This window comes from Reyranella sp., assembly GCF_004297405.1.
Taxonomy (GTDB): Bacteria; Pseudomonadota; Alphaproteobacteria; order Reyranellales; family Reyranellaceae; genus Reyranella.
The window spans coordinates 1-113,964 of the sequence record NZ_SCVC01000031.1 but is presented as its reverse complement, the minus strand read 5'-3'; the positions used below and the strand labels follow the sequence as shown (position 1 = coordinate 113,964).

Here is a 113,964-nt window from a genome sequence, read left to right as displayed (position 1 = left end):
CCTGCAGACGATCAACGGCCTGGCGGCCGAACAATAACGAGAGGAAACACAATGAAGCTACGCTCTCTGCTCGGCGCGCTTGCCGGCCTGTTGCTTGCAGCACCTGTGTCCGCGCAATCGACGCTCAAGATCGTGATGCATTCCGACCTCAAGGTCCTCGATCCGATCTGGGCATCGGCACAGATCAGCCGCACGCACGGCTACATGGTTTACGATACGCTGTTCGGCCTCGATGGCGATCTCAAGCCGCAGCCGCAGATGGTCGGCGCCTGGACCGTCGATCCTGCGGGCCTGGTCTACAGCTTCACTTTGCGCGATGGTCTTTCCTGGCACGATGGCGCGCCGGTGACGGCGGAGGATTGCATCGCCTCGCTGAAGCGCTGGGGCAGCCGCGACGTCATGGGCATCAAGCTGATGGCGCATGTGAAGGAGCTTTCCGCGCCTGACGCCAAGACGATCCGGATGGAGCTGAGCCAGCCTTATGGTCTGGTGCTCGACTCGCTCGCCAAGCCCGCCGGCATCGTGCCATTCATGATGCCCAAGCGCATCGCCGAGGCGCCGGCCACGCAGCAGCTCAAGGACCCCACCGGCTCGGGTCCCTTCATCTTCAAGGCCGACGAATGGCGACCCGGCGACAAGGTCGTCTATGTGAAGAATCCAAAGTATGTCCCACGCGCCGAGCCGCCCGCGAACTTCGCCGGCGGCAAGGTCGTCAAGCTCGACCGGGTCGAATGGACGTCGATCGCCGATCCGCAGACCGCCGTGAATGCGCTGGAGAATGGCGAAGTCGATGCGCTCGAATCGGTGGCGCACGACCTGCTGCCGCTGGTCGAGAAGCGCAAGGGCATCGATGTCCAGCGCGGCGCCTATGCCAGCCAGTACGCGCTGCGGCCCAACTGGCTCCATCCGCCGTTCAACGATCCGCGGATGCGCCTCGCGCTGGGCTATGCGATCGATCAGAAAGGCTATCTGGACGCAGCCGTCGGCGATCCGAAGTTCTGGCGCCTCTGCAAGACCTACTTTGGCTGCGGCACGCCTCTCGCCACCGAGGCCGGCACCAATGGCCTGCTCGAAGGCAATGTCGACAAGGCCAAGGCACTGCTCAAGGAGGCCGGCTACGACGGACGCCCGATCGTGCTCCTGCAGGTGAGCGATCTCGCCTCGCTCGCCAACCTCGCGCCCGTCGCCAAGGCACAGCTCGAGAGAGTTGGCTTCAAGGTCGACATGCGGCCGGCCGATTGGCAGACCCACCTTTCTCGCGTGATGCGCAAGGAGCCGCCCGAGGATCGCGGCTGGAACGTCACACTCTCCAGCACCGGCGTGCTCGACGTGGTGAATCCGGTCACGTCGCTGTTCCTCAACTCGGCGTGTGACAAGGCGTCGGCCGGCTGGTCATGCGACGCCAAGATCGAGGAACTGCGCAACGCCTTCGCCCTCGAACCCGACGCCGCCAAGCGCAAGGCGATCGCCGAGCAGATCCAGGCGCGCGCCATGGAACTCGGCACGCATTATCCGCTGGGGGAATGGTACAGCGCCTCGGCCGTCAGCTCGCGTACCAAGGGCTGGCTTCGCCCACCTTCGACCACCGCCTTCTGGAACGTCGAAGTGACGAAGCGCTGAGCGTCAGCGCCTCAGGAAGAACTGAATCGGCACGACGATCTCCAGGCTTTCGCCTGGTTGATCGGAGGGCAACGGCGGCAGGGGTTGGGCGCGCTGCAGGAGTTCCAGCCCTTCCTGGTCGAGGGACGAGACGCCAGAGGCGCGCTCGAGCCGGGCGGCAAGCACGCGGCCATCGCGGCTCATGGTGAAACGCACATAGGTCACGCCTTCCTGTCGCGCGCGCTGCGCCTCGGAGGGATAGCGCTTGTGTCGCTCGAGGTGGCGCAGCAGCAGCCCCTTCCAGGTCGGCAAAGTCGCGGATGGCGGTTCGGGCGTCGCACCGGCCATGGGTGCGGCCGCAACCGCCGCCTGCTGCGGCGCGGCCTGCGGGGCGGAGACCTTGGGCTGCGGCGGCTTCTTCTCGACCTTCTTTTCCGGCGGCTTGGGCGGCGGCGGCTTGAGATCGACCGGCGGTGGCGGCTCGGGATCGGGCAGCGTCACCTCGGCCATCACCGGCGGTGGCATCTCGACCGGCGGAGGCGGTTCGGGCTCCGGTATGACTTCGCTGAGCTCGGGGCCCGGCGGCGCCTCGTTGGGCGTGGCCTCCGGCGCCGCGGGCAGCGGCGCCATCTCCACCATTATGGCTGCCGGCGGCGGGGCGAATGGCACCTCTGAATGCGTCCAGCCGAGCGCAATGCCGACCGCGCCGGCGTGCAGGGCCAGCACGAAGGCAAACGAGGCACCCCAGCGCAGACTCTCCCTCATTGCTCCAATCCGACCAGAGCAACCTTCAGATAGCCCGCCGAGCGCAGGACATTCATGGCCTGCATCAGCTCGCCATAGGGCACGGTCTTGTCGGCGCGCAGGAAGATGCGCTCGTCCTTCTTGCCGCCCGTCGCCTCGTCCAGCGCCTTGGCCAGCTCCTCACGATTCACAGGCTGCTCCTTCAGCACGAAGGAGAGGTCTGTTTTCAACGTGAGATAGAGCGGCGTGTCGGGTTTCTGCTGTCGCTCGGCCGTCGAGAGCGGCAGATCGACCGGCACGTCGACCGTGGCAAGAGGCGCCGCCACCATGAAGATAATGAGCAGCACCAGCATGACGTCGATGAAAGGCGTGACATTGATCTCGTGGTTTTCCGCGAGTTCGTCCGAACCATGATCCAGCTTGACCGACATTTACTTCGCCCCTGACTTGCCGACGTCCCGCGACACGAGGCGGAGAACGGCAGCCGATGTGTCGCCCACCAGGGCGCGGTAGGCGGCGATGCGCCGGGAGAAGTGGTTATAGATCACGACCGCCGGAATGGCAGCGGCAAGCCCCAGCGCCGTCGCCAGCAGGGCCTCCGCGATGCCGGGGGCCACGACGGCGAGATTCGTGGTCTGCGACTTCGAAATACCGATGAAGGAATTCATGATCCCCCACACCGTGCCGAACAACCCCACGAACGGCGAGGTCGCTCCGATGGTCGCCAGGACGCCCGTGCCCTTCAGCATACGACGCCCCGTCGCCGCTTCCAGCCGCTCCAGCCGTGATGCGATGCGTTCCTTCAAGCCATCGCGGTCATCCTTCGAGTCGGCGCTGAGCTTGCGTTCGGTCTGCGCGGCTGCGACGAGATCGTTGACAGGTGCCGCATCGAGCGACGGCGCACTGTCGATGGCGGCAAGGACGCGCGTCTGCCGTCGGTGCGCGGCGGCAAGCTCGAAGCTCTTGGCGAGGAACACCGTCCACGTCAGCACGGAGGCAATGACCAGGCCGATCATCACAGCCTGCACCACCCAATCGGCAGCGAGGAACATGCCCAGCACCGACAGATCGCGCGGCAGCGCTGCCGCGGCGGCAGGAACGGGAGAAGCTGTGGGCGATGCGACAGGTGGCGCGGCAACCGGCGGCGTCTCCGTCGAAGAAGCAGGAGGGGCGCCGGGAGGCGTGGTAGCCGAAGGCGTGGTCGCGGGAGGTGTAGTTGCAGGAGGTGTGGTCGCAGGAGGTGTGGTCGCAGGAGATGTAGTCGCAGGAGGCGTGGCGGCAGGTGGCGTGGAAGTCGACGGGGTCGACGTCGGAGGCGTTGCAGCCGGCGGCGGCGTCGTTTGAGCCAAGGCGAGCGTCGGCAGGAAGATCAGAACGGCAAGCAGACGAGAAACGCGCATGTGATGAAGCCAGCCTTAGATATGATGGAAGAGACGCGCCAACGGACGCAGCCACCGGGCACGCCAAGTCAACGTACAGACCACAGCTACGGCACCAATGCTGAGCATCGTAGCCCAGAGCAGCGAGCCGAAGCCCGCGCCCTCATGTCCCACTGCCAGGACCAGCGCCGCTACGAGCAGGGCGTAGCCCACACTGCGCAGCAGCACCAATACCCGCTTCGGACAGTGATAGGCGCCACCGAGATGATGCCAATGCCGATCCTGGCTGAGCGCCAGCAGGGCGAACCCTAAATAGGTCACGGTGACCAGGAGCATCAGAAAAACGTAATCAGGCATGCTGTCGCGCTCTCACCGGGTCAGGCTTGCGATATTCGAGCTTCAACGCCGTCAAAGCGGCCACGGCAGCGCCGATCAGCAGCAGCAGGTCCATGCCGCCGACAGCCTGAAGACGGCTATCAAGGAGACTGCGTCCGAGGTGATCACCCGTGGTGATCCCGTTCAGCACGACGGCTGCAACGGCAAGCGCGGCAATCGCCCAGCATTGCTCGATCCAGGCACGATGCGGACGCATCCAGGCATGGGCGAAGGTAGCGAGCCACACGAGGTAGAAGACCCACATTTCGAGCGAAGCACGGCCTGCGCCCAGGACTGTCGCATCGGCGGGAAGCAGCCGGTTGGCGACAAAGAAGGAAAGCGTGGCGGCGATGATGCCGGTGACGCTGCCGATCGTCAGGCCGTCGACGATCGACACACCACGCAAGCCGAGCTGGGTGTGTTTGCGACGGCGTGATTCCAGCCAGAAGAGATAGCCGGTGGCGATCAGCACACAGCCGACAAGACCCAGTGCGAAATAGATCCACCGTAAGGTCCAGTGCTGGAACTGGATGAAGTGCAGGCCAGAGATGAAACGCTGCGCGGTCACCACGGGCGCTGTTTCGAAGCGGCTCAGGAGAGTGCCGCTCGGCGCGTCGAAGAAGAGGGTTTCGACGCGCATGGTTACGACATCCCGATAGGACCGGCCAATCTGGACGACTGCGGCGGCATCACCGGGGTTGGTGACGCGCATGTAGAACGGCTCCTCACCCGCCCAGAGACGTCGCGCCTCGGCAACCATGTCATCGAGAGACGCAAGAGGTGCCGCCTGATCTGCCTTCGGCCGACTGTAGTTGCCCCAGGTCTCGCGATTGAACAGCTCGCGCTTGCCATCGAAGGGGAGCTGCCAGACCGACGGAAAATAGATCGAGAAGAAGATGATCAGGCCGGAGAGCGAGATCATGAAGTGAAACGGCAGGCCGAGCACGCCGGTGACATTGTGGAGGTCGAGGATCAGCCGGCGCGGCTTCTTCTCGGCCCTGAAGGTGAAGAACTCGGTGAAGATCTTGCGATGGATCACCACGCCCGAAACGCAGAGCACGAGCATCGCCATGCCGGCGATACCGACCAGCCAGTAGCCGATGTCCCAGACTCTGAGATTAAGACTGTAGTGGAAGGGGAAGATGAACCGTGTGCCAGCCAGGGTTCCGGGGTCTGGCAAGGCGGCCCCAGTTACGGGATCGAGGAAACGCAGGACAAAGCCGTCCTTGCTGCGATAGTTCTCGCGATAGACCGGCTGGCGCTCTTCCGGGAACACGATCGTCCACATCGTCGCCCCGGCGGCGGCAGCGGCTTCGATGGCTGGGCGGAACTTCTCTGCGGGGAGACTGTCGTCTGGCACGACGAGGCGTGTCGCCGGCGCCATCCAGCGATCGATCTCGCGATCGAACACGGAGAGCGTGCCCATCCAGAAGATCGCGAACAGCAGGCCACCCAGGACCACACCGGTCCAGGTGTGCAGCCAGTTCATCGAGGCCCGGAAGGTCGGCTCCATGTCAGCTTCCGCCGACCAGACGCATCAAGCCGATGGCAGCGCCCCAAGAGACGACGCCCGCGGCGACGAGCATCGAGCAGAGTCTCAACAGGGATCGCTCGGCAAAGGCCCAGAGGAGGAGCGCGAGATAGAAAATGAAGGCCAGCATCGAGGCGAGGATCACGGCCTCGCTGCGCGGCAAGCCGCCGGTCACGAACAGGATCACAGCCGTCAGCGCCGCGAGACCTGCGGCAACGGCATAGCCGCCGCCGATGGCGGCGAGCAGGCGAAGGACGATCCTGAGGCTTTGCTGGCGCACGACAGCTACCGTCGTTCAGCGAACGATCGCACGTCGCCGCAGCCAGCTCCGACCAGCAAGATCGACACTGCTCCGTGGAACGGCAGGAACGGAGGCAATAGACAGTCTCTCTTCTGAGTCAGGCATCAAGAACCTGGGCAACGAGGGTTCCTGTCTCAAAGACGATTGGAGGGCGCCGATTTACAGTGACCTGCGTCACTTATGCGCTGTCGAAATGACATAGCTGGTCTACGTTAATTGCGAGTAATTCGCAATTACAAATCATGCCCAGTCAGGGCACCAAGCCTGCCAAGCGGCTTCAGGGGTGGCCGGAGTCGGGTTCAATCAGCCGGTGCATGGCCGTCGCCAGCAGGCGCGGCGTCGCAGCGTCCTGGAGGGTGAGCGGCCCTGGATCAATCAGGATCATGTTGTTCAGGGTGCCGTACATGATCTGGAAGGCGAACCGGATTCGCTGCTCGAGGTCCGGCGTCGACCTTCCGCCGAGCAAATCCACGATCATGGGCAGGGCATATTCGACCTGGATACGGCCGAGTTCGCGCATCGGCGTCCAGCTTCCAAGATCGCTGCCGGCGCGGCGCAGCGATGCCCGGACGAGGCCGTGATGCCGTTTCAGCCAGATGATGCCGCCCTTGGTGATCCAGTTCAGGAGCTGGACGAGGTCATCGCGCGGGATGCGATCCGATCCGTAGCGAGCGGCCAGCTCGCGCCGGCGATCCTCGACCACTAGCCGCTGCAGGGTATCGACGAAGGCGTCCTTGCTCTCGAAGCGGGCATAAAATGAGCCGACTGTCGTCCCGCAGCGCGCGCACAACGCCTCGACCGAGAGGCCGTCGAAATCGTGCTCCTCCAGGAGCGCCAGCCCCTCGTTCATCAGCCTGACGACGAGCGCGCGGCTGCGTTGCTGCTGGGTCGGCCGCAGCCCCGGCACCTTCGCCTCGGCGATCAACTGCTCGTCCAGCATCTCCGGAACCCCACCCTTGCGTTGGACGCACTTGCCAGACAATCAAAACTAGAATTATAATTCTAGTTATAAGAATTTCACCGGAGGAAAGCAAATGCGCAATTCCCATTTCGACGTACGCCCGACATCCGGGGCGGTGGGTGCGGAAATCCTGGGCGTCGATCTGGCCAAGCCGCTGACGCCGTCGGAAGCCGACGAAATCCGTGGCGCGCTCTTTGAACACGGCGTCATCTTCTTTCGCGACCAGAAGCTCACGCCCGAGCAGCACATCGCCTTCGCCGGAAGCATCGCGCCGATCAACATCAACCGGTTCTTCAAGGCGGTTGAGGGTCACCCCGAGATCGCCGAGGTTCGCAAGGAGCCCGACCAGAAGCGCAACATCGGCGGCGGCTGGCATACCGATCACAGCTACGATCAGGTGCCGGCGCTGGGGTCGGTCCTGCTGGCGCGCGAAGTCCCGCCGCGCGGTGGTGACACCATGTTCGCCAGCATGGCGCTGGCCTACGAAGCGCTGTCCGATGGATTGAAGCGCACGCTGGAAGGAATGCGCGCCGTACATTCGAGCCGGCATGTGTTCGGCGCAACGGCACAGTATGCGCGCGATACCGTGGGCCGCATCGGCAACGCCGAACTCGCGACCCAGGATGCGATCCATCCAGTGGTGATCCGGCATCCCGGGACCCAGCGCAAGACGCTCTACGTCAATCCGGGATTCACAACGCATTTCGAAGGCTGGACGGCGCAGGAGAGCAAGCCGCTGCTGGACTATCTCTACGCCCACGCCGCGCAGCCGCAGTTCCAAACGCGCTTCCAGTGGCGCGAAGGCTCGATTGCCTTCTGGGACAATCGAGCCACCTGGCATCTCGCGATCAACGACTACCAAGGTGAGCGGCGCCTGATGCACCGCATCACGCTGGATGGCGTTCCCCTCGTCTGAGGGGAACTGCCCTAGTTCCTCACTTCTTCTGGGCGCCCGGCAGGAAATCGTCGAGCGGCACGCCGAAGCTGTTCAGCGCCCAGGAGACGAGATTGTACTGGCCGACCGTGAAGACCGCGTCCATGAGCTGCTCCGTCGAATAGGTCTTCGAGAGCGTGGCCCAGGTCGCGTCGGAGGCGACGGAGTTTTCGTAGAGATCGTCGGCGAGCTGCATCAGCGCTGCCTCGTGCTCGTTCCAGCCCCTGGCCTTCGGACCTTCCTTGATGTTCGCGACGTCGGCATCACTCACGCCGCCACGCTTGGCGATCAGCTCGTGCTGGGCGAACTCGTATTCGGCCTGGTTCAGCCAGCCGATGCGCAGGATCAAGAGCTCGCGGTCACGGAACGGCAGGGTCTGCTTGGAGAGGATGTGGCCGGCGAACGGCGTCCAGCGCTTGGTGAGGTTGGGGTGGTGCGCCAACACCTTGAAGATGTTGAACACCTGGCCATTCATGGCGTTCTTTTCGACGGCCTCGCGTTCCTCGGCCTTCAGGGTCGCGAGGTCACGCAGGGGAATTCGTTGCTTGCGCTTGATCACCGGGTCTTTCTCCTTGCAGGTCTGGACGTGGACTAACGCCACGCCGTTCGACCGACAAGGTGAAAGACGTCACTCGGCGCGAGGACTTTCGCGCGGCGGCTGTGGCGGCTGTAGCCGCGCTGCGGCAAGCTTGGCCTGACCCGGGGTGCTGAACTGCGCACCGTCGAGCTGAAAGAAAGGACGCGCATAAGCATGGAAGCGGAAAGCGTTGCCTTCCTTCAGGACGATGCCCGCAGGTTGACCCCAGATTTCGACGACGAAGGGTTCGGGCATGGCACGGTCTCCCTTGGGGCTGAAGTGTCTGTGGCCACTCCCACATGGTGTCGACAGCGCGCCATGACAATGGTTGATGCTGTCGAACCTGCGGCGAGTGATAGAAGACCTCTCGCGTACGGCATCAATATGGCGACAACGCTTCTCCCCGTTGCCAACATGGCCAAGCCATAGGAATGATGACGTCTCGATGACACGCACGGCACTGCTTCGAACAGCCACTCTCGCGCTTCTGGCGCTGCTGTCCTGCATCTCGACTGTCAGTGCTGCAGATCCGCTGACAGCGACGATCGTGGAACGCGGCATCTACACGCTCGACACCGGCGAGAGGTCGCGACAGCCGAGCGGCGTGATGACAACGACGGTGTCGAATCTCTGTCACATCCTCAGCACGACAACGATACCGGCGCGGCGAAACCTGTGGTTCGGCTTTCGCTATCGTCTCGACGGCCCGGTGGATGGCACGCTCGTGACCCTGAGGCTGGTCACTCATTTTCCAGTGCCGGTAAAGCCTCCTCGCACATCCAAGGAAGTCACCTCGTATGAAAGGGTGATCGGCGCAACCGTTGGCGTTGCCCAGTTCACCGGCTACGGCTTCGAAGAGGATTGGGAGTTCATGCCCGGCCCCTGGATCTTCGAACTCTTCGAAGGAGATCGGTTACTCACCCAGCAACGTTTTATGGTCGTACGCGACAACAATGAGCCGGCACTCTCCGGCGATGGCCGCCTCAACTGCTTCGCGATGACACGCCTCGATGGACCAGCCTTCAATTCGCAGGCACTCTGACGGCGCAGGTGGACCATGAAGCTGACACGTTCTGCGTTGCTGAGCCTCACCGGTGGCGGCCTGCTTGCCGGCCGCCATGTTGCGGCGCAACCAGGTAATCAAATGCATCGCCGCAAGATCCCTTCTTCGGGTGAACTGCTGCCGGTCGTCGGCGTCGGCACGTGGCGCACCTTCGATGTCGGTGGTAAGCCCGAGGACCGCGTGCCGATCGCCGAAGTGTTGCGCTTACTCTTCGAGGCGGGCGGATCGGTGATCGACACGTCGCCGATGTACGGCGCGGCCGAGGCCGTGGTCGGCGATCTGCTGACGGCCGCGAACGCACGCAGCAAGGCCTTCATCGCCACCAAGGTCTGGACCAGCGGGCGCGACAGCGGCATCGCCCAGATGCAGGCGTCGTTACGACTGCTGCGCACCGACCGCATCGACCTGATGCAAATCCACAATCTGGTGGACTGGCGCGCCCACCTGCCGACCTTGCGGGCCTGGAAGGCGGACGGCCGCATCCGCTATCTCGGCATCACGCATTACACGCAAAGCGCACACGACGAGCTGGAGCGCGTGATGCGCGCCGAGAAGTGGGACTTTGTGCAGTTGAACTACGCATTCGACGACCGCGCGGTGGATCAGCGCCTTCTGCCGCTGGCCGCGGAGCGCGGCATCGCGGTGATCGTCAACCAGCCGTTCGGCGGTGGCGGCCTTCTGCGCAAGCTCTCGCCGCGCAAGCTCCCCGAGTGGGCCGGCGAGATCGGCGTCACGAGCTGGGCGCAGCTCCTGCTCAAGTTCGTGCTGGCCAATCCTGCCGTGACCTGCGTGATTCCCGGCACCAGCAAGCCCGAGCATATGAAGGACAACCTGCAGGCGGGCTTCGGCGTTTACCCTGATGCAGCCTTTCTGAAGCGCATGGTGGCGGAGATCACAACCTAGAGCGGCAGCTCCGTCTCGATCCACGTCGTCGCCGACTTGTGCTTCGACTGCCAGCCCAGCTCACTGCGGGCGCGCTTGCCGCGGACACGGCTGTTGGAGCCAAAGGTGTAGGCGGCGCTGCTTTCGCCCAGTTCCTTGACCGCATCGGCGAAGGGCCAGGCTTGCGGACTTGCGAGGCCGAGGCGCTTGGCGATCGAGACGCAGATGTCGCGATAGGACGCCTCGCCGTTCTCCACAAAGTAGAAAGCCCCGGCCGGCGCCTTGGCGAGCGCGAGGCTGTAGAGGTCGGCCACGTCCTCGACATGGACATTCGACCAGATGTTCAGCCCCTGGCCGACATGGCGCACAACGCCCGTCTTGCGCGCTCGTGCTGCCAGCCCCGGGATCTGAGCGCTGTCGCGCGCCAGGCCGAGGCCGTTGCCATAGATCATGGTGTTGCAGAGAACGACCGAGCGCACGCCTCGCTGGCTGGCGTCGCGGATCGCCCTGTCGATGGCAACGCGCGCTACCTTGCCCGGTACGGGATCGAGCGGCGTCTCCTCGTCGTAGATGCGGTCCGAGGCCTTATCACCATGCGCCTCGTCGGCGACGATGCTGGAGCCGCTGGTGTGCAGGAACGGCTTGTTCGAGCCGGCGAGGCCTTCGATCAGGGCATCGATGGCGCCGCGATGATCGCTGTTCGCCGTGTTGATCACCGCCTCTGCACGGCGCGCTTCGGCGGTGAGGATCGCCGCATCGTCGAGGCCGCCCGCCACCGGTTCGATGCCGAGGGCCGCGAGGCGCTTGCCCTTCTCGGCATCGCGCACCAGACCGCGCAGCTTATGGCCATCCTGCAAGAGACGATGGGCGACGGTGCCGCCGATATAGCCCGTGGCGCCGGTGAGGAAGATGTTCATGGGCGGCTCGTTTCCTTCAATCGTCCGACAGCTTCGCGGACCGGGCCATCGAGCCCTTCGCCGCCGGCCTCCAGGTGCGCGACGATAGCCGCCCGCATGCGCGGGTCCCAGAACTTCCGAAGATGATCGGCAATGGCCGCAGCCGGATCGCCCTGACGCTGTGGCACGAAGAACTGGCCGATCTGGTTGGCCATGGTCACCAGCCGCTCTTTCGACCCTGTCGCGGACATAGTTTCTACTCCGCCGCGACCTTGGCGATCCGCCTACTGCGATCCGCCTGCGCCGCGTAGTCACGCTGCCACTCGCTGGGACCGTTGGAGGGTGAAACCTGCACGGCCGTGACTTTGTATTCCGGGCAGTTGGTCGCCCAGTCGGAGAACTCCGTGGTCACGACATTGGCTTGCGTGTCGGGGTGGTGGAAGGTCGTGTAGACGACGCCTGGCGCCACACGATCGGTGATCTGGGCACGGAGCGTCGTACCGCCAGCGCGACTGTCGAGCTTCACCCAATCACCGTCGCGTACGCCGCGCTGTTCGGCGTCGTGCGGGTGGATCTCCAGCACATCCGCGTCATGCCACACGATGTTGTCGGTGCGCCGCGTCTGGGCGCCGACATTGTACTGCGAGAGGATGCGGCCGGTGGTGAGCAGCAGCGGGAAACGCGGCCCGGTGCGCTCGTCCGTCGGCACATACTCGGTGATCATGAAGTTGCCTCGCCCGCGTACGAAGCCGCCGATATGCATGACCGGCGTGCCGAGCGGTGCCTTCTCGTTGCACGGCCATTGGACCGAGCCCACCTCGTCGAGCAGGGCATAGGAAACACCGGCGAAGGTCGGCGTCAGCCGCGCGATCTCGTCCATGATTTCCGAGGGATGCGCATAGGGCATCTCGAAACCCATGGCCTTGGAGATCGCCAAGGTAATCTCCCAGTCGGCCAGGCCGTTCTTGGGCGTCATCACACGGCGCACGCGGTTGATGCGGCGCTCGGCGTTGGTGAAGGTCCCGTCCTTCTCGAGGAAGGTCGAGCCCGGCAGGAAGACATGCGCGTAGTTCGCCGTCTCGTTCAGGAACAGGTCCTGGACCACGACGCATTCCATCGCCTTGAGGGCAGCCGCAACGTGGGTCGTATTGGGATCGGACTGCAGGATGTCCTCGCCCTGCACGTAGAGGGCCTTGAAGCTGCCGTCGATCGCCGCATCGAACATGTTGGGAATGCGCAGGCCGGGCTCGGCGTCGAGCGGTCGGCCCCACATCTTCTCGAACATGGTGCGGGTCGCATCGTCGGAGATGTGGCGATAGCCGCTGAGCTCGTGCGGGAATGAGCCCATGTCGCAGGAGCCCTGGACATTGTTCTGGCCGCGCAGCGGGTTCACGCCCACGCCCGGCCGACCGAGATTGCCGGTCACCATCGCGAGGTTGGCGATGGCCATGACGGCGGTCGTGCCCTGGCTGTGCTCGGTGACGCCGAGGCCGTAGTAGATCGCGCTGTTGGGACCGGCGGCATAGAGCCGGGCGGCGCCACGGATCGCCTCGGGCGAGACGCCGGCCATCAAGCCGACCGTCTCGGGGCTGTTGCGCTCCTCCGCCACGAAGGCCGCCCAATACTCGAAGGCATCGCGGTCGCAGAAGGTGCGCACGAAGGTTTCGTCGACCAGGCCTTCGGTGACAATGACATGGGCCAGCGCATTCAGGATCGCGGCATTGGTGCCGGGCCGGAGCGGCAGATGAAAGTCGGCCGCGACATGCGGCATGCGCACGAGGTCAGTGCGGCGCGGATCGATCACGATCAGCCGGGCGCCCTGGCGCAGCCGCTTCTTCATGCGGGAGGCGAAGACCGGATGCGCATCGGTCGGGTTGGCACCGATCACCAGGATGACGTCAGACTGTTCGACGGAGTCGAAATCCTGCGTGCCGGCCGAGGTGCCGAAGGCGGTCCTCAGGCCGAAGCCGGTCGGCGAGTGGCAGACGCGGGCGCAGGTATCGACATTGTTGTTGCCGAAGCCACCGCGCACCAGCTTCTGCACGAGGTAGGTCTCTTCGTTGGTGCAACGCGAGGAGGTGATGCCGCCGATCGCCAGGCGTCCGTGCGTCTCCTGCAGGCGCTTGAACTCCGACGCGACCCGGCCGATCGCCTCGTCCCAGCTCACCTCGCGCCAGGGCTGGTCGATGGTCTCTCGCACCATCGGCTTCAGGATACGCTCGCGATGGTTGGCATAGCCCCAGGCGAAGCGGCCCTTGACGCAGGAGTGACCGCGATTGGCCTTGCCGTCCTTGTAGGGGACCATGCGCACCAGCTCTTCGCCGCGCATCTCGGCCTTGAAGCTGCAGCCGACGCCGCAATAGGCGCAGGTCGTGACGACCGAATGCTCGGGAATGCCGATGTCGATCACGCTCTTTTCCGACAGCGTCGCGGTCGGACAGGCCTGGACACAGGCGCCGCAGGAGACGCATTCGGAACTCAGGAAATTGTCGGCAGCCGCGCCGGACGAGACCTTGGAGTCGAAGCCGCGGCCTTCGATGGTCAGCGCGAAGGTGCCCTGCACTTCCTCGCAGGCGCGTACACAACGCGAGCAGACGATACACTTGGACGGATCGAACGTGAAATACGGGTTCGACTCGTCCTTCGTCTGCTTGGTGTGGTTCTCACCCTCGTAGCCGTAGCGCACTTCGCGCAGACCGACAGCGCCCGCCATGTCCTGCAGCTCGCAATCACCGTTGGCGGCGCAGGTCAGGCAGTCGAGCGGATGGTCGGAGATATAGAGTTCCATCACGCCGCGCCGGACCTGCTTCAGCCGCTCGGTCTGGGTCGATACGACCATGCCCGCCGCCACTGGTGTCGTGCAGGACGCCGGCGTCCCGGCGCGGCCGGTGATCTCGACCAGGCATAGCCGGCAGGAGCCGAAGGCTTCGACGGAGTCGGTGGCGCAGAGCTTGGGCACCTGGATGCCCGCTTCAACGGCGGCGCGCATGATGGACGTGCCGGCCGGCACGGTGACGGCGTGGCCGTCGATAGTGAGGCTTACCGTCTCTTCGGCGCGACTGACCGGCGTGCCGTAGTCGATTTCGTGAACGAGGGACATAGTGGCCTCTTACTCGGCCGCCGCGACGAGGCGCGGCCGGTCGAAATCTTCGGGGAAATGCTTGATGGCGCTCATCACGGGATAGGGCGTGAAGCCGCCCAGCGCGCAGAGCGAGCCGAACTTCAACGTCTGGCAAAGGTCGGTGATCAACGCGAGATTGTCGGTAACCCGCTCGCCACGGATGATCTTGTCCATGGTCTCCGTGCCGCGCGTCGAGCCGATGCGGCAGGGCGTGCACTTGCCGCAGGATTCGATGGCACAGAATTCGAGCGCGAAGCGCGCCTGGCGGGCCATGTCGACAGTGTCGTCGAACACCACGACGCCGCCATGGCCGATCAGCCCATCGAGCGCGGCAAACGCTTCGTAGTCGAAGGCCGTGTCGAACAAGGCGCGCGGGAAGTACGCACCCAACGGACCGCCGACCTGCACCGCACGCACCGGACGGCCACTCGCCGTACCGCCGCCGATCTCGTCGACGATCTCGCCCAAGGTAAGTCCGAAGGCCGCTTCGAAAAGGCCGCCATGCTTCACGTTGCCGGCGAGTTGGATCGGCATGGTGCCGCGCGACCGACCCATGCCCAGTGCGGCATAGGCCTCGGCGCCATCGGCCAGGATCGCCGGCACGGTCGCGAGCGAGATCAGGTTGTTGATGACGGTGGGCTGGCCGAACAGGCCCTTGTGCGCCGGCAGCGGCGGCTTGGCGCGTACCTGGCCGCGCTTGCCTTCGAGGCTTTCCAGCAGCGACGTCTCTTCGCCACAGACATAGGCGCCGGCACCGACCCTCACCTCGATCTCGAAGCCCGCCGCCGCGCCCAGGAGGCCAGCGGCTTCAGCGACGGCAACTGCCTTCGAGAAGGTCCTGATGGCATCGGGATACTCGGAGCGGATGTAGACGTAGCCCTTGCCCGCACCGACCGCGAGGCCGGCAATGATCATGCCTTCGATCAGCACGAAGGGATCGCCTTCCAGGAGCATGCGGTCGGCATAGGTGCCGGAGTCGCCCTCGTCGGCGTTGCAGACGATGTATTTGCGGTCGGCGGGCGCGTCAGCGACGGTCTTCCACTTGATGCCGGTCGGGAAGCCCGCACCACCACGGCCGCGCAGGCCGGACGTCGTTACTTCGGCCACGGTGCCGGCTGGGCCCAGGCTCCGCGCCCGCTCCAGACCACGCAGGCCATCGTGTGCGCGATAGTCGTCGAGCGACAATGGATCGACGATGCCACAACGAGCAAAGGTGATGCGCGTCTGGCGCTTGAGGAAGGGGATCTCCTCCGGCCGGCCCACGCAGAGCGGATGGCTGGCTGCGAACCGGCTGTAGCCCGCGAACAGGCCCGGCACGTCGTTGGGCGTAACGCAACCAAACGCAATCCGCCCCGTGGGCGTCGCGATCTCGACCATCGGCTCCAGCCAGAAGAGACCGCGTGAGCCGGTACGTACGATCTCGACCTCGACACCGTGCCGAGCCGCCTCGTCGCGAATGGTCGCGGCCACTCTGTCGGCGCCAACAGCGCGCGCCGCGGCATCGCAGGGAACGAAGATGCGCAATGCGCTCATCGCCCGATCTCCTCGGCGAGCGCCGCAATCGATGCCGTTGTGAGCCGGCCACGCGGTTCGCCATCGAGTAGCGCCGACGGCGCGCAGGCGCAGAGGCCGAGGCAATAAGTGGCTTCGACGGTGAGATGGCCGTCGGGTGTCGTGCCGCCCCACGCCACGCCGAAATGGCGCAGCACCTGATCGGCCAGGGCCTCACCCTGCATGGACTGACAGGCCTCGGCACGGCAGAGCTTCAGGACATGCCGCCCGGCCGGTGCTTCGCGGAAGTCGTGATAGAAGGAAACGACGCCGTGGACTTCGGCCCGCGTCAGGTTCAGCGCCGTGGCGATCTGGGGAATGGCCGGTGCGGGGATGCAGCCGAACTCGGCCTGCACATCGTGCAGGATTGGCAACAGCGGCCCTTCCCGGCCCTCGTGCCGCCGGATGATTTCACTGGCCCGGCTTTCGTTCCACGCCGTCGGCATCGATCGGCTCCCATCCCTGTTTTGACCGGCTTGGTGCCGGCTTTTTCACAAGGGATGATCCGCCTTCGCTACTGCACTCTCAATAAAGCTGTCCGGTGCTGCGATAGAACATATCTATCAATGGGATCGCATTACCAGGCAAACCGCTATTGCGGCGTGAGCACCTTGGCGAGCTGGGTCGCCTCCGCCACCAGGGCCGTCGAGAGCGGCGTCATGGGTTCCCGCGGCGGCACGACCAGGCCGATCTGGTGTACGGCCGACGGTTCGACGATGGGGATGGCGCGTAAATGGTCGGTGAGGCCCAAAGTATCAGCCAATTTCTCCGGCATCACCGTCGCCCAGCGGCCGGTGCGCACATGCGAGAACAGCACGATCATCGAATTGGATTCGAGGGTGGGCTCGGCACGGCCGTTCGACGTGCCAAGCAGGCGGTCGATGATACGGCGGTTCTGCATGTCCGGTGTCAGCAGGCAGAGAGGGATGTCGGCGACCTCTGCCCAGGTCACCTGATCGCGATCGCCGAGCGGGCTGCTCTCCGATGTAAGAAGCCGGTACTGCTCGAGATAGAGCGGCACGGTGCGCATGCGTCCCAGCGGCTCGTTGTCGATGTAAGTGAGGCCGGCATCGACTTCGAGATTTTCGACCATCGACAGGATCTCGATGGACGTGCGCGACAGGATGGTGAACTTGACGTTGGGATGCCTGGCGCGGAAGGGTGTGGTGAGCGCCGAGACCATCGGCAATGCGGTCGGGATCGCGGCGATTCTCAGCCGGCCGCTCAGGCCCTTCTTCAGGGTCTGCAGATCCTGTCGCATGGCGCGCGCATCGGCGACGATGCCGCGTGCCCAGTCGAGGACATGCTCGCCCTCGGTCGTGAAGCCGATGAAGCGCGACGTGCGCTGCACCAGCATGACACCCAACGTATCCTCGAGCTGCTTGATCGCCGCCGAGAATGTCGGCTGCGTGACGCCACATTGCTCCGCAGCCTTGCTGAAATTCTGCTCCCGCGCCAGCGCCAGCAGGAACTCGAGCTTGTCGATCATCGTGTCAGCATATCGCGTGGTGCGGCGGCGGCGTAGCCGCTAGAATCACCTTCCATAGGATCCCCAGCGAGGCGTGCATGACCGAGGCGGCGAGAAGCAGTCGGCGGACTGTCATCATGGGCCTCGGCAGCCTGGGCGCACTCGGCCTCGCAGGATGCGCGATCGGCACCAGATCGGGCGCGCCGCCTCTGCCGCCACTGCGCCTGCAGATGAGCCGCGTCGCCCGCATCACCGTGTGCCTGCGTCCTTTCCGTGCGGCCGGTCCACGACTCGAAGTCGAAACGGTCGGCGACAAACGCGTGGTTCACAATTACGGCCACGGCGGCAGCGGTTGGTCGCTTGCCTGGGGGTCGAGCACCATCGCCACCGGCATGGCACTGGAAGGTGGCACACGCGAGGTCGCGGTGATCGGCTGCGGTGCCCTTGGCCTTACCTCGGCCCTCCTGCTGCGCCGCGCCGGCGCCCGCGTGACGATCTACGCCAAGGAGCGCCTGCCGCAGACCCGGTCGGCGCGCGCCACGGGCACCTGGTCGCCGGACTCACGCATCGCCGCCACTGACAGCGTGACGCCGACCTTTCCCGCCCAATGGGAGGAAATGGCGCGTACCTCCTATGCCACCTACCAGAGCTATATCGGCCTGCCGGGCGAACCGGTCGCCATGAGCGATCGCTATGTGCTGTTCGACGACGCGGTACAGCCGACGCCCGCCGGACCGAACATATCGGCCGAGGAAGTTCATTTCGCGAGTTACGGCCAGCGCCTGGCCGGCCTCACGTCTCCCTACCGCTACCTGCCGACCAACGAGAACCCTTTCCCCGTGGCCCATGCGCGGGTGGGAACATCCATGCAGTTCAATATCGCCGCATTAGGACAACGGCTGACCGACGACTTCCTGCGTGAAGGCGGCCAAATCGTCGATATGACGTTCGACACGCCGGCCGATCTTGCGCGGCTCAGGGAACCAGTGGTCGTCAACTGCACGGGTTACGGCGCCCGTGCCTTGTGGAAGGACGAGTCGGTGGTGCCCGTGCGTGGCCAGATCGCCTGGCTCATGCCGCAGCCGGAAGTTCGCTACGGCCTCTTCTATCGACACGTCCTCATGCTCCCACACCCCGAGGGCATCGTCGTCCAGGAGACCGGCCGGAACGACATGTATGGCTATGGCAACGCCGACGAAGCGCCCGATCGAAGCGAGGCTGCAACGGCCATGGCTACGATTGCCCCGCTCTATCGCTAGAGCGCGAGGGTCATCTGTGGGGGCACTTTGGGCTCCTCGCGCTCGTGCAGGTTGGAGAGCGAGACGCCAAGCAGGCGCACCTTCTTCTCCAACGGAAAGATCGTGCGCACCAGTTCGCGGCTCGTGCGCTCCAGCATGTCGCGCGTGCCGACCGGTTCAGACAGCGTGCGGCTGCGCGTCACGATCTGGAAGTCGGCATACTTGACCTTCACCGTCACCGTGCGGCCGACGATGCCGGTGCGTTCGCAGTAGGACCAGACATCGTCCAGCACCGAGGCCACGCCCTCTTCCACCGCCTGCGGCCGGTCAAGATCCTCCATGAACGTCGTCTCCGAGCCGACCGACTTGCGCGGCCGGTTAGGCACGACCCGGCGTTCGTCATGCCCGCGCGCGATGGCGTAGTAGTAGGTGCCGGAGCGTCCAAAATACTGTTCGAGGAATTCGAGCGTCTGCGCCTTGAGATCGGCGCCGGTATGGATGCCGAGCCGGTTCATCTTCTCCGCCGTCTTCGGTCCCACACCATGGAATCTCGCCACCGGCAGGCCCTCGACGAAGGCCGGACCTTTCTCGGGCGGGATCGTCGTCTGGCCGTTGGGCTTGCGATGGTCCGACGCGAGCTTGGCCAGGAACTTGTTGTAAGAGATACCGGCTGACGCGGTGAGGCCGGTGCGCTCGAGGATGCGGGCGCGGATCTCGCGGGCGATCTCCGACGCGAGCGGCATGCCCTTGAGGTTCGTCGTTACGTCGAGATAGGCCTCGTCGAGCGACAACGGCTCCACCAGCGGCGTGTAGTCGAGGAAGATCTCGCGGATCTGGCGCGACACTTCCTTGTAGACGTCGAAGCGCGGCTTCACGAAGACCAGCTCGGGACACATCCGCTTGGCCGTGACCGAGGGCATGGCCGAACGCACACCGAACTTTCGCGCCTCGTAGCTCGCGGCCATGACGACGCCACGCTGGCGGCCGCCGACCGCGACCGGCTGGCCGCGCAACGCCGGGTCGTCACGCTGCTCCACGGACGCATAGAAAGCGTCCATGTCGACATGGATGATCTTGCGGATCGGGGTTTCCGCCATGACCTGATTATAGAGGTATGAGCCCTGGGTATCGCCGATATGCAAATGACAATCGTTCGCAATACAGATACAGTCTAACCATGCCCGATACCGCTCCCGCCTTCCCCGAGAGCCGCGATGTGCAACGGCTCACCCTCGACCAACTGCTGGCCCGCCGCTCGGTGGGGCCGCTGCAGGAGCCGGCTCCCGATGGTGCCGACCTCGACCTGATCCTCGACGCCGGCCTGCGTGCGCCCGACCACGGCAAGCTGCGGCCCTGGCGCTTCGTCGTCATTCGCGGCGACGCCCGTCTCGCCTTCGGTGAACGCCTGGCCGAAGCCGCCGCCAAACGCGATCCCGCGAACGGTGCAGCCCTCGGCGAACGCTATCGCGCTTGGGTGCGGCGCATCCCGATGCTGATCGCCGTCGGCGCGATCGTGAAGGGCGGCAACATTCCCGAGATCGAGCAGGTGCTCTCCGCCGGCGCGGCCGCGATGAACATGCTGAACGCGATCCACCTGCTGGGTTTTGGCGGCATGTGGGTGACCGGCGCGAACGTCTACGATCCGTCCGTGAACGCCCTGCTGGGTTTCGAAGCTCCCTCGCATCTGGTCGGCTTCCTTACCGTCGGTACACCGGCAACGTCTTTGCCATCCTTGACGCGCCCCGACCGCACCGACCACGTCGTGGAGTGGGTCGACCCCAGCTAAGCCATCGCAGCATTCAACCGGCACGGCCGAAGAGGCGGGCTTTTCCAAGCTGATCGCAACGCGGTATTGATTCCACACCCTGATCGAAACGGATGGGGGAGTGCGTCATGCCGGCCGAGCGAACCGCAGCTCCAGACGGGACAGCCCTCAGGGTCGCCTTGTGGCGAGCCTTGCACGTCCAGGTCGACCCACCCCCGCATGTACTCGAAGACGAAGTTGGCTTGCTGCTCGCCACGCCGGAAGATGGCTGGCGCCAGCGCCCGGACATGGATGCGCAGACCACGCGTCGCGCACGCGCCTCCATCGTTGCTCGCGCGCGCTTCATCGAGGATTTCGTCGTCGAACAGATCGGACGTGGCATTGGCCAGTACGTCATCCTGGGCGCCGGTCTCGACACCTTCGTCCAACGCAGACCGGAAATCGCCTCCGGCTTACGAACATTCGAGGTCGACCAACCCGGCGCACAGGCCTGGAAACAGCAGCGCCTGATCGAAACCGGCTTCGGCATCCCCGAGTATCTGCGGCTCGTGCCGGTCGATTTCGAGACGGGCTGGTCCTGGTGGGAGAAGCTCGCGGCTGCGGGCTTCGATTCGGACCGGCCGGCCATCATGGCCTCGGCCGGCGTCACCATGTATCTCAGCAAGGAGGCGATCATGACGACGCTGCGCCGGGCCGCCGCGCTCGCCCGCGGCTCCACACTCGTCATGTCGTTCATGCTGCCGTTGGAATTCGTCGACTCAGAAGAGCGCGCCCGGCGCCTGGCGACGGAGAAAGCCGCGCAGGCTGCAGGGACGCCCTTCATCAGCTTCTTCAGCCCGACGGAGATGCTGGCCCTGGCCCGTGATGCCGGCTTCCGGCAGGTCGAGCATGTATCGGCCTCCAGTCTTGCCGAGCGTTACTTTGTCGGCAGGACCGATGGCCTTCGTCCGTCGAGCGCAGAGGAGCTGCTGGTCGCGACGATTTAGACAGGCACTACGCCGCCTGCTTCAGCTTGCCCGCCGCATCGAGAGCCTGCGAGAGATCGGCGAGGATGTCGTCGATATGCTCGATGCCGACCGACAACCGCACATAGCCGTCCGAAACGCCGGTCGCGAGCTGCTCCTCGGCGGAGAGCTGCGAGTGCGTGGTCGAGGCGGGATGGATGGCCAGGCTGCGCGCATCGCCGATATTGGCGACGTGATAGAGCAGCTTCAGCGAATCGATGAAGCGCCGGCCCGCCTCGCGGCCCGCCGCCAGCTCGAAGCCGACCAGGCCGCCATAGCCGCCTTTCAGATAGGTATCCGCCCGACGCCGCGCCTCACCCTTCTGCTGCGAGGGATGAATGACCTTCGCGACCTCCGGACGTTTGACCAGGAAATCGGCCACGGCCTGTGCGTTCTTGACATGGCGTTCCATCCGCAGGGCGACCGTCTCGATGCCCTGCAGGATCAGGAAGGCGTTGAAAGGCGCCAGCGGCGCGCCGAGATCGCGCAACAAGGTCGTGCGCGCCTTGATGATATAGGCGACCGGTCCGATCGGCTTCACCGCCTCGACCCAGACAGCGCCGTGATAGCTGGGATCAGGTGTGTTGAGTGCCGGTTGGCGCTTGGGATGGGCAGCCCAGTCGAAGTTGCCTCCATCGACGATCAGGCCTGCAATCGAATTACCGTGACCGCCGAGATACTTGGTGCCCGAGTAGACGACGACTGCCGCGCCGTGATCGAGCGGACGCGTGAGGATCGGCGCCGCCGTATTGTCGACGATCAGCGGAATGCCGAGCGGGCGACCGATATCGGCTACTTCCTTGATCGGAAAGACCGTGAGCTTGGGATTGGGCAGCGTCTCGGCGTAGTAGGCGCGTGTGCGGTCGTCAGTGGCGCGGGCGAAGGCCTGTGGATCGGCCGGATCGACGAAGCGCACCTCGATGCCCTGATCCTTGAGGGTATGGGCAAAGAGATTCCACGTGCCGCCGTAGAGATCGGTCGAGCTCACGACATTGTCGCCGGCCCGCGCCAGGTTCTGCAGCGCAAAGGCCGACGCCGCCTGACCCGAGCCCACCGCCAGCGCCGCGGCTCCGCCTTCGAGCGCGGCGATGCGCTGTTCGAGCACGTCGACCGTCGGATTGCCGATGCGCGTGTAGATGTTGCCGAGTTCCTTCAGCGCAAACAGGTTCGAGGCATGCTCGGTGTCGCGGAACTGATACGACGTGGTCTGGTGGATCGGCACCGCGACCGAACCGGTCACGGGGTCGGCGCGCCAGCCGGCGTGCAGCGACAGAGTCTCGGGATGGCGGGAGTTGGTCATTGTCTGGCCTCGCTGTTTGCGATGAACGGCAAACGTCGTTGCCGCCCGTGTCGTGGTCAAAGGCAATGACTGCCAAAGCAGTACGCGCGATCGGCAGGTCCGGCCTGCAGACCGCGACGGGAGAAGAAAATCCTTCTCCCTGGCGGTTGTCGAGTCCTAGCGCGTCGCCGAAACGGCTGGCGTCGGCAAGGCCGGCGGCGCCGGGCTTACCTGCTTCAAGCCACCAATCGGCGTCACCGCCGGCAGGTCCGCCTGCTGCCACCCGCCGCCCAGCGCCTTCACCAGGTTCGCGCTGGCGACAAGGCGATTGAGGCGAATAGTGAGCAGCGTCTGCTCCGCTGCCAGCGCCGTGGCCTGTGTCTGCACCACGGTCGTATAGGGTACGGTGCCGACGCGATATTGGTTGAGCGACAGGCGCTCGGCTTCGCGCGCGGCAGCGACGGCGGCGCGCTGAACCCTCTCCTGCTGCACCAGGATGCGCTGCTGGGCGAGCGCATCCTCGACTTGCTGGAACGCCGTCAGGATGGTCAGGCGATAGGTCGCTACCGTGGCATCGTAGTTGGCCCGTGCACCTTCGACCTGCGCGGAGAGAGCGCCGCCGTCGAGCAAAGTTCCGGCAAGCTGCGGCCCTACCGACCAGACGGCATTGCCAATCTGCAGCAGCGAACCCAGACCACCGGCCAGGAAGCTGATCGAGGCACCCAGCGAGATCTGCGGGTAGAAAGCGCCGATCGCGACGCCGATCTGCGCATTGGCCGAGGCCATGCGGCGCTCTGCACCGGCAATGTCGGGCCGCCGTTCGAGCAAAGTCGACGGCACGCCGGCTTCGACCGTCGGCACGGTGAGCTGCGTGCGCGCCGGCTCGATGCCGATCTCGGATGGTGCCTTGCCAACCAGCAGCGCGATTGCATGCTCGAACAAGGCACGGTTGATGGCTTCGCTTATGAGCTGGGCGCGCGTCTGTTCGTACTGCGCTTGCGCCTGCGCCAGGTCGACTCGCGAGACGATGCCGGCATCGACCTGGTTCTGCACGATCTGCATCGACCGAGCGTAGGCGGCCACAGTCTCCTCGAAGAGTCGCTTCCGATCATCGGAGATGCGCAGCCCGAAATAGTTCGTCGCGAGGTCGGTCTGCGCCGACAGCCGGGCATTGGCGAGATCGGCGTCGCTCGCTTGCGCCGCGGCCGAATCGCTTTCGATCTGGCGCCGAAGGTTGCCCCAGACGTCGATCTCCCAGGAAAACGTCGCGCCGGTCGTGAACTGACCCTGCGAGGTGTCGCCGCGCGTGATGGTCGTCGTCGAGCCGGTCGTCCCGCGCAACCCGCCAGTGCCGACCTGTTGCGTGGCACCGGTGCCGCTGATCGTCGGAAAGAGCGCCGATTGGTCTTGTCGGACCAACGCCCGTGCCCGTCGGTAGCCGGCCTCGAACACTTTCAGATTCTGGTTCGACACATCGATCTGTGCCGCCAGGTTATCCAGGGTCGGATCGCCGTAGCTCTGCCACCACGGGCCCCGTTCGACGCCGTCGCGCGGCTGGGCGGGCTGGAAAACGGCGGCTGCGCCCGTCACCGGTTCGGCTTCCTTGTAGGCCGGCGTCGGCAAGGTCGCAGGCGGCGGACGCACATAGTCCGGCCCGACAAGACAACCCGAAACAAAAACGACCGGGAGAAGCGCCGCGATGCGCCTCATGCCGGAGCTCCCGTTGGGCCACCGGAGGAGCCCAGCGCGCGAGCGACACGGCTAGGCTGGTCGCGATCGCGACGACGGAAACGGTCGAGATAAAGGTAAATAACGGGCGTGGTATAGAGGGTCAGGATCTGGCTCACGATAAGGCCGCCGATAATCGAGATGCCGAGCGGCCGGCGCAACTCCGCGCCGTCGCCGTACCCCAGCGCCAGCGGAAGCGCGCCGAGGATCGCGGCCATGGTCGTCATCAGGATGGGACGAAAGCGCAGCAGGGCCGCCTCATGGATGGCCACCGCCGGCTCGAGCCCTTCGCGACGTTCGCGCTCCAGCGCCACGTCGATCATCATGATGGCATTCTTCTTCACGATACCGATCAGCAGCAAGACGCCGATCATGGCGATGATGCTGAACTCCACGCCCGAGAACTGCAGGGCGAGCAACGCGCCGACACCGGCCGATGGCAGGGTCGACAGGATGGTGATCGGGTGGATGTAACTCTCGTAGAGGATGCCGAGCACGATGTAGACCGCGGCCAGCGCCGCCAGGACGAGCAGGAGCTGGTTGTTCAGCGATTGCTGGAAGGCGCGCGCCGTGCCCTGGAACGAGCCATGCAGGGTCGTCGGCATGCCGATCTCGCGCATCGTGTCGTTCACATAGGTGACCGCGTCGCTCAGGGTCTTGCCCGGCGCCAGGTTGAAGGAAACGGTGCTGGCCACGAACATGCTCTGGTGGTTCACGGCCAACGGCGTGGTGCCGTATTCGTATCGGGTCAACTGCGTCAGCGGAATCAACGTCTCGGCCGTCGTGCTGACGGCGGCGCCGGTCGAAGCGCCGCTGCGGCCACCGATGGCGATCTGGTTGGTCCGGGCATTGCGCAACGCCTGGGCAGGATCGGTCGTAGCAGCTTTGGCGCCGTTGGCGGCCGGTGCAATGGCGCCGCCAATGCCGCTGCTCGTCTGCGTGCCACTCAGCGCCCCGCCCGAGGTGCTGACATAGATGTCCTTCAGCGATTCCGGGCTCTCCCACCATTGCGGCGCCACTTCCATGACGACGTGATACTGGTTGAGCGCATTGTAGATCGTCGAAACCTGACGTTGGCCGAAGGCGTCGTAGAGCGTGGCCGAAATGCTGCGCGTCGACACGCCGAGCCGACTCGCCGCGTCGCGATCGATGGTGAGGTTAATCTGTAGGCCGCGTTGCTGCTGATCGGAATCGACGTCGGTGATGACGGACGTGTCCTTCTGCAGCGCCTCGGTCAGCTTCGGTCCCCAGGTATAGAGCTCGGGCAGCGAATCGGCCTGCAAGGTGAACTGGTACAGCGCATTGCTCTGCCGGCCGCCGACCCGGATATCCTGCACCGACTGCAGGAAGAGCATCGCGCCCGGCACCTGGGCGAGCTTTGGCCGCAGCCGCGCAATGACCTGCTCGGCCGAAACGTCGCGCTCACTGAGCGGCTTCAGCGTCGCGAACATAAAGCCGGAGTTGGTCTGGAAGCCGCCGGTGAAGCCCGCGACGCTCTCGATCGCCGGATCGGCGCGCACGATCTCGATGAACTGGCGGAACTTCCGGCGCATGGCCTGGAAGGAGATGCTCTGGTCGGCGCGGATGCCGCCGACGATGCGGCCGGTATCCTGCTGCGGAAAGAAACCCTTGGGGATGGAGACGTAGAGGTGAATGTTAAGCAGTACAGTCCCCAGGAAGACCAAGATGGTGATCAGTGGGTGGCGTAGCACCAGGCCGAGACTGCGGCCGTAGAGGGTCTGCAGCAGCGCGAATGCCCGCTCGCTCACCCGGAAGAACAGGCCTGGCGGCCGCTGGCTCGGCTGACGCAGCACATAGGCGCACATCATCGGCGTCGCCGTGAGCGACACGACCATGGAGATGATGATGGCCACCGACAGGGTGACCGCGAATTCGCGGAACAGGCGGCCGACGATACCGCCCATCAGCAGGATCGGGATGAAGACGGCGATCAGGGACAGGCTCATCGACACGACGGTGAAGCCAACCTCGCGGGCGCCCTTGAGTGCGGCCTCGACCCTCGACATGCCTTCTTCTATGTGCCGTGAGACGTTCTCCAGCACGATGATCGCGTCGTCGACCACGAAGCCCGCGGCGATGGTCATCGCCATCAGCGACAGGTTGTTGAGGCTGTAGCCCAGGAGGTACATGCCGCCGAAGGTGGCGATCAGCGACACCGGCACGGTGACCGCCGCGACGAAACCGGCCCGCGCCGAGCGCAGGAAGGCGAAGGTGACCAGCACCACCAGGACGACGCCGATCACCAGGGCCGAGCCCACTTCCTTGAGCGCGGCGCGAATCGTGGTCGTACGGTCGGCCACCACCTCGACGTCCACATCGTTGGGCATCGCCGCCTGGAGCTCAGGCAGCAGTTCCTTGATCGCGTCAACCGTCTGGATGATGTTGGCGTTGGGCTGTTTGTAGATGATCACCAGCACCGAACGCTTGCCGTTGGCCTGGCCTTCGTTGCGGATGTCTTCGGTCGAATCGATCACCTCGGCCACGTCCGACAGCCGGACCGGCGCGCCGTTGCGCCAGGCGATGATCAGGGAGCGGTATTGGTCCGCAACGGTCGCCTGATCGTTCGAATAGATCTGGTAGCGGCGGTCACCATGCTCGATCGCGCCCTTGGGTGAATTGGCGTTGGCCGCCGCGAGGGCAGCACGCACACTCTCCAGGCCAATGGCGTATTTATTGAGGGCCGTGGGGTTGATCTCGACCCGCACCGCCGGCAGGGAACTGCCGCCGAGCTGGACCTGCCCGACCCCACCCACCTGGCTGATCTTCTGCTGCAGGATGTTGGAAGCGGCGTCGTACAGGCGGCCCTGGCCCAGCGTGTTCGACGTCAGCGCGATCACCATGACCGGCGCGTCGGCGGGGTTGATCTTGCGGTACTGCGGGTTGTTGCGCAGATCGGTCGGCATGTCGGCGCGCGCTGCATTGATCGCGGCCTGCACATCGCGCGCTGCACCGTCGATGCTGCGCGACAGGTCGAACTGCAGGATGATGCGCGAATTGCCGACCGTGCTCGACGAAGTGATCTCGGTAATGCCGGCAATGGCGCCCAGCCGCCGCTCCAGCGGCGTGGTCACGCTGGTCGCGACCGTCTCCGGCGAGGCGCCGGGCAGATTGGCGGTGACCAGGATGGTCGGGAAATCGACCTTGGGCAGCGGCGACACCGGCAGCTTGAAGAAAGCCACCAATCCCGCCAGCGCCAGGCCGATCGTCAGCAGGGTCGTGGCGACCGGCCGCGCGATGAAGGGCGCCGACAGGTTCACGGCGCGCCCTCGCCCACCTCACCACGGATCGGGTGAAGTGGCGCATCGGGTGGCAGGCCGCGCAGGCGGCGACCCAGCCGGTCGAAAGCGAGATAGATCACCGGCGTCGTGAAGAGCGTGAGCACCTGGCTCACGATCAGGCCGCCCACGATGGTGAGGCCGAGCGGCTGGCGCAGCTCCGAACCGGTGCCGGTGCCCAGCATCAGCGGCAGTGCCCCGACCAGAGCGGCGACGGTGGTCATGAGGATCGGGCGGAAGCGCAGCAGGCAGGCCTGATGGATCGCCTCGCGCGGCGTCTTGCCCTCGTTGCGTTCAGCATCGAGGGCGAAGTCGATCATCATGATCGCGTTCTTCTTCACGATACCGATCAGCAGCACGATACCGATGATGGCGACCACGCTGAGTTCGCTTCCCGCCAGCATCAGCGCCCACAGCGCGCCGATGCCCGCCGACGGCAGGGTCGAGAGGATCGTGATCGGGTGGATGTAGCTCTCGTAGAGCACGCCCAGCACGATATAGACGGTGACGATGGCCGCCAGGATCAGCAGGAGCTGGCTGTCGAGCGACTTCTGGAAGGCGAGCGCCGCGCCCTGGAAATGCGTCGTGATGGAACGCGGCATCTCGATCTCACGCTGCGCCGCCACGATGGCATCGACCGCATCGCCCAGCGCGTAGCCCGGCGTCAGGTTGAAGGAGATGGTGGTGGCCGGAAACTGGCCGAAGCGGTCGAGCCGCAGCGGCGCCGCCCGTTCCTCGAACGTGGCGATGGCCGACAGCGGCACCTGCTTGCCGGCCTGTGAGCCCGGCAGATAGAGGTTGTTCAACGCCTCGAGCGACCGTCCCAAGGCAGGATCGACTTCATAGATGACGCGATACTGGTTGGACTGCGTGTAGACGGTCGAGACGATGCGCTGGCCGAAGATGTCGTAGAGCACATTGTTGATCGTGGCGGCGGTGATGCCGAAGCGTGCCGCCGCATCCCTGTCGATCCGGATGAACATCGACAGGCCCTTGTTCTGCAGGTCGCTCGTCACATCGATGATCTGCGGCAGGCGCCCGAGCCGTTCCATCAGACGCGGCACCCAGGTGTCGAACTCATCGACCTTGGCGCTCTCGAGGACGAACTGATACTGCGTGCGGCTGACCGTCGAATCGATGGTGAGGTCCTGCACCGGCTGCATGTAGAGCGAGATGCCCATGACCGACGAGGCTTCGCGCTGCAAACGGCGGATGATCTGGGTCGCCGACAGCGAACGCTCACCGCGCGGCTTCAGGTTGATCAGCATGCGGCCCGAGTTCAGCGTCGGGTTGGTCCCGTCGACGCCGACGAAGGACGCTAGGCTCTCGACATCGGGATCCTTGAGGATGACCTCGGCCAGCGCCTGCTGGCGCTTGCTCATGGCGTCGAAGGAAACACTCTGCGGCGCTTCGGTGACGGCCTGGATCAGGCCGGTGTCCTGCACGGGGAAAAAGCCCTTCGGCACGATGATATAAAGAAACACTGTCAACGCCACCGTGCCGACCGCGACCACCAAGGTCAGCGTCTGATGACGAAACACCACGACCAGGCAACGATCGTAGAAGTCGATCAGACGCGCGAACCAGCGCGCGCCCATCGCCTGTTCCTCGCCGCCCGCATGGGCGCGTGTCTCGGTCGCGATGGCAGGTTCCGCCGCTGCATGCGGCCGCTGGCGCAGGAATTGCGCGCACAGCATCGGCACCAAAGTCAGCGACACGACGGCAGAGATCAGGATGGTGACGGAGAGGGTGACGGCGAATTCGCTGAACAGCCGGCCGACCACGTCACTCATGAACAGGAGCGGGATCAGCACGGCGATCAGCGAGACGGTGAGTGACACCACCGTGAAGGCGATCTGCCTAGAACCGCGCAGCGCCGCCGCCTTGGGATCCTCGCCGCGCTCGATATAGCGGGCAATGTTCTCGATCATCACGATCGCGTCGTCGACCACGAAGCCGGTGGCGATGGTCAGCGCCATGATCGACAGGTTGTTCAGGCTGAAGCCTGCGAGATACATGATCGCCAGGGTGCCGACCAGCGACAGCGGCACCGAAAGGCTCGGGATCAGCGTGGCCCGCGCATCGCCCAGGAAGGCGAAGATCACCGCCACGACCAGGATCACCGCGAAGGTGAGCTCGATCTGCACGTCGCGCACCGAGGCGCGGATCGTCACCGTGCGGTCGGTCAGCACGGCGACATCGAGTGAATTCGGCAGGGTTTCGCGGAGCTGCGGCAGCAACTCCTTGATGCGGTCGACGACGTCGATGACGTTGGCGCCGGGCTGGCGCTGGACGTTCACGATCACGGCCTGGACGCTATTGGCCCACGCCGCGATGCGGTTGTTCTCCTGCCCCTCCTCGACCGTCGCCACGTCGCGGATGCGCACTGGCGCACCGTTGCGATAGGCCACGACGATGTCGCGGAAGGTGTCGGGGTCGGTGATCTGGTCGTTGGCGTTGATGGTGAGCGCGCGCGCCGGCCCGTCGAAGTTGCCCTTGGGCGTGTTCACGTTGGAATTCGAGATCGTGGTGCGCAGATCGTCGATGTTGATGCCGTAAGCGGCGAGCGCCGTTGGATTGGCGCGGATGCGCACGCCGGGCTTCTGCCCGCCTTCGAGGGTCACCAGGCCGACGCCCGGAAGCTGCGAGATCTTCTGCGCCAGCCGCGTGTCGACCAGATCATGGACCTTGGTGAGTGGCTCCGAACGCGAAGTAACGGCGAGCGTCAGGACCGGGGCGTCCGCTGGATTGACCTTGGCGTAGATCGGTGGCGCCGGCAGGTCGCCCGGCAGCAGATTGCCTGCGGCGTTGATCGCGGCCTGCACCTGCTGCTCGGCGATATCGAGACCGAGCTGCAGGTCGAACTGCAACGTGATCGCCGAGGCACCTGCCGAACTGGTCGACGTCATCTGGTTGAGACCCGGCATCTGCCCGAACTGGCGCTCGAGCGGTGCCGTGATCGACGTCGTCATCACTTCCGGGCTGGCACCGGGATAGAGCGTCAGCACGCGGATGGTCGGATAATCGACCTGAGGCAGGGCGGAGAGCGGCAGGAAACGGTAGGCAATGATGCCCACCAGCATGATCGCCACCATCAACAGCGAGGTGGCAACCGGCCGTTCGATGAAAATCCGCGACGGATTCATGTCGCGGCCGGATTACTGGCTGGGTGCGGAAGGCTGGGCAGCAGCAGCACCACCGGTGCCACCGTTGGCCTTCTGGCGCCGCCCCTGATCCTGTTGTCCCTGGCCTTGCTGTTCCGGACCCTTCACGCCCGGTGGCGCCGTGGCGACCGGCGGACCGGACGCGGCGCGCGGTGGCATCGCCCCTGGGCGGCGTATCTTGGCGCCGTCGCGCAGGCGGTCGACGCCATCGACCACGACCTGATCGCCAACCTCCAGGCCCTTCGCGATGGAAATCTTGTCCCCGTCCGACACTCCGAGCTCGACGACGCGGATCGTCACCGTATCGTCAGGCTTCACCAGATAGACGAACGTGCCGGGCTGGCCGCGCTGGATGGCGGCGATCGGCACCACCGTCGCATCCTTCACCGTGTCGACCAGCAGGCGGACATTGACGAACTGATTGGGAAACAGGCTCTCGTCGGCGTTCTCGAACACCGCGCGCAGGCGCACCGTGCCGGTGGTCGTGTCGATCACGTTGTCGGTCGTATCGAGCCGGCCGAGCGCCAGCTCGTTCTTCTGCGACCGGTCGAACACGCGCACGTCGAGATGGGCGCCGGCCGCCAGCCGCTTGCGCACCGGCGGCAAAGTATCTTCGGGGATCGTGAAGATCACCGAGATCGGCTGGACCTGGATGATAACGCAGATGCTGGTCGCATCGCCCATCGTCACATAGTTGCCCTTGTCGACCAGACGCAGGCCGATCTTGCCGGTGAGCGGCGCCACGATGCGCGTATAGGTGACATTGAGTTTGGCCGCATCGACCAGCGCCTGGTCGATGACCAGCGCCGCCTCGTACTGCCGCACCAGGGCAATCTGAGTGTCATACTGCTGACGAGCGATCGAATCCTGAGCGACCAGCTTCTTGTAGCGTTCGAGGTCGGCCTGGGCGTTCTTAAGCAGCGCCTCGTCCTTCTGCTGCTGGCCAATCGCCTGCTGCAGGGCGACGTCGTAGGGCCGTGGGTCGACCAGAGCGAGCAGGTCACCCTGCTTCACCATCTGGCCTTCCTTGAAATAGACGTCCATGAGCTGGCCGGTGATCTGGGTCTTCACGTTGACCGTGTTCAGCGGCGTAACCGTGCCTAAAGCCCTGATTGTAATGGGAATATCGCCCTTGGCGACTGTCGCCAGACCGACCGGGACAGCGGCGCCCATGGCGAAACGCCCAGCCCCCTGGCGGGCGGGCGGCGCCGAGCCAGACTGCGAAATATACCAGCCCGCGCCAGCAACAATGGCCAGCCCGAGGCCGATCCCGAGCAGGGTCCGCAGCCGTTTCATCGCCTAGATACACCCTAGAAAAGCGGTCAGTTACATATACTACGAACTGAACCGCACGAGTCTCCCCCACCGATAAGGCGGGCGCAAGGCAACCCGCCTCATCCGGTCCATCTACACTAAGTAGACGATCAGTCGGCCGCCTTTTCCGGGACGTAGAGGGAATTGCCCCCGTCCCGGAACTTGGCGCTCATCTCGTCCATGCCCTTCTTGGCATAGTCGCGGATGTCCTGGGTGATGCGCATGGAGCAGAACTTGGGCCCACACATCGAGCAGAAATGCGCGGTCTTGTGCGCCTCCTTGGGCATGGTCTCGTCATGGAATTTCTCGGCCGTGGCCGGGTCCAGCGACAGGTTGAACTGATCCCGCCAGCGGAAATCGAAGCGCGCCCGCGACAATGCGTCGTCGCGCAGCCGGGCCGCCGGATGACCTTTGGCAAGATCAGCAGCATGGGCTGCGATCTTGTAGGTGATGACGCCCACCTTCACGTCGTCGCGGTCGGGCAGGCCGAGATGCTCCTTGGGCGTTACGTAGCAAAGCATCGCCGTACCAAACCAGCCGATCATGGCCGCGCCAATGCCCGAGGTGATGTGGTCGTAGCCCGGTGCGATGTCGGTGACGAGCGGTCCCAGGGTGTAGAACGGCGCCTCGCCGCACTCGCGGAGCTGCTTGTCCATGTTGGCCTTGATCTTGTGCATGGGCACATGACCCGGACCCTCGATCATGACCTGGCAGCCCTTGTCCCAGGCGATCTTGGTGAGTTCGCCCAGGGTCTCGAGTTCGGCGAACTGGGCGGCATCGTTGGCATCGGCGTTACAGCCCGGCCGCAGTCCGTCGCCCAGCGAGAACGACACGTCGTATTTGCGCATGATGTCGCAAATGTCGCCGAAGTGTTCGTAGAGGAAACTCTCGCGATGCTCGGTGAGGCACCATTGTGCCATCATCGAACCGCCACGGCTCACGATGCCGGTGACACGGCTTGCCGTCAGCGGCACATGTGCCAGCCGCACGCCGGCATGGATGGTGAAATAGTCGACACCCTGCTCGGCCTGCTCGATCAGCGTGTCGCGGAAGACCTCCCACGACAGCTTGGTCGGGTCGCCACCGACCTTTTCCAGCGCCTGGTAGATCGGCACCGTGCCGATCGGTACCGGCGCGTTGCGCACGATCCACTCGCGCGTGTCGTGGATGTTGCGGCCCGTCGACAGATCCATGACCGTGTCGGCACCCCAGCGGATCGCCCACACCATCTTCTCGACTTCTTCCTCCATAGAGGAAGAGACGGCCGAGTTGCCGATGTTGGCATTGATCTTCACCAGAAAGTTCCGGCCAATGGCCATCGGCTCGAGTTCGGTATGGTTGATGTTGGCCGGGATGATGGCGCGGCCGGCCGCCACTTCCTGCCGCACGAACTCCGGCGTGATGAAGGCCGGCAACGCCGCGCCGAAGCTTTCGCCATCGGCCAGCCGCGCTTCCGCTTCGGCCAGGATCTTCTTGCGGCCGATATTCTCCCGCTCGGCCACATAGATCATCTCCTTGGTGACGATACCGGCACGCGCCCATTCGAACTGCGTGATCGGCCTGCCATCGAGACCGCGCAACGGTCGCGGGGTGTTGGGAAACGGCCTGAGTGCCGTGCCCTTCACGTTGCCGTTGTCGATCGATTGGATAGCACGACCTTCGTATTCCTCGACGCCGCCACGTTCGAGAATCCACGCACGGCGCGGTCGCGACAGGCCTTTGCGGACGTCGATCGTGACATCGGAATCGGTATAGGGACCTGTCGTGTCGTAGACGCGCACCGGCGGCTCGTCGTCGGTCGAGAGCGCGATCTCACGCAAGGGTACGCGGAGGTCAGCCGCAGTGTCAGGTATCGAATAGACTTTGCGAGAAGATGGCAGTGGCCCCGTAGTAACCTGCGGGGTGGCGTTGGTGGTGACGATGGTGTCCATGATGGATCTCCCGTGGCTGGTAGGCAGACGGAGATCCGGCGCAGTCGTGCAAAGGAGGCATATCCAGTCCCTTCGCCGGCATGACCCGGATCAGGTTCAAAGGGTCACCACGCCACCGCCATAAGACGGTCATCGGTATCTCAGCCCCTTGACGGGACCCCCCTTGGACAGCGGAAGAATAAGGCGCGAGGTCGTTGAGAGGAAGCAAAGATAAACGCCAGTCCAGCAAATCGGTCATGTTCGGATGGTATCGCTCGCGGAATGCATGCACGACGACTGAGCCTTCGGCTCTGGATCCTGACGGCGCTGTCGTCATTCATCGTGACAATGCCGGCAATGGCGCAGTCGCTGGGCGAAGCGCTGAAGAGCTTCATTCATGATGACGCTACGGCGACCGTCCATCTGCGCAGCTTCTACATGGACCGCACCAACGTCACGCCGCCGAACTACGTGGCCTGGGCAGGCGGCGGCTGGATCGGCTACGAGTCAGGCTGGCTCTACGACACGCTTCAGATCGGCGCTGTCGGCTACACGACGCAGCCACTCTGGGCGCCGCCCAGCACCAGCGGCACCCAGCTCCTGAAGACGGGGCAGTACGGCTTCTTCATTCTCGGCCAGGGCTATGCCTCGGTTCGCGCCAAGGGCCAGACCTTCACCGCCTATCGCCAGATCATCGACGAACTCGAGGTGAACCCCAACGACGACCGCATGATCCCCATCACTTTCGAAGCCTATGCGCTGCGCGGCAAGCTGGGGCCGGTCGATTACTTCGCGGGCTATGTCGCGGCGATCAAGCCGAAGGACTACTGGACCTTCATCAACATGTCCGAGCGCGCCGGCGCGCCGAACCACAATGCCGGCATGGGCCTCTTCAGCCTCAAGTACGGCAAGGTCGACGATCTCAGACTGCGCGCCTCTGTCTACTATGTGCCGGATATCCTGACCTCGAGCTATGGCGATATCGTCAAGACATTCGACATCACCGACGATCTCAAGTTCCGCTTCGCCAGCAACCTGATGGTGCAGGGAAGCAACGGGCTCAACCTGCTGACCGGACAGCCCTTCAGCACCTGGTCGGCCGGCGTGCGCACCGATCTCCTCTGGAAAGAGTTCTCGTTGTGGGGTGCCTATACCCAGACCGGCAGTGCCGCGGCCTATCGTACGCCCTACGGTCAGTGGATCGGCTATACCAAGCAGATCACCCTGGACTTCGATCGCGCCAACGAACGCGCGTTCCAGGTGGGCATCACCTACGACTTCGCCGGCATCGGCATTCCCGGCCTCACCTTCCTGGCCTCGGGCACCTTTGGCAGCGGCGCGCTCGACGCGACGACGGGCCTGCCGCTCTCACAGAACAACGAATACGATTTCGACCTGATGTATCAGGTGGCGGCGAAATCCGCGCCGGAGTGGTTGAAGCCTCTGCAGTTGCGCGGACGCATGGCCCATGTCGACCAGTGGTCCAATGGCACCTACGCGCAGATCAACGAATACCGGTTGATCCTGAACTACGAGGTCAACTTCAAAGGCTTCCGGCGGTAGCTCAGGCGACCTTGCTGCTGCGAATCTCGGCGATCTCCGCCGACGAATAGCCGGCTTCCTTCAACACTTCGTCGGTGTGCTGGCCGAGCGTGGCCGGTGGCCGCTCGACGGAGCCGCCGCCATGTTCGAGGCGGAAGCCCGAGCCCACGACCTTGATCGGACCATGTTCGGTCTCGACCGTCTGCAGCACGGTGCGATGCTTGAAAAGATCGAGCTGTGCGGTTTCCGGAATGCTGAGCACACGGCCGGCTGGGATGTCGTTCTTGGCGAAGCGCTCGCCCCAGGTTGCCGAGGTCTCGGTCTTCATCGCCGCTTCGACGATCTCGTGCAGCGCCGTGTTGTTCTGGATGCGCGTCGGCCAGTCGACGAAACGCGGATCGGCCAGCGCATCCTCACGCCCCAGCACCTTCATCAGCCGCTGGAACTGCGGATCGGTCATGACCGCGAGCACGATCCAGCCGTCCTTGGTCTTGAAGAGATTGCCCGTGGGCTTGCGCGTCACCGAGAGATTGGCGGCCTGGCCATGGACGCGGCCGGTCATCAGATGCTCGGTGAACTGCTGGGCGAGATAGCCCATCACCGCGTCGATCATCGCGACGTCGACGAGCTGGCCCTTGCCGGTGTGGGTGCGCTGGAAAAGCGCCGAGGCGATACCCAGCGCCGCGGTGGCGCCCGACATGACATCGGCGCCGGCAAAGCCCACACGCGTCGGACCGTTGTTCTCGAAGCCGGTGATCGACATCAGGCCCGACATGGCCTGAATCATGCCGTCGAAGGCTGCCGTCTTGGCGTCGGGTCCGATCTGACCGAAGCCCGACACGGCACAATAGATCAGCTTCGGATTGATCGCCTTCAGCGTCTCGTAGCCGATGCCGAGCTTGTCCATCACGCCGGGGCGGAAATTCTCAACCACCACGTCGGACGTGGCGGCGAGCCGCTTGATGATCTCGATGGCCTTGGGCTTCTTGAGATCGAGTGTGATCGAACGCTTGCCGGCGTTCACCGCCACCCAGGGAGCGGCCAGCCCGCGCTTTTCCCAATCGTTGGCACGGCTGCCGAAGCGCATGTCGTCGCCTTCGAGCGATTCGACCTTGATCACGTCGGCGCCAAGCAAGGCGAGCTGGTAGGAGCTGTAGGGCCCCGCCAGCACGCGCGTGAAGTCGAGAACCTTGATGCCCGCGAACGGCTTACTCATGACAAAGAGATCCTCAGGCGACGCCGGCCTTCTGACGCTGACCGAGCGCAACCTGCTTGACCTTGTCGAACTCCGCCCGACGCTTGGCGACTTCTTCGGGGCTCATGCGCTCAATATTGTTGTAGTCGTTCTTCCAGTCGCCATCATCGGTCCAGCGCAGCGGCGACTGCACCGTGGTCCTGGGACCGATGGCGGATTCCAGCACCTTCAACGAAAGATCGAGCGTGAAACGCTGTGTATCCGGCTCGTGCGGCTTGCCGCAGGAATTGCCGAGCGGAAAGTCGCTGAACAGGAAGCGCGGCACACCGGCGTATTCGACGATGTCCTTCGCCGCCCCCATTACGATCGTGGGGATGCCGTTCCTTTCGAGATATCGAGCGACCAGACTCACGGTCTGGTGGCAGACGGGTCAAGTAGGGACAAGCAGTGCGGCATCGACCGCGTCCTGCCGGCAGCGCGCCAGAATCTCCGGCGCATCGGTTTCGAGAGTCACGCGCTGGCTGCGATTTGTCGGCGCGCCATGAAAGCGCGATGCCAGCTTGAAGCGTCCCTGATTTGCAAACTCGCGCATCAACGGCAGCGGAAACCAAGTGTTGCTGTCGGTCGCTGTCGTATGCTTGCGGTCGTAGCCGATATGGGAGATGCGCGTGTCGTGGTCGGCCGATGTATCGCCAGAGTAGACGCTGTAGAACTTGGCGCCGGCGTTGTAGAGAGCGCCAGGCCCCTGATCACCCTTGTCGGGTTGATAGGGAGCAGCCGTCGTGATCAGCGCCAGGGTGCTGTCCTTCAGCGGCTTCTTCAGCGGCTGAAAAGGGGCATCGACATAGTGTGCCCAGCGGTAAGGGTTGTCGTAACCCAGCGCGAGGTAATACTCACGCGTCCGCCTCATATACTCGAGCGGCACGTCGAAAGTCGGCGCGAAATCCATCGTGTCAGACATGCCTTAAAATTGGCGCTGCAGCGGTATGAAGTCAAATTCGCGTAGCGGATGACAAGCTAGCAGGTGCGCCGTAGTTTCCGACGCAATCAACGCAAAGATCAGGGAGTCCCCATGAAGGAACTGACACGACGTACGGCGCTGACTGCTGCCATGGCATTGGCCGCAGCGCCCGTTGGCGCACAGGCTTGGCCGAGCAAGCCCAGCCGGTTCCTGGTGCCCTATCCCGTCGGTGGCATCGTCGACATCGTGAGCCGATCGCTGGCCGATCCCATGCAGGCCGATCTCGGCCAGCCGGTCGTCGTCGAACCAAAGCCGGGCGGCAACTCCACACTCGCGACGGCCATGATCCCGCAGGCGCCGGCCGATGGGTACACCTGGCTGATGGCGACGCTCTCCCATGTCGTCGTGCCGCACCTGCAGCCCGTGCCCTACGATGCGCTCACGGACTTCCAGCCCGTCGCCCTGGTCGCGATCGCCACGTCGGTGGCGGTCGTCAATCCAGAGCTGCCGATCAGAACACTGAAAGATCTGGTCGAGTACGGCAAAGCCAATCCGGGAAAGCTGAACTACCTCAACCCTGGTAACGGCTCGTCGATCCATCTCTCGGCCGAGCTGCTGAAGAACCAGTACAAGTTCGACATGATCTCGGTGCCCTATCGCGGCATCCCGCCGGGAATGACCGATCTGCTCGAAGGACGTCTCCAGGTCGGCCTGCTGCCCGGCCCGCTCGCCCTTCAGCATGTCATGTCGGGCAAGCTTCGCGCGCTCGCCGTCCTGGCCGACAAGCGTCTGCCCACCCTGCCCGATGTCCCGACCTTCGCCGAGGCAGGCTTCGCCGACGCCCAGGTGATGAGCTGGTACGTGATCTCGGTGCGGACCGGCACGCCGGCCGCCATCGTCGATCGCCTGCACGCGTCGGCGATGAAGGCCTTGCAGAGCAGCGACACCCAGGGCCGTCTGACCCGGGCCGGCTGCGAAGTGCCTACGCCGCGTTCACCGGCAGACATTTTGACCATGTGGAGGGCAGATTATGCCCGCTACGGCAAGCTGGTGAAGGACGCGGGCATCAAGGGCGATGGCTGACAGCGATGTAACCCGCCGGCCATAGTGCCGCCCAACTCGGGCACGCTATATATGAAGTGAAACAAGGCTCGTTACGGGGAGCTCACCGCATGGCGATCAAACGGCGCAGCGTACTGATGGGCAGCGCGGCCCTCTGGGTCGGCGCGCCGGCCATTCTGCTAGCCCAGACGTCGCCTCAGGCCCAGGGCAAAGTTCACGTCAATCATGGTTTCGCCATGCATGGCGAACCGAAGTACAAAGCCGATGCCGGGCCACCGGATTATCTCAATCCGAACGCGCCCGCAGGCGGCAGCGTCCGGCTCGGCGCCCGCGGCACCTTCGATTCGCTGCATCCCTTCATCGTGAAGAGCGTTCCCGCCGCCGGCATCACGGCGATCTGGGACACCTTGTGCTGGAATTCGCGCGACGAGGCCTCGACCGAGTACGGGCTGATCGCCGAAACGATCGAATGGCCGGAGGATCGCTCCTGGGTGGCCTTCAACTTGCGCCCGCAGGCCCGCTTCCACGACGGCAGCCCGATCACCGTCGAGGACGTGATCTTCTCCCTCGACATTCTGAAGACCAAGGGCACGCCGATCTACGGCCTCTACTATCACGACGTGGTCAAGGCGGAGAAAGTCGGCGACCGCAAGGTGCTGTTCTCCTTCCGCGACAGCAGCAACAAGGAGCTGCCGCTGATCCTCGGCCAGCTTCCGATCCTTCCCTCGAAATGGTGGGCCAGCCGCGACTTCGAGAAGGTCTCGCTCGAAGTGCCGCTGGGCAGCGGCCCCTATAAGGTCGATTCCTTCGACGTCGGCCGTTCGATCGCCTATCGCCGCGTCGACGATTGGTGGGCCAAGGACCTTTGGATGAACAAGGGCCGCAACAACTTCGAGGTCATCCGCTACGAATACTATCGCGACGTCACGGTGCAGTTCGAAGCCTTCAAGGCCGGCGACCTCGACCTGCGCCAGGAGAACATCGCACGCAACTGGGCGACCGCCTATGACATTCCGGCGGTGCGCGACGGGCGCATCCAGCGCGCCGAAATCCCGCACGAACTGCCGACCGGTATGCAGTGCTTCGCCTTCAACACCCGGCGCGACTTCTTCAAGGACCGGCGCGTGCGCGAGGCGATCTCCACGATGTTCGATTTCGCCTGGTCCAACAAGAACCTGTTCTACGGGATGTACAAACGGAACATCTCGTTCTTCGGCAACTCCGAACTTGCCTCGTCGGGCTTGCCGACGCCCGCCGAGCTCAAATATCTCGAGCCGTTCCGCGGCAAGATCCCCGACGAGGTCTTCACCAAGGAATTCAAGCTGCCGGAGTCGGACGGCACCGGCAATGTCCGCGACCTCGCACGCCGCGCCCTGGCTCTGCTCAAGGAGGCCGGCTGGGAGATCAAGGACGGCAAGATGACCGAGACGAAGACGGGCAAGAAGCTCGCCTTCGAAATGCTGCTGAACGATGCCAGCTTCGAGCGCGTCTCGCTGCCCTACAAGCAGAACCTGGAGCGCATCGGCATCGACATGAACGTGCGCACGGTCGACACGGCGCAGTTCAAGCGTCGTGAGGACGAATACGATTACGACATGATGGTCGAGGGCTTCGGCCAGTCGCTGTCGCCGGGCAACGAGCAGCGCGACTTCTGGGGCTCCAAGGCGGCCGACAACAAAGGCGGCCGCAACACGATCGGCATCAAGGATGCCGCGATCGACCAACTCATCGAGACCCTGATCGCCGCTCCCGACCGGGAGAGCCTGATCAACGTCACGCGGGCACTCGACCGTGTCCTGCTATGGAGTCACTTCGTCGTGCCCAACTGGCACAGCAACACCGCCTATGTCGCCTACTGGAACCGCTTCGGTCGCCCGGCCAAGAGCGCGAAGTACGCGCCCGTGGCCTTCGACACCTGGTGGATCGACGAGGCCAAGGATCGCGCCCTGCAACGCGGGGAGAAGAAGTGACGAGCGTCATCGCGAAGTCACGCTGAGATGCTCGCCTATATTCTACGCCGTCTGATGCTGGTGGTGCCGACCCTGTTCGGCATCATGGTCGTCAACTTCTTCATTATCCAGGCCGCCCCCGGCGGACCGGTGGAGCAGATGCTGGCCCAGATCCAGGGCACGGCGATCAGCGCCACCGAGCGGTTCTCCGGCAGCGCGAGCGGCGGCGAGACGGTCCAACGCGGCGGATCGGGCGAGTCGGCCGGCGCCTATCGTGGCGCCCGCGGGATGCCGCGCGAGCTGATCGAACGCATCGAGAAGATGTACGGCTTCGACAAGCCGATGCACGAACGCTTCTTCCTGATGATGGGGAACTACCTCACCTTCGATTTCGGCGAGAGCTTCTTTCGCAACAAGCGCGTCGTCGATCTGGTGCTCGAGAAGATGCCGGTGTCGATCTCGCTCGGCCTGTGGACCACGCTGCTGATCTATCTCGTGTCGATCCCTCTCGGCATCGCCAAGGCCGTGCGTGACGGCTCACGCTTCGACGTCTCGACCTCGACCACGCTCATCGTGCTGAACGCCATCCCGGGCTTCCTCTTCGCCCTGCTGCTCGTCGTGCTGTTCGCCGGCGGCAGCTACTTCAAATGGTTCCCGCTGCGCGGCCTCGTCTCCGACGACTGGAGTTCGCTCGGCCTGGTCGACAAGGTGCTCGACTATTTCTGGCACATGGCATTGCCGATCGGCGCCATGGTGATCGGCGGTTTCGCGACGCTCACCTTCCTCACCAAGAACTCCTTCCTGGAGGAGATCCACAAGCAATATGTGCTGACGGCACGCGCCAAGGGGCTGGTCGAGCGCCGCGTGCTCTACGGTCACGTTTTCCGCAATGCCATGCTGATCGTGATCGCGGGCTTTCCCGCCGCCTTCATCGGCGTGCTGTTCACAGGCTCGCTGCTGATCGAGGTGATCTTCTCGCTCGACGGTATCGGCCTGCTGGGCTTCGAGGCCGCGCTCAATCGCGACTATCCGATCATGTTCGGCACGCTCTTCTTCTTCGGCCTGATCGGCCTCGTCATGGGGATCTTGGGCGACCTCATGTACACGCTGATCGATCCTCGGATCGATTTCGAGGCGCGCGGCTGATGAACCCGCTCAACCGGCGCCGGCTCGCGGCCTTCAAATCGAGCAAGCGCGGCATGATCTCGCTGGTCGTGTTCGGCGTGCTGTTCTTCGTCTCGCTGTTTGCCGAACTGCTGGCCAACAACAAGCCGATCCTCATCAGCTACGACGGCGCGCTCTACTCGCCGATGATCCGCGACTATCCCGAGACCACCTTCGGTGGTGAGTTCCCGACCAATGCGGTCTACACAGACCAGGAGCTGCAGAAGTCGATCGAGGAAAAGGGCTGGATCCTGTGGCCGCCGATTCCCTACAGCTACGACACCGTGCTGAAGGGCGAAGGTCGCATGGCACTGCTGCCGCCATCCTGGGCCCATCCGCTGGGCACCGACGACCAGGCTCGCGATGTGCTGGCCCGGCTGATCTATGGCTTCCGGATTTCGGTCCTGTTCGGGCTCGCCCTCACCATCCTGAGCACGGTGATCGGCATCGCCGCCGGTGCGGTCCAGGGCTATTTCGGCGGCATGGTCGATCTGCTGATGCAGCGCTTCCTCGAGATCTGGTCGAGCATGCCGACGCTCTACCTGCTGATCATCCTTGCGAGCTTCATCCAGCCCGGATTCTGGGTGCTGCTGGGGATCATGTTGCTGTTCAGTTGGATGGCGCTGGTCGGGCTGGTCCGGGCGGAGTTCCTGCGTGGGCGCAACTTCGACTATGTGCGGGCGGCCCGGGCGCTGGGCATGATGGATGCCCGCATCATGTTCCGGCATATTCTGCCCAACGCCATGACCGCCAGCCTCACCTTCCTGCCCTTCATTTTGGCCGGCTCGGTCACGACCCTGACGTCGCTCGATTTCCTTGGTTTCGGACTGCCCGTCGGCTCCCCCTCGCTCGGCGAGCTGCTGTTGCAGGGCAAGAACAACCTCAATGCGCCGTGGCTGGCGTTTACGGGCTTCTTCATCATTGCCCTGATGTTGTCGCTGCTGGTCTTCATCGGGGAGGCCGTGCGCGACGCCTTCAATCCGCGCAAGGTGCTGGCGTGAGCGACACTCCCCTCCTCGCTGTACGCAACCTCGCCGTGACCTTCGGCGCCGACGAGCAGGCCGTCCGGGCCGTGCGCGGCGTCAGCTTCGACATCAACCGCGGCGAGACCCTGGCGCTGGTCGGCGAATCGGGTTCGGGCAAGTCGGTAACGGCACTCTCGGTGCTGCAGCTTCTGCCCTACCCGTCAGCCAGCCACCCGACGGGCAGCATCCGCTTCCAGGGCCAGGAACTGGTCGGCGCCTCGACTCGCGAACTCCTGCAGGTGCGCGGCAACCGCATTTCCATGATCTTCCAGGAGCCGATGACGTCGCTCAACCCACTGCACACGATCGAGCGGCAGGTGAACGAGGTCCTGATCCTGCACAAGGGCCTGTCGCGCGAGGCCGCCCGCAAGCGCACTCTGGAGCTGCTCGACCAGGTCGGCATTCCGGAAGCGGCCAAGCGCCTCGATGCCTACCCGCACCAGCTCTCGGGCGGGCAGCGCCAGCGCGTGATGATCGCGATGGCGCTTGCCAACGAGCCCGACCTGCTGATCGCCGACGAGCCGACGACGGCACTCGACGTCACCATCCAGGCGCAGATCCTGAAGCTCTTGAAGAGCCTGCAGGCACGCTATGGCATGGCGCTGCTCTTCATCACCCACGACCTCGGCATCGTGCGCAAGATGGCCGACCGGGTCTGCGTCATGACCAAGGGCCGCATCGTCGAACATGGGCCGGTCGCCGACGTCTTCGACCATCCGCAGCACAGCTACACGCAGCATCTGCTGTCGGCCGAGCCCAAGGGCCGACCGGCCGACGTCGATCCGTCCACCCCGGAAATCCTGCGGCTCGACGATCTCAAGGTGCACTTCCCGATCAAGCGCGGCGTGCTGCGCCGCACGGTCGGCCATGTGAAGGCCGTCGATGGCGTGAGCATCGCGCTGCGCGAAGGCCATACGATTGGCCTGGTGGGCGAATCGGGCTCGGGTAAGACGACGCTTGGCCTCGCCTTGCTGCGCCTCGAACACAGCGAGGGCGGTATCCGCTTCGACGGGCAGGACCTGCAGGCGCTCAGCCAGCGCGACCTGAGGCCGCTGCGTCGGCAGATGCAGATCGTGTTCCAGGATCCGTTCAGCTCACTCTCGCCGCGCATGTCCGTCGGCGAGATCATCGGTGAGGGCCTGGAAGTCCATCGCATCGGCACACGCGAGGAACGCCAGGAGATGATCGTGCGCGCCCTCGGCGAAGTCGGCCTGGATGCCGCGGCGCGCGATCGCTATCCGCACGAATTCTCCGGCGGCCAGCGCCAGCGCGTCGCGATCGCCCGCGCACTAGTCCTGAAGCCACGCCTGATCGTGCTTGACGAACCGACCTCGGCGCTCGACATGAGCGTGCAGGCGCAGATCGTCGACCTGCTGCGCGACCTGCAGGCCCGCTATAAGCTCGCCTACCTGTTCATCAGCCACGACCTCAAGGTCGTGCGGGCGCTGGCCGACGAAGTCGTCGTGCTGCGCCATGGCAAGGTCGTCGAACGCGGCTCAGCCGCCCAGGTCTTCCAGGCACCGCAGACGCCCTATACCCAGGCTCTGATTGCGGCTGCCTTCAACCTCGAAGCCATCGGCGCCGACAATCGCATCGTCGCGACCTGATACCGGCGCATATGCGTCTCGACAGGCTTGCGGGGTGATTGCGACGAACCTATGAGAGGGTTGTCGGACCGACATAAAATTGCGGAATAGCTGAAAAATGGGAGGGCCAAGATGACCGGATTTCGCCGCGGCCTGTTTGCCGCAGCGCTGGCTCTCACCACTGTCATGGGAGCGGCAGCAGGAGCATACGCGCAGTCGAATCTGGTCCTCGGAACGGCATCGGTCGGCGGCACCTATTACGTCTATGGCGGTGTCGTCGCGCAGATCCTGACCGACAAGGCCAGACTGCAGATCACCCCGCAGCAGACGCAAGGGCCAAACCAGAACGTCATCATGATCGACGACGGCAAAATCGGGCTCGGCATGACGACCATGGGCGTCGCGATGCAGGCGATGCAGGGATCGGCTACCTGGACCAAGGGCAAGAAGTACGACAGCATCCGCGCGCTCTTCCCGATGTACGACACGCCGATGCAATGTGTGTCGCTCGCCAAGTCAGGCATCACGAGCTTCAAGCAGCTCGACGGCAAGACCGTCGGCGTCGGCCCCAAGGCCGGCACGGCGGGAACTTATTTCCCGATGATCTTCGATGCGCTGGCCATGAAGGTCTCCATCCGCAACGGCCAGAGCGTGGACATGAGCAATCAGCTCAAGGACGGCCTGCTCGATGCCTTCTGCTTCGGCGCCGGCGCGCCGGTTCCGGCCTTCACCGAGCTCGATGCCGAGCAGAAGGTCGTCTTCTATACCTGGACGCCCGACGAGATCGCCCGCATCCGCAAGGCGATGGTGGAATTCACCGACTCGACGATCCCCAAGGGAATCTACAAGCAGCAAACCACGGATCAGAAGACAGTCGGCCTCTATAACTTTGCGATTGCCAGCAAGGACATGTCCGACGACATGGCCTATCTGATCACCAAGACCGTGCTGGAGAACAACCCGACGATGCTGCGGGCACATGCCGCCGCCAAAGATACAATCGCCGCCAACGCCACGCGCAACACGTTCCTGCCCTTCCATCCTGGTGCCGTGCGCTATTACAAGGAGAAGGGGATCAAGCTCGATCCCGCGACCATCCCGAAATAGAACCATCCCACATAGAGAGGATTTCATGGCCGGCGCTATCGCCTATATCAGCCGCGATACCGACGGCGTTCACTGGAAGAAGGTCCTCGAGGCAGGGCTGGGGCCTGTCGACTTCCGCACCCTCGACAATCTTGGCGACAAAGAGCGCATCGAAGTCGTGCTGGCCTGGAAGCCGCCGGCCGGGCTGATTGCGTCCTTTCCCAATGTGAAGCTGATCGTGTCGCTCGGCATGGGTGTCGACCATTTGCTGGCCGACGATCGCCTGCCCACCGGCGTGCCGATCGTGCGCATCATGGATGACGGCCTGGTCGGGCAGATGAGCGAATACGCCATCTACTGGGCGCTGCGGCATCATCGTGAGATCGACAAATACGCCGCCAGCCAGCGCGCCCGGCAATGGAAGCCCGAGGACTTCGTCGACACCATCCACCGCCGTATCGGCGTCATGGGCCTCGGTTCGATTGGCCAGGATACTGCCGGCAAATTCGCCGCGCTCGGCTTCCCGACTGCAGGCTGGAGCCGCACGGCCAAGAGTCTGCCCGGTATCGAGACGTTTCACGGCACCGACGGACTTGCCCGCTTTCTGGCGCGCACCGACATCCTGATCGACGTCCTGCCGCTGACGCGCGACACGCGCGGCCTGCTCGACGCCAAAGCGTTCGCCGCGCTGCCGAAGGGGGCTTATTTCATCAACATGGCGCGCGGCGGCCATGTCGTGGACGAAGCGCTGCTGGCGGCCCTCGACTCAGGCCAGATCAGCGGCGCGGCGCTGGACGTGTTCAACGTCGAGCCGTTGCCGCAGGATCATCCCTACTGGACGCACCCCAAGGTGCAGGTGACGCCGCACATCGCTGGCGCCACCAACCCGCGCACCGCCTCGCCGGGGGTGATCGAGAACATCAAGCGGATGCGCGCCGGCCAGCCGCTCCTTCACACCGTCGATCCGAAGACGGGCTATTGAGATCGTCTAGCCGAACTTCTTCTCGATCGTGGTGAAGATCGCGCGGGCGGCCTGAGCTTCGCCGCCTTCGGGACGACCCGGCCGGCTGGTGTTGTTCCACGCCATCATGTCGATATGGGCCCATGGCACGTCGTCGGGCACGAACTCCTTGAGGTAGAGCGCAGCCGTGATGGCGCCGCCGAAGCCGCCGGCCGACACGTTGTTGATGTCGGCCACCTTGCTGTCGAGCAGGCGGCGATAGCCCGCGAACAGCGGCATGCGCCACATCGGGTCTGTCACGGCCTCGCCCTGCGCCAGCAGGTCACGCGCCAATGCATCATCGTTGCAGAACAGCGCCGGCAGGTCGGTGCCCAACGCAACGCGCGCCGCACCGGTCAGCGTCGCGCAATCGACCATCATCGCGGGCTTTTCCGAAGCGCCCTCGTGCAGGGCGTCGCACAGGATCAGGCGGCCCTCGGCATCGGTGTTGCCGATCTCCACGGTGATGCCCTTGCGCGTCGGCACCACGTCCATCGGCCGGAAGGCATTGCCCGACACCGAGTTCTCGACCGCAGGGATCAGAAGCCGCAACCGCACCGGCAGCTTGGCAGCCATCACCATCGCGGCGACAGCGAGCATCGTCGCCGCACCGCCCATGTCCTTCTTCATCATCAGCATGCCGGTCGAGGGCTTGAGATCGAGGCCGCCCGTGTCGAAGCACACACCCTTGCCGACCAGCGTGACCTTGGGATCCTTCTCGCGGCCCCACACGAGATCGATGAGGCGCGGCGCGCGTGTCGACGCGCGGCCCACCGCATGGACCATCGGAAAGTTCCGCTTCAGCAGATCGTCGCCGGTGATCACCTTCACCTTCGCCTTGTTCTTCTTGGCGACCCCCTGCACGGCAGCAGCCAGCTCGGCCGGTCCCATGTCAGAGGATGGTGTGGTGATGAGATCGCGCGCCAGCGAGAGCGCTTCGACCATCGCCGTCGCGCGCGCCTTGTCCGCACCCTCGGGCCACACGATGCGCGGCGCCACCTTGCCCTTCTTGCTGCGATATCGTTCGAAGCGCCAGGCGCCGAGCCCGATCGCGACGGCCGCGTCGGTCGGCGAGACGGGCGCCATGTCTCTGGCAAACTTCCCCGCGAACTTCCATGTGCCCGGCGGCAGCTTGGTCGCCAGTGCGCCGAAGTCCCAAAGGGTTGGCGTATTGGAGAGCACAAGGACTGCACCTGCAGCCTTACCATCGCGTCCCGGCAGAACCACGAGATCACCCGGCACGCCCGCAATACCGAGGGATTCGATCCAGCCGCGTCGTGCAGCGCTCTGCTCTTTCAGCCATCCTCGCCACGTCGATTGGCCCACAAACTGCAGGGGCAAAGAAGAAGAAGAACGGTCGACGAACGGCAACGACATGGCCATGCTCACAATCCTGTAGTGCAACGGTTAAGATTGCCGGCGAAACTCTCGCACTGGCAAGCTCAGTGAGATGGAGGGCGTATGGCCGACTTCACCCTCGTGATCGGCAACAAGAACTATTCGTCATGGTCGCTGCGCGGCTGGCTGATGGCCAAGATCGCAGGCATCGAGTTCGACGAGATCGTGGTGCCGCTCGACCGGCCCGAAACGCTGGCGACCATCCGCAAGCATTCGCCTTCGGGTCGTGTGCCGGTGTTGCTTCATCGCGGGTTGGCGGTCTGGGAGTCGCTGGCGATTGCCGAGTATCTCAACGACCTCAAACCCGAAGTCGGCCTCTGGCCGCCTTCGGCAGCGGCACGCGCTCATGCCCGCGCCATCTCCTGCGAGATGCATGCGGGCTTCATGGACCTGCGCAACAACATGCCGATGAACATCCGCGCCTCGTTCCCCGGCAAAGGCATGACGCCTGGCGTGCGCGCCGACATCGAGCGCATCACGGGCCTGTGGCGCGACTGCCGCAAGCGCTTCGCCGGCGCATTCCAGAAGGACGACGGGTTCCTGTTCGGCACCTTCGGCGCCGCCGATGCAATGTTCGCGCCTGTCGTGACGCGCTTCAAAACCTACAGCGTGACGCTCGATTCGGACGCGGACGCCTATTGCACCGCCGTCCTCGGCCATCCCGCAATGAAGGAATGGATCGATGCAGCGGCGCACGAGCCGTGGCTGATCGACGCCTATGAGCTGAAGTAGGGCCCTTCGGGGCCCGCGAACCTCAGGAGTTGGGCTTGGGCAGCGAGGTGGGAACGATCCGGAGGATCTTGTAGCCCACGTCTGCCAGCTTCACGGCTTCCGCCTCTGCCTCCGCAAGGGTCGAGTAGCCGATGCCGATTTCGTTGTTGGTGCGCGGATCTACCGTCCACACCATATGCTTGCCGAATGTGTCGCTTGCCATGGCGCTCTATATAGAGAGTCGTAGCGCGAATACGATCTTTATCGGCTCATTCCAGTGCCGCTGCGGCATCGAGGGCCGCAAGCGCCGGCGCTGACCGTGCATATTTCCGGCGCAATGCCTGTCCATCGGCCTTGAGCGTCGTGCATTTCAGCTCGGTCAGGGCCCGATTGATCTCGGCGCGCCGGGCGGCGTTGTATGGCTCCTCACCCGCGAAATGCCAGCAGCCTTCAGCGCGATCCATGTAGGCCGCGATTTCCTCCGGCGCTGTTTTTCGTGCGGCATTGAAGCGCGCCAGGATCGCGTCGAGATCCTGCGCCGGCAAAGCAGCCGGCGCAGTCATCGCGAGCAGGACCAATGCGGCGAGGAGGATTGGCCTCACGGCAGGATCGCAGCCTGTCGTCAGCCGTCGACCTTGGCGCCCGACGCCTTGACGATGGGCGCCCAGACCGCGATTTCGCTGACGATGCGGTCATGCAGCCCCTTGGGCGGCATCGGCCAGGGATCGCTGCCGAGAGCCGCAAGCTTCTCCTTCACCTCAGGAGCCTCCAGGGCCTTGGTTCCTGCAGCGGCCAGCTTGTCGATAATCGGCTGAGGCACACCGGCCGGACCGCCGAGGCCCATCCAGACCTCGACGACATAGTTCGGCACGAACTCGATGATGGCCGGAATGTTGGGCGCCGCCTTGCTGCGCTCGCGGCTCGTGACGCCCAGTGCCTTGAGCTTGCCTGCCTGCACATGCGGCCAGCAGCTCGGCATGTTGTCGAACATGATGTGGGTCTGGCCCGCGATCAGGTCCTGCAACGCACCGGCGCTACCCTTGTAGGGCACATGCACCATGTCGGTGCCGGTCATCTGCTTGAACATCTCGCCCGCAAGATGGATCGTCGTACCCGAACCGGACGAAGCCATATTGTACTTGCCGGGATTGGCCTTCAGGAGGGCGATCAGCTCCGGCACGGTCTTCACCGGCAGGCTGGGATGGACCACCAGCATGTTGGGCCACATCGACATGCCCGCCATTGGCGAGAAATCCTTCACCGGGTCATAGGGCAGCTTGGCGTAGAGCGCGGGCGCCATGGTGAACATGGACACTGTGACGAGGCCGATCGTGTAGCCGTCGGGGGCAGCTTTGGCGATGGCGTCGGTGCCGATCGTGCCGCCGCCGCCTGGCTTGTTGTCGATCATGACCTGCTGGCCCAGCAGCTCCGACATCCGGGCAGTGACGATGCGCGAGATATTGTCGGTCGCTCCGCCGGGCGTCCACGGCACGACGAATTTGATCGGCTTATTCGGATACGCATCCTGTGCACGCACCAGCGACGGCGCGAGAAGTGCGGCGCCCGCACCGGCAAGCAAACGGCGACGACGAACAGATTTGTCGAACATGTTTTGTTTCCTCCCAATCCCCGTTGCACAGACGCTAACAGCCGCCCGCCAAAGCGTCACGCCAATCGCTTGCAGCCAGCTCGCCATGCGGCCTAGTCTCTGCCGCCGCCGCACGGGAGAAAAAGCGCCATGAACGAGAAAGTCGACGTCCTGATCATCGGTTCCGGGGCGTCGGGGGCCGCGGTGGCGTGGAGCCTCGCCGATACCAAGATGCGCATCCTCTGCCTGGAGCAGGGCGACTGGGTGAAGCCGACCGACTATCCCAGCAACGGCCGCGACTGGGAGGCACGCCTGTTCAGTGACTTCGCCATCAATCCCAACCGCCGGGCACGCGAGACCGACTATCCGATCAACGACGCCAACTCGCCGATCAAGGTCGTGAACTTCAACGGCGTCGGTGGCAGCACGATCATGTACACGGCGCACTATCCGCGCCTGCATCCCAGCGACTTCAAGGTGAAGACGCTCGACGGCGTCGCCGACGACTGGCCGATCGACTACGAGACGCTGGAACCGTTCTTCGCCGAGAACGACCGCATGACCGGCGTCTCGGGCCTGGCAGGCGATCCCGCCTATCCGGCCAAGCAGCCGCCCATGCCGCCGATACCGCTCGGCAAGTCGGGTCAGCGCTTCGGCACGGCGATGAACCAGCTCGGCTGGCACTGGTGGCCGTCGGATACCTCGATTGCCACGGTCGACTACGAAGGTCGCGGCCGCTGCCTCAACCTCGGCCACTGCACACCGGGTTGCGCGCAGGGCGCCAAGGCCAGCACCGACATCACCTACTGGCCGATGGCGTTGCGCGCCGGCGTCGAGCTGCGCACCCGCGCCCGCGTGCGCGAGATCACCGTCGACAACAACGGCATGGCGACCGGCGTGATCTACTACGATGCCGAGGGCAAGGAGCAGTTCCAGGCGGCCGAGATGGTGATCATCGCCTGCAACGGCGTCGGCACACCGCGGCTGATGCTCAACTCGCAGTCGGGCAAGTTCCCCAACGGCGTCGCCAATTCGAGCGGGCTCGTCGGCAAGAACCTGATGTTCCACCCCTATGCCTTCACCTACGGCTATGTCGACGAGCCGCTGGACGGCAACCACGGCCCGCCGCTCTGCCTGTGGAGCCACGAATTCTACGAGACCGACAAGGCGCGCGACTTCGTACGCGGCTACATCTTCCAGTTCGGCCGCGGCATGGGCTCGATCGTCGAGGCGATCAGCAGCACGGCGGCCGGCCGCCTGCCCTGGGGCGAGGATCATCACAAGGTCTATCGCAGCCTGCTCAACCACCGCATCTATCTCGCGGGCATCTGCGAGGATCTGCCGGAGGAGCACAACCGGGTGACGCTCGACCCGGTGCTGAAGGACTCCGACGGTATCCCTGCTCCCAAGATCGACTACACGGTCGGCGAGAACAGCCGGAAGATGCTGGATCACGCCCACACGCGCGCCGAGGAGATCCTGAAGCAGGCCGGCGCCCACACCGTCTTCCGGGAACATGTGCCCAACAGCGGCTGGCACCTGCTCGGCACCGCTCGCATGGGCACCGATCCCGAGCGATCCGTGGTGAACGAATGGGGCCGCTGCCACGACGTGAAGAACCTGTTCATCGTCGACGGCAGCATCTGGGTCACCAGCGGCGGCGTGAACCCGACCTCGACCATCCAGGCACTGGCGCTCTACATCGCGGATGCGATCAAGCAGCGCCTCGCCAACGCGACCCTGTTCGAGTGAACCACACCATGCAAACCACCCTCACCGAGACCGAAGCTCGCGACCTGCGCGCCCTCGTCGGCCAGATGATTCCCGCCAGCGCGACCTACAAGGTGCCCGGCGCCGACGACGATTTGATCTTTGCCGATATCCTCAAGGGCCTCGAACGCGACACCGACGATGCGCGCACCGCGCTGAAGCAACTCGCCACGTTGAGCGGCGGCCCCTTCGCCGACCTTCCCGCCGACCGGCGCGCGGAGGTGGCCGCGAGCTTCAAGACCGAAGGCGGCGCCCCGCTGTTCGCGCTCAATCGCGTGGTATTGCTCTGCTACTACCGCGACGACAGGGTCATGCACTCCCTCGGCCAGGAACCGCGCTCACCCTTCCCGAAGGGACATGTCGTCGAACAGGGCGACTGGTCGCTGCTCGATCCCGTAAAGAAGCGGGCGCCGATCTATCGCAAGGTGCCGTAGCGCCGCTCGCGTTCGGCCTGTCGCGGATTGTCCATCTCGACGGCGATGTGCTCGGGTACCCAGGCATCGCGTCCGGGCACGTAGGCGCGGTTGTTCTGGCGCGGATTGCGGTTGACCAGCGGCCGCGCGTACATCGGATTGCGCAGGCTGCGGACCTCGTGCTCGATCTGAAACAGCGGGCGGTTGCCGTCGAGGTCGACGATCTGCTCGAAGCGATACTGGTGCTGGTTGCTTTCCTCGGTGATCAGGCCACGCTCCAGCAACGCACGGTGCGGCCCCGAGAAATTCGCGACATAGACCTGGATGTGATGGCCGTCATAGGCCGGCGCTTCGGCTTCGGTCTCGCGGAAGACCAGCTCCTGCCCCATACCGACCGAGACGCGGGCCGCCGGCGCGGCACCTGCCTCGTCGACGCGCGCCATGGTGTTGAAGGTGCGACGGTAGAATTCGGCGATGGGTTTAGCGGCGCCCCTTGGCACGTCGAACTCGACATAGGCCATGCCGAGGACCATCGCGTCGCCGGGCTTCGGATCGTAGCAGAGGATCGTGTTGCCCCAGGGACAAGTCGTCTCGACATGATCGGCCTGCTCGACGAAGTCGAAGCGCGTGCCGCCCAGCGCCTTGCGCATGTTGCCGAGGCGACGCACCAGGGACTCGCGATCGTCGATCACGAGGCCGACGCGACCACGCAAGCGCTGCGCAGGCCCGCCGGTCGGCAGATGAAACTGGCTGCGCCCGACATTGACCCACATATTGTCGGTGCTGGTCATCATGTAGGGATCGCGCGTGAGGCCGAGCCCGCTGATGTAGAACAGCGTCGCCAGTCCCTGGTCCTCGACCCGGAGATTGACGTGCTCCAGGGCGACGATATTGCCGACATCCTCGGCAGTGCGATCGTAGGATCTGCTCATCGTACGTCTCCTTCCCGACCGCCCCGCCGACGCGCCTTCACGCCGGCAAACGCTTGTCGATCCATGCCACGATGTCCGCCATCACACCTTCCTTGCCGGTGTCGTTCAGGAGGTCGTGGTAGTGGCCTTCATAGAGTTTCAGTGCCTTGTCGGTCGAACCGACGGTATCAAAGAAGAACTGGCTGCCCGCCGGCACGGTCGCCTTGTCCTCGGTGCCGTGCAGGATGAACACCGGCAGCTTGATCGTCGGAAACTCCTCGCGCAACCGTTCGTCGGCGCGAACCAGCGCGGCGACGGTCGCAGCAGGTTGCACCTCGTGCGCCGTCAGCGGATCGGCATTGAGCGCCGCGAGGGCCTGCGGATCGCGCGTGAAGTCTTCCATCTTGAGCTTGAGCACGGGCAGGCGCGGAGCGATGTGGCTCAGGCCCTTGATCGCCGCCAGCGCAAAGCCCGGCGCGGGTACCTGGAAGGCAAAGCTCTCGCAGATGAAGCCGGCAAGCTCCGCCTGGTTGTCGAGTGTATAGACGGCGGACGTGACACCGCCGGCACTGTGACCGAGCAGAAAGACCGGCAGGCCGGGGTGGCGCTGCTTGGCGATTCTCACCGTGCCCGCCACATCGGCAACGTAGTCGGCCACGTCCTCGACGTAGAAGCGCTCGCCGTCGGACTTGCCACGGCCACGCAGGTCAAGCGCGTAGGTCGCGAAGCCTGCTTTGGAGAGCTCGGCGCCCGACCAGAGATACTGGCCGCCATGGGAATTGACCCCGTGGCAGATGACGACGACGGCGCGCGGGGCTGCATGGGGTAGCCAGGCGCGAAGGAAGATCTTCACGCCGCCAGCGCTGTCGAATGTTTCTTCGGTGGGACTCTTGGGCATCACTGTCTCCTGGGCTGAAAACCGCAAGGCCGTCGCAAACTCTAGGCCATCGCCATGGAATGCATGGCCGTACAATGCCGCACCAAGGGGTGGTGCGCTGCGACGAACTGTTTCAGCGGCGTGTCGATGTCGTAGAACCAGATGTTGGCGACGAAGCCGTAGATCGCGCAATCGACGCTGCCGGCCTTCGGGCCATGCACGAACCCGTCGCCAGGAACGAGATTGGCCAGCACCTGCATGTCGGCGATACCGCGAGCATAGGCGGCCTCCGGCGCATAGCGGCCGATACCCTGGAAGTGGTAGCGCTGGGCGTTGAACTCCTTCGCCTTGAGGAGGGCCACCTCGGTCATCTGGGGGTGCTCGTGGCGAAAGGCGGCGACGAAGGCCGGCCAGCAGCGCTCGTCCTTCCAACGTGAATAGGACATCACCCAGTAGAGATCGTCGAGCAGGCGCGAGACGAGGAGGTTCGTATCGCGCTGCTTTGCCGTCAGGCTCTCGTCGATCGTGGGACGGTACTTGCCCGCGAGGTGGGCGATGATGGCGTCGCTATCGCCGATCGTCTCTCCATCGTCGACGATATAGGGGAGCTGGCCACGCGGTGCGGCAGAAGCATCGAACAGATGTTGATGGGTGAAGGCGATGCCCGCCAGCTTGAGCCAGGCATAGACCTTGAGGCCATAGCCGTTGTTGTCGGCGACGCCGAACAATCCAGGGTAGGAATAGAGCGTGATCACGGCCGTCCTCACCACTGGCCAAAGAAGATGCCGTGCTGGCGATGCTTGGCCGTGCGGGCATCGACATAGGCATCGTCGACCGTCACTCGCGTCTTGCGGGCCTTCAGCCAGGCCGCCAGGCGTGCCTCCATCTCGGCGACGATATGGGCGTAGTTGCCGTTGGCGCCGAGATCGTGATGCTCCTTCGGATCGTTCACCAGATCGAACAGCATGGGCCGGAAATCCTGCCACCAGACATATTTCCAGCGGTCGGCGCGGATCATGATGGCGCGGCACTCGGAAGGTCGCCGGTTCAGGATCTTGCGCGCCTCGCGGAAGGAATAGTCGAGCTCGGAGAAGACGGCGTCGCGCCACGTCTCGGTCTTCATGCCGCGCAGCAACGGCAAGAGCGAGCGGCCCTCGACGAGGTGGTCGTTCGGCGGCTGGTCGAGTGCCGCGAGGATGGTCGGCACGACGTCGATTGCCTCGACGAAGCGGTCGTCGACCGTGCCGCGCGTCGCATCGGCGGCGGGATCAGGATCGACCACGATGAAGGGCACGCGCAGCGCCTCCTCGTAGAACATCTCCTTCTCGCCCAGCCAATGATCGCCGAGGAAATCGCCATGGTCCGAGGTGAACAGGATCAAGGTGTCGTTGAGGCGGCCTGCAGCCTTCATGTGCGCGAAGAGGCGGCCGAGCCAATCGTCGATCTGCTTGATCAAGCCCATGTAGGCCGGTCTTACGATGCCGGGCGCGTCGGGTCGGCTGAAGGAAACCGACTCCTCGTGCTCGCGATAGGCGGCCAGCACGGGATGTTCGCCAACCCTCTCCTGCTCGTCGCGATTCAACGGCAGGCAATCCTTGGTGCCGTACATGTTGTGATAGGGCGCGGGCGCCATGTAGGGCCAGTGCGGCTTCACGTAGCTCAGATGCAGGCACCACGGCTTCTCACCTTGCTCATCAATGAAGCGCATAGCCTCGCGCGTCATGTAGGCGGTTTCGGAATGCTCCTCGGCGACCCGCGCCGGCAGATGGACATTGCGCATGTGCCAACCCGAGAGCGTTGTGCCGCCGGGACCGTCGGCGGCAATGACATAGTCCGTCCAGGGATCGTCGGACTTGTAGCCGTGCTGGCGAAGATAGTCGGCGTAGCCGCTCTCCTTGCCCGGCGGCGAATGGCCATCGTACCGGTCTATTTCCATGAAGCGGCCGGCCCGCAGCAGCGCGTCGAGCGCCGATCCACCCTCGACGCCGTAGCGTTCCAGCGCCTCGAGGTCGGGCAGCATGTGTGTCTTGCCGGCCAGCGCGACCTTGATGCCAGCGGGCGTGAGATAGTCGCCCAAGGTCTTTTCATGCAAGGAGAGCGGCACGCGGTTCCAGGTGGCGCCGTGGCTCGTCATGTAGCGGCCGGTGTAGTAGCTCATGCGCGAGGGCCCGCAGACACCGGACTGCACATAGGCCCGTGGGAAACGCACACCACGCTTGGCCAGGGAATCGATCGCCGGCGTCTTCAGATGCGGGTGACCGGCGCAGGAGAGATGATCCGCGCGCAACTGGTCGCACATGATGAAGAGAACGTTACGGACTTTGCCCACGCGACCAGTTCCTCCCACCGTTTCGCCAAGCTTAGCAGAAAGTGCGTGCTAAGCTGGAAGACATGACTGAAATCTCCTCCATCCGCGACATTCTCGATTTCTGGTTCCTGCCGCTCAGCCATCCCGACCATGGGAAGGAGCGCGACATCTGGTTCGCGAGCACGCCCGCTTTCGACGCCGAGATCGCACAACGCTTCAGCGGGCTGATCGACCGGGCGATCAAGGGTGAGTTCGACTGCTGGCGCGAAGCGCCCGACGGCGCTTTGGCGTTGATCCTGCTCTGTGACCAGTTCCCGAGAAACATGTTCCGCCGTTCGGCGCGGGCCTTTTCGGGCGACGCCAAGGCGATCGAGACGGCGCGGATTGCCCTGGCCCGCGGCTATCCCTTCGCCTATCCACTGTCGATCCGGACTTTCTTCTGCACGCCGTTTGAACACAGCGAACATCTCGCCGACCAGGAGCTCTCCTGCGCGCTGTTCGCGACCTTCGACAAGCCCGACTACGACAAGTACGCGATCGCCCACCGCGACATCGTTGCCCGCTTCGGCCGCTTCCCGCACCGTAACGAGGTGCTGGGCCGCGAGTGCACCGAGCACGAACTGGATTATCTCAAGACGGCCGACCGCTTCGGGCAATGACGGCGCGGTAGATCTCCACCATCTCCGCGCCGAAGCAGCAGAAGATGACCTGCTCCGGAGCGGGGCCTGCCGTCACTTCGCGAACGGCGATCGCCGTCGCCGCCTCCTTGGGATAGCCATAGACGCCGGTGGAGATAGCCGGAAAGGCAATGCTCGCGAGCCCGTGCGTCATCGCAAGGGCGAGGCTGTTGCGATAGCAGCGCGCCAGCAGCTCGGGCTCGCCAGCGGCGCCACCGCGCCAGACCGGACCGACTGTGTGGATCACGTGACGTGCCTTCAGCCGGTAGCCGCGGGTGATCTTGGCCTCGCCCGTCGGGCAGCCGCCCAAAGTGCGGCATTCGGCGAGAAGCTCGGGCCCGGCGGCGCGGTGGATCGCGCCATCGACGCCCCCGCCGCCCAACAGGCTTTCGTTGGCGGCGTTTACAATGGCATCGACATCGAGGCGCGTGATGTCACCCTCGATGATTTCGATGCCGCTCATGTTTTACCAGTAGCGAACGGGGCCGGTGTCGAGATGGACGAAGCCGGACCGCGGATAGAAGCCGACGCCACCCATGTTCAGCGAACGCGCGGCCTGCCGAATCTGGAAGACCGCGACGCCCGGGAAGCGGATGTCCATGGCATTGCCGTTCATGTGCTGGCTGTCGCGCGCCACGCCGCGGCTGACGCTGGCCAGCCAGGCATTGCTCGTGGGCGACCGATAGGCCGACAGCACTTCGATCGAACCGCCGAATCCCACGATGCGCGTCGTGTGCCACAACACATCGAACAGCAGCGGGTCCATCTCGGTCTCGGCACTGTCGCGGCTGTCGCGCAGGAAGTGGTTGAGCTGGTTCAGGGCTTCGCGGTGATAGGAGCCGTTCGACCAATAGGTGACGGAAATCTCTTCCTTGGTGTTGTAGTTCACCAGGCTGAGGGTACGCGGGCTCGCGAGATCGAGCTCTGGCGGCGGCAGTTCCTGCTGCGGCGCGAAGCCGCCGTAGCGCGACGCGCGGAGCTGCTGCGGCGTGACCGTCCGCTTCTGGGCAGTCGGCGTTTGGGCCGCGGGCTTCTGCTGAGCGGCAGTCTTCTGCACACTCGTACTGGTGGCTCTGGTCGGAGCCGGCGCCTTGGCACCAACCGGTGTTTTTTTAGAGGTGGCTGTGGTCCCGCGATTGGTGTCCGCGGACTTTGTTTGGGCGGCGACGGTTCCGGCAAACGCCAGCAAGGCCGCCAAGCTCAACACTACGCTGCGCATCCCTGCCCCGAAGTTGTTGCATTTATGTCACAGACATAAATATCAGAGACCCACCCTCGACTCAAAGCGAATTTCTCGGTCTCTGGAATGGGCTAGCCCAACAACCTCACCCACCACGCAAAGTGTGGGACCATCGAGGCCTGCCTTATTTGCCTGTCGTTCTATGTTCGACAGCGTACCGACGACGCGACGTTCTCGATCCGTGGTGCCGTTCTCGATCAAAGCAACTGGCGTCGAAAGTGGCAGGCCATGCGCAACAAGCTGGCTTGAAATCATACTAAGGGCATTCACGCCCATGTAAATGACGACGGTCTGTCGCGGCCGCGCCAACGTCTGCCAATCAAGATCGACGCTTCCATTTTTCAAATGACCAGTAACGAAGACACAGGCCTGTGCGTGGTCACGATGCGTGAGCGGAATGCCAGCCGTTGCCGCGCACCCCAACGCCGCCGTGATCCCCGGCACGACTTCGACCGCGATGCCGGCCTCAACGAGCGCTTCGACTTCCTCGCCGCCACGACCAAACACGAAAGGGTCGCCACCCTTCAGCCGCACCACACTCTTGCCGGCGCGGGCCAGTGCCACGAGGCGATCGTTGATCTCGTCTTGAGGCACGCAATGATTTGCGCGTCGCTTGCCGACATAGACACGCTCGGCGTCACGGCGCGCCATCGCCAGCACCTCCGCGGACACCAAGCGGTCGTACACCACGACATCGGCACGCTGCAGCAGGCGATGCGCCTTCAAGGTGAGCAAGTCGGGATCGCCGGGACCGGCGCCCACGAGATGAACCATGCCCGCCTGCGGCGTCTCGTGGCGTACGCCATCGAGCAACCTGATCAGCTCGCGCCTCGCGCCGATCTCGTCGCCAGCAAGAGCAAGCTCGCCGATTCGGCTCTCGAAGACGCGATCCCAGAAGCGGCGGCGCGCGCGCGGCACCACGAGCGTGCGGCGGACCTGCTCTCGGAAGATCTCGGCGAAGCGTGCCAGGCGACCCAGGGCGGCCGGCAGGCTGCGTTCGATCTCGGCGCGAATGCGGCGCGCCAGGGCCGGCGCCGTGCCGCCGCTCGAGATGGCGATGGTGATGGGCGCGCGATCGACGATCGCCGGCATGATGAAGCTCGAAAGCGCAGGCCGGTCGACGACATTGACTGGCAGGCAGCGAAGCTGTGCGGCCTGGGAAACGCGGGCCTGCAGCGCCTCGTCCTCCGTCGCCACGATGACCAGCGATACGCCTTCGAGTTCGGCCTCGTCGAAGCTGCGGCCCGCCCAGGAAATGCGCGCCTCGCCGATGAGCTGTGCGATCTCGCCCTCGACCGTGGCAGCGATCAGCGAGACCTGCGCGCCGGCCGACAGAAGCAGCTCGACCTTGCGGGCGGCAGGTTCACCACCACCGACGACCAGTGCCCGGCGGCCCTGCAGATTGAGGAAGAGCGGAAAGGTCTGCATCACGCGGCCTGCTTCAAGCGGGCGGCGCGCAGAAGCGCGCGGATCTCAGGCCGGCACGACCCGCAATTCGTGCCGGCCTGAGTCGCAGCACCGACCGCGTCGAGCGAACCCGCACCGCAGGCGATCGCGTTCTCGACGGCGCCACACGACACGCCAAAGCAGGCGCAGATTTCGCCGCCCCGATCGGACACCGCTTCGCCGTGCAGCAGCTCGTTACGCTGGTCGACGGTCAGACGATCAATCGCCATGAAGGGCGCGAAGCGATCACGGGTGGTCGCATCGCGTGCCTCACCGAGACTCATGAGAGCTTCGACCCGACCATCGCTGATCACAGCCCCGAGGCCCGCGTCGCCGTCGAGCCAGGGGCCGGGATTGGCGGCACGTACAGCGGCAGAGAGTGCGCGCCGGGCAGCGTCGAGCGACTGCACGCCCGCCACGAGGTAGGCGTAGTGACCGGCGCCTCGCATCCGCGCCCAGTATGAAATCTCGGGCAGCATCACCGGGCGCCGAGCGAGAATCGTGCCATGCCAGCGCATATCTAACCGCCGAATCTCGACAGGCGTGTGCTTGAGTTCCGGCTGGCCGGAGATGGGATCGACGGCGGGATTCACCGCAGCATTGATGCGACCAGCGCGGCTCACCTGCGCCGTCCAATGCATCGGCGCAAAGGCTTCGCCCGCCCGCACCGCCTCACTGACATGAAAGCGCAATACGCTGCGGCCCCAGCTGCTCGTCACTTCGGCAATGTCACCATCGGCGAGGCCGCGCAGGGCGGCATCGGTCGGATGCAGCTCGAGTGTCGGTTCGGGGCGATGGCCCGCCAGACGCGCGGATTTTCCGGTGCGGGTCATCGTGTGCCACTGGTCGCGGACGCGGCCCGTGTTGAGAATCAGCGGTCGTCCCTCATCGGGTGCGTTGACCGGCGCACGTGATGCCGTCGCGATGAAACGGGCTCGGCCATCCGAATGAAAGAAGCCGCCATTGGCGAAGAAGCGCTTGTCCTTGGTTTGCCCCCAAACGAAGGGCTCCAGCTGCTCGTATTCGGCGTCGGAGAGATTTGCCTTTGTCCCGAGATCGAAATCGCGCCGGCCTTCATTCTCGAAAGACGAGAGAGCGGCATGTTCGCGGAAGATGTCGGCGACGCCGGTCCAGCCAAAGGCTTCACCATAACCAAGTCGTTGCGCCACCTGGGAGAGGATCCACCAATCCTGGCGCGCCTCGCCCGGCGCGGGGAGGAATGGTCGCTGGCGCGAGATGCCTCGTTCGGAATTGGTGACCGTGCCGTCCTTCTCCGCCCAGGCCAGCGCCGGCAATCGGATGCGGCAGGCGTCGACCGTGTCGGTGGCGCGGATCGCTTCCGACACGATCGAGAGGTCGCAGTTGCGTAGCGCCTCCCGCACGGCATCAGCGTTGGGCATGCTCGCCACGGGATTGGTGGCCATGATCCACACCGCTTTTATGCGGCCCGAACGCACCGCCTCGAACAGATCGACGGCCTTGAGACCGGGCCGGGTCGCCATGCGTGCAGCCTTCCAGAAGCGGCCGACCCGGTCGACATCCGGTGCGCCGAACTCCATGTGTGCCGCCAGGGTGTTGGAGAGCGCGCCGACCTCGCGGCCCCCCATCGCATTGGGTTGGCCCGTGATCGAGAACGGCCCCATCCCGGGCCGGCCGATGCGGCCGGTCAGCAGGTGGCAGTTGATCAGCGCGTTCACCTTGTCGACGCCGGCGCTCGACTGGTTCACGCCCTGCGAATAGAGCGTGACCACTTTCTCCCTGCTGGCGAACCAGTCGAAGAACAGCGCGACCTCAGTGGGCGGTACAGCGCAGGTATCGATGCCGCTGGCACGCGCGGCGATCAAGGCGTCATCGAGGCCAACGGTGTGGCGTTCAACGAAGCGCTTGTTGGTGAGGCCGCGATGCGCCAGCTCGGCCAGCAGGCCATTGAACAGCGCAACGTCGCTGCCGGGTTTCAGCGCGAGGTGAAGATCGGCGATGTCGCAGGTCTCGGTGCGCCGCGGATCGATCACTACGATCTTCATGGCGGGGCGCGCCCGCTTGGCCGCCTCCAAGCGCTGAAAGAGGACCGGATGGCACCAGGCGAGATTGCTGCCGACCAGGACCACGAGATCGGCCAGCTCGAAATCCTCGTAGAGGCCCGGCACCGTGTCGCTGCCGAAGGCGCGCTTGTGACCTGCCACCGACGAGGCCATGCAAAGCCGCGAGTTGGTGTCGATGTTGGCTGTGCCGAGGAAGCCTTTGATCAGCTTGTTGGCGACGTAATAATCCTCGGTCAGGAGCTGGCCCGAGACATAGAAGGCCACGGCGTCGGGGCCATGCCGCTCGATCGTATCGCGCAAACCGTTCGCCACCGTATCGAGAGCCATGTCCCAGGAGACGCGACGGCCGTCGATCTCGGGGTGCAACAGCCGGTCTTCCAGCGACAAGGTCTCGCCGAGCGCGGCTCCCTTGGAACAGAGCCGGCCACGATTGGCCGGATGCCCGGCATCGCCCTGGATCGCCGCGCCGCCCTGGCCGTCGGGGGTCGCCACGACACCGCATCCGACACCACAATAGGGGCAGGTCGTGCGAACCATGGCGCGCTCAGTAGACATCGCGCTGGTACCGGCCGGCTTTGACGAGGCCGTCGAGCCAGGCTTTGGCTTCGGCCGGGCTCTTGCCGCCCGGACCGACCGCGATATCGAGCAGCGCTTTCTCGACATCGCTCGCCATACGCTTGGCATCACCACAGACATAGAAGTGCGCGCCCTGCTCCAGCCACGCCCAGAGCTCACCAGCATTCTCGCGCATGCGCGTCTGTACGTAGATCTTTTCGGCCTGATCGCGCGAGAAAGCGAGGTCGAGACGCGAGAGCAGGCCACGGCGCTGCCAGTCGATGATCTGGTCCTCGTAGAGGAAATCCGTCGTCCGCTTCTGGTCGCCGAAGAACAGCCAGTTGCGGCCCTTGGCACTGCGCGCCTCGCGCTCTTCGAGGAAGGCGCGAAACGGCGCGATGCCCGTGCCCGGCCCGACCATGATCGCCGGCGCGCCATCATCGGCTGGCGGCGCAAAACCATGGCTCTTCTGTACGAAGACCGGAATGACATCGCCCGGCTTGGCGAAATCGGCGAGGTAGCAGGAGCCGATGCCGGTGCGCATGCGCTCGTTACTGTCCCAGCGTACCGCCGACACGGTGAGGTGGACCTCGCGCGGATGGGCCTTCGAGGAAGACGCGATCGAGTAGAGACGCGGCTGCAGGCGATCGAGCGACTTCAGCAGGCCGGGCAGCGAAGGCATGACCGAGGGGAAGGCCTGCAGCAGGTCGAGCAGATCGGCCTCGATGAGATCGGCCGGCCCCTCTCCTGCTGCCAGGGTCTGCAGCTTCAACGCCTCCTCCCCATCGAAGGCGCGCGTTGCCAGGAAGAGCATGCACTCGTCGCTGGGCCGCGCGATGTCGACCTTACTCAGCAACACCTGGCGCAGAGGCAGGGCATCGCCATCAAAGGCCACCATCTCCTCGCCCGTGGCGCCGATGCGATCGAGCACGGCCTGGACCAGCACCGGATTTTTGCGGGCGAACACGCCGAGGCTATCGCCCGCCTCGTAGGTGACGTCGGTGGCGGAGAGATCGAGCACGACATGGCGCACATCCTTCTCCGAGCCGCTGCGATTGAGCGGATGGGCATCGACGAGCGTCGCAAGCGCAGGCCGATCGCGCGACTGACCAACCGGCCCGCTCGACTTCACTGCGGGTACCGCCACGGCCGTGCCGTCGCGCAAGGGCTCCAGCGTGCCCAAAAGCTCCTTCAGCTTGCGCTGGGTCTCCTTGCCGCCGGGAACGCAGCGGCCGGCATCGGCTTCCGCGCCTGACCAGACGGCTTCGGCATAGGTCTGGCAAAGATAGCCGCATTGGCCGCAATCGAGCTGCGCCATCGCGGCCATGAGCTGACGCTCCGGCTTCTTGTCCTGCGCCAGCGCCAGGCGTTCGGCCAACGACAGGGTCGGATCGTGCCAGGGAAAATCTTCGGGCTCGGCCGGCTCCACTGTTTCAGCCGGCTCGGGTCCGCCATTCACGCCGAGATAGGCCGCGAAGAAGCCATTCAGCCAGGCGCGCTGCTCCGACGAGAACGGTGCATTCTCCGGGATCAGCGACGGGAGAGGCGATATCGCGTTCATGCCGCCAACGCCCTCAACGGCACCTGCTCTGCGAGAGAGCGCAACACAGCGATCTCGTGACGGCGACAGAACTCGAAGAACGACTCCGGCGAGCCTGCGCGGTGCGTCAGGTAGACGGCCAAAAGCTTCTCGAGCAGCGAGGGCAGCTCATCGAAGGCAATCGCTGTCGCATATTCGCGTGCCATCGCCTGCTCGGCCGTCGAGGCCGCGCCGCCACCGATGAAGACATTGTAGCCTTCGACGCTTTCCTCACCGCGATCGACCTTGACCGCGATCAGGCCGATATCGCCGATATAGTGTTGGGCGCAGGAGTGATGGCAGCCGGTGAGATGGATGTTGATCGGCGTGTCAACGGCCAACCGCATCTCGAGATAATCCGCAAGCTTCAGCGCATGGCCCTTGGTGTTGGAGGCTGCGAACTTGCAGCCGGCGTTGCCAGTGCAGGCGATCAATCCACGCCGGATGGCGCTCGCCTCCACGCTGAGGCCAAGCGCTTCGAGAGCCGCAACACAGACGCCGATATCGCAATCCGCTACGTCGGAGATCAGCAGGTTCTGCCACACGGTGAACCTGATCGTGCCGCTGCCGAAGCGCTCCGCGATTTCGGCGAGACCGCGCATCTGCGCTGTCGTAAGCCGGCCGACCGGCAGCACCACGCCGAGATAGTTCAAGCCTGTCTGCTTCTGGGGATGCACGCCAATGTGGCCGTGCTTGTCGGCCAGTGTTCGCGGCGCCACGTCCGCCCCGTCCGCCCGCCGCAACCTCTCGCCGTATTCCTTTTCGACCTCGGCGATAAATGCGTCGCGCCCCATGCGGTCGAGCACATATTTCAGGCGGGCCTTCTGACGGTTGGTCCGATCGCCGTGGCTGGCGAAGGCACGCACCACGGCGCCAGCTACCCTCACGCACTCCTCGGGTTTCAGCAGGATCGCCGTATCGAACGCGAAATCGAGATGACCGGTGATGCCGCCGAGCTGCAGGCGAAAGTAAATGCCGGGATCGAACCCCTCGCCGCGCCGGACCTCGGCCGCGACGAAGCCGATATCGTTCGTGTCCTCCAGCACTGGCACCTTGCCACCGCCGTCGAATGCGATGTTGAACTTGCGCGGCAGGCCGTACATCTCGCGGTGATTGAGGATGTAGTGGTGCATGGCGCGGCAGAGCGGCCGCGTGTCGTAAAGCTCCTGCGGGTCGATGCCGGCCGTCGGGCTGCCGGTGATGTTGCGAATGTTGTCGGCGCCCGAGCCGCGCGCCGTGAGCCCGAGATCCTGCACTGCCAGCAGCAGATCGACGGCATGGCGCGCCGGGATTTCGCGGATCTGCAGGTTGGCGCGCGTCGTCACGTCGGCGTAGCCGCCGCCGAAGGAGTCCGCGGCCTCGGCCAGGCCACGCATCTGCCAGGCGTTCACGATGCCGTTGGGAATGCGCAGGCGGCACATGAAGGAGTCCTGCGCCGGCGCGACATAGAACAGGCCGTGATACTTGGTGAGAAGAACGTCGGCGCCTTTGGGAAACTGGCCAGCCTCGGCACGAGCAACGACTTCGTCCCAGCGATCCAGCGGATGGCGGGTGCGCTTGGCCATCTCTTCGGCCACCAACTTGCCGCCTGCAGCGACGGCGCGATCCTGCGCCGCGTGCTGCAACGCGTCCGGGCCGATCGGCGTTCCTGCTGCACCACCGCCGGCCGTGCGATTGGCGAGCTTATCCGCAGCCTTGCGCGCTTCGATCCCGCTGACGAAGCCCTGCAGCCACTGCTTCTGCTGGTCGTCGAAGTCGCTCATGGTCCCGATCAGGCTGCGGCGCGCACCGGCACGCGATGCCGCGCGTAAAGGAACTCCAGGACCGCGGCGCGGCAGCGCGCATATTCGGCGTCGGTCGCCAATTCGAGACGGCGACGCGGCCGAGGCAGGCCGATCTCGAGGATTTCGCCGATGGTCGCCGAGGGACCGTTGGTCATCATCACCACGCGATCCGACAACAGCACCGCCTCGTCGACATCGTGGGTGATCATCATCACCGTGTTGCCGAGGCGAGCATGGATTTCCATGACGCTGTCCTGCAAGTGAGCACGCGTCAACGCATCGAGCGCGCCGAATGGCTCGTCCATCAGCAGCACCTTGGGCTGCATGGCGAGCGCGCGCGCGATGCCCACCCTCTGCTTCATGCCGCCGGAGACCTCGTGCGGCCGCTTGTCCTTGGCCTGGGCCATCTGCACCAGTTCGAGATTGTGCATGACCCAGTCGTGGCGTTCTTCCTTGCTCTTCGTCTTGCCGAACACCTTGTCGACGGCGATGGCGACGTTGCCGTAGACGGTGAGCCACGGCAGCAGCGAATGGTTCTGGAAGACGATGGCGCGGTCGGGGCCGGGCTCGTCGACCACCTTGCCCTCGAGGAAGACCTCACCGGTGGTCGACTGCAGCAGACCACCCAGGATGTTCAGCAAGGTCGACTTGCCACAGCCCGAGTGGCCGATCAGCGAGACGAACTCGCCCTTGTTGATGATCAGATCGATGTCGCGCAACACTTCCGTCGACATCTGGCCGCGCCGGAAGCGCATGCCGATCTGTTCGAACTTCAGATAGGGCTGGGTCATGACCGGTCCTCCTACTGCGCCGCGACGCCGTGTGAGACGAAGTGCCCGATCGTGGCGATCAGCTTGTCGAGCAGGAAGCCGACGATGCCGATGTAAGCCAGCGCCACGATGATGTCGGAGATGCGCGAGCTGTTCCACGCGTCCCAGATGAAGAAGCCGATGCCGACACCGCCGATCAGCATCTCGGCCGCGACAATGGCGAGCCAGCTCAGGCCCACACCGATGCGCAGACCGGTGAAGATGTAGGGCACCGTCGCCGGCAGGGTGATCTTCCAGAACACCTCCCACCAGGAGAGACGGATGACCGCCGCGACATTGCGATAATCCTGCGGAATGTTCCGCACGCCCACAGACGTGTTGATGATGATCGGCCAGATCGACGTGATGAAGATCACGAACAGCGCCGAGGGATCGGAGTGGCGGAAGCCCGCGAGCGACAGCGGCAGCCAGGCCAGTGGCGGCACGGTGCGCAGGACCTGGAAGATCGGATCGAGACCGCGCATCGCCCAGGTGCTCTGGCCGATCAGCACCCCCAAAGCCACGCCGACCACGGCGGCAAAGCTAAAGCCGATGCCGACACGGCCGAGACTCTTAGTGATCTGCCAGAAGGCACCCTTGTCGATGCCGCCATTGTCGTAGAACGGGTCGACAATGAAATCCCAGGCATCCGACACCACTTTGGTCGGCGGCGGCAGACGTGCGCCCGGTTCCGAGCACAGGAGCTGCCACACCAACAGGCTGAGGCCGATCACGATCAGGGGCGGCAGAACAATTCCGGCGACATGGCGCGCCATCTCACCTACCCGTTCAAGTACCGGCCGCAGCGGCGGTCGGAACGTCACGATCTCGGCGGTCGCACCGGGAACCGGAACAGCGGCAGCCGGCGAGACGGCAACGGCTTTGCTTGCTGCCGGCATCACGCCACCTTCTTGATCTGGAGGCTGGTGAGATAGGCCGCAGGATCGGCCGGATCGAAGACCTTGCCGTCGAAGAAGGTCTCCTTGCCGCGCGACGGCCCCGCCGGCATGTCGGCCGCCGCCACGCCGATCGCCTTGGCCGCCTCACGCCACAGATCCTCGCGGTTGACCTTGGCGATCACCGCCTTGGTGTCGAGGTCGGCGGCCATCATGCCCCAGCGCTGATTCTCGGTGAGGAACCAAAGCTCGTGGCTCTGGAACGGATATGAAGCGTGGTCGCGCCAGAACTTCATCGACAGGTCGCGATTGTCGATCTTGCGGCCGTCGCCGTAGTTCACCTTGCCTTCGATGCGATTGATGATGTCGGCCGGCGGGCAGTTGAACCACTGACGCTTGCCGACGATCTCGGAAAGCTCCTTGGCGTTCTCGAGCTTGTCGCACCATTGCGCGGCTTCGAGCACCGCCTGCAACACGGCGAGCGCCGCCTTCGGGTTCTTATCGACCCAATCGGCGCGCAGACCGAGGCTCTTCTCGGGATGGTTCTTCCAGAGATCGCCGGTCGTGCAGGCGGAGTAACCGATGCCCTGGTTGACGAGCTGCTCGTTCCACGGCTCGCCGACGCAAAAGGCCTCCATGCTGCCGACCTTCATGTTGGCCACCATCTGCGGCGGCGGAACGACAATGGTCGAAACGTCCTTCTCGGGATCGACGCCACCGGCGGCCAGCCAGTAGCGGATCCACAGATCGTGGGTGCCGCCACGGAAGGTCATGGCGCATTTCGGATCCTTGCCGCCGGCCTTCATCTTGGCGAAGGCCTCCTTGAGCGGCGAACAGTCGAGCTTGGCGCCTGTCGCCATCAGGTCCTTCGCGACGGAGATCGCCTGACCGTTCGTGTTCAGCCGCGACAGGATGTACATCGGCACCGGCTTGTTCTCCGGCGTCGTGAGGCCAAGCGTGATCTGGTACGGCTTCGGCGTCAGGATATGCGCACCGTCGATGCCACCGGAGCCAGAGCCCAGCACGATATTATCGCGCGTCGTGCCCCACGAGGCTTGCTTGGCGACGTTGGCGTCGGTGATGCCGTACTTGTCGAACAGCTTTTTTTCCTTGGCCACGATCAGGGGCGAGGAGTCGGTGAGCGCGATGAAGCCCAGCGTCACCTTGTTGGTCTCAGGCCCTGCCGATTGTGCGAAAGCACCGGCCGGAAACGCGGCACGCGCCGCGCTCATCAAGGCCGCCGTCGCCGCCAGCCCACCCACCTTCTTGACGAACCCGCGCCGTCCCAAACCGCCCGCGCGGCCACCCCTAGTCGCCATGGTTGCTCTCCTGCTGCTTGAAGGTCGTTGATGTCTTGTTGTCCGACTTAGGGTCGAACACCGACCCATCGAGAAACCGGTCCGGGCCCATAGCGACTGGCGCGCCGTTGGTGGGCAGGATCCACGGATCACTGTGTGCGCCCTCGACCTTGCGGTCGCTGAGTGGGCACGGCAGGCCAAGCTCGCTGGCGGCGGCGCGATAGATATCGCTGCGGAACACGCGGTCGGCGACGGCGCGCAGGTCGTCGCGTTGCGCCACCTGCCCCCAGCGCACCATCTGCGCCAGGTACCAGTCGGCATGGCTACGCCAGGGGAAGTTGGCGAGCTGGCGATGGAAGACGTGAAAGTCCGGCAGGCTCAACGACCGCGCGATCACCTCGGCCGGTACGTTGAGATAGCGCGGGCTCGCGAGCACGCGGGCGGCCTCGGGTCGATTCGCCGGTTCGTCGAGCCAGGCTCCGGCTTCGACAATGGCCTTCACCAGCGCGATCAGCGTCTTGGGATTGCGCTGCGCCCAGGCTTCAGTCGTGCCCAGCACTTTCTCGGGCATCGAGTCCCAAATCTGGCGGCTCGTCGCGGCGATGCGGCCAATGCCCAGCGTCGCCGATTGTTGGTTCCACGGTTCACCGACGCAGTAGCCATCGATCGTGCCGCCGGAGAGATGCGCGACCATGTGAGGTGGCGGTACGACGGTGAGCCGTACGTCGCGATCCGGATCGATGCCGCCCGAGGCAAGCCACAGGCGCAGCAGGTGATTGTGCGATGAGAAAGTAAAGACCGAAGCAAGGGTGACGACCGGCTTGCCAAGTTCGCGACGCCGGGCGATTGCCGCCGCCAGCGCCCGCGCATCGAGCGGGCCATTCGCTGCCAGCCCGTCGCCGACAAGGTCAGGAGCGGTTTCTTCGATCTCTCGCCAGAGCGCGTTGGACAGCGTGATCGAGTTGCCGTTGAGGTGCAGCGTCATGGCCGCGATCATCGGCACGTTGACGCTGTCGATGCCGAGTGTGGTGGCCAGCGGCATCGGCGAAAGCATGTGCGCGGCGTCGAGCAGGCCGAGCGCGACCTTGTCGCGAATGTTCGACCAGGAGACCTCGCGACGCAGCTCGACATCGAGACCATGGCGCTCGTAGAGGCCCAGGACCTCGGCGAACAGCACGGGCGCGCAGTCGATCAGGGGGATGAACCCCACTGTCACTTTCGGTCGCTCGAGATGATGCACGGCACACAACTCCAGGAACAAAGGACGTCGGTTCAGCCGGCAAGAAGCCGACCGAGCAGGACGCCGTTGTCCTAGGAGCGAACCGCCATTGGCCCGCCGTTCCTGCAGTGCAGCAGGAAGCGTGCCAAGCGCCTTTTGCCCATTATTTGCGGCTTACTGGCTGGCTATCGACACGGTGTAACGGACGGGTTGATGCTCGCATGTGCAGCATGACCGCTCCTCAGGCAGGGTTGCCACCTCAGGGCTTCAGCGCTTTGGCGTAGGTCAGGATGTCCTGGGCGACTTCGCCGATCCGCTTGTTCTGCTCCATGGCGAGCTTGCGGAGCAGCTTGTAGGCCGCGTCCTCGCCGATGCCCTTCTGCTCCATCAGCAGGCCCTTGGCGCGATCGACCGTCTTGCGCTCGACCAGCGACAGGCGCGCACGATCCAATTCTTCCCGCATGGCGTGGTAGCGATTGAAGTGCGCGACCGCCACGTCGACCACCGGCTGCACTCTGTCCTTCGCCAGCCCCTTCACGACATAAGCGGAAACGCCTGCCTCCATCGCTGCGGCAATCGTTGCCGGATCGGAGCGATCGGCGAACAGCGCGATCGGCCGCGGCTGGCGTTCGGTGGTGCGGCGCAGATCCTCGATAGCGTCTCGGCTGGGACTGTCGATGCTGACGACGATGATGTCGGGCTTCAGTGCGCCGACGCGCGCAGAAAGATCGTAGGTGCCGTCGAGGCGCTCCAGCAGAACGTAGCCGGCATCGCGCAAGCCCGCCTGCACGATCTCGGCGCGGGCGGGATTGTCATCGATCAGTAGGACGGACAGTGGCTTCGTCACGGCGATGGCTAGAGAGCTGTTGCCTCGCGGGGCGCAACTTCCGTGCCATCACGACTAAGGGGCTGATTCGACGAGCTTTCCGTCGGCCCACCGGCCCGATTGCATCTTGCCGCTCGCGTCGGTGACCTGGCCGTAGCCATTGCGCTTGCCACCCTTGAAGCCGCCTTCGTAGCGTTCGCGCTCGCCAACGCGCTCGACGCCCCGTCCTTCTAGCAGGTCGGCGTGAAACTCGCCGCCCTGCACGGTGTTCGGATCGGTGAGCGTGCGGCGTACGGCCAGCCCTTCGAGCCGGCCGGCAACGAAGTTGCCCTCGGCTCGCTCGGCGCCCGGCTTCTCGCGCACGCCGAGGCCGGTTGATTGACCATTGCGCCATTGACCGGAGTAGCGCGTGTCATCGGCAAGTCGCACGGTGCCGAGACCGCTCAGACGATCATCGGCCCATTCGCCCGCCTGCCGCTCGCCGTTGCCAAGCTCGGCGACGCCGAGCCCCTGGCGCTTGCCGTTCGCGACCTGACCGACATAGTTCGCCCCGCCGTCGTAAGTTAGGCGTTCGCTGTTTTCGAGATCGGGCCGCGCGGCGCGGGCGGCAGCGATGCGCGCCTCGCCAGCCATCGCACGGGCGGCCTTGGAGGCTTCGTCGGCGCGCTCGAACACCGCCCGAGCCTCGGTAGCTGCCCGCTGCGCCTGATCGATCAGCGCCTTCTGTGCCGCGCTGGCAGGGTTGGTCTGCGGTGTCGTTGGAGTCGGTGTAGGTGTGGGCGCAGGAGTTGGAGCCGGTGTGGGCGTCGGTGTCGGGTCGGGCGTGACGGGCTGCGCTGCCTCGCTCGACTGGCCGATGGGAATGGGAGCCGGCTGCTCGGCTTGCGTCTCGACCTTTGGAGCGCCCGCAATGAGCTCGCGAATCTGAGGCTGGAACCTCCACAATCCGACCGCAGCGAGCGCAACGAAGACCAGGGTAAGCCCCATGCCGACACGCGACCGTCGCGCCGGCGGCTCCATCGTGCTCACAGTGCCTGCACTCGGCAGAGGAAGGTGCTCATCGTTGCTACGGCTGACGCCACCGAGGCGTGGTCCATTCGACTGGACCGCTTGAGCCGCGCCAGGCAAGCGCTCGGTCGGTGCGTCTTCGACGATGGGCAGCGCCGTGCCGAACAGAAAGCGCCAAGCCTCGATCGTCTGCGGCCGCTGGTCCGGCGCGAAGACAAGTCCACGATCGACAGCCGCCAAAAGTGTTGAGTCGAAGCGATCGGCCTGCGTCACGGCGAGCGGCCGGTAAGGATCGGTGCCGACGCGGCTGGCTGCATCCGGCGGCGGAAAGCCTGCGATGGCATGATGCAGCACGGCCGCCGCCGAGTAGATGTCACTCCACGGTCCCTGCTTGCTGTCGAGTGCATACTGTTCGATCGGCGCATACTGCGGCGTCAGGATGCCCGTGAGGGTGCGCGTCCGGCCGCCCATCGCCTGCCGGGCCGCGCCGAAGTCGATCAGGATCGGCACGCCATCGCGGCGCACGATGATGTTCGACGGCTTGATGTCGCGGTGCAGGAACCCCTGGGCATGGACAGCGCCCAACCCCGCCAACAACCCGTCGGCGAGACGACGTACTTCGTCGGGCTGCAGACGGCGGTTCGGCTGACGCAGGAGCTGCGCCACGCTGCTGCCGTCCTCGAACTCCATGACGGTGTAGGCCGTGCCGTTGGCTTCGAAGTAACGCAGCACCGGCACGATATGGACATGGCGGAAGCGCGCCAGCGCCCGCGCCTCGTCGAGGAAGCGCTCGCGACCCCAGGCGAAGTCGTCGGCAAAACGCGATCCCCGCGGCACGACCTGGCCGTCGGGGCGGCGCATGGCGAACTCGACCGGCAGGTATTCCTTGATGGCGACGAACTTCGCGAGCTGCGTGTCGAACGCTCGATAAGTAATTCCAAAGCCGCCATGGCCGATCACCGCATCCAGGCGATAATCACCTAGTCGCGTGCCGACCGGCAGGGCTTGTTCATGTTCTGCTGTCATGGGCACGCGCAACCTTGGCCCCTAGATGCGCGTTCCCGAGCGCTTGCACAAGCGCCCACAATCGAACCGGCTGCGACTATCGCGTGCTGATCGACCCGGCCGTGGACATACGGCTGACCGAATCACGGGCTTCCGGGACAAGTTGCATGATCATGACCAAAAGACAGAGACCAAGTGCGGTGAGCATGGTCGCGGGCCTGGTTCGCAGATAAGGGCTGGGCGCAGACGCCCGGCGATCGTCCGGCATGGCGGACCACTCCAAAATAGCTTCAACAAAATAGCGCGGTCGGAACCCGGGTGACCGGGCGGCCCGAAAATTGGACCAAACCTGCAGAAATATAGGCCGAATTGTGTTCATGTTTCAATAAAAATCTCGGAATCACAATGACTTAATAGATGATGTGATAGTTTCAGGCGAACACACCATAGGTCGCGACCGTTTGCGAAACACGAGGTCGCAACATCGACCGCGAACTGACGCGCAAGGCAGAGTAGGATCGCCCCCATGAATGCACCTCTTTCTCGCGACAATGTTCGGACCCTGGTGCTGACCGGCGCGAGCCGCGGCATCGGCCACGCGACGGTGAAGAAATTCAGCGCCAGTGGCTGGCGGGTCGTCACCATCTCGCGTCAACCCTTCAGCGCGCTCTGCCCCTGGCCGAGCGGTGGCGAGAATCACGTCCAGCTCGATCTCGCCGATCCGGTCGATATCGGTCGCGGCATCGAGCAGATCCGTACGCGGCTTGCCGGCGGCAGGCTCGATGCGCTGGTGAACAATGCGGCCATCTCGCCCAAGGGGCCGGGCGGCACGCGACTCGGCGCCATCGACACGCCGTTCGATCTCTGGCGCCAGGTCTTCAACGTCAATTTCTTCGCACCTGTCGCTCTGGCGCGTGGCCTGATGAACGAGCTGTCGGCGGCTAAGGGTTGCGTCGTCAACGTGACGTCGATCGCCGGCAGCCGCGTGCACCCCTTTGCGGGATCGGCCTATGCCACCTCGAAGGCAGCGCTTGCGGCGCTGACCCGCGAGATGAGCCATGACTTCGGCCCGCGCGGCATTCGCGTGAACGCGATCGCGCCGGGCGAGATCGATACGGCGATCCTGTCGCCGGGCACCGAGAAGATCGTCGAGGAGCAGATTCCGATGCGCCGTCTCGGCACGCCGGACGAAGTTGCCGACGTGATCCACTTCCTCTGCGAGAAGGGATCGAGCTACGTTTCCGGCGCCGAGATCCAGATCAACGGCGGCCAGCACGTATAGGAGTTCGTCATGGACACGATGACCAATCTCAAAGGCGAAACCGGCCGTGACGCGCGCCGCCGTATCCGTGTCGGCGGCCATCGCCTGCCGACATCGGGCATGGCGCCGGGTTTTGTGCAGGGCAATCTCGCGATCCTGCCGAAGGAACTCGCCGCGGACTTCACGCGCTTCTGCATGCTCAACCCCAAGCCCTGTCCCCTGCTCGGCCAGTCCGAGCCCGGTGACTGGCGCTTGCCGACGTTGGGCGAGGATCTCGACATCCGCACCGACATCCCGCTCTACCGCGTCTGGAAGAAGGGCGAGTTGGTCGAAGAGGTAACCGACCTCAAGAAGGTATGGCGCGACGATCTCGTGTCCTTCGTGCTGGGCTGCTCCTTCTCCTTCGAGGAAGCGCTGATCGAGAACGGGCTGGAGCTGCGGCACCAGACCTGCAACAGCAACGTCCCGATGTTCCGCACCAACATCGAATGCGCGCCAGCCGGACCGTTCCACGGGCCGATGGTCGTCTCGATGCGGCCCTTCAAACCGGCCGATGCGATCCGTGCCGTGCAGGTGACGACGCGCTTCCCGTCGGTTCATGGCGCCCCCGTCCATCTCGGCAAGCCCGAGATGATCGGCATCAAGGACATCGCCAAGCCCGACTACGGCGACGGCGTGCCGGTGCACGACGACGAGCTGCCGGTCTTCTGGGCCTGCGGCGTCACTCCGCAGTCAGTCGTGGCGACAGTGAAGCCTGAGTTCTGCATCACCCATGCACCGGGCTACATGCTGGTGACCGATCTGCTGAACTCGCGCCTCGCCATTCTCTGACGATGGCGCGGCTGGAATTCGACGGCCACGCCAAAGGCGCGATCGAAAAGGTCGCTGTCGACATCAAGGATTTGGTCATCGCCGGCTGGACCGGCCGCGATGTGACGGCGCTCAATCATCATATCGAGGAGCTGAAGGCGATCGGCGTGCAGCCGCCGTCGCGCGTACCGATCTATTATCGGGCCGCGGCGCAGATGCTGACGCAGGCCGACCGCATCCAGGTTCTTGGCGACGACAGCTCCGGCGAGGTCGAGCCCGTACTGGTGGGCGCTGACAATCGGCTCTGGGTCACGGTCGGTGCCGACCATACCGACCGCAAGGTCGAGAGCTATGGCATCGCCGTCTCCAAGCAGATGTGCGCCAAGCCGATTGGCCGCATCGCCTGGCGTTTCGAGGAAGTCGAGCCGCACTGGGACAGGCTGATGTTGCGCAGCTTCATCCAGGAAGACGGCAAGAAGGTCCTCTACCAGGAAGGACCGCTCGCCAAGATCCGCGATCCTCGCGAGCTGATCTTCGGTTGGAAGGACGAGAAGCGCCTGCCGATGGGCGCCGTCATGTTCTGCGGCACCATGCCGGCGATCGGCGCCATTCGGTCGTCATCGCGCTTCGAGATGGAGCTCGACGACCCTGTCCTCGGCCGCAAGATCAGCCACGCCTACGAGATCGAGGCGCTGCCGGTCATTTCCTGACGCGAGACGAAATCGACGATGGCCGTCACGACGGCGGGATCGGCGAGCAGCCGATTGTGCCCGAGCCCACGTGTCACGATCAGCTCTGCGTCCGGCAGCATGTGCGCGGACCGCGCGGCTTCGGCCACCGGCACCTGCCGGTCGGTTTGATCGTGGATCATCAACACCGGCAAATTCACTTTGCCCACGATGTGACGGACGTCGAAGTCGGCAGCCGGCCGGCCGACATGCTTCTCGACGGAGGCGATGAACGCCCGCGCGCCGCGTTTGGAGAGGCCGACCATCTTCGCGAACCGCTGCAGCTCGCGCTTGAGCGACGAAGGCGCCGAGACCAGGGCCACGCGACGCGCTCCACCGCGGTGGGCGATGGAGAACAGGCTCATCGCTCCGCCCATCGAATGGCCGACCACGGCATGGACGGGTCCAATACGGTCGAGCGTGCGTTCGATGGCGGCAATGAACTTCACGGCCGTCAGCTCATCGCCCACCGACTCGCCATGAGCGGGCACATCGAGCGCCACGACGGACAGGCCGCGTGCGAGCAACGCCTCGAGGATCGCGCCGAACTGGGCGCGATTGCCTTCAAAGCCGTGGACCAGCAGGACAGTGGGGATCGCCGGATCGCCCCAACGCCAAGCGACCAGCCCGTTCCCGAGATCAATGCGCGTGTCGGCCTCGGGAACAGCCAGTACCGGCGGCGGCCGCACATGACGCCGCGGCGTGAGCATCATTCGCCGGAAGAATGGTGCGACCAGGGTGGGTGCGAGGTAGCTCGCGGCGGCAAGGGCCGCGATGGGCAGGGGAAGCGTCGCCATGGCAAACTCCCAATAAGTGCAACTGCACCTATCTGCGCGCCCGCGCCGCAGGTCTCAAACGAGCTTGCCTGCGAATTTACGTAACTTTTCTTCATGCATGGCTTGTCTGCAGAGCCGGCCTTGCATGATCGGTACCGGTAAACGTACGTTCAGCGCCCTCGGGAGGATTCAGTGACGATCAAGGGCGCTTTCGACGGCATTACCGTACTCGATTTCACGCAGGGCATTGCGGGGCCGCACGCCTCCATGCTGCTGGCGCTGCATGGCGCGGACGTCATCAAGATCGAGCCACCGGAAGGTGACTGGGGTCGCGCCCTGGGCGAGCTGAAGGGTGATCACTGCGCCCACTCCGTCGCCTTCAACCGTGGCAAGCGCTCGATCGCGCTGGATCTCAAGTCGCCGGACGGGGTCGCCGTGGTGAAGAAGATCGCGGCCAAGGCCCATGTGATCATGGAAAGCTTCCGACCGGGCGTCATCTCGCGGCTGGGCTTCGGCTACGAGGAGATGAAGAAGCTGAATCCGAGCGTGATCTACTGCTCGGTGTCGGGCTTCGGCCAGACCGGCCCCTACAGCAAGCGTCCCACGGTCGACGGGCTGATCCAGGCCTTCAGCGGCATGATGGTGATGAACAAGATGCCTGACGGCACGCCCTGGCGTCAGGGTATGATCGCCGTCGACGTTACGACCGGCCTCTATACCTTCCAGGCCCTGTCGACCGCCCTGATGCGCCAGTTCCGCTACAACGAGGGCTCCTACATCGATTCCAGCCTGATGAAGGCTGCCGCTGCCTTCCAGGGCGCCAAGCTGATGGAGTGGGTGTTCTCCAAGGGCGCGCCGCCGGTGCTCTACATGCCGGCCGGCAGCTACAAATCGAAGAACGGCTACATCATGGTGAGCGCCATGCGGCCGCACCATTTCCGCCTGCTGTTCGAGCTGATCGGCCGCGACGACATCGCCAACGATCCCGACCTGCAGAGCCACGAGGATCGCATCAAGAACGCGCCCAAGATCATCAAGGCGCTGAACGAGACGATGCCCAGCAAGACCACCGAGGAGTGGATCGCGATCCTGCAGCCCAAAGACGTGTTCTGCGAGCGGGTGAACAACTACCAGGACTATCTCGATCACCCGCACGTCAAGGAATCGGGCGCCCTCGACTGGATCGACCAGGATGGCTTCGGCCGCATGCCGGTCGCCAACATCGCCGGCCTGCCGCCGGCCTCGCAGCATGCGCCGCAGCAGCATGCGCCGCATATCGGCGAGGACGGCCCGGATATCCTGCGCGAGCTGGGCTATAGCGCCGGCGACGTCGATGCGCTGTTGTCGCGCGGCGGCGTGCGCGCACCGGCGCCGGCGGTCAAGGCCGCGGACTGACCTCGGCCCGCTAAGTTACCTGGAACCCGTGTGCAAACGGGTCCCGGTCGTCGACAGAAATCGTGTTGACCCCATGCTGGCGTGCCCACCCCGAGATCGAGGGCACGATGGCGGCGTGATTGCCGATCTGGGCAACCGCCTCGACGCGACCATCGAAAAGCGAACCGATGATGCTTTCATGCACGAAAGCATCGCCGACCTTCAGCCTGGCGTGCGCCGCAAGCTGAGCCATGCGCGCCGATGTGCCGGTGCCGCACGGTGAGCGGTCGATCGCCTTGTCGCCATAGAACACTGCGTTGCGGGCATGTGCGCGGGGATCGCGCGGCCGGCCGGTCCACATGACATGGCTGACACCGCGGATCGTCTCGTTCTCGGGATGCACTGGCTGGATCTTCTCGTTCAGGAGCCGGCGAATGAGCGGCGAGAGTCGCAACACGTCGGCCGCTGAAACTTCCTCCAGGCCGGCATAGTTCTTCTGTGGCTCCAGAATCGCGTAGTAGTTGCCGCCATAGGCGATGTCGAAGGCAAGCTCGCCCAAGCCGGGCACGTCGATCGTCACGTCACTCGCGGCGAGATAGGACGCCACATTGGTGATCCGGACGCTCTCGACGAAGCGGCCTTTCTGCTCGTAGAGCGCCACGATCCGACCGGCCGGCGCATCGAGCGCCAGCTCGCCGGGCTTCATCGGTGAAACGAGGCCGTTCTCGATCGCCATGGTGACGGTGCCGATCGTGCCGTGGCCGCACATCGGCAGGCAGCCGCTCACCTCAATGAACAGGATCGCCGTGTCGCAGTCCGCGCGGGTCGAGGGGTAGAGCATCGAACCCGACATGACATCGTGCCCGCGCGGCTCGAACATCAGCGCCTTGCGGATCCAGTCATGGTTGGCGAGGAAATCCAGCCGGCGCTCGCTCATGGTCGCGCCCTTCAGCTCCGGCACGCCACTTGTCACCAGACGGACGGGATTGCCGCAGGTATGACCATCGAGGCACTGGAAGGTGTGGACCACCATGCCTCCTGATTACGCCGCATTCAGAAAGGTCTCAATCTCACGGCTGTTCTGCAGGCGCACGATGCGCTTGTCCTCCGAAAGCCCCTCGCATTCACGGGCGAAGCGCTCGCGGTTGAGACGATGGGTCTTGAGTGCCCAGAGCAGGATCGAATCTCGGCTGAAGAAGGTGTTGGCGATCGTCTCTCGATTGCCCGTACCCCAAAGGTCCTCGCCGGTCGCCACACGCTTCACCGTGCGGCGGACCAGACGCGACATGACGAGCGGCAGCGATAGATCGAGCCAGATCAGCGTGTCGGCAGGGCGCCAGACCAGATCGCGGACCTGCGCGTAGTTGCCGACGACGATCCAGCCATCACCGACCGTCTCGCGTTCGACCCGATGGCGGAACAGCTCGAGCGGCGCTGGCTGCCAGTTGCGACCCCAGTAAAGGGCATCGAGCTCGATCACGCGCAAACCGGCCTGGCTGGCCACCCGCTCGGCCAGCCAACTCTTGCCCGATCCCGTTGTCCCGAAAACCGCCACTCGCCGCATCGGCGAACTCTAGCGCTCGTGGCGCCCGGCTCGCAGGGACGCTTTTCGCCACACCTCGCATTTGTTGCAGTAAGGTTGCTGCCCCATCGTTCATCGAGGTAGTCGCCAAATGCATATCGGCTTGATCGGCGGCATCGGGCCCGCCGCGACGGACTTCTACTACCGTGGCCTCATCGACCGGCACACCAAGGCCGGCACGGTGCTCGATGTCACCATCGCGCATGCCGATGCGCGCCAGATGACGGGCAATCTCACCATCAAGGACACCAAGGCCCAGGCCGAAATCTTCGCGCGGCTGATCCACCGGATGGCCGCTGCCGGCGCCAAAGCAGCCGCAGTGACCTCGATGGGCGGACACTTCTGCGCCCAGGACCTCGAAGCGATCTCGCCGCTGCCCCTCGTCAACGCCATTCCCGCGGTGAACGAGGCGCTGCGCGCTCGTGGCCTGAGGCGGATCGGCATCATCGGGACGCGCAACGTCATGGAAAGCAGTCTCTACGGTGGCATCACCTCGGTCGAGGTGATCCATCCCGAGGGCGAGAAGCTGGGACAGGTTCATGATGCCTACGTGGCCATGGCCGTTCCCGGTCACGTGACGGAGGGGCAGCGCAGCCTGTTCTTCAAGATCGGCGCGGAGCTCTGCCGCGACCATGGCGCCGAGGCGATCGTGCTGGGCGGCACCGACCTCTTCCTGGCCTTCGCCGGTCACGATCCGGGCTTCCCCGTCATCGACTGCGCCGACATCCATGTCGACGCGATCTACGCCAGATCAGTGGGCGCCTGACCAATAGACGATTGGCGGGCCTGAACCTCGAAGATCGCCACTGGCTGAGTCCTGCCCCGCACCACCACGGTGTCGATTGGGCGCAGCGCAAAGGTCTCAGGGTCGTCCAGCCGATCCACGGTAAATTGCGAGACCAGCAGGGGCACGCGATAGTCCTTGGTCAAGCTCTCTAGACGGGCAGCGAGATTGACGGCATCGGAGATCACCGTGCCGTCCATGCGGTGCCGCTCGCCGATCGTGCCCATCATCAGGGAGCCGGTGTTGAGGCCGATCCCGATCACGATCGGTTCGGCACCGGTCGCCTGACGCGTTGCGTTGAAACGCTCGAGGATCGCCAGCATCGCGAGACCCGCACGCACGCCGTCGTCGGCCTTCTCGAACAGCGCCATGATGGCGTCGCCGATGTACTTGTCGATGAAGCCGCCATGTTGGGCGATCACCGGCCCCATCTCCGCCAGATAGGCATTGATGAAAGCGAAGTTGGCGTCCGGCGACATCCGCTCCGATAGGGCAGTGAAGTTGCGGATGTCGGCGAACAGGATGGTCATGTCCTGGCGCTTGTTATCGCCTAGCGCGACCGACCGGATGTTCGGCCGGCCAATCTTGGCCAGAAAGGCGCGCGGCACGAACCGCTCGATCGACAGGTTGGTCTCCTTGAGATCCGTGATGGTCGCCCGCACAGCGTCGCGCATGGCGGTGAAGCTACGCGCCAGCTGCCCGATCTCGTCGCGCCGCTCGACATTGGCGATCGGTTGATCGAGATCGCCCTCCGCGATGGCACCAGCTTCGCGCCGCAAGGTGAACAGCGGATCGAGGATCTGCCGCTGCAGCAGCCGTGCGGCGAGCCAGTAGATGAGCGGCAGCATCAGGGCCAGCACGACCAGCGAGCTTACGAACACGTGGACGACTGCCTGGCGCGCCAGGCCGAGATCGAAGACCACCTTGCGGATCATCACCATTGCCCCTGGCCCGTCGCCCTTGCCGTCCGCTCCGGCGGCCTTGAAGACGCTGTATCGGGTCGTCAGCCGGTCCTGTACCTCGGATGGCCGGTAGCGACCGGCATCGAGGACCTTCTCGACGATGGCTGGGGCGAGCTGTTCGCCGACATGGATCAAAGACCAGGCGCCTGTACTGCTGACCAGGTAGACATCGACGTCGCGGACATAGGGATTGGAGTCCATGGCGTCGGCGAAGAACTCCTCGAAGAAGTACTTGCCCATCCAGGCGAAATCGCTCCGCTGCAGTGTCTCGCGGACATCGGTCGAGGCTTCGATAATGTAGTCGCGGTCGGCCGGGCCGAAGTAGCTGTAGGTCTTGAGCGTGTGGGTCACCAACGACAGATCGATGCCGGCGTTCCACGCCTTGCCGCTACCCATAACCCTGTCGAGAAAGTCGGTGAGCCGCCCCTTGGGCAAGACCAAGTCGAGATCCGAGGGCAGGTTGGTCTGGAACACCTTGTAGTCGCGGTCGATGAAGTAGAGGTGGCCGATACCGTATTGGGTCGCCAGTGCGTCCATCTCGGCGAACGACAGGGTGCGCGGATCGCGTCCGGCCCGCTCGACGTCGGCCGCGATCCGCGGCAGCACCGTCTCCATATGCCGATGATTGCGCCGGTTCTCGCTCTGCAGCATGAGCTCGAACACGGCGAACCGCTCGCTGAGGCTTGCCTCGATTTTACGCAGTTCTTCGGCCTGCGCCCCCGCGACCAGCCGGTACATGGCGAGCGACGCCACGATCATCGTCATGAGGCTCGCGACCACCAACACCGCGAGCAGGAACAAACCGGCCTTGCGCTTCATCCCGACGTGAGCGCGCCTCCCTCGACGCTTCTAGCTGTTCTGCCAGAGCCTCGTCGTATAGGCACTTTCGACATTGGCGTCGATCTGGGCCGCCACCTCGGCGCTCTCGCCGATGCGCGGCGCGATGATCTTGCCGAAGGAGATGCGGCCTGGCGCCGGCCACGCCTTGGGATCCCAGAGCTTGGCGCGCACGATCGAGCGGGCGCAATGGAAGTAGCAGTGCTTGATGTGCACGCGGGTTGCCAGCAGGGCGGGCTTGCCGAGCGAACTCAGCGACGCCAGCAGATCGGCATCGTCATAAATCTCCGCCGTGCCGGAGATACGCAGCGTCTCGCCGGTCGCCGGCACCAGCGCGATGATGCCGACCTTGCCGGTCGCCAGGATGTTGCTGAGGCCGAAGGCCAGGTTGTTGCCGACCCGCTCGGGGATCAGCAGGGTCCGGGAGTCCTCGATGCGGATGAAACCCGGCTCGTCGCCCTTGGGCGAGACCTCGATCGTACCGTCTGCGGCCGTTGTGCCGATCAAAGCGAACGGGCAGCGCTTCAGGAAGTCGGTCGACTGCTCGTCCAGAGCATCGAGGATCTTGCTGCGTGACGCAGGACGCGGTTCGGTGATGATGCGGCGGAGGTCGTCCGTCGAGCTGAGGCGCGCCATGAGGCAGGGCTCCCTTTAAGAATCGTTCGCAGCACAATCGACTACAAGGCGGCGAGTTTCAACCTCGCACCTTATGGGGACTCTCCAGCGCATCCATGTTGGCATAGAGCCGGCGCAGGGCGGCCTTGAGCTGCTCGGCCTCCTCGGCGTCGAAGCCTTGCAGCGCCACCTTCTCATACCGTTCGGCGATGGGCAGGAGCTTCCGTGTCAGACGACGGCCCTCCGGCGCGACATGCAGGACGACGACGCGGGCGTCGGCGGGATCGCGGCGGCGAGCCACCAGCCCCTTCTTCTCCATGGTGTCGACCAGCCGCGTGAGCGTCGACACATCGATCGACGTCGTCGCTGAGAGATCGCCCATGCGCCGGCCGTCGCGTTCTCTCAGAGCAGCGAGGACGCGCCAGATCTGCAGGGTGGCGCCGAGTGGCCGGACCTCCTCGCCGAACGAGGTTGCGATCCGCGCGCCGGCGCGATTGAGCAGATAGGGCAGATAGGAGCCGAGCGGACCCATCGCGTCAGCTGGCGAAATGCGGCGCGATCTCGCGCATGAAGCGCTCCATCTGCTCCTTCACCAACGCATGCGGCTTCTGCCCGTAGTTGAAGTAGAGGATCACCTCGGCGACGCCGGCCGCTTCGACCTGCTTCAGCGTATCGACGATATGCTGCGGGCTGCCGCACAGGATCGACTTGTCGGTCAGCTTCTCCGGCCGCATGTCGCGCAGGATGTTCACGATGTTGACGAAGTATTTGTAGGTCGGCGGCACCTTCTCGCCCGACGATGAGGGGAATGCAGCGATCAACGCATCCTGGAAGTAACGCACCAGCGCTTCCTTGCCGTAATGCTCTTCCTCCGGCGTCGAGGCGATATGCACGAAGTAGGAGCACATGGCCCGCCGCATCGGCCGCTTGAAGCCGGTTTCGCAGGTCTCGCGATAAACGCGCACGGCATCGGCCAGCGAGCCGTAGACCATGGCCGCGGCGAAGGGCGCGTAGATCACGTTCCAGTCGTTCTTGGCAGCGAGCTCCATCGAAGGCCGCGAGAAGCAGGCGACATACGGCCGGAGCGGCTTTTGTGCCGGCTTGGGCCGCACCTCGACATCCTTGAACTCGTAGAACTTGCCCTTGTGCGACCACTTGCCGGTCTCGGTCCAGGCACGCCACACGATTTCGAGCCCTTCAGCGAACAGTTCGGACGAGTCCTCGAACGGTGCCTGGAACGGCTCGTACTCCTTGCGGTCGTAGCCGCGGCCGGCGGCGAAATCGACCCGGCCACCGGAGAGAAGATCGAGCGTCGCCCACTCTTCGGCGACATGCAGCGGATGATGAACCGGCAGGAGCGTGACGGCCGGCGCCAGGCGCAGCTTGGTCGTGGCGCCGGCGAGCTGTGCCAGCATTGCCAGCGGCGAAGCGTTAACGCCCAACAGATTGAAATGGTGTTCGCCGATCCAGGCCGAGTTCAGTCCGACCTTCTCGGCCCACAGCGCCTCGGCATAGATGTCCTTGAGGAAGTCCTCGGCCGATCGCGGATTGTTTGGATAGCGGTTGTCACTCAGCGTGAAGTAGCCGAATTGCATGATCGCCTCCCGTTTTGGCGATCATCCGCTTCTTGCCAGATATTTGCAAATGCAAATATCTAGAATTTCCCGCTGAGCCTCTACCTGCTCAAAAATCCGCCGTCAGCGACAGACGGAACGTTCGCGGCATGCCGAGGAAGAGGCTGGTCGGGCCGGTGCCGCCGGCCCAGTAGTTGGTGTCGAGCAGGTTCTCGACGGCGAAGCGGGCGACCAGCAGCTTGCCCTTGGCGCCGGGGTTCTCGAACGCGTAGCGCGCACCGAGATCGAAGCGCGCCCAGTCGGGCAGCATGCGGCGCGGCCAGGTCGTGTCGAAATACTGCGCGCCGGTATAGACCACGCGCCCGGTCAGGGTCAGGCCGGGCACGAAGGGCGTGTCCCATTCGCCGCCGAGATTGAGCTGCACCGTGGGCGCGAAGGGCGCGATCCAGCCGTCGGTGGTGCCGCCCGTCGTCTTGGTCAGCACGGCATTGAGCAGCATCAGGCCGCCGACCACGCGCACACCCTCGATCGGCTCGCCGAAGAAATCGAACTCCAGCCCCTGGTTGCGCTGCTCGCCGCCCAGAAGCTGCGTGTTGGTCGCGACGTCGGTGATCAGGCTCGGCCGCGAGATCTGGAAGGCGCTCATGGTGGTGGTGAGCTTGCCCCAGTCGACCTTCACGCCGACCTCGTACTGCGTCGACTTGTAGGGCGGGAAGACCTGGCCGGCATTGGTGAAGTTGCTGGCCACGGTCGAGCCCTGCTGCAGGCCCTGGATGAAGTTGCCGTAGAGCGAGACGTTCTGCCAGGGCTTGAAGACCAGCGCCACCGAGGGGCTGAGCGCAGCCTGGTCGTAGCTGTCGGTCTGCGCGCCGGTCGTCGCATTGAAATTGGCCGACTTGACCTGCTGCAGGCGCGCGCCGACCGTCAACTGGATGCGCTTCTCGGCGGCCGTCAGCGTGTCGGCCAGCGCCAGGCTGGAGAGCGTGGTGTTGCTGGTCTTGTTGGCGACGCCCATGGGAATGTTGGGCTGCGTGACGGCGGCGGTGTTGTAGATGTTGGTGGCGAAGGGCGCGCCGTTGACGACGGCGAAGCCGCTGCCCCAATCGAGGGTCGTCGCGCTGAAGGCGATCTCGTGGCCGATCGGGCCGGTCTCGGCCCGGGCGCGCACGCCGACCTCGGCCGTCAGGTAGGTCTGGTACTGCGACAGCGTGTTGGGCGTCACGGTGCTGTTGCCGGCGAAGTTGGTGGCGATCACCGACACGGCGTTGCGCAGCGCGCCGACGCGGTTGTCGTGCGCGCCCAAGGTGGCATAGGCGGTGACCTGCTCGGTGATGTCGTACTCGCCGCGCACGACGCCGAACAGATCCTTGCGCTCCTGGGAATTCCAGGGCTGGCCGCCGGGATTGTTGCGGATGTTGGGAGCCCAGGGCAGCGGCACGCCGTTGGCCACGCCGAGGAACGGCAGCACGCCGCCGATATACTGGTACTGATAGCCGAGATCGGCCGAGAGCCGCACGCGCTCGCCGCGATAGTCGAGGCCGAGCAGCGCCAGCCCCCGCTGGTCGGTGTTCCACTGGATGTCGGTCTGGCCGGCGCGGAACACGCCGTTGAAGCGCACGCCGAACTCCTTGTTCTCGCCGAAGCGGCGCGCCACGTCGACATGGCCGCCGACCTGGCCGCTCGACAGGTAGTTCGCAGTGATCTGCGTCAGGCCGTCGTCGGGTGCGCGCTTGGGGACGATGTTGATCGAGCCGCCGATCGCGTCGCCCGGCGGCAGGCCGGTTAGCATGGCGCTCGGCCCCTTCAGCACCTCGACCCTTTCGGCGATTTCGGCCATCGGCGAGTAGGTCGGCAGGATGCCGTAGAGGCCGCCATAGGTCATGAAGCTCGTCGCCGCGAAGCCGCGGATATACATGTTGTCGCCGGGCGTCGCGCCGTCGGGCACGCTGGAGCGCACCGAGGGATCGTCGTTCAGCACGTCGCGAACGGTCTTGGCCTGCTGGTCCTGCGCCTTCTTGGCGGTGTAGCTCGTCTGGTTGAACGGCGTGTCCATCACGTCGCGGTTGCCGAGCAGGCCGAGCTGACTGCCGGTCGCGACCTGGCCACCGGCATAAGGTGGCGGCACGTTGTCGATCATCGCCTGCGCCGGCACGGCATAACCCTGGACCTGTACGGGGTCGAGGAGCACGCCACCGGCGCCGCTCGCAGCACCCGAGATCGTCACAGCCCCCGCAGACGTGAACTGATAGGAAAGGCCCGTGCCACCCAACAGCGCACGAAGTGCTTGCTCCGTCGCCATCAGCCCGTTCAATGCAACGCTCGTCTTGCCAGCGGCAGCGGCGGGATCAAACGCAACCTGCAGGCCTGATTGCCGACCAAAGGCTGTCAGCGCCTGCGCCAGGGGCTGTGCGGGAATATCGAAAGCGACGGTGCGGCTTGCCTGAGCTTCCAGTCGCGGCATTTGATCTTGCAGGTCTTGAGCAAGGACGGGCGACGACAGCACCAGTATCGCCGCGCTCGCGAAACCGCCGACGGCGCCTCGCCCCCTCTTGCGCGCCCGTTCCCTTCGATTGATCGACGTCACAACAACTCTCCCGCAAGGTGGTATGTGCGGTGGAGCGGCGGCGACGCACGGAAGAGAGAGTCGCGACGTCGGCCAGATTCAAGGGCACTTCGAAAATTTTGTGAACGTCAGGGGCCTGAAACCACGACGAGATAGGGGGTGATCCTTGTCGTGGAACCACCGTGCGTGCGCACGGCAGCCTGCAAAGCTTCGACTGGCTGACGCAGATCGAAGACACCGGACACGCGACGTTCGGCCAGCCCGCGATCAGGCAGCATCACGACGCCGGGATAGTGACGGCCGAGTTCTTCCACGACTTCCGCCAGCGTGGCCTTGTCGACGATCAGACGACGTTCGCGCCATGCGGCGACATCAGCCGGGACGATTTCAGATTTCGCCATCCGCTCCGACTTCCTGTCGATGCTGAGTCGCTGGCCGCGCACCAGTGGTACCACCGTGCCCTTGCCACGTGCCGTAGCGACCTCGACGGTTCCGGACTGAACGGCGACCGAAACAGCATCACCCGACCGTCCTACGTCGAAAGCGGTGCCGGTAACCGTGACGGTCACGTCTTCTGCGACCACCACGAACGGCCGGTCGGCTGCCGGGACGACCTCGAAGAAGGCCCGCCCCGACAACAACGTCACCTCGCGTCGGGCCGTACCGTAGTGCGTGGCAACGGCACTTCCGGCGTCGAGCGAGACGATGCTGCCATCCTCCAGCGTGATGGTACGCAGCTCGGCCGTGCCGGTGCTGTAGTCCGCAGCGAGCCAAAGCTGCAGGGACGGCAGGAACAGAAAGGCGAGGCAGGCCGCCAAGGCGACCGCCGCATAGCCCGCGCGCCGCGCGGCGCGGAGACCCGCGGGCGGGGCTGGACGCAGTGGCTCGGCTTCGAGGGGCGCTTGCAGGTTTTCGTAGCCAGGAGGCAGATCGCTGGCCACTCGCGCCATGCGCTCGACATCAGCATAGGCGCGTCGGCGCGCGTTGCTTCCCGCAAGCCAGGCGTCGAGCGCTGCCCGCACGGCCCTGTCCTCGGGCGCCGCGTCGATACGCATGCGCCAGTCGACGGCTTCGGCCAGCAGATCGTCGTCCGTCGGTTCGCCTGTCATCGCCACCAAGGGGAGTGCGCCGGCGACCATGGGAGCGGTCGCGTCACCAAGTAGGACGATTTCAAAAGGCCGGATTCAAGGGGCAAGCAAAAAAAGAGGCCGAGCATTTCACTGCTGCAGGGTCCTCAGTCGCTTCGCGCCATGGATCATGGCGGTCTTCACGAGCTGCTGGGCGCGGGAGACGGAAACACCCAGCCGATCTGCCACCTCACGCAGGGGACGACCTTCCAGGCGGTTCATATTGAAGGCGAGCCGCGTGCGCTCGGGAAGTTCGACCAGGGCCGCGGCCAGCTCGCGCAGCTCGTCGCGATGGAGAAGCACCGCCTCGGCGGAAGGCGCGTCGCTCGCCACCGAGGCGATTTCCTCGCTCGTGCGCGAACCTGCAGCGTCCAGCGACGAGCGCCGGACCCAGTTGAGCGCGAGATTGCGGACGACGGCATAGAGGTAGGCAAGAGGGTGCAGGATGGGCTCCCCTTGCGGGGACGCGCCTTTCTCGCTCGCCACGCTGAAGCGGATATAGGCTTCCTGCACGACGTCCTCGGCCTGCGCCCGCGATCCCAGGATCCCGGCGGCGTATTCGACCAAAGAACGACGGTGCTCGACAAAGAGAGCCGTGGTGTCCGCAGGCACAGCGCTTACTCTTGTTCCCCAATACCGGCCCCGGACAAAAGGCCGGAGTGGCGGGCAAGGTATCTTTGTTGCGAATTATTCGCAATTAGAAACGCGCTGTGTACCTTCCCGGTGAAGCCGGTTTGGAGGTCATGAACCCGCTGCCGGCGACGCGATCTCCGAAAGCGACACGACCCAGTCGCGGAAAGCCTTGATCTTGCGACGCCGGATCGCCTCGGGCGGGTAGACGACGTAATAGGCGAAGTCCGAAGACCGCTTGAATTCGAACGGCACGACCAGGCGGCCGGCCTTGAGATCGGGCTCGACCAGCGGATTGCGGCCGAGCGCCACCCCCAGCCCGTCCATGGCAGCCTGATAGGTCGCGAGCGCGAAGTCGAACGAGAGGCCGCGCGAGGCGTCGACGCCCTTCACGCCGGCGGCGGTCAGCCAGACCTGCCAATCGTCGGGGAAGTTGATGCTGTGCAGGAGCGTGAAACGCTTGAGGTCGGCGGGCTTCTTGAGCCCGTTCGGCCCTTTGACCAGCGACGGTGCGCAGACCGGCATCACGTCCTCGTCGACCAGCCGCTCGGCCACCAGGTTCGGCCACTGGCCGCGCCCATAGCGGATGCCGATATCGACATCCTCGCGCGAGAACTCGACCAGCGACGTGCCGGTCGAGATCCGGACGTCGATCTCCGGATTGGCGCGCTGGAAGCCGCCCAGCCGCGGCACCAGCCACTTCATGGCAAAGGAAGACGTGGTTGTTACCGTGAGGTGACCGCCACGATCCTTCTGCAGGAGCTTCTCGGTAGCCTCGTTGAGCTGATCGAACGCCGACCGCACTGCTGGCAGATAGGCCTGGCCCGCCTCCGACAGCAGCAGAGAGCGATTGCGGCGCACGAATAATTTTAATCCGAGCCTTTGTTCAAGTCCTCTGACCTGATGGCTGATCGCCGCCTGGGTGACGCTCAATTCCTCGGCAGCATCTGTAAAGCTCATATGGCGTGCCGCGGCCTCGAAGGCGCGCAAGCCGTTGAGCGGCGGAAGGGATCGCTTCATGGGGCTCCGATCACATGAGTTATTTTAATCAAAATAGGACAAAGGGTCATTTGTAAAGGGTGTCCCCGAAGCTCACATCACCGCCAGCACACGACACCACTTTCGGGAGAGGTCCCATGGCCAACATCTCGCTTCATTACAGTTCGAACGCCCCGCTCGCCGGCACCTTCACCGCCTTCGGCATGATCCTGTCGACGTGGCGCCGCCGCGCCAAGGAGCGCCGCGAGCTCGCCAACCTCGACGCGCGCACTGCGCGTGATTTGGGGATCAGCCCGACGGAAATCCAGTTCGAGGTGAACAAGCCCTTCTGGCGCGTCTGACATCGAAATCCGGAGCGGGCCCGTCTTTACCCTGCGCGGGCCCTCCCTTCTCCGGACACTAGCCGGCGGTCGATCTTCTGCCTCCCTGTCGACCGCCGGCTTTTTCTTTGCCCTGCTTTCTCTTTGATCACGCCCCGGCCTCTGCTAGAGCCCGCGCGTGGCGCTTTCCGAACAACAGATTCAAACCTTGGGCCGCGAGGCCCTGCAGCGTGCGGCCGCGGGTGACTTTGCCGGTGCCGAGGCAGGTTTTGCCCGCATCGTCGACGACCGACCGAATTCGGGCCAGGCTCTCCATCTGCTGGGGCAGATCCGATTGAAGCTCGGCCGCTTCGCCGAGGCCCGCGAGCCGCTGGAGCGCGCCGCCAAGTTCCTGCCGCGCGAAGTAACCGCCCAGATCAATCTCGCCGGCTGCCTGATACAGCTCGGCCAGCACGAGCCGGCGCTGTTGGCTTTGGGGCGTGCCGCGCATCTCAAGCCGGACGATCCGACGATCGCGCACAATACCGGCCGCACCCTCGAAGCGCTGGGCCGCGCCGAGGAAGCCGAACGCGCCTACGATCTCGCCCTGTCCCTCGATAATCGCCTGCTGCCGAGCCTTAGTGCCCGCGCGGGCCTGCTGGCCGCGCGCGGCGAGTGGGCCGGCGCTCTGGCCGATCTTGATACTGCATTGGTCAGCCGGCCGAACGACCCGCAGTTGCGACAGCGCCGCGGCGAGCTGCTGCTGCGCCAGGGCGATTGGTGGCGTGGCCTTGCCGACCACGAAGCCCGGCTGGAAATTCCGGGCGATCGCTATGCTCCTGCCTTGCCGCGCTGGCAGGGCGAACCCCTCGACGGCCGCCTGCTGCTCTATCCCGAACAGGCCGATATCGAGAGCGACGAAGCCCGACGCGATGTGCTGATGCTAGCGCGCATCGACGGCGTCGTTCAATGCGCATCCGACATCGCACACCATCTCGCCGCACCGACGATCGCCCGCGGCGAGCCGCTGGAGGGTTTTGCCGCCGCAGCGCCGTTGCGCAGCCTTCCGCATCTGCTGGGCTGGACACTCGACTCCTTGCCGCCGCCGATCGCCTTGAAGACGCAAGCTGAACCTTCACAGCGTATCGGCTGGTTCAGCCGCCGCGAGCCGCCGGTTGGCCTCGACGTGGAGCGCGATGCCACTCAAGTCGCGAGCTGCCGCCTCGTGGTCGGTGACGACACCTGGCCTGCACATCTCGCGGCATCGCTTGGGATCAGGACGCTGATCCTTCTGCCGCGTACCGCAGACTGGCTCTGGGGTCCGAACCTCGGAACATCACCTTGGTATGCGTCTGCCGAACTGCTGCATGACGAGGATGGCGAAGGACTGGCGGCGCGGCTCGCCGGGTGCTGATATCCGCCTCCTGCAGCGGACACTCAACCCAAAGGCCAACCCCATGGGCAAAACCCTGTTCGACAAGATCTGGGACAGCCACGTCATCACCGACCTCGGCAACGGCTTCGTGCTGCTGCATATCGACCGGCTCCTGCTGCACGACATGTCGGGTGGCAAGGCGCTGAAGGAAGCCATCGAGAAGGGCTATCCGCCGGCACAGCCGCGCCTGACCTACGGCACGCCCGATCACACCATGTCGACGCAGCCGGGCCGGACCGAGAAGACCCATCCTCCGGGCGAACCGTTGATCCTGTCGATGCGCGAAACGACCCGCGCCTACGGCATCAAGCTGTTCGACCTCGGCCAGGACGGTCAGGGGATCGTGCATGTCATGGGTCCCGAACAAGGGCTGACCTTGCCCGGCACCACACTCGTCTGTGGTGACAGTCACACTTCCACGCATGGCGGCATGGGCTCGCTCGCCTTCGGCATCGGTTCTTCCGAGCTGGTGCATGTGATCGCGACACAGACGATGGTGCAGAGGAAGCCCAAGCGCCTGCGTGCCAGCTTCGAGGGCAAGCTGATGCCGGGCGTCACCGCCAAGGACATGATCCTGCACCTGATCGGTGAACTCGGCACCGCCGCCGGCACGGGCTATTCCGTCGAGTATGCCGGTTCGGCGGTGCGGGCCCTGCCGATCGAGGCGCGTCTCACGCTCTGCAACCTCACCATCGAGATGGGTGCGCGCACCGGCATGGTGGCGCCCGACGACACGACCTACGAATACCTGAACGGCCGCGACTATGCGCCGAAGGGCGCGATGTGGGATCGCGCGGTGGCGCACTGGCGAGCGCTGCCCACCGATCCCGATGCGGAGTTCGATCGCGAGCACACAGTCGACATGAAGAATGTCGCGCCGCAGATCACCTGGGGCACCAGCCCCGAACACGTCATCGCCGTCGACCGCGCCATTCCCGATCCCAGCACCGGCCCGGAAGAAAAGCGCGGCGCCTGGGAGGCGGCGCTCAAGTACCAGGGCCTCGAGCCCGGCAAGCCGATCGAGGGCACTAAGGTCGACTGGGTATTCATCGGCTCCTGCACCAATTCCCGCATCTCCGACCTGCGTGCGGCAGCCTCCATCGTGAAGGGGCGACACAAGGCGGATCACGTCACGGCCTGGGTCGTGCCCGGCTCGGTGCGCATCAAGCAGGAGGCCGAGGCCGAAGGGCTGGACCGCGTGTTCCTCGACGCCGGCTTCGAATGGCGCGAGCCCGGCTGCTCGATGTGCCTCGCCTCCAATGGCGAGCGCGTGCCACCCGGCAAGCGCAGCGTCTCGACTTCCAACCGCAACTTCGTCGGCCGCCAGGGCCCCGGCGCACGCACGCACCTCGCGAGCCCAGCCATGGCAGCAGCGGCGGCCATCAAGGGCGCCATCGCTGACGTGAGGAAGATCTGACCATGGACAAGTTCACGAAGGTGACGGGCGTCGCGACGCCGTTGATGCGCCAGAACGTCGATACCGATCTGATCATCCGCATCGAGCGGCTGGTCGATAACGTGACCCGTGATGGCCTCGGGCCGTATTGCTTCGAGCAGATCCGCTTCAAGCCCGACGGCAGCGAAGACCCGGACTGCATCTTCAACCAGCAGCCCTATCGCGACGCGCCGATCATCCTCAGCCGTGAGAATTTCGGCTGTGGTTCGAGCCGCGAAGGGGCGGTGTGGGCGCTGAAGGGCATGGGCGTCCGTGCGGTGATCGCGCCCTACTTCGGCGACATCTTCAACAACAACTGCTTCCAGAACGGCCTGTTGCCGGTGGCACTGCCGATCCACGAGATCGAACAGCTCGCCGACGAGATGAAGGCCTCGCCCGGCAACGCTCGCGTGACCATCGATCTGGAGAACTGCCAGGTCGTCTCGCCGACTGGCCGCACGATCCCCTTCCAGATCGACGCGCGGCGCCAGCATGCGATGCTGAACGGGCTGGACGACATCGCCCAGACCATGTCGCACAAGGACGTGATCACCGCGTGGCAGTCACAGGACAAGACGGCTCGCCCATGGGTCTGGCTATAGTCGCTTGACCCCACTTCACCTCGCGTCGGCGCTCCTCATCGTGGCGATGTGGGGGTTGAACTTCACTGTCATCCGCTTCGGCCTCGACGAGTTCACGCCCTTCACGTTCGCGACCTGGCGCTTCGTGCTGGGCGCGCTGCCGATCCTGTTCGTCCCGAAGCCCGCGATCTCCTGGAGCACCCTGGCCGGCATCGGCGGCTTCATGTTCACCGGCCAGTTCGTCTTCCTGTTCTTCGCCATGGAAGCGGGTCTGCCGCCTGGCCTCACTTCCGTGCTGGTGCAGATGCAGGGACCGCTTACGGTCGTGCTGGCCGCCCTCTTCCTGCGCGAGCATGCGACGCGCGGCCAGTGGCTGGGACTTGCTATCGCGGTCGTGGGTGTCGTGCTGATCGCCGGGACGGTCGACGGCACGGCCAGCCTCTTCGCCATCGGACTTGCACTCCTGTCGGCGCTCACCTGGGCGACCGGCAACCTCTTCTTCCGCTCGGCACGCGGCGTATCGATGTTCGCAGTGACGGTCTGGGCGAGCGTGCTGCCGCCGCTCCCCCTCGGCATCGCTGCGCTGGTGATCGACGGACCAACGGCTCTCCTCTCGCCACTGCTGGTGCCGACCTGGGGCGGCTGGTTCGTGCTCTTCTACACAGTCGTTCCGGCGATGTGGCTGGGCTACCTGATCTGGGGCACGCTGCTGCGCACTTATCCGGCCGCGAAGATCGGCCCCGTATCACTTCTGGTGCCCTGTGCGGCGCTGACCTTCGCGGCGCTGCTGGTCGACGAACCGGTAGAAGGCATGCGCCTGTTGGGCATCATCGTCGTGTTAGGCGGCGTGGCGACAGGGGTTTATGCCTCGACGCGCCGGACGCGCTGAAGACCACCGGCGGCACAGCCCGATTGACCACCTCACGCAGTGCGAAGCTCGATTCGATACGGGCGACCCTCGGCAGCCGCGACAGCTCGGTGCGATGGATGCGCTCGAAATCCTCGATGTCGCGCGCCAGGACAGTGACGATGTAGTCGTCGCTCCCTGACATCAGGAAGCACCGGATCACCGACGGGCAGGCAACGACGTCGGCTTCGAACGCCTTGAGGGCATCCTCGCTCTGGCTCTCCAGGGTGATCCGGACAAGGACGGTGGTGGCCAGTCCGAACTGCGCGAGATCGAGCACGGCCTGATAGCCCTGGATGATACCCGCCTCCTCGAGCCCCTTCTGCCGACGCGCGATCGCGGTGCTCGAGAGACCGATACGGGTTGACAGATCGACCTGGCTTACCCGCGCATTGGCCGTGAGTTCAGCCAGGATCGATGCGTCGATGCGGTCCATAAGGGTGGGTTTTGAATCCTGCGCCATTCGCCTCCAAAGCGCCGATATCTGGCGCAAACCGGTAAGGTCATCGCAAGATCGCAGGATATCGAACCAAATCCCTTGTTAAAGAAATATCCTGGAAACTAATGGGAGCCGTTCGATGCGCGTCGGAGTGCCGAAGGAGATCAAAACCCATGAATATCGCGTCGGGCTGACGCCCGGCGCGGTCAGAGAATATGTTCATGCCGGTCACCAGGTTCTCGTCGAAACGACTGCGGGCTCGGGCATCGGCGCCGACGACGAGACCTACCGCAAGGCAGGCGCCACCATCGCCGGTTCGGCCGCCGAGGTGTTCGCCGCCGCCGACATGATCGTGAAGGTCAAGGAGCCGCAACCCAACGAATGGGTGAAGCTGCGGCCGGGCCAGATCCTGTTCACCTACCTTCATCTGGCCGCGGACCCTGACCAGGCACGCGGCCTTCTTGCGTCAGGTTGCACAGCCATCGCCTATGAAACCGTGACCGACGCCCATGGCGGCCTGCCACTGCTGGCGCCGATGAGCGAAGTTGCTGGCCGGCTCTCCATCGAAGCGGCCGGCAATGCCCTGCAGCGGCATAGAGGTGGACGCGGGCTGTTGCTGGGCGGCGTGCCCGGCGTGGCCCCGGCACGGGTCGCCGTCCTGGGTGGTGGCGTGGTCGGCACACATGCCGCGCGCATGGCCGCAGGCCTCGGCGCGGAAGTCGCTGTCCTCGACCGTTCCCTGCCGCGCCTGCGCGAGCTGGATGAACTGTTTCAGGGACGGGTGCGCACCCGCTTCTCGACCCTCGAAGCCGTTGAGACCGAAGTGTTCTCAGCCGACGTGGTAATCGGCGCCGTGCTGATCGCTGGCGCCACTGCGCCGAAGCTGGTGACGCGGGCGATGCTGAAGTCGATGCGGCGCGGCGCGGTGATCGTCGATGTCGCCATCGACCAGGGCGGCTGCTTCGAGACCTCGCACCCGACCACGCATGCCGCTCCGACCTTCGAGGTCGACGGCGTCATTCACTATTGCGTCGCCAACATGCCGGGCGCCGTGCCCCTGACGTCGAGCGAGGCGCTGAACAATGCCACCCTGCCCTTTGGCCTCGCCCTCGCGCGCAAGGGTCTCGCGGCGGTGGCCGAGAATCCGCATCTGCGCGCCGGCCTCAACATCCATCGCGGGCGTTTCACGCACAAAGCGGCGGCCGAGAGCCTCGGCCTGCCCTTCTCGCCCGCGGACGAAACGATCGCCGCGTAGTCGATTGATGCACCTCCCCATTTGAAAGGGGAGGTGGGCAACTACACCTTCTGCAGGCCGCACCACTCGGCGATGAACAAGGCCGTCGCCTGGGTGATCTTGCGTACCGACTCCAGGTTCACCCGTTCGTCGAAGCCGTGGATGTCGTCGGACTGCGGGCCGTAGACCAGCGCAGGGATGCCGGCATAGAGGCCGAAGAAACGGTTGTCGGCGGTCCCTGTCGAAGTCTTGTCCTCGAGTGCGGCGCCAAACACTGTCTTGTGCGCCTTGGCCAGCACGTCGCGCACCTGCTCGTGGTTCTTCAGCACGAAGGGCTCGGCTTGGAAGCCTTCCCAGGTGACGCTCGGCGGGTTGTTGCCGAGGAAGGGATCGTTGGCCGCGGCGTGGCGGATCAGATCCTCGATCTCCTGCCGGCATTCCTTGAGGTTCTGCGACGGCAGCACGCCCACGCGCATGTCGAAGGTGCACCAGGCCGGCACCGAACTCGCCCAGTCGCCGCCGGCGATCTTGCCGACGTTGAAGTTGACCGGGTGATGATGGTCGCAGAAGTGCTTGTCGTGCGCCTTCTTGGCGTTCCACTTCTTCTCCAGCTCGCGCAGCTGCTGGATCAGGCGGAACGCCGATTCGATGGCGTTGGAGCCGGCATCGGCCTTGTAGACGTGGACGGGATGGCCGGTCACCTTGACCTGGAACCACATCACGCCGACCTGCGCGATGGTGAGCACACCTGACGACGGCTCGGGGATCAAGGCCGCATCGGCGCGATAACCGCGCTGCAGGCAGGCCAGGGCGCCGTTGCCGGTGCATTCCTCCTCGACCACCGACTGCTGATAGACGTCGGCCGCCGGCTGGTAGCCCAGCGCCTTCAGGGCCCGCAGCGCATAGACGTTGAGGATCAGGCCTGCCTTCATGTCACCCGAACCGCGGCCGTACAGCCAGCCGTCCTTGACCGCAGGCTCGAAGGGATTGCGGCTCCACATCTCGTGCGGTCCCTCGGGCACCACGTCGATATGGCCATTGAGAATCAGCGACCGGCCCTTCGGGGACGATGGCCGCCAGGCGCCAACAACGTTCCAGGCATCGTCGTAATCCTGGCTGTGCGGCGAGTAGCCCGGCAGGTGCTTGAGATCGTCGATCTTGATCTGCCAGCGGTCGATTCCGAGCCCGTCTTCCTTGAACAGGCGGGCCATCATGTCCTGCGCCGGCGCTTCCTGGAACCGCGTCGACGGGATCTTCACCAGATCGGCCAGCACCTTGGTCTGATCGTCGAACCGGCGATCGACCTCGTTCATGATTTTCGTCTTCACGGCAGCATCGAGCATCACTCAACTCCTGAAACGGGCCCTCAGTTCCAAGCCAGCTTGCGTGCACGCCGTTGCGAGCGCGACAGCATGGCCGCCGGGATGAGAGCGACGAGGGCCACGACGCCTACAATGATGAAGGTATCGGAGAATGCCAACATCTGAGCTTTGCCGTGCAGGATAGCGCCGAGATACTCCAGCGCGCCGGCCTTCTGCTGCTGAAACGGCAGGCCGCCTTTCTGCATCAACTGCTCGACCTGGGTGAGCAGCCGGTCGGTGGTGCGATTGCCCCAGTCCTGCGTGGCCGTCAGCGCATCGGCATGGAAGCGCGTGCGGATCTCGAAGAAGGCCACCATCAGGTTGATGCCGAACGCACCGCCGAGCTGGCGCATGAAGTTCGCGACGCCCGCGCCCTGACGCACCTTGTCGGCCGGCAGCGCCTTCAACGAGGAGGCGTTGAGGCTGGGATTGATGAAGCCAAGCCCCAGACGCGACACCATCACCATGGCAACCAAGGTCCAGAAGGTCGTGTCGATGTCGGCCGCCGCCATCCACACGAAACCCAGCGAGAAAAGCAGCAGGCCGCCGATGATCATGGTCGAGGCCGGCATGGCGTCCGAGAGGCGGCCGGCCAGCGGGAAGATGAAGGCCAACATGATACCGGCCGGCATCATCATCAGCCCCGCCAGCAGGGGTGTGAAACCGATGATGGTCTGCACGAAGACCGGGACGATATAGGTCGAACCCATCATGCCGGCGCCGAAGATGAAGGCGATCAACGCCGCCGCCGAGAATTCGACATTGCCGAAGATGCGCACGTCCAGGAGCGCGCGCGGCGTATAGAGCTCCCAAACCACGAAGGCCACGGTCGCCACGGTCCCACCGACCAGGCGCAGGACGATGCCATCGGAGGCCCAGCCTTCGCGCTGGCCGTCGGCGATGCCGGTCATCAGCCCGAACAACGCCAGGCACAACAACGCGAAGCCCAGCCAGTCGAACGGCGGGATCACGCGCGGGATCGGCCGCGTCGGCATGAACACCAGCCCCATGACGGCCGCGATCACGCAGAAGGGCAGCGAGATGAAGAAGACGTAGCGCCAGGAGAAGTATTCGATCATCAGGCCGCCCAGGGTCGGGCCGATGGCCGGTGCGAACACGACGCCCAAGCCAAACACGCCCATCGCCATGCCGCGGCGGTCCGCGGGAAAGACCGTGAAGATCGTCGCCATGACCAGGGGCTGCGCCACCCCGGCGCTGAAGCCCTGCAGGACGCGGGCGAAAATCAGCGTGTCCTCGGTCGGCGCGGCGCCGCCCATCACGGCGCCGACGGAGAAGAAGAACAGCGAGCCCACGAAGGTGCGGCGTTCGCCCAGCACGCCGGTCAGCCAGGCGTTGATCAGCATGCCGGCGGTCATGGTCGCCATATAGGCCGACGACATCCATTGCGCCTTGTCCTGGCCGATGCCGAAAGCGCCCATGACGTCGGGCACCGCCACGTTGACCGTGGTCATCGCCAGCACCATCGAGACGACGCCCATCATGCCTGTGACGGTGACCAGCCAGCGATAGGCCGGACCGTAGCGTTCCGTCAGCGCCGCAGCGGTCTGAAGCGGAGCGTTATCGGATGTCAATTTCGACTTCGACCATCATGCCGGGCGTCAACGACTTCGGCATCTTGACCATGTCGATCTTGACCGGCACGCGCTGCGTGATCTTGGTGAAGTTGCCGGAAGGGTTGGGCGTCGGCAGCAGGGCAAAGCGCGCGGTCGTGGCGCTGCCGATGCGCGCCACACGGCCTTCGAAAGCATCACTGGGATAGGCGTCGACCGAGACGCGCACGGTCTGGCCGACCTTCAGCTTGCCGACCTGGGTCTCCTTGATATTGGCCTCGACCCAGACCTCGTCGGGATTGTGCAACAGCAGGATGCGCTGGCCCGACGCCACGTACTCGCCGGGCAGCACGAAGGTGCGGTCGATCACGGCCGGCACCGGGCTCTTGATGGTACGGTCCTCGACATCGACGAGCTGCTGGGAGAGCTGCGCTTCGAGGTTGGCTTCCTGATGGGCGAGCGTGGCGATCTGGGCGTCAATGACGCCGAGCTTGTAGCTCTCGCTCTTGGCTTCCTCGAGGCTGCCGGTCGCCTGTTCGTGTTCGGCCTGAAGCTGCTGGATCTGACTTTCGAGTTTCGATACCGCCGCCTGCGACACCTGAAGCTGGCGCTCGTTGATGACGCGGGTGCTGAACAGGGTCTTGCTGCGCTCCAGTTCCAGGCGCGCCAGGTCGAGATCCGACTTCAACGCCGCCAGCGCCTTCTCACGCACCAGCACGCCCGACGTGCGCGTGCGGGTGAGCGCGTCCATCTGGCTTTCGCTCAGGCGCCATTCGGCACGCAGCTTGGCGCGCTCAGCCTGCACGGCCTGAACCTGCGACTGCAGCGCGCCAACTCTGAGCTTGGCGACCCTGTCGTCGATCTTCACGAGGACTTGGCCGGCTTCGACCTTCATGCCTTCGCGCACGGCAAGATCGGTGACCCAGCCGTCGGCGCGGCTCGATATCGTCACCACATCGGCGGTGACACGCGCATCGTATTCATAGACGTGGGTCAGCCGCAGATGCAGCTCGCGACCGCCATAAAACAGCGCGATGGCCAGCATGGCCGCGATCGCCAGGAAACGCGGCCGTAGCAACGCACGCGCGAGGCCTGCCCCTCTTGTCGATCTGGCACGGGGCAATACGCCCGCTGGTGGCGCGGCGCGGGGAACGTGCGAGGCAGGTTGGGGAGTCGACTCACGAGGTGTCGACTTGGCGTCTGGCGGCGATACCGATTGATCCACGACGCTACTCCGCCGTCCCCAATCGAGATGCGCTGTCAGCCTTTGTCATGAAAAAAGAATACGGCTGAAACAATCGATCGGCCATCGATCTTCAACCCGAAACCCGTCTTGCTGCACCGCGCCGGGCGCATGCCAAGTCACCGATGAGGACAGCCGTTTCGCACTCTGGCCGTGGCGGCTTGCCAAATCGAACGGTCCGGTCGACGCTTCTTGCGAAGCCGGTCAAGCACCGCTCGCACAGCAAAAATTCAACTCGTGGATGCCACCATGCCTGATGCCTCCCGCAGCCCTGCCCACCCCGCCCGGCAGCTTGACGTCGCCATCGTCGGCGGCGGCCTGGCCGGTCTCTACGCCATCCATCGCCTGCGCGGCCTCGGCCTCAAGGTCCGGGCCTACGAAGCGGGCTCGGGGATCGGCGGGACCTGGTTCTGGAACCGTTACCCCGGCGCGCGCTGCGACGTGGAGAGCCTCGAATACTCCTACAGTTTCTCCAACGAGCTGCAGCAGGAATGGAAGTGGCCGGAGCGCTACGGCACCCAGCCCGAGATCCTGAAGTACATCAACCATGTCGCCGACCGCTTCGACCTGCGCCGCGACGTCCAGCTCAACACGCGCATCAAGTCGGCGGTGTTCGACGACAAGGCCAACGAGTGGACGTTGCGCACGACAGACGGTGAGGAGATCCGGGTACGCTATTGCGTGATGGCGGCGGGCAACCTCTCGACGCCGCGCGTGCCCGACTTCAAGGGCCTGAAGAACTTCAAGGGCAAGTGGTACCATTCGGGCCTGTGGCCGCACGAAGGCGTCGACTTCAGCGGGCTCAGGGTCGGCGTGATCGGCACAGGCTCGTCCGGTGTGCAGATGATCCCGATCATCGCCAGCCAGGCGAAGCACCTGCACGTCTTCCAACGCACCGCCAATTTCAGCCTCCCGGCGCGCAACGGGCCGATGGAGCCTGAGCGCGAACGCCGTCACAAGGCCGAGTATCCGGCACGTCGCGCTGCGGCCGCGGAGACGCCCTTCGCCATCGCCGGCCATGCCAAGCCCACCAAGTCGGCGCTCGACGTTCCGGTCGAGGAGCGCAACAAGGCCTATGAGTCCAAGTGGCAGGAAGGCGGCAGCATCAGCTACCTCTATGCCTATACCGATCTCCTGGTGAACAAGGAGTCCAACGACACCGCATCGGAGTTCGTGCGCAACAAGATCCGCACCATGGTGGAGGACCCCACGACCGCCGAACTCCTGGCGCCCAAGGATCATCCGATCGGCACCAAGCGGCTCTGCCTCGATACGAACTATTACGAGACCTACAATCGCGACAACGTCACCCTGGTCGATGTGCGCAGCGATCCGATCCAGGAGATCACCGCGAAGGGCGTACGCACCAACGGCACGGAGGTCGAGCTCGACGCCATCGTCTTTGCCACGGGCTTCGACGCCATGACCGGCGCGTTGCGCGAGATCGACGTGCGCACGACGGACGGCGCGGTGCTGGCCGATCATTGGGCCGGCGGACCGCTCACTTATCTCGGCCTGATGGTTTCGGGCTTTCCCAACATGTTCGTGGTCACCGGGCCCGGCAGCCCCGGCGTGAAGACGCAAATGATCGCGTCCATCGAACAGCACGTCGACTGGATCGCCGATGCCATCGACCACCTGCACAAGCACCAGCTCGATCGCATCGCGCCCAACGCCGACGCCGAGAGCGAGTGGGTGAACCACGTCAATGCCGTGGCCGACTCGACGCTCTATCCGCTGGCCAACTCCTGGTACGTGGGCGCCAACATTCCGGGCAAGCCGCGTGTCTTCATGCCCTATGTCGGCGGCTTCGACCGCTACAAGAAGCGTTGCGACGAAGTCTCGGCCGGCGGCTATCCGGGCTTCTCGCTCTCGCGGCACGAAGCCACCGTCGCGTGACGGTCACGACCTTCGTCCATCACCGCATCGACGCGGCGCCCCGTCACTGGCAGGCGCTGGCCGATCGGTTGGCGGGCGGGGGCGCCCAGCGGCTCGCCGAGGCGGGCGGCTCACTCTACGGCATCTGGCGCAGCCAGATCGGCCGGCCGCGCGATGAATTGCAGGCGATCAGTGTCTGGCCGAAGACGATCACGGCTGCGGTGGCCGAACAGGCGTTGCTCGCGCGGGATCCCGATGTCCGCAGGGTCCGCAGCGAAGCGATGGTACCGACGCTCCGGCCCACCGATACGACACCACCGACACGCCAGGGCAACTATGCCTTCCGCTGGTTCGCGACGCCCGAGCCGCATTGGCCGGAGTTCCTCGACCTCTGCGCGGCAGCCTGGCCGGGCTTCGAGGACGCCTACGATTCGCAGGTCGTCGGGCTCTGGCAGGCTTCGGGCGATCGCACGGGCAATGGTGACGACGAGGCTAGCGGCGCCGGCCGGTTCGGTGGCGTGCGCAGCCTGCTGCTGACCCGACGGCCCAACCTCGCCATGTGGGAGCGCTCCAAGCTGCCTGAAGGTGCAGCGGAGGCGCAGGTTCGGGAGAAGCTCAGCCGCCGCTACGACCTCTGCGACTGGACCGTGGTGTCGACCGCGACCCTTTTGACGGCCGTCGACCGGCGGGATACCGCCCGCTGGACTTGAGGCGGCACGACGCCTATCTCACCCGCCGCCATGCCGACACTGCGCTCCCTGGAGGCTCTGGAACGCGAAGGGCTCTTGTCGCCCGACCCGCGGCTGGAGGCGGCTGCGCAATCCATGGCGATCGCCGTCACGGCAGAAATGGCCGCCCTGATCGATCGCGCCGACCTCGCACATGATCCCATCGCCCGCCAGTTCGTGCCGAGCGTGGCCGAAACCGAGGTTTCACCCGAGGAACTGGCCGATCCGATCGGCGACGAGTTCCGCTCACCGGTAAAGGGCATCGTCCATCGTTACCCCGACCGCGTGCTGCTAAAGCCGCTGCATGTCTGCCCGGTCTATTGCCGCTTCTGCTTCCGGCGCGAGAAGGTGGGGCCGGGCGGCGAGGCGCTGTCGGCCGACGAACTCGACGCCGCCCTCGCCTATATCCGGGCCCGGCCGGAAATCTGGGAAGTGATCCTGACCGGCGGCGATCCGCTGATGCTGGCGCCGCGTCGTCTCGGTGAACTGCTCGCAGCGCTCGACGCCGTGTCGCATGTCGCGGTGATCCGCATCCATAGCCGTGTACCCCTGGCCGATCCCGGCCGGATCACCGACGAGCTGGTTGCCGCCCTTCGGCCGCGTCGCGCCGGCGTCTGGCTGGGTGTGCACTGCAACCACGCACGCGAGCTTACGGTCGACGCACGCACCGCCCTCACGCGGCTCGCCAGCGCAGGCCTGCCGCTGATGTCTCAGACGGTGCTGCTGAAGGGCGTGAACGACGATGTCGAAACCTTAGAGCAGCTCATGCGCGCGCTCGTCGCCGCGCGCGTGAAGCCCTACTACCTCCATCATCCCGATCTGGTGCGCGGCACTGGCCATTTCCGCGTTTCAATCGCGGAGGGTCAGGCGCTGATGAAGACATTGCGTGGACGGCTCTCCGGCCTGGCGCAACCCACCTACGTGCTCGATGTGCCGGGTGGTCACGGCAAAGTCCCGGTGGGACCGGCCTATCTGGGCGACGATCCGGACGCGCTCACCGTCCAGGATGCATTCGGCGGTAGTCATCCCTACCCACCGCGCTGACGCCCCGAGCGAGGCGTCGAGCCCTAGTTTTTCTCGGTACCCTCTTAGCGACGACCGGCTGCTGCGAGCGCCGGCCGGCCGGTTCGGGCCTGGGGTGCGGCCAGCTCCTCGACCAGCCATTCCTCGAACGCCTTGGTCTTCGGACGGTTGACCGACGCCGGCGGGCAGACGAACCACCACGCCTTGCCGCTGTCGACGATCTGGTCGAACGGCTGGAACAACCGGCCTTCCGCCAGTTCTTCGCGAAAGAGCTGTGGTGGACCAACCGCCACGCCCGCGCCTTCCATCGCCGCTTCGACGGCGATCATCGTCGAGTCGAACGTGAGCACGCGCTTGGGCTTGAAGTCGCCCATACCAACGGCGCGCAACCAGATCGGCCACTCGGGATCGTAGGTCATGTCGATGAACGGCACGCGCTTCAGATCATCGAGCGACTTCAGCTTGTCGCGATAGCGCTTGCCGCAAAGCGGCGTCAGCACATCGCTGAAAAGCCGTGTGGCATGTATATCGGGCTCCGGTTGCACCGTGAAGCGGATGGCGCAGTCGACATCCTCGCGTGCGAAGTCGACGCGCTTCTGACTCGTCGTCATGCGCACTTCGATCTCGGGGTGCTTGGCCTGGAAGCGATGCAGCCGCGGCACCAGCCACCCGAGCGCAAAGGTCGTGACCAGACTGACGTTCAGGGTGCCCGAATTGGCCTTGCGACCGACCCGCTCCAACGCGTTGGTCATGCGATCGAAAGCATCGCGCAAGTCTGGCAGCAGCGCCTCGCCTTCACTGGTGATTTCCAACCCACGCGGGCGGCGCACGAACAGCGCGACGCCGAGCCTTTCCTCGAGCGCCTTCACCTGATGGCTGACGGCGGCCTGGGTAACGTGAAGCTCTTCGGCGGCGTGGGTGAAGCTTGCGTGGCGGGCGGCGGCCTCGAAGGCCCGGAGCGCGTTCAGAGGCAATTGAGAACGGCTCATTTAAGGCACCCGTTCATAGAAATTCTATCCCTCCCCCGAGGTTTGATCCTTTGTAATGGAGCCCAGCATACCGCAAATACAGCCTGCAAACGAGGCGGAACCGCCACTTCCGGCAATCGGCGCCTCAAACGGAGCTAAGTCATGTCGACCCTGTCCAGCGTGCGGGCATTTGCTCGTGCGGAAGCCCCTTCCTTCTCTGTCGGCCGCGCCGTGTCGCTGCTGGCGGGTGTGGTCGCGGTCGGGATCGAGAAAGCCATGACTCGAACCGAGCTCGCCCGTTCGCGACGCCAGCTCTCCCAGTTGGACGAGAGGCTCTTGCGGGATATCGGCATTGACCGGGCCACCGCACGCTTCGAAGCCAGCAAGGGCTACTGGAGCTAAGCGCGCCCTCTAGGGCCCCTGGAAACACGCCATTGATCGTCGGAGGGAGTCTCCCTTTCCTCCGGTGATCCTTGCGTGGCCGGGTCCCTTCAAAAAATCGGACAAGCCTGTCGGCTTTCGGATCGCTCGTACGTCCTAGGGACATTCGATCGCAATCCCGGAGTGCCGACATGCTGAAACACGTCCTCTTCCTGGCCGCTGCCCTGCTCGCGCCAGCGATTACGCTTGCCCAAAGCAAGACCGGTAATGGCAAGTACGCCGATATCAGGAGCCTCAAGCTCTACTATCAGCTCCACGGGCAGGCCCAACCCCAGGCCAAGAACCGGCCGCTGCTGGTCCTGCACGGCGGCTTCATGACGATCGAGGCCATGGGGCCGATCCTGCCAGCGCTGGCCAAGAACCGGCAGGTCATCGCGGTCGACCTCGAAGGCCACGGCCGTACTGCCGACCTCGACCGCCCGCTCAGCCTCGACCAGATGGCGGCCGACGTGACGGCTCTCCTGAAGCAGCTCGGTATCGAGAAAGCCGATATCCTGGGCTTCAGCATGGGTGGCGGCGTTGCCCTGCGCATTGCTGCGGACCAGCCGCAGCTCGTCGCCAAGCTGGTGGTCATCTCTTCGCATCACAAAATGGACGCCTACTATCCCTCAATCCGGGCCATGTGGCCGGGCATGACGGTACAGGGCTTCACCGGCACGCCGATGGAGAAGGCCTATCTCGAGACCGCGCCTGACCCGAAGCGCTGGCCGGTCTTCGTCGAGAAGATGAAGCAACTGATGCTGTCCTCGACCGACTGGCCCGACGCCAAGGTCCAGTCGATCAAGGCGCCGACCCTGCTGATCGCCGGCGATGCCGACCTGTTTCGGCCGGAATCCATGATCGAGCTGTTCCGGCTGCTGGGCGGCGCCCGGCCGGACGGCGGCATGGCGGGCCTGCCGGCCTCACAGCTTGCCATCCTGCCGGGGGCGACCCATTTCAACATCCTCTACCGCACCGACCTTCTGCTGCCGATCATCGTGCCTTTCCTGGATTCCTGAAGGCCCTCCAGGGTGGGAATTGCCGGCCGACGCCGGATAGAGCAGTTTGGGGTCAAGGTGCTTTGATGGCGCCATGACCCAACACTCACTCTCATTCCCCGCCGTGGCCCTCGCCACTTCAATCCTGCCCGATTTGGGCCTCCCCGACCCGGACACCTGCTGGCAGGCCGTCCAGCGACGCGACCGGGCCTACAATGGCCGGTTCTGGTTCTCGGTGAAGACGACCGGGGTCTTTTGCCTGCCTTCGTGCGCGGCACGACCACCGTTGCGCGCCAACGTCGCCTTCCATGCCTCGCCGGAGGCAGCGGAGGCCGCAGGCTTCCGCGCCTGCAAGCGCTGCAAGCCGCGCGACTGGCGGGCCGATCTCGGCCTCAGCCGGCCAGTGGCGCGGGCCTGCGAACTGTTCGATGCCGGCGATGCTGACAGCCCGCCATCGCTGGCCGAGGTCGCCCGCAAAGTTGGCCTGTCGAGCGGTGCGCTGAGCAAGCGCTTCCTGGCCGAGCTGGGCGTCAATCCGCGCGACTGGCTGATCGCCCGCAAGCGCCAACGCTTCCGCCGCGCCCTGCGCGACGGCTCGAGCGTCGCCGACGCAATCTATGGCGCAGGCTACGGCTCGCCGAGCCGGGTCTATGAAAGCAGCGACCGTGCGCTGGGCATGACGCCGGCGACCTATGCCAAGGGCGGCGCAGGTGCGCACATCGATTACACAACCGTCGACTCCGACTACGGCCGCGTCCTGGTGGCGGCGACGCAGAAGGGCATCGCCGCGGTGTTCCTGGGCGACGATGACCGTGCGCTGGAGAAAAGCCTGAAGCAGGATTTCCCTGCTGCCGAGATCGAGCGCGACGACGAGGGCTTGAGCGCACGCGTCAAAGGCGTGCTGTCGCGGCTCTATGGCCGCAAGCCATCGGCGCTCGACGCCCCCGACGTGCCGCTCGACATCGTGGGCACGGCCTTCCAGTGGAAGGTCTGGAAGGCCCTGACGGAGATCCCGGCCGGTGAGACCCGGACCTATGGCGAGATTGCCCGCCATATCGGTGAGCCCAAGTCGGCCCGCGCTGTCGGCCGGGCCTGTGCCACCAACCAGGCGGCCGTCGTCATCCCCTGCCACCGCGCGGTCGGCGCCAGCGGCGCTCTCACCGGCTATCGCTGGGGCGTGGCGCGCAAGGAACGGCTCTTGGCCGAGGAGCGGCGGCGCAGCAGCAGGTAGAAAGCGCCGCTGCCGCCATGATGGGCGTGGGCGGAGCGCACCGCCCGCACGTACGCTCGGTTATCGGCGCGATTCAGCCAGCCCACGAATTCCGACCGGATGCGGCCGCCGATCAGGCGGCCGCTTTCCTTGCGCAGGCCTTTGCCCGTCACGATAAGCACGACCCTCAAATCGCGGGCCGTGGCGCGTTCTAGGAACCGACCGACGGCCTGCTCGGCAGCGGCGAGCGTCATGCCATGCAGATCGAGCGAGGCTTCGGGCGACAGCCGGCGTCGCGACAGGGCGCGTGAAACATCACGGTCGAATGTCCGGTCGTCGGTGCTCAGCTCCGGCGCCTTTGCCGCCTTGAGCGATGCGGAAGGAAGAGACCTCGCCTTGAGCTTCGTTGGTCCCTCGGCTTTGGGCTTCGGAACGACACGCGCAACAAGGCTCGCGGTCCGCCGCTTCTTGTCGAGCGGCTTCACGTCGGCCATCGCCGCGGCGAAAAGGTCGGCGTCTTTGACCATGGGTTTTCGGTGTAGCCTTGCCCGTGAGGCGGGTCTACACAGCCAGCCATGGCCATCGCTCCCCCTCCTCGGCCCAACGCCCAACCTCAACCCGACCCCGATCTGCAGACCGGCCTGCAGTTTTTGCGCGCCGGCTGGTTCGATCGCGCCGAGCCGCTGTTTCGGGGTGCCCTGGGTCGTCACGGCGAACGGCCCGACATCCTTCACTACCTTGCGGTCTGCCTGTCGCAGCGCGGTGCCCTGCAGGAAGCGGAAGGCCTGTGGCGCAAGGCCGTGGCGAAGGACCCCAGGGAGCCGATGCTGCTCTACAATCTCGGCCTGGTGTCGCGCCGGCTGGGCAACCTCGATGAAGCAGCGCGCCGTTTCCGCGATACCATCCGCCAGGCGCCGACTCATGTCGAAGCGCGTTTGGCGCTGGCCTCGATCCATATGGACCAGGAGCGCTACGCTGCGGCCGAGCGCGAGCTGTCGGAATTCGTGAGCAACGTCGACCGCGCCATCAACGAGCACCAGGGCGAAGCGCTGAAGCCGCTGCAGGCGCGTGCGCGCAACATGCTGGGCTATGCGCTCTATCGTCTGAATCAGCCCTCCGCGGCGATCGAAGTCCTGGACATGGCACTGGCCGATGCCGGCGACGATGCCGCCCGCCGCGGCCAGATCCTCGGCGACCGGGCGCTGTCGCTCTCCGCCCTTGGCCATCACGACGAAGCCATTGCCGAAGCCGGCCGGGCCCTCGAACTGGCGCCGTCGAGCCCGACGATCAATCACGCGCTGGGCTACATCCTGCATTTCGCAGGCCGTCCGAGCGATGCGATCCCGCCGATCCAGAAGGCGCTGGACCTCGATCCGACCTTTGGTCCGGGCTACCGCACGTTGGCGCTGGCGCAAGCTGCAGCGGGCAAGGCCGACCAGGCGATCGAGCTGCTGAAGCAGCTCATTGCCCGCAATCCGTCGGATCGGCACGCCGTGCTGCAGCTTTCGATTCTCCATATCGAGGCCAAACGCTTCGAGGAGGCGCTGGCCGTGCTGGCGCCTTATCTGAAGATCTCGTCGCGCGATTCCCGCGCCCTCAACAACGAGGGCTTGGCCCTGATGGGCCTGGAACGGTTCGACGAGGCGCGGCGGGCATTGAAGCGCGCGGCCAAGACCACGCCGGACGATCCCTTCGTGCTCACCAACTTTGGCCGCGTGCTGGTCGCGCTAGGTCGCGCCGCCGAGGCACGATCGCACCACGAACACGCGCTGCGCGTTCTGCCGGGCGACGCCCGACTACTGGTAAACTACGGTCTCTGCCTCGCAGCCCTCGGCGATCGCGACAAGGCGCGCGAGACGCTGGATGCCGCGTTGGCTGCCAATCCCGACAATGACGAGGCGCTGCTGGCGCGCGCCGGGCTCGACCAGTGAGTGTAGGGTTACGGGTGTAAAGCAATGAGTGCAGGCCAATGAGTGAAGGGGCTGACCGTCTGGCGGAAGTGTCCCGCCGCATCGCCGAAGCGGCTCAAGCCGCCAACCGCAACCCGGCCGACGTCACCCTGGTGGCAGTCTCCAAGACGCATGGCGCCGACCGCGTGCGCGAATTGCTTGACGTCGGCCATCGTATCTTCGGCGAGAATCGCGTGCAGGAAGCGCAGGGCAAGTTCCCCGAGCTCAAGGCCGCCTGGCCCGATCTCGAACTGCACCTGATCGGCCCGTTGCAGACCAACAAGGCGCGTGACGCCGTTGCACTGTTCGATGTCATACAGTCTGTCGATCGCGAGAAGCTTGCCGTCGCGCTGGCGAAGGAAATGGAGCGACTGGGTCGGCAGCCAGCCTGCTACATCCAGGTCAATACCGGCGAGGAGCCGCAGAAAGCCGGAATCCTGCCCAAGGACCTCGATGCTTTCGTCGCAGCCTGTCGTGACCAGCATCAGCTGCCGGTCGTCGGACTGATGTGCATCCCGCCCGTCGATGAAGAACCCGCTTTGCATTTCGCGTTGCTGGCGAAGATGGCCGCACGCAACGGTCTCGCCAAACTCAGCATGGGCATGAGTTCCGATTACGAGACGGCGGTGCGGCTGGGCGCCACGCATGTCCGCGTTGGCAGTGCGCTCTTCGGGGCCCGGCCACCCTTGCCCGTGCATGCCTGAACTTCCCGAGGTCGAAACCGTCCGACGAGGATTGCTGCCGCGGCTGGTCGGCCGTCAGATCGTGCGTCTGCAGCAGCGCCGCCGCGACCTCAGGGTCCCCCTGCCTTCGAAGTTCGCCGCCCGGGTCGAAGGCCGGACCGTTAGCGCCATCGACCGACGTGCCAAATACCTGCTGATTCGCCTCGACGATGGCCAGACCCTGATCGCCCATCTCGGCATGTCGGGCCGCATGACGCTGCACGATGCGGCAAGTGCGGCTAGCCATCCGCTCGACCGGCACGATCACGTTGTGTTCGACATCGACGACGGCTGGCAGGTTCGTTTCAACGACGCCCGCCGCTTCGGCCTCATGCTGCTGGTCGCCGACGACGCCGTACCCCAACACAAGCTCTTCAAAGGACTTGGTCCCGAGCCGCTGGACGAGACTTTCGATGGCGCGATGCTCGCCCTGCGACTCGCCGGTCGCAAGACGCCGATCAAGGCCGCATTGCTCGATCAGAAAACCCTGGTCGGAGTCGGCAACATCTACGCCTGCGAAGCCCTGTTCCTGGCGGGCATCTCACCACGCCGATCCGCACACACTGTGCAAGGTGAGCGGGCCGATCGTCTGGTTGCGGCAATCAAGCGTGTGCTCAGCCGGTCGATCGAAGACGGTGGCTCGACGCTACGCGATCACATCCAGCCCGGCGGCGAGCTCGGCTATTTCCAGACCCGCTTCAATGTCTACGACCGCGCCGGCATCGCCTGTCCGACACGCGGCTGCGGCAATACCGTGAGGCGGTTGGTGCAGGCCGGGAGGTCGACCTTCTATTGCGTCCGCTGCCAGCGCTAGCTTAAGTGCGGTCGACACGCGAGGAGGACATCCAGTGGCGGCTGCATACGAGAACATCCAGACCGAGACCAAGGGCCGGGTCGGCATCATCCGCCTGAACCGCCCGAAGGCGTTGAATGCGCTTTGCGCTGACCTGGTGCGCGAACTCGGCCTGGCGCTGGATGCATTCGAGGCCGATCCCGGGATCGGCTGCATGATCCTGACCGGCAGCGAGAAGGCTTTCGCCGCCGGCGCCGACATCAAGGAGATGAAGGACAAGTCCTATCAGGACGTTTTCCTTCAGGACTTCATCACCGTCGGCTGGGAGAAGGTGAGCCACGTGCGCAAGCCCATCGTCGCCGCGGTCGCGGGTTATGCGCTGGGCGGTGGCTGCGAGATGGCCATGATGTGCGACTTCATCATCGCCGCCGACAACGCCAAGTTCGGCCAGCCCGAGATTACCCTGGGCACGATCCCGGGCGCCGGCGGTACCCAGCGCCTGCCGCGCTTCGTCGGCAAATCCAAGGCCATGGACCTCGTCCTGACAGGTCGCATGATGGATGCAGCGGAAGCCGAGCGCTGCGGCCTGGTGAGCCGGATCGTGCCGCTCGCCCAGCTCATGGACGAGGCTCTGGCGACGGCCGAAAAGATCGCCGGCATGTCGCTGCCGGCCACGATGGTCGCAAAAGAGGCCGTCAATCGTGCTTTCGAGACCACTCTGGCCGAGGGCGTTCGCTTCGAACGTCGCACCTTCCATGCGACCTTTGCCTTCGATGATCGGTCCGAAGGCATGGCCGCCTTCGCCGAAAAGCGGAAACCGGCCTGGAAACACAGGTGATTGCGCGGTTTTGGCCCGTTGGACCGGCGCTTGACCCGCCTTGCCACGGCCCGTATAAGCGCGCCCTTCCGAGGGAAAGAGGATTAAATGGCTAATCACAAGTCGGCCGAGAAGCGCGCCCGCCAGACCGAGCGCCGCACCGCCGTGAATACGGCCCGCCGCAGCCGCGTGCGCGGTTCGGTCAAGAAGGTCGAAGAGGCCATCAAGTCGGGTGACAAGAAGGCCGCCCAGGAAGCCCTGCGCGCCGCTCAGCCGGAGATCCAGCGCGGTGCCATCAAGCGCATCGTCACGAAGAACGCCGCATCGCGTCGCGTGTCTCGTCTCTCGGCGCGCATCAAGGCGATGGCCTGATCTTTCTCGCACTCGGAATTCAGAGATGCTGAACGCCGCTCTCACGAGCGGCGTTTTCTTTTTTCCGAACATCTTCGAAAGATTCTCGTCGAAAAATTTTTTGCCGCTTTGCGACGATGAACGTTTGGTCGTCGATTGGCCGAACGACATACGATTCGGATTTATCGGAGAGCGCGCGTCCATCGCCGCTACATGTTGAGCGACGCGTCGTGTCGAGCGTTGCGGAGAATCGAATCACAACGCTTGTCAATCGACTCACCTTGCGAAGAGTCTGAATAGCGTGCGGTGTTCAGCGAGTGAATCGTTTGCGCACACGAGGGAGTCTGGATAAGAGTCGCCCCATCGCGAAGGGGCGTGGGGCGCTGCAACGCGAGCCAGATGGAGACGGGGGGATTCCTCTCCATCAAGAGAGACGAACGAGGGAGACATAACCACTACGCTTCGCAGGCTCGACGACAGAAGAAGAAGATGAAGCGTCCTTCAAAGTGACGCTCGCTGAACATTCATCGTCCACCTCGTAGCGTCGTGTGTCGCCTTTCAATTCTCTGGCTCGCATGGCTGCGCCTCGCTTCGACGAACAAAGAGCGGGGGCCATGTCGAAAGACAACAAGATCACCGACACGTACGAAGTCTCCTCCGCCGCCGGCTACGCCGGTGACGTAGCGCCGACAGTGGCCTGGAAGATTCTCAGTGAACATAAGGATGCGGTTCTGATCGACGTGCGCACGCGCGCCGAATGGAACTTCGTCGGCCTGCCCGACCTCGCCACGCTCGACAAGAAGGCGGCGCTGGTCGAATGGCAGGTCTTCCCGAGCATGCAGCCCAATCCGGAATTCGTCGCCGCACTCTCGAGTGCGTTGGCGGACAAGTCGGCCCCGCTGCTCTTTCTTTGCAGGAGTGGGGCTCGATCGGCCGCGGCGGCGAAAGCCATGACCGCGGCCGGCTACAGTACGTGTCTCAATGTGGCAGACGGCTTTGAGGGGCCCCTGGATACGCAAGCCAAGCGCGGCGTGACAGGGGGATGGAAGGCAGCGGGACTTCCGTGGAGACAGACGTGAACCGAATCCAAGCGCCGATTCAAGGCAACAAGAACGCAGTATACGAAGACAACAGTGTGGCGGGGGCAAATATGGAAGAAGCTGCGGGCCGGAAGGAGCTCGAAGCGCATTGGGTGCGCGTCTGCGACCGGCTACGCAAGGAAATCGGCGATAAAGCGTTCAAAACCTGGTTCGGCGAGGTCGAACTGGGTGAACTGAAGGCCGGCAAGCTGCGCCTCTATGCACCGACTCGCTTCGTCCGGGACTGGGTCGGCCGCCACTACGGCGACCGCGTGCTCGCCTACTGGCAGTCGGTGAACACCGACGTGATGAACGTCGAGGTCAACCTGGTGCCGCCGCCGGCGCCGCGTCGGCCGAGCGACATCATCGCCGTGCCGCCCGTCCCCTCCTCGCACAACTACCAGCCGCCGATGCCGCGGATGGGTCCGGCGATCGGTCGTGGCAACGAAGAACTCACGCAAGGTCCCGAAGCGCGCTACACCTTTGCCAACTTCGTGGTCGGCAAGCCCAACGAGTTCGCCTATGCCGCAGCGCGCAACATCTCCGAACAGGACCTGCCGCTGCCGGAGCGTAACCCGCTTTACATCTTCGGTGGCGTGGGACTCGGCAAGACGCATCTGATGCATGCGATCTGGCACGCGATCCGTGAGCGCGATCCCAAGACGCGCGTGCTCTATCTTACGGCCGAGAGCTTCGTGAACCGCTTCATCCAGGCGCTGCGCACAAAGAACACAGGCCAGTTCAAGGAACTGTTCCGCAACGTTGACGTATTGATGGTCGACGACGTGCAGTTCATCTGCGGCAAGGAAGCGAGCCAGGACGAGTTCTTCTTCACGTTCAACTCGCTGGTCGAGCAGAACAAGCAGATCATCCTGTCCTCGGAGAAGCCGC

The 113,964-nt window shown here is 64.8% G+C and carries 106 protein-coding genes and 1 riboswitch (1 of these 107 only partly in view); of the genes, 45 read left to right on the top strand and 61 right to left on the bottom strand.

Translation table 11 applies throughout. The annotated features are described in order from the left end of the window. Together EPO50_RS19900 and EPO50_RS19895 are read left to right on the top strand one after the other, a co-directional pair. Positions 1 to 37, top strand: the 3' end of a protein-coding gene (locus EPO50_RS19900; RefSeq protein WP_296346756.1) for a M14 family metallopeptidase. The gene continues 1,040 nt to the left of window position 1, outside the view; 37 of the gene's 1,077 nt are visible here — the last part of the coding sequence; its start codon lies off the left edge, out of view; its stop codon occupies positions 35 to 37. A 14-nt stretch (positions 38 to 51) separates the two neighbouring features. After that, positions 52 to 1,620: an ABC transporter substrate-binding protein gene (locus EPO50_RS19895; RefSeq protein ID WP_296346755.1), complete on the top strand. Its 1,569-nt coding sequence runs from the start codon at positions 52 to 54 to the stop codon at positions 1,618 to 1,620. 3 nt (positions 1,621 to 1,623) lie between these two features. Here EPO50_RS19895 and EPO50_RS19890 read toward each other — a convergent pair whose 3' ends face one another. Genes EPO50_RS19890 through exbB form a run of 3 tightly spaced genes read right to left on the bottom strand, consistent with a single transcriptional unit; the run spans position 1,624 to position 3,395 of the window. Beyond that, positions 1,624 to 2,364, bottom strand: a complete 741-nt coding sequence (locus EPO50_RS19890; protein WP_296346754.1) for an energy transducer TonB — start codon at positions 2,362 to 2,364, stop codon at positions 1,624 to 1,626. Next, entirely contained in the window at positions 2,361 to 2,774 is a 414-nt protein-coding gene (exbD, locus tag EPO50_RS19885; protein ID WP_296346753.1) for a TonB system transport protein ExbD, read from the bottom strand. Before exbD ends, EPO50_RS19890 begins: the two co-directional genes overlap by 4 nt. After that, positions 2,775 to 3,395 carry a tonB-system energizer ExbB gene (exbB, locus tag EPO50_RS19880; RefSeq protein WP_296346752.1) on the bottom strand — a complete coding sequence of 207 codons (621 nt, stop codon included), beginning with the start codon at positions 3,393 to 3,395 and terminating at the stop codon, positions 2,775 to 2,777. It lies immediately after the preceding gene. Between exbB and EPO50_RS19875 the strand changes: the two genes are divergently transcribed. Next, positions 3,394 to 3,687 (top strand): hypothetical protein, encoded by a 294-nt coding sequence (locus EPO50_RS19875; protein WP_296346751.1) that lies wholly within the window; start codon positions 3,394 to 3,396, stop codon positions 3,685 to 3,687. The two genes, exbB and EPO50_RS19875, sit on opposite strands and share 2 nt — an antisense overlap. Positions 3,688 to 3,758: 71 nt before the next feature. Here the strand turns inward: EPO50_RS19875 and EPO50_RS19870 are convergent, their stop codons facing one another. The 4 genes from EPO50_RS19870 to EPO50_RS19855 all read right to left on the bottom strand — a co-directional run bounded on the left by EPO50_RS19870 (position 3,759) and on the right by EPO50_RS19855 (position 6,869). Then, complete coding sequence (locus tag EPO50_RS19870; RefSeq protein ID WP_296346750.1) at positions 3,759 to 4,079, bottom strand: DUF3325 domain-containing protein; 321 nt, start codon at positions 4,077 to 4,079, stop codon at positions 3,759 to 3,761. Continuing rightward, positions 4,072 to 5,610: a PepSY domain-containing protein gene (locus EPO50_RS19865; protein WP_296346749.1), complete on the bottom strand. Its 1,539-nt coding sequence runs from the start codon at positions 5,608 to 5,610 to the stop codon at positions 4,072 to 4,074. Before EPO50_RS19865 ends, EPO50_RS19870 begins: the two co-directional genes overlap by 8 nt. Position 5,611: 1 nt before the next feature. After that, a complete protein-coding gene (locus EPO50_RS19860) occupies positions 5,612 to 5,908 on the bottom strand; it encodes a hypothetical protein (RefSeq protein ID WP_296346748.1) in 297 nt (98 codons plus the stop codon). Positions 5,909 to 6,206: 298 nt separating this feature from the next. Further along, positions 6,207 to 6,869, bottom strand: a complete 663-nt coding sequence (locus tag EPO50_RS19855) for a TetR/AcrR family transcriptional regulator (RefSeq protein ID WP_296346747.1) — start codon at positions 6,867 to 6,869, stop codon at positions 6,207 to 6,209. Between the two features lie 94 nt (positions 6,870 to 6,963). Between EPO50_RS19855 and EPO50_RS19850 the strand changes: the two genes are divergently transcribed. Further along, on the top strand, positions 6,964 to 7,806 hold the full coding sequence (locus tag EPO50_RS19850) for a TauD/TfdA family dioxygenase (RefSeq protein WP_296346746.1): 843 nt from the start codon (positions 6,964 to 6,966) through the stop codon (positions 7,804 to 7,806). 19 nt (positions 7,807 to 7,825) lie between these two features. Here the strand turns inward: EPO50_RS19850 and EPO50_RS19845 are convergent, their stop codons facing one another. Both EPO50_RS19845 and EPO50_RS19840 read right to left on the bottom strand, forming a co-directional pair. Next, the gene (locus tag EPO50_RS19845; protein WP_296346745.1) at positions 7,826 to 8,383 is read right to left on the bottom strand and encodes a carboxymuconolactone decarboxylase family protein; all 558 of its coding nucleotides are present in this window, start codon (positions 8,381 to 8,383) and stop codon (positions 7,826 to 7,828) included. 69 nt (positions 8,384 to 8,452) lie between these two features. Continuing rightward, positions 8,453 to 8,656 (bottom strand): hypothetical protein, encoded by a 204-nt coding sequence (locus tag EPO50_RS19840; RefSeq protein ID WP_296346744.1) that lies wholly within the window; start codon positions 8,654 to 8,656, stop codon positions 8,453 to 8,455. Positions 8,657 to 8,846: 190 nt separating this feature from the next. On the opposite strand from EPO50_RS19840, the gene EPO50_RS19835 reads away from it, so the two are divergent. Then, positions 8,847 to 9,443 (top strand): DUF3859 domain-containing protein, encoded by a 597-nt coding sequence (locus tag EPO50_RS19835; RefSeq protein ID WP_296346743.1) that lies wholly within the window; start codon positions 8,847 to 8,849, stop codon positions 9,441 to 9,443. A gap of 15 nt (positions 9,444 to 9,458) precedes the next feature. Next, the gene (locus EPO50_RS19830) at positions 9,459 to 10,367 is read left to right on the top strand and encodes an aldo/keto reductase (protein ID WP_296346742.1); all 909 of its coding nucleotides are present in this window, start codon (positions 9,459 to 9,461) and stop codon (positions 10,365 to 10,367) included. Here EPO50_RS19830 and EPO50_RS19825 read toward each other — a convergent pair. The 6 genes from EPO50_RS19825 to EPO50_RS19800 all read right to left on the bottom strand — a co-directional run bounded on the left by EPO50_RS19825 (position 10,364) and on the right by EPO50_RS19800 (position 17,403). Beyond that, positions 10,364 to 11,263, bottom strand: coding sequence for an NAD-dependent epimerase/dehydratase family protein (locus tag EPO50_RS19825; RefSeq protein ID WP_296346741.1), 900 nt, complete (start codon positions 11,261 to 11,263; stop codon positions 10,364 to 10,366). The two genes, EPO50_RS19830 and EPO50_RS19825, sit on opposite strands and share 4 nt — an antisense overlap. After that, positions 11,260 to 11,493 carry a formate dehydrogenase subunit delta gene (locus EPO50_RS19820; RefSeq protein ID WP_296346740.1) on the bottom strand — a complete coding sequence of 78 codons (234 nt, stop codon included), beginning with the start codon at positions 11,491 to 11,493 and terminating at the stop codon, positions 11,260 to 11,262. Before EPO50_RS19820 ends, EPO50_RS19825 begins: the two co-directional genes overlap by 4 nt. Before the next feature lie 5 nt (positions 11,494 to 11,498). After that, a complete protein-coding gene (gene fdhF / locus EPO50_RS19815) occupies positions 11,499 to 14,342 on the bottom strand; it encodes a formate dehydrogenase subunit alpha (protein ID WP_296346739.1) in 2,844 nt (947 codons plus the stop codon). Positions 14,343 to 14,351: 9 nt separating this feature from the next. After that, the gene (locus tag EPO50_RS19810) at positions 14,352 to 15,896 is read right to left on the bottom strand and encodes an NADH-quinone oxidoreductase subunit NuoF (protein WP_296346738.1); all 1,545 of its coding nucleotides are present in this window, start codon (positions 15,894 to 15,896) and stop codon (positions 14,352 to 14,354) included. After that, entirely contained in the window at positions 15,893 to 16,360 is a 468-nt protein-coding gene (locus tag EPO50_RS19805) for a formate dehydrogenase subunit gamma (RefSeq protein WP_296346737.1), read from the bottom strand. Before EPO50_RS19805 ends, EPO50_RS19810 begins: the two co-directional genes overlap by 4 nt. A gap of 146 nt (positions 16,361 to 16,506) precedes the next feature. Further along, the gene (locus tag EPO50_RS19800; protein WP_296346736.1) at positions 16,507 to 17,403 is read right to left on the bottom strand and encodes a LysR family transcriptional regulator; all 897 of its coding nucleotides are present in this window, start codon (positions 17,401 to 17,403) and stop codon (positions 16,507 to 16,509) included. Positions 17,404 to 17,480: 77 nt separating this feature from the next. Between EPO50_RS19800 and EPO50_RS19795 the strand changes: the two genes are divergently transcribed. After that, a complete protein-coding gene (locus EPO50_RS19795) occupies positions 17,481 to 18,641 on the top strand; it encodes an FAD-dependent oxidoreductase (RefSeq protein WP_296346735.1) in 1,161 nt (386 codons plus the stop codon). On the opposite strand, the gene dinB is transcribed toward EPO50_RS19795, so the two are convergent. After that, positions 18,638 to 19,717, bottom strand: coding sequence for a DNA polymerase IV (dinB, locus tag EPO50_RS19790; RefSeq protein ID WP_296346734.1), 1,080 nt, complete (start codon positions 19,715 to 19,717; stop codon positions 18,638 to 18,640). The two genes, EPO50_RS19795 and dinB, sit on opposite strands and share 4 nt — an antisense overlap. An 80-nt stretch (positions 19,718 to 19,797) precedes the next feature. On the opposite strand from dinB, the gene EPO50_RS19785 reads away from it, so the two are divergent. After that, positions 19,798 to 20,406, top strand: a complete 609-nt coding sequence (locus EPO50_RS19785) for a nitroreductase (RefSeq protein ID WP_296346733.1) — start codon at positions 19,798 to 19,800, stop codon at positions 20,404 to 20,406. 107 nt (positions 20,407 to 20,513) lie between these two features. Continuing rightward, on the top strand, positions 20,514 to 21,371 hold the full coding sequence (locus tag EPO50_RS19780; protein ID WP_296346732.1) for a class I SAM-dependent methyltransferase: 858 nt from the start codon (positions 20,514 to 20,516) through the stop codon (positions 21,369 to 21,371). A 7-nt stretch (positions 21,372 to 21,378) separates the two neighbouring features. Here the strand turns inward: EPO50_RS19780 and EPO50_RS19775 are convergent, their stop codons facing one another. From EPO50_RS19775 to thiC, 6 genes are all read right to left on the bottom strand, one after another. Next, positions 21,379 to 22,689 (bottom strand): O-acetylhomoserine aminocarboxypropyltransferase/cysteine synthase family protein, encoded by a 1,311-nt coding sequence (locus EPO50_RS19775; protein ID WP_296346731.1) that lies wholly within the window; start codon positions 22,687 to 22,689, stop codon positions 21,379 to 21,381. A 156-nt stretch (positions 22,690 to 22,845) separates the two neighbouring features. Next, entirely contained in the window at positions 22,846 to 24,378 is a 1,533-nt protein-coding gene (locus tag EPO50_RS19770; protein ID WP_296346730.1) for an efflux transporter outer membrane subunit, read from the bottom strand. Continuing rightward, on the bottom strand, positions 24,375 to 27,674 hold the full coding sequence (locus tag EPO50_RS19765) for an efflux RND transporter permease subunit (protein WP_296346729.1): 3,300 nt from the start codon (positions 27,672 to 27,674) through the stop codon (positions 24,375 to 24,377). Before EPO50_RS19765 ends, EPO50_RS19770 begins: the two co-directional genes overlap by 4 nt. Beyond that, entirely contained in the window at positions 27,671 to 30,838 is a 3,168-nt protein-coding gene (locus EPO50_RS19760) for an MdtB/MuxB family multidrug efflux RND transporter permease subunit (RefSeq protein ID WP_296346728.1), read from the bottom strand. The genes EPO50_RS19765 and EPO50_RS19760 overlap by 4 nt, the downstream gene beginning before the upstream one ends. Before the next feature lie 12 nt (positions 30,839 to 30,850). Further along, positions 30,851 to 32,152 (bottom strand): MdtA/MuxA family multidrug efflux RND transporter periplasmic adaptor subunit, encoded by a 1,302-nt coding sequence (locus EPO50_RS19755; RefSeq protein WP_296346727.1) that lies wholly within the window; start codon positions 32,150 to 32,152, stop codon positions 30,851 to 30,853. A gap of 128 nt (positions 32,153 to 32,280) precedes the next feature. Continuing rightward, positions 32,281 to 34,101: a phosphomethylpyrimidine synthase ThiC gene (thiC, locus tag EPO50_RS19750; RefSeq protein ID WP_296346726.1), complete on the bottom strand. Its 1,821-nt coding sequence runs from the start codon at positions 34,099 to 34,101 to the stop codon at positions 32,281 to 32,283. 49 nt (positions 34,102 to 34,150) lie between these two features. Beyond that, positions 34,151 to 34,275: riboswitch (TPP riboswitch) on the bottom strand. An 87-nt stretch (positions 34,276 to 34,362) separates the two neighbouring features. Here thiC and EPO50_RS19745 point away from each other — a divergent pair. After that, positions 34,363 to 35,643 (top strand): OprD family outer membrane porin, encoded by a 1,281-nt coding sequence (locus tag EPO50_RS19745; RefSeq protein WP_296346725.1) that lies wholly within the window; start codon positions 34,363 to 34,365, stop codon positions 35,641 to 35,643. Position 35,644: 1 nt separating this feature from the next. Here EPO50_RS19745 and EPO50_RS19740 read toward each other — a convergent pair whose 3' ends face one another. Further along, complete coding sequence (locus EPO50_RS19740; protein WP_296346724.1) at positions 35,645 to 36,838, bottom strand: CaiB/BaiF CoA-transferase family protein; 1,194 nt, start codon at positions 36,836 to 36,838, stop codon at positions 35,645 to 35,647. 13 nt (positions 36,839 to 36,851) lie between these two features. Then, positions 36,852 to 37,778, bottom strand: coding sequence for a glycine/sarcosine/betaine reductase selenoprotein B family protein (locus tag EPO50_RS19735; RefSeq protein WP_296346723.1), 927 nt, complete (start codon positions 37,776 to 37,778; stop codon positions 36,852 to 36,854). 111 nt (positions 37,779 to 37,889) lie between these two features. Between EPO50_RS19735 and EPO50_RS19730 the strand changes: the two genes are divergently transcribed. The 7 genes from EPO50_RS19730 (at position 37,890) to EPO50_RS19700 (ending at position 46,632) form a co-directional block, all read left to right on the top strand. Further along, positions 37,890 to 38,861, top strand: a complete 972-nt coding sequence (locus tag EPO50_RS19730; protein WP_296346722.1) for a tripartite tricarboxylate transporter substrate binding protein — start codon at positions 37,890 to 37,892, stop codon at positions 38,859 to 38,861. Between the two features lie 89 nt (positions 38,862 to 38,950). Then, positions 38,951 to 40,810 carry an extracellular solute-binding protein gene (locus EPO50_RS19725; protein ID WP_296346721.1) on the top strand — a complete coding sequence of 620 codons (1,860 nt, stop codon included), beginning with the start codon at positions 38,951 to 38,953 and terminating at the stop codon, positions 40,808 to 40,810. A gap of 27 nt (positions 40,811 to 40,837) precedes the next feature. After that, positions 40,838 to 41,935 carry a microcin C ABC transporter permease YejB gene (locus EPO50_RS19720; protein ID WP_296346720.1) on the top strand — a complete coding sequence of 366 codons (1,098 nt, stop codon included), beginning with the start codon at positions 40,838 to 40,840 and terminating at the stop codon, positions 41,933 to 41,935. After that, positions 41,935 to 42,954: an ABC transporter permease gene (locus EPO50_RS19715; RefSeq protein WP_296346719.1), complete on the top strand. Its 1,020-nt coding sequence runs from the start codon at positions 41,935 to 41,937 to the stop codon at positions 42,952 to 42,954. The genes EPO50_RS19720 and EPO50_RS19715 overlap by 1 nt, the downstream gene beginning before the upstream one ends. Next, entirely contained in the window at positions 42,951 to 44,585 is a 1,635-nt protein-coding gene (locus tag EPO50_RS19710) for an ABC transporter ATP-binding protein (RefSeq protein WP_296346718.1), read from the top strand. The genes EPO50_RS19715 and EPO50_RS19710 overlap by 4 nt, the downstream gene beginning before the upstream one ends. Positions 44,586 to 44,696: 111 nt before the next feature. Next, positions 44,697 to 45,671 (top strand): TAXI family TRAP transporter solute-binding subunit, encoded by a 975-nt coding sequence (locus EPO50_RS19705; protein ID WP_296346717.1) that lies wholly within the window; start codon positions 44,697 to 44,699, stop codon positions 45,669 to 45,671. 25 nt (positions 45,672 to 45,696) lie between these two features. Then, entirely contained in the window at positions 45,697 to 46,632 is a 936-nt protein-coding gene (locus EPO50_RS19700) for a glyoxylate/hydroxypyruvate reductase A (protein WP_296346716.1), read from the top strand. Positions 46,633 to 46,638: 6 nt separating this feature from the next. Here EPO50_RS19700 and EPO50_RS19695 read toward each other — a convergent pair whose 3' ends face one another. Then, positions 46,639 to 48,033, bottom strand: coding sequence for a M17 family metallopeptidase (locus EPO50_RS19695; protein ID WP_296346715.1), 1,395 nt, complete (start codon positions 48,031 to 48,033; stop codon positions 46,639 to 46,641). 78 nt (positions 48,034 to 48,111) lie between these two features. On the opposite strand from EPO50_RS19695, the gene EPO50_RS19690 reads away from it, so the two are divergent. Then, on the top strand, positions 48,112 to 48,780 hold the full coding sequence (locus EPO50_RS19690) for a glutathione S-transferase family protein (RefSeq protein ID WP_296346714.1): 669 nt from the start codon (positions 48,112 to 48,114) through the stop codon (positions 48,778 to 48,780). A gap of 22 nt (positions 48,781 to 48,802) precedes the next feature. Here EPO50_RS19690 and EPO50_RS19685 read toward each other — a convergent pair whose 3' ends face one another. From EPO50_RS19685 to EPO50_RS19675, 3 genes are read right to left on the bottom strand one after another with little or no spacing between them, the layout of a single operon-like run. After that, positions 48,803 to 48,982 (bottom strand): hypothetical protein, encoded by a 180-nt coding sequence (locus EPO50_RS19685; protein ID WP_296346713.1) that lies wholly within the window; start codon positions 48,980 to 48,982, stop codon positions 48,803 to 48,805. Between the two features lie 46 nt (positions 48,983 to 49,028). Then, positions 49,029 to 49,361 (bottom strand): hypothetical protein, encoded by a 333-nt coding sequence (locus EPO50_RS19680; protein WP_296346712.1) that lies wholly within the window; start codon positions 49,359 to 49,361, stop codon positions 49,029 to 49,031. Between the two features lie 20 nt (positions 49,362 to 49,381). Next, positions 49,382 to 50,368, bottom strand: coding sequence for a tripartite tricarboxylate transporter substrate binding protein (locus EPO50_RS19675; RefSeq protein ID WP_296346711.1), 987 nt, complete (start codon positions 50,366 to 50,368; stop codon positions 49,382 to 49,384). A 129-nt stretch (positions 50,369 to 50,497) separates the two neighbouring features. On the opposite strand from EPO50_RS19675, the gene EPO50_RS19670 reads away from it, so the two are divergent. Both EPO50_RS19670 and EPO50_RS19665 read left to right on the top strand, forming a co-directional pair. Beyond that, positions 50,498 to 52,099, top strand: coding sequence for a GMC family oxidoreductase (locus tag EPO50_RS19670; RefSeq protein WP_296346710.1), 1,602 nt, complete (start codon positions 50,498 to 50,500; stop codon positions 52,097 to 52,099). A gap of 8 nt (positions 52,100 to 52,107) precedes the next feature. Further along, a complete protein-coding gene (locus EPO50_RS19665; protein ID WP_296346709.1) occupies positions 52,108 to 52,551 on the top strand; it encodes a hypothetical protein in 444 nt (147 codons plus the stop codon). Here the strand turns inward: EPO50_RS19665 and EPO50_RS19660 are convergent. Genes EPO50_RS19660 through EPO50_RS19645 form a run of 4 tightly spaced genes read right to left on the bottom strand, consistent with a single transcriptional unit; the run spans position 52,533 to position 56,647 of the window. After that, positions 52,533 to 53,462, bottom strand: coding sequence for a hypothetical protein (locus tag EPO50_RS19660; RefSeq protein WP_296346708.1), 930 nt, complete (start codon positions 53,460 to 53,462; stop codon positions 52,533 to 52,535). The two genes, EPO50_RS19665 and EPO50_RS19660, sit on opposite strands and share 19 nt — an antisense overlap. Positions 53,463 to 53,499: 37 nt before the next feature. Further along, on the bottom strand, positions 53,500 to 54,339 hold the full coding sequence (locus tag EPO50_RS19655; protein WP_296346707.1) for an alpha/beta hydrolase: 840 nt from the start codon (positions 54,337 to 54,339) through the stop codon (positions 53,500 to 53,502). Between the two features lie 41 nt (positions 54,340 to 54,380). Beyond that, positions 54,381 to 55,073, bottom strand: coding sequence for a glutathione S-transferase C-terminal domain-containing protein (locus EPO50_RS19650; protein WP_296346706.1), 693 nt, complete (start codon positions 55,071 to 55,073; stop codon positions 54,381 to 54,383). A gap of 8 nt (positions 55,074 to 55,081) precedes the next feature. After that, positions 55,082 to 56,647, bottom strand: coding sequence for a sulfatase-like hydrolase/transferase (locus EPO50_RS19645; protein WP_296346705.1), 1,566 nt, complete (start codon positions 56,645 to 56,647; stop codon positions 55,082 to 55,084). A gap of 62 nt (positions 56,648 to 56,709) precedes the next feature. Between EPO50_RS19645 and EPO50_RS19640 the strand changes: the two genes are divergently transcribed. Further along, positions 56,710 to 57,285, top strand: a complete 576-nt coding sequence (locus EPO50_RS19640; RefSeq protein WP_296346704.1) for a DUF924 family protein — start codon at positions 56,710 to 56,712, stop codon at positions 57,283 to 57,285. Here the strand turns inward: EPO50_RS19640 and EPO50_RS19635 are convergent. The 12 genes from EPO50_RS19635 to EPO50_RS19580 all read right to left on the bottom strand — a co-directional run bounded on the left by EPO50_RS19635 (position 57,257) and on the right by EPO50_RS19580 (position 73,031). After that, entirely contained in the window at positions 57,257 to 57,766 is a 510-nt protein-coding gene (locus tag EPO50_RS19635; RefSeq protein ID WP_296346703.1) for an O-acetyl-ADP-ribose deacetylase, read from the bottom strand. The genes EPO50_RS19640 and EPO50_RS19635 overlap by 29 nt on opposite strands. Positions 57,767 to 57,769: 3 nt before the next feature. After that, positions 57,770 to 58,360: a DUF882 domain-containing protein gene (locus tag EPO50_RS19630; RefSeq protein WP_296346702.1), complete on the bottom strand. Its 591-nt coding sequence runs from the start codon at positions 58,358 to 58,360 to the stop codon at positions 57,770 to 57,772. 204 nt (positions 58,361 to 58,564) lie between these two features. Next, entirely contained in the window at positions 58,565 to 59,971 is a 1,407-nt protein-coding gene (cysG, locus tag EPO50_RS19625; RefSeq protein WP_296346701.1) for a siroheme synthase CysG, read from the bottom strand. After that, a complete protein-coding gene (locus EPO50_RS19620; RefSeq protein ID WP_296346700.1) occupies positions 59,971 to 62,568 on the bottom strand; it encodes a nitrate reductase in 2,598 nt (865 codons plus the stop codon). Before EPO50_RS19620 ends, cysG begins: the two co-directional genes overlap by 1 nt. A gap of 7 nt (positions 62,569 to 62,575) precedes the next feature. Then, positions 62,576 to 64,147, bottom strand: a complete 1,572-nt coding sequence (locus EPO50_RS19615) for a sulfite reductase subunit alpha (protein ID WP_296346699.1) — start codon at positions 64,145 to 64,147, stop codon at positions 62,576 to 62,578. Further along, the gene (locus tag EPO50_RS19610) at positions 64,144 to 65,928 is read right to left on the bottom strand and encodes a NirA family protein (RefSeq protein WP_296346698.1); all 1,785 of its coding nucleotides are present in this window, start codon (positions 65,926 to 65,928) and stop codon (positions 64,144 to 64,146) included. The genes EPO50_RS19615 and EPO50_RS19610 overlap by 4 nt, the downstream gene beginning before the upstream one ends. 8 nt (positions 65,929 to 65,936) lie before the next feature. Then, positions 65,937 to 66,740: an ABC transporter ATP-binding protein gene (locus EPO50_RS19605; RefSeq protein WP_296346697.1), complete on the bottom strand. Its 804-nt coding sequence runs from the start codon at positions 66,738 to 66,740 to the stop codon at positions 65,937 to 65,939. A gap of 11 nt (positions 66,741 to 66,751) precedes the next feature. Beyond that, the gene (gene ntrB, locus EPO50_RS19600) at positions 66,752 to 67,657 is read right to left on the bottom strand and encodes a nitrate ABC transporter permease (RefSeq protein WP_296346696.1); all 906 of its coding nucleotides are present in this window, start codon (positions 67,655 to 67,657) and stop codon (positions 66,752 to 66,754) included. After that, complete coding sequence (locus tag EPO50_RS19595; RefSeq protein ID WP_296346695.1) at positions 67,657 to 68,973, bottom strand: CmpA/NrtA family ABC transporter substrate-binding protein; 1,317 nt, start codon at positions 68,971 to 68,973, stop codon at positions 67,657 to 67,659. Before EPO50_RS19595 ends, ntrB begins: the two co-directional genes overlap by 1 nt. After that, the gene (locus EPO50_RS19590; protein ID WP_296346694.1) at positions 68,963 to 70,192 is read right to left on the bottom strand and encodes a CmpA/NrtA family ABC transporter substrate-binding protein; all 1,230 of its coding nucleotides are present in this window, start codon (positions 70,190 to 70,192) and stop codon (positions 68,963 to 68,965) included. The genes EPO50_RS19595 and EPO50_RS19590 overlap by 11 nt, the downstream gene beginning before the upstream one ends. Before the next feature lie 238 nt (positions 70,193 to 70,430). Then, on the bottom strand, positions 70,431 to 71,018 hold the full coding sequence (locus EPO50_RS19585) for an ANTAR domain-containing response regulator (RefSeq protein ID WP_296346693.1): 588 nt from the start codon (positions 71,016 to 71,018) through the stop codon (positions 70,431 to 70,433). A gap of 54 nt (positions 71,019 to 71,072) precedes the next feature. Then, positions 71,073 to 73,031 (bottom strand): protein kinase, encoded by a 1,959-nt coding sequence (locus EPO50_RS19580; protein WP_296346692.1) that lies wholly within the window; start codon positions 73,029 to 73,031, stop codon positions 71,073 to 71,075. A gap of 505 nt (positions 73,032 to 73,536) precedes the next feature. On the opposite strand from EPO50_RS19580, the gene EPO50_RS19575 reads away from it, so the two are divergent. The 3 genes from EPO50_RS19575 to EPO50_RS19565 are packed head-to-tail and all read left to right on the top strand — an operon-like array spanning position 73,537 to position 75,791. After that, positions 73,537 to 74,292 carry an SDR family NAD(P)-dependent oxidoreductase gene (locus tag EPO50_RS19575; RefSeq protein WP_296346691.1) on the top strand — a complete coding sequence of 252 codons (756 nt, stop codon included), beginning with the start codon at positions 73,537 to 73,539 and terminating at the stop codon, positions 74,290 to 74,292. Between the two features lie 9 nt (positions 74,293 to 74,301). Further along, the gene (locus tag EPO50_RS19570) at positions 74,302 to 75,102 is read left to right on the top strand and encodes a putative hydro-lyase (protein ID WP_367268054.1); all 801 of its coding nucleotides are present in this window, start codon (positions 74,302 to 74,304) and stop codon (positions 75,100 to 75,102) included. A 2-nt stretch (positions 75,103 to 75,104) separates the two neighbouring features. Further along, complete coding sequence (locus EPO50_RS19565) at positions 75,105 to 75,791, top strand: DUF2848 domain-containing protein (protein ID WP_296346690.1); 687 nt, start codon at positions 75,105 to 75,107, stop codon at positions 75,789 to 75,791. Here the strand turns inward: EPO50_RS19565 and EPO50_RS19560 are convergent. Continuing rightward, positions 75,758 to 76,606 (bottom strand): alpha/beta fold hydrolase, encoded by an 849-nt coding sequence (locus EPO50_RS19560; RefSeq protein ID WP_296346689.1) that lies wholly within the window; start codon positions 76,604 to 76,606, stop codon positions 75,758 to 75,760. The genes EPO50_RS19565 and EPO50_RS19560 overlap by 34 nt on opposite strands. A gap of 171 nt (positions 76,607 to 76,777) precedes the next feature. Here EPO50_RS19560 and EPO50_RS19555 point away from each other — a divergent pair, with 171 nt between their 5' ends. Further along, positions 76,778 to 77,980, top strand: a complete 1,203-nt coding sequence (locus EPO50_RS19555; protein WP_296346688.1) for a CaiB/BaiF CoA-transferase family protein — start codon at positions 76,778 to 76,780, stop codon at positions 77,978 to 77,980. 10 nt (positions 77,981 to 77,990) lie between these two features. Here EPO50_RS19555 and EPO50_RS19550 read toward each other — a convergent pair whose 3' ends face one another. Next, positions 77,991 to 78,992, bottom strand: coding sequence for a 4-hydroxyproline epimerase (locus EPO50_RS19550; RefSeq protein WP_296346687.1), 1,002 nt, complete (start codon positions 78,990 to 78,992; stop codon positions 77,991 to 77,993). Between the two features lie 9 nt (positions 78,993 to 79,001). Then, positions 79,002 to 79,523 (bottom strand): hypothetical protein, encoded by a 522-nt coding sequence (locus EPO50_RS19545; RefSeq protein ID WP_296346686.1) that lies wholly within the window; start codon positions 79,521 to 79,523, stop codon positions 79,002 to 79,004. A gap of 109 nt (positions 79,524 to 79,632) precedes the next feature. On the opposite strand from EPO50_RS19545, the gene EPO50_RS19540 reads away from it, so the two are divergent. Continuing rightward, positions 79,633 to 80,307, top strand: a complete 675-nt coding sequence (locus tag EPO50_RS19540) for an aspartate/glutamate racemase family protein (protein WP_296346685.1) — start codon at positions 79,633 to 79,635, stop codon at positions 80,305 to 80,307. Here the strand turns inward: EPO50_RS19540 and EPO50_RS19535 are convergent. The 8 genes from EPO50_RS19535 to EPO50_RS19500 all read right to left on the bottom strand — a co-directional run bounded on the left by EPO50_RS19535 (position 80,283) and on the right by EPO50_RS19500 (position 89,653). Next, a complete protein-coding gene (locus EPO50_RS19535) occupies positions 80,283 to 82,106 on the bottom strand; it encodes an adenylate/guanylate cyclase domain-containing protein (protein ID WP_296346684.1) in 1,824 nt (607 codons plus the stop codon). The genes EPO50_RS19540 and EPO50_RS19535 overlap by 25 nt on opposite strands. 30 nt (positions 82,107 to 82,136) lie before the next feature. Further along, positions 82,137 to 82,760, bottom strand: a complete 624-nt coding sequence (locus EPO50_RS19530) for an MSMEG_1061 family FMN-dependent PPOX-type flavoprotein (protein ID WP_296346683.1) — start codon at positions 82,758 to 82,760, stop codon at positions 82,137 to 82,139. 58 nt (positions 82,761 to 82,818) lie between these two features. Then, a complete protein-coding gene (locus EPO50_RS19525; protein WP_296346682.1) occupies positions 82,819 to 83,271 on the bottom strand; it encodes a MarR family winged helix-turn-helix transcriptional regulator in 453 nt (150 codons plus the stop codon). Positions 83,272 to 83,275: 4 nt separating this feature from the next. Beyond that, on the bottom strand, positions 83,276 to 84,334 hold the full coding sequence (locus EPO50_RS19520; protein ID WP_296346681.1) for an LLM class flavin-dependent oxidoreductase: 1,059 nt from the start codon (positions 84,332 to 84,334) through the stop codon (positions 83,276 to 83,278). 88 nt (positions 84,335 to 84,422) lie between these two features. After that, positions 84,423 to 86,897, bottom strand: coding sequence for a TonB-dependent receptor (locus tag EPO50_RS19515; RefSeq protein ID WP_296346680.1), 2,475 nt, complete (start codon positions 86,895 to 86,897; stop codon positions 84,423 to 84,425). A 107-nt stretch (positions 86,898 to 87,004) separates the two neighbouring features. Continuing rightward, a complete protein-coding gene (locus EPO50_RS19510) occupies positions 87,005 to 87,985 on the bottom strand; it encodes a FecR domain-containing protein (RefSeq protein WP_296346679.1) in 981 nt (326 codons plus the stop codon). A 108-nt stretch (positions 87,986 to 88,093) separates the two neighbouring features. After that, positions 88,094 to 88,615: a sigma-70 family RNA polymerase sigma factor gene (locus tag EPO50_RS19505; RefSeq protein ID WP_296346678.1), complete on the bottom strand. Its 522-nt coding sequence runs from the start codon at positions 88,613 to 88,615 to the stop codon at positions 88,094 to 88,096. A 129-nt stretch (positions 88,616 to 88,744) separates the two neighbouring features. Continuing rightward, the gene (locus EPO50_RS19500; protein WP_296346677.1) at positions 88,745 to 89,653 is read right to left on the bottom strand and encodes a transcriptional regulator GcvA; all 909 of its coding nucleotides are present in this window, start codon (positions 89,651 to 89,653) and stop codon (positions 88,745 to 88,747) included. A gap of 116 nt (positions 89,654 to 89,769) precedes the next feature. Between EPO50_RS19500 and EPO50_RS19495 the strand changes: the two genes are divergently transcribed. The 5 genes from EPO50_RS19495 to EPO50_RS19475 all read left to right on the top strand — a co-directional run bounded on the left by EPO50_RS19495 (position 89,770) and on the right by EPO50_RS19475 (position 94,271). Beyond that, positions 89,770 to 89,973 (top strand): DUF1127 domain-containing protein, encoded by a 204-nt coding sequence (locus tag EPO50_RS19495; RefSeq protein ID WP_296346676.1) that lies wholly within the window; start codon positions 89,770 to 89,772, stop codon positions 89,971 to 89,973. Positions 89,974 to 90,130: 157 nt separating this feature from the next. Next, positions 90,131 to 91,345, top strand: coding sequence for a tetratricopeptide repeat protein (locus EPO50_RS19490; protein WP_296346675.1), 1,215 nt, complete (start codon positions 90,131 to 90,133; stop codon positions 91,343 to 91,345). 43 nt (positions 91,346 to 91,388) lie between these two features. Further along, on the top strand, positions 91,389 to 92,783 hold the full coding sequence (gene leuC / locus EPO50_RS19485) for a 3-isopropylmalate dehydratase large subunit (RefSeq protein WP_296346783.1): 1,395 nt from the start codon (positions 91,389 to 91,391) through the stop codon (positions 92,781 to 92,783). Between the two features lie 2 nt (positions 92,784 to 92,785). Next, positions 92,786 to 93,403, top strand: a complete 618-nt coding sequence (gene leuD, locus EPO50_RS19480; protein ID WP_296346674.1) for a 3-isopropylmalate dehydratase small subunit — start codon at positions 92,786 to 92,788, stop codon at positions 93,401 to 93,403. A 4-nt stretch (positions 93,404 to 93,407) separates the two neighbouring features. After that, positions 93,408 to 94,271 carry an EamA family transporter gene (locus tag EPO50_RS19475; protein ID WP_296346673.1) on the top strand — a complete coding sequence of 288 codons (864 nt, stop codon included), beginning with the start codon at positions 93,408 to 93,410 and terminating at the stop codon, positions 94,269 to 94,271. Here EPO50_RS19475 and EPO50_RS19470 read toward each other — a convergent pair. After that, the gene (locus EPO50_RS19470) at positions 94,210 to 94,725 is read right to left on the bottom strand and encodes an Lrp/AsnC family transcriptional regulator (RefSeq protein WP_296346672.1); all 516 of its coding nucleotides are present in this window, start codon (positions 94,723 to 94,725) and stop codon (positions 94,210 to 94,212) included. The two genes, EPO50_RS19475 and EPO50_RS19470, sit on opposite strands and share 62 nt — an antisense overlap. Before the next feature lie 142 nt (positions 94,726 to 94,867). Between EPO50_RS19470 and ald the strand changes: the two genes are divergently transcribed. Next, a complete protein-coding gene (ald, locus tag EPO50_RS19465) occupies positions 94,868 to 95,983 on the top strand; it encodes an alanine dehydrogenase (RefSeq protein ID WP_296346671.1) in 1,116 nt (371 codons plus the stop codon). Between the two features lie 41 nt (positions 95,984 to 96,024). Here the strand turns inward: ald and EPO50_RS19460 are convergent, their stop codons facing one another. From EPO50_RS19460 to EPO50_RS19450, 3 genes are read right to left on the bottom strand one after another with little or no spacing between them, the layout of a single operon-like run. After that, complete coding sequence (locus tag EPO50_RS19460; protein ID WP_296346670.1) at positions 96,025 to 97,305, bottom strand: ArgE/DapE family deacylase; 1,281 nt, start codon at positions 97,303 to 97,305, stop codon at positions 96,025 to 96,027. A 23-nt stretch (positions 97,306 to 97,328) separates the two neighbouring features. Next, positions 97,329 to 98,915, bottom strand: a complete 1,587-nt coding sequence (locus EPO50_RS19455) for a DHA2 family efflux MFS transporter permease subunit (RefSeq protein WP_296346669.1) — start codon at positions 98,913 to 98,915, stop codon at positions 97,329 to 97,331. Then, entirely contained in the window at positions 98,902 to 99,939 is a 1,038-nt protein-coding gene (locus tag EPO50_RS19450; protein WP_296346668.1) for an HlyD family secretion protein, read from the bottom strand. Before EPO50_RS19450 ends, EPO50_RS19455 begins: the two co-directional genes overlap by 14 nt. A 447-nt stretch (positions 99,940 to 100,386) precedes the next feature. On the opposite strand from EPO50_RS19450, the gene EPO50_RS19445 reads away from it, so the two are divergent. From EPO50_RS19445 to EPO50_RS19435, 3 genes are read left to right on the top strand one after another with little or no spacing between them, the layout of a single operon-like run. Further along, positions 100,387 to 102,036, top strand: a complete 1,650-nt coding sequence (locus EPO50_RS19445; protein WP_296346667.1) for an NAD(P)/FAD-dependent oxidoreductase — start codon at positions 100,387 to 100,389, stop codon at positions 102,034 to 102,036. After that, a complete protein-coding gene (locus EPO50_RS19440) occupies positions 102,033 to 102,725 on the top strand; it encodes a hypothetical protein (RefSeq protein WP_296346666.1) in 693 nt (230 codons plus the stop codon). Before EPO50_RS19445 ends, EPO50_RS19440 begins: the two co-directional genes overlap by 4 nt. A gap of 30 nt (positions 102,726 to 102,755) precedes the next feature. Continuing rightward, positions 102,756 to 103,787: a lysine-2,3-aminomutase-like protein gene (locus tag EPO50_RS19435; protein ID WP_296346665.1), complete on the top strand. Its 1,032-nt coding sequence runs from the start codon at positions 102,756 to 102,758 to the stop codon at positions 103,785 to 103,787. Positions 103,788 to 103,831: 44 nt separating this feature from the next. On the opposite strand, the gene gcvA is transcribed toward EPO50_RS19435, so the two are convergent. Next, positions 103,832 to 104,755, bottom strand: coding sequence for a transcriptional regulator GcvA (gene gcvA, locus EPO50_RS19430; RefSeq protein ID WP_296346664.1), 924 nt, complete (start codon positions 104,753 to 104,755; stop codon positions 103,832 to 103,834). A 141-nt stretch (positions 104,756 to 104,896) separates the two neighbouring features. Here gcvA and EPO50_RS19425 point away from each other — a divergent pair, with 141 nt between their 5' ends. The 3 genes from EPO50_RS19425 (at position 104,897) to ada (ending at position 107,383) form a co-directional block, all read left to right on the top strand. Continuing rightward, positions 104,897 to 105,136 (top strand): DUF1127 domain-containing protein, encoded by a 240-nt coding sequence (locus EPO50_RS19425; protein WP_296346663.1) that lies wholly within the window; start codon positions 104,897 to 104,899, stop codon positions 105,134 to 105,136. A 170-nt stretch (positions 105,137 to 105,306) separates the two neighbouring features. Then, a complete protein-coding gene (locus tag EPO50_RS19420; protein WP_296346662.1) occupies positions 105,307 to 106,173 on the top strand; it encodes an alpha/beta hydrolase in 867 nt (288 codons plus the stop codon). Between the two features lie 73 nt (positions 106,174 to 106,246). Continuing rightward, on the top strand, positions 106,247 to 107,383 hold the full coding sequence (gene ada, locus EPO50_RS19415; RefSeq protein ID WP_296346661.1) for a bifunctional DNA-binding transcriptional regulator/O6-methylguanine-DNA methyltransferase Ada: 1,137 nt from the start codon (positions 106,247 to 106,249) through the stop codon (positions 107,381 to 107,383). Here ada and EPO50_RS19410 read toward each other — a convergent pair. After that, the gene (locus EPO50_RS19410) at positions 107,317 to 107,889 is read right to left on the bottom strand and encodes a Smr/MutS family protein (protein ID WP_296346660.1); all 573 of its coding nucleotides are present in this window, start codon (positions 107,887 to 107,889) and stop codon (positions 107,317 to 107,319) included. The two genes, ada and EPO50_RS19410, sit on opposite strands and share 67 nt — an antisense overlap. A 48-nt stretch (positions 107,890 to 107,937) precedes the next feature. Between EPO50_RS19410 and EPO50_RS19405 the strand changes: the two genes are divergently transcribed. The 7 genes from EPO50_RS19405 to EPO50_RS19375 all read left to right on the top strand — a co-directional run. Beyond that, positions 107,938 to 109,293, top strand: coding sequence for a tetratricopeptide repeat protein (locus EPO50_RS19405; protein ID WP_296346659.1), 1,356 nt, complete (start codon positions 107,938 to 107,940; stop codon positions 109,291 to 109,293). A gap of 38 nt (positions 109,294 to 109,331) precedes the next feature. Beyond that, positions 109,332 to 110,015, top strand: a complete 684-nt coding sequence (locus tag EPO50_RS19400; protein ID WP_296346658.1) for a YggS family pyridoxal phosphate-dependent enzyme — start codon at positions 109,332 to 109,334, stop codon at positions 110,013 to 110,015. Beyond that, on the top strand, positions 110,008 to 110,847 hold the full coding sequence (gene mutM, locus EPO50_RS19395) for a bifunctional DNA-formamidopyrimidine glycosylase/DNA-(apurinic or apyrimidinic site) lyase (RefSeq protein ID WP_296346657.1): 840 nt from the start codon (positions 110,008 to 110,010) through the stop codon (positions 110,845 to 110,847). The genes EPO50_RS19400 and mutM overlap by 8 nt, the downstream gene beginning before the upstream one ends. Positions 110,848 to 110,881: 34 nt before the next feature. Further along, complete coding sequence (locus EPO50_RS19390) at positions 110,882 to 111,664, top strand: enoyl-CoA hydratase (RefSeq protein ID WP_296346656.1); 783 nt, start codon at positions 110,882 to 110,884, stop codon at positions 111,662 to 111,664. An 87-nt stretch (positions 111,665 to 111,751) separates the two neighbouring features. Beyond that, entirely contained in the window at positions 111,752 to 112,015 is a 264-nt protein-coding gene (rpsT, locus tag EPO50_RS19385; protein WP_296346655.1) for a 30S ribosomal protein S20, read from the top strand. Between the two features lie 593 nt (positions 112,016 to 112,608). Next, positions 112,609 to 113,073, top strand: a complete 465-nt coding sequence (locus EPO50_RS19380; RefSeq protein WP_296346654.1) for a rhodanese-like domain-containing protein — start codon at positions 112,609 to 112,611, stop codon at positions 113,071 to 113,073. A 71-nt stretch (positions 113,074 to 113,144) separates the two neighbouring features. Further along, positions 113,145 to 113,964: DnaA/Hda family protein (locus tag EPO50_RS19375; protein WP_296346653.1), on the top strand; the 820-nt coding region annotated here is incomplete at its 3' end.

Coding starts and splice junctions, on each gene's coding strand:
- EPO50_RS19895 (WP_296346755.1), top strand. CDS start 52: ATGAAGCTACGCTCTCTGCTCGGCGCGCTTGCCGGCCTGTTGCTTGCA.
- EPO50_RS19890 (WP_296346754.1), bottom strand. CDS start 2,364: ATGAGGGAGAGTCTGCGCTGGGGTGCCTCGTTTGCCTTCGTGCTGGCC.
- exbD (WP_296346753.1), bottom strand. CDS start 2,774: ATGTCGGTCAAGCTGGATCATGGTTCGGACGAACTCGCGGAAAACCAC.
- EPO50_RS19875 (WP_296346751.1), top strand. CDS start 3,394: ATGCCCAGCACCGACAGATCGCGCGGCAGCGCTGCCGCGGCGGCAGGA.
- exbB (WP_296346752.1), bottom strand. CDS start 3,395: ATGTTCCTCGCTGCCGATTGGGTGGTGCAGGCTGTGATGATCGGCCTG.
- EPO50_RS19870 (WP_296346750.1), bottom strand. CDS start 4,079: ATGCCTGATTACGTTTTTCTGATGCTCCTGGTCACCGTGACCTATTTA.
- EPO50_RS19865 (WP_296346749.1), bottom strand. CDS start 5,610: ATGGAGCCGACCTTCCGGGCCTCGATGAACTGGCTGCACACCTGGACC.
- EPO50_RS19855 (WP_296346747.1), bottom strand. CDS start 6,869: ATGCTGGACGAGCAGTTGATCGCCGAGGCGAAGGTGCCGGGGCTGCGG.
- EPO50_RS19850 (WP_296346746.1), top strand. CDS start 6,964: ATGCGCAATTCCCATTTCGACGTACGCCCGACATCCGGGGCGGTGGGT.
- EPO50_RS19840 (WP_296346744.1), bottom strand. CDS start 8,656: ATGCCCGAACCCTTCGTCGTCGAAATCTGGGGTCAACCTGCGGGCATC.
- EPO50_RS19835 (WP_296346743.1), top strand. CDS start 8,847: ATGACACGCACGGCACTGCTTCGAACAGCCACTCTCGCGCTTCTGGCG.
- EPO50_RS19830 (WP_296346742.1), top strand. CDS start 9,459: ATGAAGCTGACACGTTCTGCGTTGCTGAGCCTCACCGGTGGCGGCCTG.
- EPO50_RS19825 (WP_296346741.1), bottom strand. CDS start 11,263: ATGAACATCTTCCTCACCGGCGCCACGGGCTATATCGGCGGCACCGTC.
- EPO50_RS19820 (WP_296346740.1), bottom strand. CDS start 11,493: ATGTCCGCGACAGGGTCGAAAGAGCGGCTGGTGACCATGGCCAACCAG.
- fdhF (WP_296346739.1), bottom strand. CDS start 14,342: ATGTCCCTCGTTCACGAAATCGACTACGGCACGCCGGTCAGTCGCGCC.
- EPO50_RS19810 (WP_296346738.1), bottom strand. CDS start 15,896: ATGAGCGCATTGCGCATCTTCGTTCCCTGCGATGCCGCGGCGCGCGCT.
- EPO50_RS19805 (WP_296346737.1), bottom strand. CDS start 16,360: ATGCCGACGGCGTGGAACGAAAGCCGGGCCAGTGAAATCATCCGGCGG.
- EPO50_RS19800 (WP_296346736.1), bottom strand. CDS start 17,403: ATGATCGACAAGCTCGAGTTCCTGCTGGCGCTGGCGCGGGAGCAGAAT.
- EPO50_RS19795 (WP_296346735.1), top strand. CDS start 17,481: ATGACCGAGGCGGCGAGAAGCAGTCGGCGGACTGTCATCATGGGCCTC.
- dinB (WP_296346734.1), bottom strand. CDS start 19,717: ATGGCGGAAACCCCGATCCGCAAGATCATCCATGTCGACATGGACGCT.
- EPO50_RS19785 (WP_296346733.1), top strand. CDS start 19,798: ATGCCCGATACCGCTCCCGCCTTCCCCGAGAGCCGCGATGTGCAACGG.
- EPO50_RS19780 (WP_296346732.1), top strand. CDS start 20,514: ATGCCGGCCGAGCGAACCGCAGCTCCAGACGGGACAGCCCTCAGGGTC.
- EPO50_RS19775 (WP_296346731.1), bottom strand. CDS start 22,689: ATGACCAACTCCCGCCATCCCGAGACTCTGTCGCTGCACGCCGGCTGG.
- EPO50_RS19770 (WP_296346730.1), bottom strand. CDS start 24,378: ATGAGGCGCATCGCGGCGCTTCTCCCGGTCGTTTTTGTTTCGGGTTGT.
- EPO50_RS19760 (WP_296346728.1), bottom strand. CDS start 30,838: ATGAATCCGTCGCGGATTTTCATCGAACGGCCGGTTGCCACCTCGCTG.
- EPO50_RS19755 (WP_296346727.1), bottom strand. CDS start 32,152: ATGAAACGGCTGCGGACCCTGCTCGGGATCGGCCTCGGGCTGGCCATT.
- thiC (WP_296346726.1), bottom strand. CDS start 34,101: ATGGACACCATCGTCACCACCAACGCCACCCCGCAGGTTACTACGGGG.
- EPO50_RS19745 (WP_296346725.1), top strand. CDS start 34,363: ATGCATGCACGACGACTGAGCCTTCGGCTCTGGATCCTGACGGCGCTG.
- EPO50_RS19740 (WP_296346724.1), bottom strand. CDS start 36,838: ATGAGTAAGCCGTTCGCGGGCATCAAGGTTCTCGACTTCACGCGCGTG.
- EPO50_RS19730 (WP_296346722.1), top strand. CDS start 37,890: ATGAAGGAACTGACACGACGTACGGCGCTGACTGCTGCCATGGCATTG.
- EPO50_RS19725 (WP_296346721.1), top strand. CDS start 38,951: ATGGCGATCAAACGGCGCAGCGTACTGATGGGCAGCGCGGCCCTCTGG.
- EPO50_RS19720 (WP_296346720.1), top strand. CDS start 40,838: ATGCTCGCCTATATTCTACGCCGTCTGATGCTGGTGGTGCCGACCCTG.
- EPO50_RS19715 (WP_296346719.1), top strand. CDS start 41,935: ATGAACCCGCTCAACCGGCGCCGGCTCGCGGCCTTCAAATCGAGCAAG.
- EPO50_RS19705 (WP_296346717.1), top strand. CDS start 44,697: ATGACCGGATTTCGCCGCGGCCTGTTTGCCGCAGCGCTGGCTCTCACC.
- EPO50_RS19700 (WP_296346716.1), top strand. CDS start 45,697: ATGGCCGGCGCTATCGCCTATATCAGCCGCGATACCGACGGCGTTCAC.
- EPO50_RS19695 (WP_296346715.1), bottom strand. CDS start 48,033: ATGGCCATGTCGTTGCCGTTCGTCGACCGTTCTTCTTCTTCTTTGCCC.
- EPO50_RS19690 (WP_296346714.1), top strand. CDS start 48,112: ATGGCCGACTTCACCCTCGTGATCGGCAACAAGAACTATTCGTCATGG.
- EPO50_RS19685 (WP_296346713.1), bottom strand. CDS start 48,982: ATGGCAAGCGACACATTCGGCAAGCATATGGTGTGGACGGTAGATCCG.
- EPO50_RS19675 (WP_296346711.1), bottom strand. CDS start 50,368: ATGTTCGACAAATCTGTTCGTCGTCGCCGTTTGCTTGCCGGTGCGGGC.
- EPO50_RS19670 (WP_296346710.1), top strand. CDS start 50,498: ATGAACGAGAAAGTCGACGTCCTGATCATCGGTTCCGGGGCGTCGGGG.
- EPO50_RS19665 (WP_296346709.1), top strand. CDS start 52,108: ATGCAAACCACCCTCACCGAGACCGAAGCTCGCGACCTGCGCGCCCTC.
- EPO50_RS19660 (WP_296346708.1), bottom strand. CDS start 53,462: ATGAGCAGATCCTACGATCGCACTGCCGAGGATGTCGGCAATATCGTC.
- EPO50_RS19655 (WP_296346707.1), bottom strand. CDS start 54,339: ATGCCCAAGAGTCCCACCGAAGAAACATTCGACAGCGCTGGCGGCGTG.
- EPO50_RS19640 (WP_296346704.1), top strand. CDS start 56,710: ATGACTGAAATCTCCTCCATCCGCGACATTCTCGATTTCTGGTTCCTG.
- EPO50_RS19635 (WP_296346703.1), bottom strand. CDS start 57,766: ATGAGCGGCATCGAAATCATCGAGGGTGACATCACGCGCCTCGATGTC.
- cysG (WP_296346701.1), bottom strand. CDS start 59,971: ATGCAGACCTTTCCGCTCTTCCTCAATCTGCAGGGCCGCCGGGCACTG.
- EPO50_RS19620 (WP_296346700.1), bottom strand. CDS start 62,568: ATGGTTCGCACGACCTGCCCCTATTGTGGTGTCGGATGCGGTGTCGTG.
- EPO50_RS19615 (WP_296346699.1), bottom strand. CDS start 64,147: ATGAACGCGATATCGCCTCTCCCGTCGCTGATCCCGGAGAATGCACCG.
- EPO50_RS19610 (WP_296346698.1), bottom strand. CDS start 65,928: ATGAGCGACTTCGACGACCAGCAGAAGCAGTGGCTGCAGGGCTTCGTC.
- EPO50_RS19605 (WP_296346697.1), bottom strand. CDS start 66,740: ATGACCCAGCCCTATCTGAAGTTCGAACAGATCGGCATGCGCTTCCGG.
- ntrB (WP_296346696.1), bottom strand. CDS start 67,657: ATGCCGGCAGCAAGCAAAGCCGTTGCCGTCTCGCCGGCTGCCGCTGTT.
- EPO50_RS19595 (WP_296346695.1), bottom strand. CDS start 68,973: ATGGCGACTAGGGGTGGCCGCGCGGGCGGTTTGGGACGGCGCGGGTTC.
- EPO50_RS19580 (WP_296346692.1), bottom strand. CDS start 73,031: ATGACAGCAGAACATGAACAAGCCCTGCCGGTCGGCACGCGACTAGGT.
- EPO50_RS19575 (WP_296346691.1), top strand. CDS start 73,537: ATGAATGCACCTCTTTCTCGCGACAATGTTCGGACCCTGGTGCTGACC.
- EPO50_RS19570 (WP_367268054.1), top strand. CDS start 74,302: ATGGACACGATGACCAATCTCAAAGGCGAAACCGGCCGTGACGCGCGC.
- EPO50_RS19565 (WP_296346690.1), top strand. CDS start 75,105: ATGGCGCGGCTGGAATTCGACGGCCACGCCAAAGGCGCGATCGAAAAG.
- EPO50_RS19560 (WP_296346689.1), bottom strand. CDS start 76,606: ATGGCGACGCTTCCCCTGCCCATCGCGGCCCTTGCCGCCGCGAGCTAC.
- EPO50_RS19550 (WP_296346687.1), bottom strand. CDS start 78,992: ATGGTGGTCCACACCTTCCAGTGCCTCGATGGTCATACCTGCGGCAAT.
- EPO50_RS19545 (WP_296346686.1), bottom strand. CDS start 79,523: ATGCGGCGAGTGGCGGTTTTCGGGACAACGGGATCGGGCAAGAGTTGG.
- EPO50_RS19540 (WP_296346685.1), top strand. CDS start 79,633: ATGCATATCGGCTTGATCGGCGGCATCGGGCCCGCCGCGACGGACTTC.
- EPO50_RS19535 (WP_296346684.1), bottom strand. CDS start 82,106: ATGAAGCGCAAGGCCGGTTTGTTCCTGCTCGCGGTGTTGGTGGTCGCG.
- EPO50_RS19530 (WP_296346683.1), bottom strand. CDS start 82,760: ATGGCGCGCCTCAGCTCGACGGACGACCTCCGCCGCATCATCACCGAA.
- EPO50_RS19525 (WP_296346682.1), bottom strand. CDS start 83,271: ATGGGTCCGCTCGGCTCCTATCTGCCCTATCTGCTCAATCGCGCCGGC.
- EPO50_RS19520 (WP_296346681.1), bottom strand. CDS start 84,334: ATGCAATTCGGCTACTTCACGCTGAGTGACAACCGCTATCCAAACAAT.
- EPO50_RS19510 (WP_296346679.1), bottom strand. CDS start 87,985: ATGACAGGCGAACCGACGGACGACGATCTGCTGGCCGAAGCCGTCGAC.
- EPO50_RS19500 (WP_296346677.1), bottom strand. CDS start 89,653: ATGAAGCGATCCCTTCCGCCGCTCAACGGCTTGCGCGCCTTCGAGGCC.
- EPO50_RS19495 (WP_296346676.1), top strand. CDS start 89,770: ATGGCCAACATCTCGCTTCATTACAGTTCGAACGCCCCGCTCGCCGGC.
- leuC (WP_296346783.1), top strand. CDS start 91,389: ATGGGCAAAACCCTGTTCGACAAGATCTGGGACAGCCACGTCATCACC.
- leuD (WP_296346674.1), top strand. CDS start 92,786: ATGGACAAGTTCACGAAGGTGACGGGCGTCGCGACGCCGTTGATGCGC.
- EPO50_RS19470 (WP_296346672.1), bottom strand. CDS start 94,725: ATGGACCGCATCGACGCATCGATCCTGGCTGAACTCACGGCCAATGCG.
- ald (WP_296346671.1), top strand. CDS start 94,868: ATGCGCGTCGGAGTGCCGAAGGAGATCAAAACCCATGAATATCGCGTC.
- EPO50_RS19460 (WP_296346670.1), bottom strand. CDS start 97,305: ATGCTCGATGCTGCCGTGAAGACGAAAATCATGAACGAGGTCGATCGC.
- EPO50_RS19450 (WP_296346668.1), bottom strand. CDS start 99,939: ATGCTGGCCATCGCGCTGTTTTATGGCGGTCGCGAGCTGCATCTGCGG.
- EPO50_RS19445 (WP_296346667.1), top strand. CDS start 100,387: ATGCCTGATGCCTCCCGCAGCCCTGCCCACCCCGCCCGGCAGCTTGAC.
- EPO50_RS19435 (WP_296346665.1), top strand. CDS start 102,756: ATGCCGACACTGCGCTCCCTGGAGGCTCTGGAACGCGAAGGGCTCTTG.
- gcvA (WP_296346664.1), bottom strand. CDS start 104,755: ATGAGCCGTTCTCAATTGCCTCTGAACGCGCTCCGGGCCTTCGAGGCC.
- EPO50_RS19425 (WP_296346663.1), top strand. CDS start 104,897: ATGTCGACCCTGTCCAGCGTGCGGGCATTTGCTCGTGCGGAAGCCCCT.
- EPO50_RS19420 (WP_296346662.1), top strand. CDS start 105,307: ATGCTGAAACACGTCCTCTTCCTGGCCGCTGCCCTGCTCGCGCCAGCG.
- ada (WP_296346661.1), top strand. CDS start 106,247: ATGACCCAACACTCACTCTCATTCCCCGCCGTGGCCCTCGCCACTTCA.
- EPO50_RS19410 (WP_296346660.1), bottom strand. CDS start 107,889: ATGGTCAAAGACGCCGACCTTTTCGCCGCGGCGATGGCCGACGTGAAG.
- EPO50_RS19405 (WP_296346659.1), top strand. CDS start 107,938: ATGGCCATCGCTCCCCCTCCTCGGCCCAACGCCCAACCTCAACCCGAC.
- EPO50_RS19400 (WP_296346658.1), top strand. CDS start 109,332: ATGAGTGAAGGGGCTGACCGTCTGGCGGAAGTGTCCCGCCGCATCGCC.
- mutM (WP_296346657.1), top strand. CDS start 110,008: ATGCCTGAACTTCCCGAGGTCGAAACCGTCCGACGAGGATTGCTGCCG.
- rpsT (WP_296346655.1), top strand. CDS start 111,752: ATGGCTAATCACAAGTCGGCCGAGAAGCGCGCCCGCCAGACCGAGCGC.
- EPO50_RS19380 (WP_296346654.1), top strand. CDS start 112,609: ATGTCGAAAGACAACAAGATCACCGACACGTACGAAGTCTCCTCCGCC.